The 115,343-nt window shown below is 41.3% G+C and carries 112 protein-coding genes, 2 tRNA genes, 5 pseudogenes and 1 riboswitch (2 of these 120 running past the window's edge); of the genes and pseudogenes, 91 read left to right on the top strand and 28 right to left on the bottom strand.

The window, feature by feature from the left end; genetic code table 11:
- Positions 1-629, top strand: partial view of a quinone-dependent dihydroorotate dehydrogenase gene (locus C509_RS0103220; RefSeq protein ID WP_026319658.1) — the 3' portion only. Its footprint begins 454 nt before the window's first position; the window shows 629 of its 1,083 coding nt (coding positions 455-1,083); its start codon lies beyond the left edge, outside the window; its stop codon occupies positions 627-629.
- Between the two features lie 87 nt (positions 630-716).
- Here the strand turns inward: C509_RS0103220 and yhfH are convergent, their stop codons facing one another.
- Positions 717-848, bottom strand: a complete 132-nt coding sequence (yhfH, locus tag C509_RS25315) for a protein YhfH (protein ID WP_083934514.1) — start codon at positions 846-848, stop codon at positions 717-719.
- A 163-nt stretch (positions 849-1,011) separates the two neighbouring features.
- Here yhfH and C509_RS0103215 point away from each other — a divergent pair, with 163 nt between their 5' ends.
- The 9 genes from C509_RS0103215 (at position 1,012) to C509_RS0103175 (ending at position 9,728) form a co-directional block, all read left to right on the top strand.
- A complete protein-coding gene (locus C509_RS0103215; RefSeq protein ID WP_018705466.1) occupies positions 1,012-1,746 on the top strand; it encodes an MBL fold metallo-hydrolase in 735 nt (244 codons plus the stop codon).
- A 17-nt stretch (positions 1,747-1,763) separates the two neighbouring features.
- Positions 1,764-2,756 (top strand): lipoate--protein ligase, encoded by a 993-nt coding sequence (gene lplA, locus C509_RS0103210; protein WP_018705465.1) that lies wholly within the window; start codon positions 1,764-1,766, stop codon positions 2,754-2,756.
- Between the two features lie 634 nt (positions 2,757-3,390).
- A complete protein-coding gene (locus tag C509_RS0103205) occupies positions 3,391-4,908 on the top strand; it encodes a fatty acid--CoA ligase family protein (RefSeq protein WP_018705464.1) in 1,518 nt (505 codons plus the stop codon).
- Between the two features lie 99 nt (positions 4,909-5,007).
- A complete protein-coding gene (locus C509_RS0103200) occupies positions 5,008-5,784 on the top strand; it encodes an enoyl-CoA hydratase-related protein (RefSeq protein WP_018705463.1) in 777 nt (258 codons plus the stop codon).
- A 170-nt stretch (positions 5,785-5,954) separates the two neighbouring features.
- Entirely contained in the window at positions 5,955-6,137 is a 183-nt protein-coding gene (locus tag C509_RS0103195; RefSeq protein ID WP_018705462.1) for a hypothetical protein, read from the top strand.
- A complete protein-coding gene (locus C509_RS0103190; RefSeq protein WP_018705461.1) occupies positions 6,130-7,197 on the top strand; it encodes an NAD(P)H-dependent flavin oxidoreductase in 1,068 nt (355 codons plus the stop codon). The genes C509_RS0103195 and C509_RS0103190 overlap by 8 nt, the downstream gene beginning before the upstream one ends.
- A 99-nt stretch (positions 7,198-7,296) precedes the next feature.
- Positions 7,297-8,025, top strand: coding sequence for an AzlC family ABC transporter permease (locus C509_RS0103185; protein WP_018705460.1), 729 nt, complete (start codon positions 7,297-7,299; stop codon positions 8,023-8,025).
- Complete coding sequence (locus tag C509_RS0103180) at positions 8,018-8,329, top strand: AzlD domain-containing protein (protein WP_018705459.1); 312 nt, start codon at positions 8,018-8,020, stop codon at positions 8,327-8,329. Before C509_RS0103185 ends, C509_RS0103180 begins: the two co-directional genes overlap by 8 nt.
- A gap of 127 nt (positions 8,330-8,456) precedes the next feature.
- A complete protein-coding gene (locus tag C509_RS0103175) occupies positions 8,457-9,728 on the top strand; it encodes a M48 family metallopeptidase (protein ID WP_018705458.1) in 1,272 nt (423 codons plus the stop codon).
- Positions 9,729-9,852: 124 nt separating this feature from the next.
- Here C509_RS0103175 and C509_RS0103170 read toward each other — a convergent pair whose 3' ends face one another.
- Positions 9,853-10,080 carry an IDEAL domain-containing protein gene (locus C509_RS0103170; protein WP_018705457.1) on the bottom strand — a complete coding sequence of 76 codons (228 nt, stop codon included), beginning with the start codon at positions 10,078-10,080 and terminating at the stop codon, positions 9,853-9,855.
- A gap of 221 nt (positions 10,081-10,301) precedes the next feature.
- On the opposite strand from C509_RS0103170, the gene C509_RS23280 reads away from it, so the two are divergent.
- Complete coding sequence (locus C509_RS23280; protein ID WP_033369708.1) at positions 10,302-10,832, top strand: competence protein ComK; 531 nt, start codon at positions 10,302-10,304, stop codon at positions 10,830-10,832.
- A gap of 23 nt (positions 10,833-10,855) precedes the next feature.
- Here C509_RS23280 and C509_RS0103160 read toward each other — a convergent pair whose 3' ends face one another.
- Positions 10,856-11,236, bottom strand: a complete 381-nt coding sequence (locus tag C509_RS0103160) for a YhjD family protein (protein WP_018705455.1) — start codon at positions 11,234-11,236, stop codon at positions 10,856-10,858.
- Between the two features lie 201 nt (positions 11,237-11,437).
- Between C509_RS0103160 and C509_RS0103155 the strand changes: the two genes are divergently transcribed.
- From C509_RS0103155 to addA, 3 genes are all read left to right on the top strand, one after another.
- Complete coding sequence (locus C509_RS0103155) at positions 11,438-12,046, top strand: TVP38/TMEM64 family protein (protein ID WP_018705454.1); 609 nt, start codon at positions 11,438-11,440, stop codon at positions 12,044-12,046.
- A 276-nt stretch (positions 12,047-12,322) separates the two neighbouring features.
- Complete coding sequence (gene addB / locus C509_RS0103150; protein ID WP_018705453.1) at positions 12,323-15,817, top strand: helicase-exonuclease AddAB subunit AddB; 3,495 nt, start codon at positions 12,323-12,325, stop codon at positions 15,815-15,817.
- Positions 15,807-19,553 carry a helicase-exonuclease AddAB subunit AddA gene (gene addA, locus C509_RS0103145; protein WP_018705452.1) on the top strand — a complete coding sequence of 1,249 codons (3,747 nt, stop codon included), beginning with the start codon at positions 15,807-15,809 and terminating at the stop codon, positions 19,551-19,553. The genes addB and addA overlap by 11 nt, the downstream gene beginning before the upstream one ends.
- Before the next feature lie 237 nt (positions 19,554-19,790).
- Here addA and C509_RS0103140 read toward each other — a convergent pair whose 3' ends face one another.
- The 6 genes from C509_RS0103140 to C509_RS0103115 form a co-directional block, all read right to left on the bottom strand.
- Complete coding sequence (locus tag C509_RS0103140; RefSeq protein ID WP_018705451.1) at positions 19,791-20,009, bottom strand: spore germination protein; 219 nt, start codon at positions 20,007-20,009, stop codon at positions 19,791-19,793.
- A 185-nt stretch (positions 20,010-20,194) separates the two neighbouring features.
- The gene (locus C509_RS23275) at positions 20,195-20,611 is read right to left on the bottom strand and encodes a spore germination protein GerPE (RefSeq protein WP_018705450.1); all 417 of its coding nucleotides are present in this window, start codon (positions 20,609-20,611) and stop codon (positions 20,195-20,197) included.
- Between the two features lie 16 nt (positions 20,612-20,627).
- The gene (locus C509_RS0103130) at positions 20,628-20,801 is read right to left on the bottom strand and encodes a hypothetical protein (protein ID WP_018705449.1); all 174 of its coding nucleotides are present in this window, start codon (positions 20,799-20,801) and stop codon (positions 20,628-20,630) included.
- Positions 20,791-21,405 carry a spore germination protein GerPC gene (gene gerPC, locus C509_RS23270; protein WP_018705448.1) on the bottom strand — a complete coding sequence of 205 codons (615 nt, stop codon included), beginning with the start codon at positions 21,403-21,405 and terminating at the stop codon, positions 20,791-20,793. Before gerPC ends, C509_RS0103130 begins: the two co-directional genes overlap by 11 nt.
- Positions 21,406-21,616: 211 nt before the next feature.
- Positions 21,617-21,823, bottom strand: a complete 207-nt coding sequence (locus C509_RS0103120; RefSeq protein ID WP_018705447.1) for a spore germination protein GerPB — start codon at positions 21,821-21,823, stop codon at positions 21,617-21,619.
- A 22-nt stretch (positions 21,824-21,845) separates the two neighbouring features.
- On the bottom strand, positions 21,846-22,067 hold the full coding sequence (locus tag C509_RS0103115; protein ID WP_018705446.1) for a spore germination protein: 222 nt from the start codon (positions 22,065-22,067) through the stop codon (positions 21,846-21,848).
- A 241-nt stretch (positions 22,068-22,308) separates the two neighbouring features.
- On the opposite strand from C509_RS0103115, the gene C509_RS0103110 reads away from it, so the two are divergent.
- From C509_RS0103110 to C509_RS0103090, 5 genes are all read left to right on the top strand, one after another.
- The gene (locus C509_RS0103110; RefSeq protein ID WP_154654326.1) at positions 22,309-23,511 is read left to right on the top strand and encodes a DUF418 domain-containing protein; all 1,203 of its coding nucleotides are present in this window, start codon (positions 22,309-22,311) and stop codon (positions 23,509-23,511) included.
- Entirely contained in the window at positions 23,492-24,388 is an 897-nt protein-coding gene (locus C509_RS0103105) for a fumarylacetoacetate hydrolase family protein (RefSeq protein WP_026319657.1), read from the top strand. The genes C509_RS0103110 and C509_RS0103105 overlap by 20 nt, the downstream gene beginning before the upstream one ends.
- 91 nt (positions 24,389-24,479) lie before the next feature.
- Entirely contained in the window at positions 24,480-24,851 is a 372-nt protein-coding gene (locus C509_RS0103100; protein ID WP_018705443.1) for a YisL family protein, read from the top strand.
- A 328-nt stretch (positions 24,852-25,179) separates the two neighbouring features.
- The gene (locus C509_RS24610) at positions 25,180-26,862 is read left to right on the top strand and encodes a putative bifunctional diguanylate cyclase/phosphodiesterase (protein ID WP_018705442.1); all 1,683 of its coding nucleotides are present in this window, start codon (positions 25,180-25,182) and stop codon (positions 26,860-26,862) included.
- Between the two features lie 65 nt (positions 26,863-26,927).
- Complete coding sequence (locus tag C509_RS0103090) at positions 26,928-28,457, top strand: alpha-amylase family glycosyl hydrolase (protein WP_018705441.1); 1,530 nt, start codon at positions 26,928-26,930, stop codon at positions 28,455-28,457.
- A 224-nt stretch (positions 28,458-28,681) separates the two neighbouring features.
- Here C509_RS0103090 and C509_RS0103085 read toward each other — a convergent pair whose 3' ends face one another.
- Both C509_RS0103085 and C509_RS0103080 read right to left on the bottom strand, forming a co-directional pair.
- Positions 28,682-29,545 (bottom strand): SDR family oxidoreductase, encoded by an 864-nt coding sequence (locus C509_RS0103085; RefSeq protein WP_018705440.1) that lies wholly within the window; start codon positions 29,543-29,545, stop codon positions 28,682-28,684.
- Between the two features lie 86 nt (positions 29,546-29,631).
- Positions 29,632-30,123 carry a YajQ family cyclic di-GMP-binding protein gene (locus C509_RS0103080; protein ID WP_018705439.1) on the bottom strand — a complete coding sequence of 164 codons (492 nt, stop codon included), beginning with the start codon at positions 30,121-30,123 and terminating at the stop codon, positions 29,632-29,634.
- Positions 30,124-30,459: 336 nt separating this feature from the next.
- Between C509_RS0103080 and C509_RS26350 the strand changes: the two genes are divergently transcribed.
- Complete coding sequence (locus tag C509_RS26350; protein ID WP_169509164.1) at positions 30,460-30,618, top strand: hypothetical protein; 159 nt, start codon at positions 30,460-30,462, stop codon at positions 30,616-30,618.
- A gap of 52 nt (positions 30,619-30,670) precedes the next feature.
- Here C509_RS26350 and C509_RS0103070 read toward each other — a convergent pair whose 3' ends face one another.
- Positions 30,671-31,528: a DegV family protein gene (locus tag C509_RS0103070; RefSeq protein ID WP_018705437.1), complete on the bottom strand. Its 858-nt coding sequence runs from the start codon at positions 31,526-31,528 to the stop codon at positions 30,671-30,673.
- 232 nt (positions 31,529-31,760) lie between these two features.
- Between C509_RS0103070 and C509_RS0103065 the strand changes: the two genes are divergently transcribed.
- Positions 31,761-32,615: a YitT family protein gene (locus C509_RS0103065; RefSeq protein WP_018705436.1), complete on the top strand. Its 855-nt coding sequence runs from the start codon at positions 31,761-31,763 to the stop codon at positions 32,613-32,615.
- Between the two features lie 47 nt (positions 32,616-32,662).
- Here C509_RS0103065 and C509_RS0103060 read toward each other — a convergent pair whose 3' ends face one another.
- Both C509_RS0103060 and C509_RS0103055 read right to left on the bottom strand, forming a co-directional pair.
- Positions 32,663-32,842: a DUF3813 domain-containing protein gene (locus C509_RS0103060; RefSeq protein WP_018705435.1), complete on the bottom strand. Its 180-nt coding sequence runs from the start codon at positions 32,840-32,842 to the stop codon at positions 32,663-32,665.
- Between the two features lies 1 nt (position 32,843).
- The gene (locus C509_RS0103055; RefSeq protein WP_018705434.1) at positions 32,844-32,996 is read right to left on the bottom strand and encodes a hypothetical protein; all 153 of its coding nucleotides are present in this window, start codon (positions 32,994-32,996) and stop codon (positions 32,844-32,846) included.
- Positions 32,997-33,187: 191 nt separating this feature from the next.
- On the opposite strand from C509_RS0103055, the gene yjfP reads away from it, so the two are divergent.
- The 3 genes from yjfP to clpB all read left to right on the top strand — a co-directional run bounded on the left by yjfP (position 33,188) and on the right by clpB (position 37,365).
- Positions 33,188-33,955 (top strand): esterase, encoded by a 768-nt coding sequence (gene yjfP / locus C509_RS0103050; protein WP_018705433.1) that lies wholly within the window; start codon positions 33,188-33,190, stop codon positions 33,953-33,955.
- Between the two features lie 74 nt (positions 33,956-34,029).
- The gene (locus tag C509_RS0103045) at positions 34,030-34,338 is read left to right on the top strand and encodes a metal-sulfur cluster assembly factor (RefSeq protein WP_018705432.1); all 309 of its coding nucleotides are present in this window, start codon (positions 34,030-34,032) and stop codon (positions 34,336-34,338) included.
- 423 nt (positions 34,339-34,761) lie between these two features.
- Positions 34,762-37,365 (top strand): ATP-dependent chaperone ClpB, encoded by a 2,604-nt coding sequence (gene clpB / locus C509_RS0103035; RefSeq protein WP_018705430.1) that lies wholly within the window; start codon positions 34,762-34,764, stop codon positions 37,363-37,365.
- A gap of 92 nt (positions 37,366-37,457) precedes the next feature.
- Here the strand turns inward: clpB and C509_RS0103030 are convergent, their stop codons facing one another.
- Positions 37,458-37,640 carry a YjzD family protein gene (locus C509_RS0103030; RefSeq protein WP_018705429.1) on the bottom strand — a complete coding sequence of 61 codons (183 nt, stop codon included), beginning with the start codon at positions 37,638-37,640 and terminating at the stop codon, positions 37,458-37,460.
- 181 nt (positions 37,641-37,821) lie between these two features.
- Between C509_RS0103030 and C509_RS0103025 the strand changes: the two genes are divergently transcribed.
- From C509_RS0103025 to C509_RS0103000, 6 genes are all read left to right on the top strand, one after another.
- Positions 37,822-38,376, top strand: coding sequence for a hypothetical protein (locus tag C509_RS0103025; RefSeq protein ID WP_018705428.1), 555 nt, complete (start codon positions 37,822-37,824; stop codon positions 38,374-38,376).
- A gap of 107 nt (positions 38,377-38,483) precedes the next feature.
- On the top strand, positions 38,484-39,416 hold the full coding sequence (locus tag C509_RS0103020; RefSeq protein ID WP_018705427.1) for a beta-ketoacyl-ACP synthase III: 933 nt from the start codon (positions 38,484-38,486) through the stop codon (positions 39,414-39,416).
- Positions 39,417-39,458: 42 nt separating this feature from the next.
- Entirely contained in the window at positions 39,459-40,697 is a 1,239-nt protein-coding gene (gene fabF, locus C509_RS0103015) for a beta-ketoacyl-ACP synthase II (RefSeq protein ID WP_018705426.1), read from the top strand.
- Between the two features lie 169 nt (positions 40,698-40,866).
- On the top strand, positions 40,867-41,670 hold the full coding sequence (locus tag C509_RS0103010; protein ID WP_018705425.1) for a DUF2268 domain-containing putative Zn-dependent protease: 804 nt from the start codon (positions 40,867-40,869) through the stop codon (positions 41,668-41,670).
- A gap of 96 nt (positions 41,671-41,766) precedes the next feature.
- Positions 41,767-41,976: a YuzI family membrane protein gene (locus C509_RS0103005; RefSeq protein ID WP_018705424.1), complete on the top strand. Its 210-nt coding sequence runs from the start codon at positions 41,767-41,769 to the stop codon at positions 41,974-41,976.
- A 90-nt stretch (positions 41,977-42,066) separates the two neighbouring features.
- Entirely contained in the window at positions 42,067-42,816 is a 750-nt protein-coding gene (locus tag C509_RS0103000) for a YjbA family protein (RefSeq protein ID WP_018705423.1), read from the top strand.
- A gap of 147 nt (positions 42,817-42,963) precedes the next feature.
- Here C509_RS0103000 and trpS read toward each other — a convergent pair whose 3' ends face one another.
- Complete coding sequence (trpS, locus tag C509_RS0102995; protein ID WP_018705422.1) at positions 42,964-43,944, bottom strand: tryptophan--tRNA ligase; 981 nt, start codon at positions 43,942-43,944, stop codon at positions 42,964-42,966.
- A gap of 449 nt (positions 43,945-44,393) precedes the next feature.
- On the opposite strand from trpS, the gene C509_RS0102990 reads away from it, so the two are divergent.
- The 5 genes from C509_RS0102990 to pepF all read left to right on the top strand — a co-directional run bounded on the left by C509_RS0102990 (position 44,394) and on the right by pepF (position 50,657).
- On the top strand, positions 44,394-45,602 hold the full coding sequence (locus tag C509_RS0102990) for a putative glycoside hydrolase (RefSeq protein ID WP_018705421.1): 1,209 nt from the start codon (positions 44,394-44,396) through the stop codon (positions 45,600-45,602).
- Between the two features lie 307 nt (positions 45,603-45,909).
- On the top strand, positions 45,910-46,305 hold the full coding sequence (gene spxA, locus C509_RS0102985) for a transcriptional regulator SpxA (RefSeq protein WP_018705420.1): 396 nt from the start codon (positions 45,910-45,912) through the stop codon (positions 46,303-46,305).
- A 475-nt stretch (positions 46,306-46,780) separates the two neighbouring features.
- Complete coding sequence (gene mecA / locus C509_RS0102980) at positions 46,781-47,440, top strand: adaptor protein MecA (RefSeq protein ID WP_018705419.1); 660 nt, start codon at positions 46,781-46,783, stop codon at positions 47,438-47,440.
- A 101-nt stretch (positions 47,441-47,541) separates the two neighbouring features.
- Positions 47,542-48,729: a competence protein CoiA gene (locus tag C509_RS0102975; protein WP_018705418.1), complete on the top strand. Its 1,188-nt coding sequence runs from the start codon at positions 47,542-47,544 to the stop codon at positions 48,727-48,729.
- 104 nt (positions 48,730-48,833) lie between these two features.
- Positions 48,834-50,657, top strand: a complete 1,824-nt coding sequence (pepF, locus tag C509_RS0102970) for an oligoendopeptidase F (RefSeq protein WP_018705417.1) — start codon at positions 48,834-48,836, stop codon at positions 50,655-50,657.
- Positions 50,658-51,198: 541 nt separating this feature from the next.
- Here pepF and C509_RS0102960 read toward each other — a convergent pair.
- The 4 genes from C509_RS0102960 to C509_RS0102945 form a co-directional block, all read right to left on the bottom strand.
- Positions 51,199-52,023, bottom strand: coding sequence for a ClpXP adapter SpxH family protein (locus C509_RS0102960; RefSeq protein ID WP_018705415.1), 825 nt, complete (start codon positions 52,021-52,023; stop codon positions 51,199-51,201).
- Positions 52,023-52,424 carry a globin domain-containing protein gene (locus tag C509_RS0102955; protein ID WP_018705414.1) on the bottom strand — a complete coding sequence of 134 codons (402 nt, stop codon included), beginning with the start codon at positions 52,422-52,424 and terminating at the stop codon, positions 52,023-52,025. The genes C509_RS0102960 and C509_RS0102955 overlap by 1 nt, the downstream gene beginning before the upstream one ends.
- Positions 52,425-52,721: 297 nt before the next feature.
- Complete coding sequence (locus C509_RS0102950) at positions 52,722-53,387, bottom strand: lytic transglycosylase domain-containing protein (protein ID WP_018705413.1); 666 nt, start codon at positions 53,385-53,387, stop codon at positions 52,722-52,724.
- A complete protein-coding gene (locus C509_RS0102945) occupies positions 53,384-53,974 on the bottom strand; it encodes a CYTH domain-containing protein (protein ID WP_018705412.1) in 591 nt (196 codons plus the stop codon). Before C509_RS0102945 ends, C509_RS0102950 begins: the two co-directional genes overlap by 4 nt.
- A 156-nt stretch (positions 53,975-54,130) precedes the next feature.
- Here C509_RS0102945 and yjbM point away from each other — a divergent pair, with 156 nt between their 5' ends.
- From yjbM to C509_RS0102930, 3 genes are read left to right on the top strand one after another with little or no spacing between them, the layout of a single operon-like run.
- Positions 54,131-54,775, top strand: a complete 645-nt coding sequence (gene yjbM / locus C509_RS0102940) for a GTP diphosphokinase (RefSeq protein ID WP_018705411.1) — start codon at positions 54,131-54,133, stop codon at positions 54,773-54,775.
- 25 nt (positions 54,776-54,800) lie between these two features.
- Positions 54,801-55,601 (top strand): NAD kinase, encoded by an 801-nt coding sequence (locus C509_RS0102935; protein WP_026319655.1) that lies wholly within the window; start codon positions 54,801-54,803, stop codon positions 55,599-55,601.
- Between the two features lie 5 nt (positions 55,602-55,606).
- Complete coding sequence (locus C509_RS0102930; protein ID WP_018705409.1) at positions 55,607-56,515, top strand: RluA family pseudouridine synthase; 909 nt, start codon at positions 55,607-55,609, stop codon at positions 56,513-56,515.
- Positions 56,516-56,544: 29 nt separating this feature from the next.
- Here C509_RS0102930 and prpE read toward each other — a convergent pair whose 3' ends face one another.
- Positions 56,545-57,282, bottom strand: a complete 738-nt coding sequence (prpE, locus tag C509_RS0102925; protein ID WP_018705408.1) for a bis(5'-nucleosyl)-tetraphosphatase PrpE — start codon at positions 57,280-57,282, stop codon at positions 56,545-56,547.
- A gap of 293 nt (positions 57,283-57,575) precedes the next feature.
- Between prpE and mgtE the strand changes: the two genes are divergently transcribed.
- The 4 genes from mgtE (at position 57,576) to C509_RS0102905 (ending at position 62,794) form a co-directional block, all read left to right on the top strand.
- A complete protein-coding gene (gene mgtE / locus C509_RS0102920) occupies positions 57,576-58,952 on the top strand; it encodes a magnesium transporter (protein WP_018705407.1) in 1,377 nt (458 codons plus the stop codon).
- Between the two features lie 86 nt (positions 58,953-59,038).
- On the top strand, positions 59,039-60,892 hold the full coding sequence (locus tag C509_RS0102915; protein WP_018705406.1) for a monovalent cation:proton antiporter family protein: 1,854 nt from the start codon (positions 59,039-59,041) through the stop codon (positions 60,890-60,892).
- A gap of 100 nt (positions 60,893-60,992) precedes the next feature.
- The gene (fabI, locus tag C509_RS0102910) at positions 60,993-61,769 is read left to right on the top strand and encodes an enoyl-ACP reductase FabI (RefSeq protein ID WP_018705405.1); all 777 of its coding nucleotides are present in this window, start codon (positions 60,993-60,995) and stop codon (positions 61,767-61,769) included.
- 455 nt (positions 61,770-62,224) lie between these two features.
- The gene (locus C509_RS0102905) at positions 62,225-62,794 is read left to right on the top strand and encodes a CotO family spore coat protein (protein ID WP_083934512.1); all 570 of its coding nucleotides are present in this window, start codon (positions 62,225-62,227) and stop codon (positions 62,792-62,794) included.
- 64 nt (positions 62,795-62,858) lie between these two features.
- Here the strand turns inward: C509_RS0102905 and C509_RS0102900 are convergent, their stop codons facing one another.
- Entirely contained in the window at positions 62,859-63,416 is a 558-nt protein-coding gene (locus C509_RS0102900) for a CotY/CotZ family spore coat protein (protein WP_018705403.1), read from the bottom strand.
- Between the two features lie 123 nt (positions 63,417-63,539).
- On the opposite strand from C509_RS0102900, the gene C509_RS0102895 reads away from it, so the two are divergent.
- The 8 genes from C509_RS0102895 to C509_RS0102860 all read left to right on the top strand — a co-directional run bounded on the left by C509_RS0102895 (position 63,540) and on the right by C509_RS0102860 (position 68,420).
- The gene (locus C509_RS0102895; RefSeq protein ID WP_018705402.1) at positions 63,540-63,896 is read left to right on the top strand and encodes a DUF1360 domain-containing protein; all 357 of its coding nucleotides are present in this window, start codon (positions 63,540-63,542) and stop codon (positions 63,894-63,896) included.
- A 365-nt stretch (positions 63,897-64,261) separates the two neighbouring features.
- Positions 64,262-64,744: a YhcN/YlaJ family sporulation lipoprotein gene (locus tag C509_RS0102890; protein WP_018705401.1), complete on the top strand. Its 483-nt coding sequence runs from the start codon at positions 64,262-64,264 to the stop codon at positions 64,742-64,744.
- 11 nt (positions 64,745-64,755) lie between these two features.
- Positions 64,756-65,232, top strand: a complete 477-nt coding sequence (spoVAC, locus tag C509_RS0102885) for a stage V sporulation protein AC (protein WP_018705400.1) — start codon at positions 64,756-64,758, stop codon at positions 65,230-65,232.
- Positions 65,232-66,248 carry a stage V sporulation protein AD gene (gene spoVAD, locus C509_RS0102880; RefSeq protein ID WP_018705399.1) on the top strand — a complete coding sequence of 339 codons (1,017 nt, stop codon included), beginning with the start codon at positions 65,232-65,234 and terminating at the stop codon, positions 66,246-66,248. The genes spoVAC and spoVAD overlap by 1 nt, the downstream gene beginning before the upstream one ends.
- 13 nt (positions 66,249-66,261) lie before the next feature.
- Complete coding sequence (spoVAE, locus tag C509_RS0102875; RefSeq protein WP_018705398.1) at positions 66,262-66,618, top strand: stage V sporulation protein AE; 357 nt, start codon at positions 66,262-66,264, stop codon at positions 66,616-66,618.
- 256 nt (positions 66,619-66,874) lie between these two features.
- A complete protein-coding gene (spoVIF, locus tag C509_RS0102870; protein WP_018705397.1) occupies positions 66,875-67,129 on the top strand; it encodes a sporulation-specific transcription regulator SpoVIF in 255 nt (84 codons plus the stop codon).
- A 107-nt stretch (positions 67,130-67,236) separates the two neighbouring features.
- Positions 67,237-67,491, top strand: coding sequence for a hypothetical protein (locus C509_RS0102865; RefSeq protein WP_018705396.1), 255 nt, complete (start codon positions 67,237-67,239; stop codon positions 67,489-67,491).
- 8 nt (positions 67,492-67,499) lie between these two features.
- The gene (locus C509_RS0102860; RefSeq protein ID WP_245542417.1) at positions 67,500-68,420 is read left to right on the top strand and encodes an MBL fold metallo-hydrolase; all 921 of its coding nucleotides are present in this window, start codon (positions 67,500-67,502) and stop codon (positions 68,418-68,420) included.
- Between the two features lie 30 nt (positions 68,421-68,450).
- Here C509_RS0102860 and C509_RS0102855 read toward each other — a convergent pair whose 3' ends face one another.
- From C509_RS0102855 to C509_RS0102845, 3 genes are all read right to left on the bottom strand, one after another.
- The gene (locus C509_RS0102855) at positions 68,451-68,876 is read right to left on the bottom strand and encodes a GNAT family N-acetyltransferase (RefSeq protein WP_018705394.1); all 426 of its coding nucleotides are present in this window, start codon (positions 68,874-68,876) and stop codon (positions 68,451-68,453) included.
- Positions 68,876-69,391, bottom strand: coding sequence for a YjcG family protein (locus C509_RS0102850; protein ID WP_018705393.1), 516 nt, complete (start codon positions 69,389-69,391; stop codon positions 68,876-68,878). Before C509_RS0102850 ends, C509_RS0102855 begins: the two co-directional genes overlap by 1 nt.
- A gap of 254 nt (positions 69,392-69,645) precedes the next feature.
- Positions 69,646-70,200, bottom strand: a complete 555-nt coding sequence (locus C509_RS0102845) for a helix-turn-helix domain-containing protein (protein ID WP_018705392.1) — start codon at positions 70,198-70,200, stop codon at positions 69,646-69,648.
- 119 nt (positions 70,201-70,319) lie between these two features.
- Here C509_RS0102845 and C509_RS24605 point away from each other — a divergent pair.
- Positions 70,320-70,906, top strand: a pseudogene (locus C509_RS24605) (LysE family translocator).
- Positions 70,907-71,119: 213 nt separating this feature from the next.
- Here the strand turns inward: C509_RS24605 and C509_RS0102835 are convergent.
- Both C509_RS0102835 and C509_RS0102830 read right to left on the bottom strand, forming a co-directional pair.
- Positions 71,120-71,713 carry an NDxxF motif lipoprotein gene (locus C509_RS0102835; protein WP_026319653.1) on the bottom strand — a complete coding sequence of 198 codons (594 nt, stop codon included), beginning with the start codon at positions 71,711-71,713 and terminating at the stop codon, positions 71,120-71,122.
- Positions 71,714-72,139: 426 nt separating this feature from the next.
- A complete protein-coding gene (locus C509_RS0102830) occupies positions 72,140-72,859 on the bottom strand; it encodes an alpha/beta hydrolase (protein WP_018705389.1) in 720 nt (239 codons plus the stop codon).
- Between the two features lie 234 nt (positions 72,860-73,093).
- Here C509_RS0102830 and C509_RS0102825 point away from each other — a divergent pair, with 234 nt between their 5' ends.
- The 31 genes and pseudogenes from C509_RS0102825 to C509_RS0102675 all read left to right on the top strand — a co-directional run bounded on the left by C509_RS0102825 (position 73,094) and on the right by C509_RS0102675 (position 104,330).
- On the top strand, positions 73,094-74,095 hold the full coding sequence (locus tag C509_RS0102825; RefSeq protein ID WP_018705388.1) for a TAXI family TRAP transporter solute-binding subunit: 1,002 nt from the start codon (positions 73,094-73,096) through the stop codon (positions 74,093-74,095).
- Positions 74,096-74,183: 88 nt separating this feature from the next.
- Entirely contained in the window at positions 74,184-74,696 is a 513-nt protein-coding gene (locus tag C509_RS0102820; RefSeq protein ID WP_018705387.1) for a DUF1850 domain-containing protein, read from the top strand.
- Complete coding sequence (locus C509_RS0102815) at positions 74,686-76,641, top strand: TRAP transporter permease (RefSeq protein WP_018705386.1); 1,956 nt, start codon at positions 74,686-74,688, stop codon at positions 76,639-76,641. Before C509_RS0102820 ends, C509_RS0102815 begins: the two co-directional genes overlap by 11 nt.
- Positions 76,617-76,702 (top strand) — tRNA-Val (locus tag C509_RS25955). Before C509_RS0102815 ends, C509_RS25955 begins: the two co-directional genes overlap by 25 nt.
- Before the next feature lie 161 nt (positions 76,703-76,863).
- Complete coding sequence (locus tag C509_RS0102805) at positions 76,864-77,070, top strand: hypothetical protein (RefSeq protein ID WP_018705384.1); 207 nt, start codon at positions 76,864-76,866, stop codon at positions 77,068-77,070.
- Positions 77,071-77,366: 296 nt separating this feature from the next.
- Positions 77,367-78,158 (top strand): TetR/AcrR family transcriptional regulator, encoded by a 792-nt coding sequence (locus C509_RS0102800; RefSeq protein ID WP_018705383.1) that lies wholly within the window; start codon positions 77,367-77,369, stop codon positions 78,156-78,158.
- A gap of 89 nt (positions 78,159-78,247) precedes the next feature.
- On the top strand, positions 78,248-79,213 hold the full coding sequence (locus C509_RS0102795) for an alpha/beta fold hydrolase (RefSeq protein WP_245542415.1): 966 nt from the start codon (positions 78,248-78,250) through the stop codon (positions 79,211-79,213).
- 83 nt (positions 79,214-79,296) lie between these two features.
- A pseudogene (locus C509_RS26850) lies at positions 79,297-79,497 on the top strand (PadR family transcriptional regulator); the annotation flags it as partial.
- 400 nt (positions 79,498-79,897) lie between these two features.
- Positions 79,898-80,794: a Vgb family protein gene (locus tag C509_RS0102785; protein WP_018705381.1), complete on the top strand. Its 897-nt coding sequence runs from the start codon at positions 79,898-79,900 to the stop codon at positions 80,792-80,794.
- Positions 80,795-80,796: 2 nt separating this feature from the next.
- Positions 80,797-80,980: pseudogene (locus C509_RS26845) on the top strand (hypothetical protein); the annotation flags it as partial.
- Between the two features lie 272 nt (positions 80,981-81,252).
- Positions 81,253-81,325 (top strand) — tRNA-Val (locus C509_RS0102780).
- A 173-nt stretch (positions 81,326-81,498) separates the two neighbouring features.
- Positions 81,499-82,407: an EamA family transporter gene (locus C509_RS0102775; protein ID WP_018705380.1), complete on the top strand. Its 909-nt coding sequence runs from the start codon at positions 81,499-81,501 to the stop codon at positions 82,405-82,407.
- Positions 82,408-82,468: 61 nt separating this feature from the next.
- The gene (gene nfsA, locus C509_RS0102770; RefSeq protein WP_018705379.1) at positions 82,469-83,197 is read left to right on the top strand and encodes an oxygen-insensitive NADPH nitroreductase; all 729 of its coding nucleotides are present in this window, start codon (positions 82,469-82,471) and stop codon (positions 83,195-83,197) included.
- A 206-nt stretch (positions 83,198-83,403) separates the two neighbouring features.
- Positions 83,404-83,488, top strand: a riboswitch (cyclic di-GMP riboswitch).
- Positions 83,489-83,562: 74 nt separating this feature from the next.
- Positions 83,563-84,285 (top strand): EAL domain-containing protein, encoded by a 723-nt coding sequence (locus tag C509_RS0102765; RefSeq protein WP_018705378.1) that lies wholly within the window; start codon positions 83,563-83,565, stop codon positions 84,283-84,285.
- 637 nt (positions 84,286-84,922) lie between these two features.
- Positions 84,923-86,245 carry a globin-coupled sensor protein gene (locus tag C509_RS27165; RefSeq protein ID WP_018705376.1) on the top strand — a complete coding sequence of 441 codons (1,323 nt, stop codon included), beginning with the start codon at positions 84,923-84,925 and terminating at the stop codon, positions 86,243-86,245.
- A gap of 133 nt (positions 86,246-86,378) precedes the next feature.
- Positions 86,379-87,974 (top strand): methyl-accepting chemotaxis protein, encoded by a 1,596-nt coding sequence (locus tag C509_RS0102750; protein WP_018705375.1) that lies wholly within the window; start codon positions 86,379-86,381, stop codon positions 87,972-87,974.
- Positions 87,975-88,424: 450 nt separating this feature from the next.
- Positions 88,425-88,598, top strand: coding sequence for a hypothetical protein (locus C509_RS25950; RefSeq protein ID WP_018705374.1), 174 nt, complete (start codon positions 88,425-88,427; stop codon positions 88,596-88,598).
- A gap of 18 nt (positions 88,599-88,616) precedes the next feature.
- On the top strand, positions 88,617-90,218 hold the full coding sequence (locus C509_RS0102740; protein WP_018705373.1) for a methyl-accepting chemotaxis protein: 1,602 nt from the start codon (positions 88,617-88,619) through the stop codon (positions 90,216-90,218).
- A gap of 409 nt (positions 90,219-90,627) precedes the next feature.
- Positions 90,628-91,137: pseudogene (locus tag C509_RS27425) on the top strand (MCP four helix bundle domain-containing protein); the annotation flags it as partial.
- A 138-nt stretch (positions 91,138-91,275) separates the two neighbouring features.
- A pseudogene (locus C509_RS27420) lies at positions 91,276-92,229 on the top strand (methyl-accepting chemotaxis protein); the annotation flags it as partial.
- Positions 92,230-92,501: 272 nt separating this feature from the next.
- The gene (locus C509_RS0102725) at positions 92,502-92,945 is read left to right on the top strand and encodes a chemotaxis protein CheW (RefSeq protein WP_018705370.1); all 444 of its coding nucleotides are present in this window, start codon (positions 92,502-92,504) and stop codon (positions 92,943-92,945) included.
- A 30-nt stretch (positions 92,946-92,975) separates the two neighbouring features.
- The gene (locus C509_RS0102720; RefSeq protein WP_018705369.1) at positions 92,976-94,562 is read left to right on the top strand and encodes a methyl-accepting chemotaxis protein; all 1,587 of its coding nucleotides are present in this window, start codon (positions 92,976-92,978) and stop codon (positions 94,560-94,562) included.
- Positions 94,563-94,635: 73 nt separating this feature from the next.
- Complete coding sequence (locus C509_RS0102715) at positions 94,636-95,061, top strand: chemotaxis protein CheW (RefSeq protein ID WP_018705368.1); 426 nt, start codon at positions 94,636-94,638, stop codon at positions 95,059-95,061.
- Between the two features lie 13 nt (positions 95,062-95,074).
- Positions 95,075-97,168: a chemotaxis protein CheA gene (locus C509_RS0102710; RefSeq protein ID WP_018705367.1), complete on the top strand. Its 2,094-nt coding sequence runs from the start codon at positions 95,075-95,077 to the stop codon at positions 97,166-97,168.
- Positions 97,169-97,194: 26 nt separating this feature from the next.
- Positions 97,195-97,554 carry a response regulator gene (locus C509_RS0102705; RefSeq protein WP_018705366.1) on the top strand — a complete coding sequence of 120 codons (360 nt, stop codon included), beginning with the start codon at positions 97,195-97,197 and terminating at the stop codon, positions 97,552-97,554.
- A gap of 232 nt (positions 97,555-97,786) precedes the next feature.
- Positions 97,787-98,578 carry a CheR family methyltransferase gene (locus tag C509_RS0102700; protein ID WP_018705365.1) on the top strand — a complete coding sequence of 264 codons (792 nt, stop codon included), beginning with the start codon at positions 97,787-97,789 and terminating at the stop codon, positions 98,576-98,578.
- Between the two features lie 11 nt (positions 98,579-98,589).
- On the top strand, positions 98,590-99,666 hold the full coding sequence (locus C509_RS0102695; RefSeq protein WP_018705364.1) for a protein-glutamate methylesterase/protein-glutamine glutaminase: 1,077 nt from the start codon (positions 98,590-98,592) through the stop codon (positions 99,664-99,666).
- A 147-nt stretch (positions 99,667-99,813) separates the two neighbouring features.
- Positions 99,814-101,406 (top strand): methyl-accepting chemotaxis protein, encoded by a 1,593-nt coding sequence (locus tag C509_RS0102690; RefSeq protein WP_018705363.1) that lies wholly within the window; start codon positions 99,814-99,816, stop codon positions 101,404-101,406.
- A 442-nt stretch (positions 101,407-101,848) separates the two neighbouring features.
- Entirely contained in the window at positions 101,849-102,919 is a 1,071-nt protein-coding gene (locus C509_RS0102685) for a tartrate dehydrogenase (protein ID WP_018705362.1), read from the top strand.
- A 37-nt stretch (positions 102,920-102,956) separates the two neighbouring features.
- Positions 102,957-103,469, top strand: a complete 513-nt coding sequence (locus C509_RS0102680; RefSeq protein ID WP_018705361.1) for a flavin reductase family protein — start codon at positions 102,957-102,959, stop codon at positions 103,467-103,469.
- 105 nt (positions 103,470-103,574) lie between these two features.
- Positions 103,575-104,330, top strand: coding sequence for a (S)-benzoin forming benzil reductase (locus C509_RS0102675; RefSeq protein ID WP_018705360.1), 756 nt, complete (start codon positions 103,575-103,577; stop codon positions 104,328-104,330).
- 98 nt (positions 104,331-104,428) lie between these two features.
- Here the strand turns inward: C509_RS0102675 and shc are convergent, their stop codons facing one another.
- Positions 104,429-106,327, bottom strand: coding sequence for a squalene--hopene cyclase (gene shc, locus C509_RS0102670; RefSeq protein WP_018705359.1), 1,899 nt, complete (start codon positions 106,325-106,327; stop codon positions 104,429-104,431).
- Positions 106,328-106,552: 225 nt separating this feature from the next.
- On the opposite strand from shc, the gene C509_RS0102665 reads away from it, so the two are divergent.
- From C509_RS0102665 to C509_RS0102620, 9 genes are all read left to right on the top strand, one after another.
- The gene (locus C509_RS0102665) at positions 106,553-107,542 is read left to right on the top strand and encodes a DUF2515 family protein (protein WP_018705357.1); all 990 of its coding nucleotides are present in this window, start codon (positions 106,553-106,555) and stop codon (positions 107,540-107,542) included.
- Positions 107,475-107,936, top strand: a complete 462-nt coding sequence (locus C509_RS0102660) for a CBO0543 family protein (protein WP_026319650.1) — start codon at positions 107,475-107,477, stop codon at positions 107,934-107,936. The genes C509_RS0102665 and C509_RS0102660 overlap by 68 nt, the downstream gene beginning before the upstream one ends.
- A 31-nt stretch (positions 107,937-107,967) precedes the next feature.
- A complete protein-coding gene (locus C509_RS0102655) occupies positions 107,968-108,375 on the top strand; it encodes an RDD family protein (protein WP_018705355.1) in 408 nt (135 codons plus the stop codon).
- Positions 108,376-108,461: 86 nt separating this feature from the next.
- Positions 108,462-109,373 (top strand): DMT family transporter, encoded by a 912-nt coding sequence (locus tag C509_RS0102650; RefSeq protein ID WP_018705354.1) that lies wholly within the window; start codon positions 108,462-108,464, stop codon positions 109,371-109,373.
- A gap of 113 nt (positions 109,374-109,486) precedes the next feature.
- A complete protein-coding gene (locus tag C509_RS0102645) occupies positions 109,487-110,215 on the top strand; it encodes a GntR family transcriptional regulator (protein ID WP_018705353.1) in 729 nt (242 codons plus the stop codon).
- A 214-nt stretch (positions 110,216-110,429) separates the two neighbouring features.
- The gene (locus C509_RS0102640; RefSeq protein ID WP_018705352.1) at positions 110,430-111,785 is read left to right on the top strand and encodes an aminotransferase; all 1,356 of its coding nucleotides are present in this window, start codon (positions 110,430-110,432) and stop codon (positions 111,783-111,785) included.
- Between the two features lie 37 nt (positions 111,786-111,822).
- Complete coding sequence (locus tag C509_RS0102635) at positions 111,823-112,737, top strand: selenium metabolism-associated LysR family transcriptional regulator (RefSeq protein WP_018705351.1); 915 nt, start codon at positions 111,823-111,825, stop codon at positions 112,735-112,737.
- Positions 112,738-112,805: 68 nt separating this feature from the next.
- Positions 112,806-114,584, top strand: a complete 1,779-nt coding sequence (xsc, locus tag C509_RS0102630) for a sulfoacetaldehyde acetyltransferase (protein WP_018705350.1) — start codon at positions 112,806-112,808, stop codon at positions 114,582-114,584.
- Between the two features lie 549 nt (positions 114,585-115,133).
- Positions 115,134-115,343 carry the start of an Nramp family divalent metal transporter gene (locus tag C509_RS0102620; protein WP_018705349.1) on the top strand. Its footprint extends 1,068 nt past the window's final position, so only the first 210 of its 1,278 coding nucleotides appear in the window; the start codon lies at positions 115,134-115,136; its stop codon lies off the right edge, out of view.

The following is a 115,343-nucleotide window of genomic DNA, read 5'->3' as shown; positions in this document are numbered from 1 at the left end:
ATGAAGAGGCGGCAAGCGACTATGAAAATTGTTTAGATGTCCTTTATCCGTACGGACATTATTTTGTTATCAATGTAAGTTCGCCTAATACTCCCAATTTGCGTGATTTGCAGGAATTAGAGAGCCTCAAACAGCTGATAGCTTCCATCCAGGAGAAAAAGAATTCACTGGAGGCAAACGGAGCTTCGAAAAAGCCGATTTTTTTAAAAGTGGCTCCTGATATGACTGATGAACATATGCGCGATGTTGTACATACCGCAGTAGATGAAGGACTTTCCGGGATCATCGCAACCAATACGACGCTGTCACGTGAAGGTCTTGCTTCCAATGAGTATATTAGTGAAGCCGGTGGTCTCAGTGGCCTTCCGCTGAAAGAAAGATCAACAAAGTGGATTAAAGAAATATACGAAGAAGTTGGTGCTCAGGTACCTATCATCGGTGTCGGAGGCATTTTCAACGGTGATGATGCTTATGAGAAAATACTTGCCGGTGCAAGCCTGATCCAAGTGTACACAGGAATGATATATGAAGGTCCGGGTATCGTCAAAGCCATTAATTCAAGATTGCTTGAATTAATGAAGAGGGATGGGTTTTCAAATATTGGAGAGGCTGTCGGGGCAGGCCGTTAGAAAGAAAGGAGTTGTCACTTTTGGTGGCAGCTCCATTTTTGTATTATAACAGATTAAATAAAAAAACACCCCCCGATTGCGGGGGAATTATATCAACTCATTTAAGCACTTATCACATTTTGTTCCATAGCACTCGTGTTGTTCAGATACGGTTTCTCCGCATTCAGTACATTTCTTTGGAGGTAAATTTTTAAAGAATTCAACAATATTATCAATCATTTTATTTTCCACTCCCTCAACTTTGTTATACAACGGTGCTTTGTTGTTTATATTGTATTATAACAGATCTTTTGCTGTCAACAGGAATTTTCAATACGATGCTAAAAAATTAAAAATCTAGTATAGTTATTCTTATCAGCAAACAGCAGGGAGTGAAAGAAATATGGAGTTGACAATCATCGGCCACTGGGGAGGGTTTCCAAAAGCGGGAGAAGCAAGTTCAGGGTATTTGCTGACCCATAACGATTTTCATTTGCTTATAGATTGTGGCAGCGCTGTTCTATCCAAGCTTCAAAACATTATAAGCGCTGAGAAGCTGGACGGAATCATTCTCTCCCATTACCACCCGGATCATACGGCGGACATCGGGGTAATCCAACACGCACTCTATGTTGGAAAATTCACCAATAATTATGACAGGACTCTCCCAATCTATGGCCATGGGCTCGACCGGGAGGGATTTAACCAGCTTACTTATAAAGATGTAACGGCCGGGATATTCTATAAACCTGAAGAAATATTGTATGTTGGCCCATTCCGTATTTCCTTTCTGCAAACACATCATACAGTTCCCTGCTTCGCTATGAAAATTGAAGCAGATGGAAAGGCGTTAGTATATACAGGGGACACTTCGTACTTCAAAGAAATGGCGGTTTTTTCCGAGCAAGCCGATGTGCTGCTTTGTGAATCGAATTTTTATAAAGGGATGGACGGCAAGTCTGCGGGACACATGACGAGCGAGGAGGCGGGAAAAACCGCCCATCAGGCGGGTGTGGACAAGCTCATCCTTACACACCTGCCGCATTTTGGAGATCTGGGAAGCCTTAAAGCCGAAGCTGCCGAGCAGTTCACAGGGGACATTCTCATTGCAAAAGAAGGGTTGAAAATAACAATCTAAAATAAGGGGGAAGAAATATGCTATTCATTGACAATCAAGGTATTACGGATCCGCGGATTAATCTGGCGATCGAAGAATTTGCTCTCAAAAACCTTGAAATCAGCAAAGATGGGTATTTACTGTTTTATATTAATGAACCTTCGATCATTATAGGAAAAAACCAGAATACGATTGAAGAAATTAATACGGACTATGTTGAAAAAAACGGCATCCATGTGGTCAGGAGGTTGTCAGGGGGAGGAGCTGTTTATCATGATTTGGGGAATCTGAACTACAGCTTTATCACAAAGGATGAAGGTAACAGTTTCATGAACTTCCAGAAGTTTACAAAGCCCGTCACCCAGGCATTGGAAAGACTTGGAGTAAAAGCGGAATTAAAAGGAAGAAATGATATTCTCGTCGACGGTCGAAAAATTTCCGGAAATGCCCAGTTTGCTACACGCGGTCGTATGTTCAGTCACGGGACATTGCTGTTCGATTCCGAAATAGAAAATGTCGTTTCGGCATTAAAGGTACGAAAGGATAAGATAGAATCAAAGGGAATCAAATCCATCAGGAGCCGTGTCGCGAACATCTCTGAGTTTCTAGAGGGAAAAATGACAACCGAACAGTTTAAGAAGCTGCTGCTCCTATATATTTTTGACGGAAAGGATCCGATCCCGGAGTATAAATTGACGGAAGAGGATTGGAAAAAAATCAATGAAATTTCCCAAAAACGTTATAAGAATTGGGACTGGAATTACGGGAAATCACCAAAATTTAACGTACAGCATTCCCACCGTTTTCCAGTCGGGCAAATAGAGTTCCGCCTGGATGTGAACAAAGGACAGATCACAGGGTGTAAAATTTTCGGAGACTTTTTCGGAATTGGTGACGTAAGTGATATTGAGGGCCGGCTGACAGGAATAAAGTACGAGAGATCGGAAATCGCGAGAGCACTTGAAAATGTTGATATCCAGCATTATTTCGGCAATGTTACAAAGGATGAAGTGATTGAACTGATCTATTAAACAGACGTCACAGCCGGAAAATCTCTACCATCTATCAAGTAGACAGCAGAAATGATAAATACGCAGCTAAGCGGTTTTACCCTTGTATTCGATAGGGGTAAGGCCGTTTAATCTTTGCTGTAGACGTACATGATTGGAGGATGAATGTATTCATCTATTGCTTTGAAAACATCTCGAAACTCTCATACTTTTTTAAATAATATTTCTCGAACGTCAGTGTTTCCCAAAAAGAAACTTATAGGACCATGATCCATACATTATCCTCTTTGTATCATTTGTATGTTCCCGTCTTCAGCAATTCAGCCGTTTCTTCATAATCTTCTATGGCAGCCAACGTTATTTCCTTAGAACTTTTCAATGGTTTGGAATTCTTTTAGGCGATCAACCCAATCCAAATATTCTCCACTCTGATTAGCTGTCAGTAATTCCATTTTAAGTATCTTCATATAGACATAAAAAATAGTACCTATAAGTTTCCGGGTTTTATTTTTTTAATTGCTTATTTAAAGGGAAGCCAATCAAACTTAGGGTTGTGACTTTTTTGAACTTTTATTATAATTGAAAATAGTAATTCATCATCGTGGGATTTTTAACGCCAAAAGTGAATGACCATTCATTCAATAGGAGGACCGTTATGAATTTACCTGATAGTTTACTAGAGAGTGCAATGAAAAACCGCGAAAAGACTGCTTATTATTTCTTGGATGTGCCGACTACATATGAAGAGTTGAATATGTCCGTCAACAAGTTTGCAAGTGGGCTTGCTCGGACAGGAATCGGAAAAGGAGACCATGTTGCCTTACTGCTGGGAAATTCACCGCATTTTATTATAAGCCTATATGGGATCATGCGCATTGGAGCGACTGCTATTCCTATAAATCCGACATATACACCGTCTGAAATCGCCTACATATTAAAAAATGGGGATGTTAAAGCGGTTATAGGGTTGGATCAGATGATTCCCTACTTAGAAAAAATAAAAACATCAGCACCGAAAATCAAGCATTTTATCATTTGTGAAACCGGATCAGAATTGAACACAGAAATGGAAGCGTTTTCTGAAGTTCTGCATTCCGGAGATGCAGATTTTACATCAGGACCTATAAATAGCGAGGATACGGCAGTCATATTATACACATCCGGTACAACTGGAAGGCCAAAAGGCGCAATGTTGACACATGAAAATCTGTATTCAAACGCACGTGATATCCGTGACTATTTGAAAATGAATAGTAAAGATACGGTTATTACAACGTTGCCGATGTTCCATGTATTTAGTCTGACCGTTGCCTTGAATGCACCTCTTATAAGCGGATCCACCATGATTATCGTGCCTAAATTTAGTCCGAAGGAAGTCTTCCGTGTAGCGCAAAAATATGATGCAACCATTTTTGCAGGTGTGCCGACGATGTATAATTTCCTGTACCAATATCCGGAAAGCAATCCTGCTGCTTTTTGTTCCATGCGGCTCTGCATCTCGGGAGGGGCCTCCATGCCGGTCGCTTTGCTGAATAATTTTGAAGAGAAGTTTAATGTTGTTATTTCTGAAGGATACGGGCTATCGGAAGCGTCGCCAGTTACATGTTTCAACCCTTTGGACAGACCCAGGAAGCCCGGATCAATCGGCACTTCGATTCTCAACGTGGAAAATAGGGTAGTCGATGGACTCGGAAATGAGCTTCCCTCAGGCGAGGTCGGTGAATTGGTGGTACGTGGACCGAATGTTATGAAAGGATATTACAATATGCCCGAAGAAACATCAGAGGCTATCCGTGACGGATGGCTGTATACTGGAGATTTAGCTAAAATGGATGAGGAAGGTTATTTTTATATAGTTGACCGCAAGAAAGATCTTGTTATTGTCGGAGGTTATAACGTCTATCCGAGAGAGGTAGAGGAAGTCTTATATGGACATCCCGATATTATGGAAGCAGCGGTAATCGGCGCCCCTGATGCGGACCAAGGGGAGGTTGTGAAGGCATTTATTGTGCCAAGGGATGAAAAAGTGGATAAGGAGGAGCTTCATCAATTTCTTTCGGAAAGACTGGCTCCGTATAAATTGCCCAAATCCATCGAGTTTCTTCAAGAACTTCCGAAAAATTCTACGGGCAAAATTATGAAAAGAGAGCTGAAGAGTCGGGTTCTTCAATGATCACGGATGTCTTTTTCCGTGATTTTTTTGATAGAAGGGTTTTTTCATAGAGATAAAGAAATATATTAAGGTGAGTTTAATGAAGAAAGGGGATCGAGCATGAACTATATTCAGTTGGAAGTTGAAGATTTTATTGCGACTGTAACGATTAATCGTCCCGATTCTTTAAATGCTTTTAATTACGAAACGCTGTGTGAATTGGGAGAAACTGCAGAATTGTTAAAAACAGACAGAAATGTTCGGTTGGTGATTTTTAAGGGGGCCGGCGAAAAAGCATTTAGCGTCGGTGCGGATTTGAAAGAAAGAAAGACGCTGACCGAGCAGGAGGTTCGCCGCAATGTCAATAAAATCGGGGATGTGTTTCATGCGATTGAGAAATTGCCGCAGCCGACCATTGCTGCCATGAACGGACATGCTTTTGGCGGAGGGATGGAGCTTGCCCTTGCGTGCGATTTCAGAATCGCAGTGAAAGAAGCGATCATGGGGTTGACGGAAACGAGTCTTGCCATTATCCCAGGGGCAGGGGGAACCCAGAGGCTGCCACGCCTGATTGGGGAGGCCAAGGCAATGGAACTGATCTTGACAGCCCGAAGAATGAAAGCCGAAGAGGCATATACATATGGAGTTGTTACCAGTATTGCTAAGCAGGAAGAACTGATGGATAAAGTAATGGAACTTGCCAACGCCATTCTGGCCAATGGGCCAATTGCGGTAGAGCAGGCAAAGTTTGCCATCAAAACAGGAATGAATACAGACCTACAAACAGGACTGGAGATTGAAAGAAAAGCCTATGAGCTGACAATTCCCACAGAGGACCGTCTTGAGGCACTTCGGGCATTCAGTGAAAAAAGAAAGCCTATTTATCAGGGGAAATAAGAAAAGCGAAAGCGCCTGTCCATTGACGTACTGACTGGAAATCGGAAATGCATAGGTCAGCGGGGCAAAAGGGGATTTCTTCATGAGATAAAAGTCTAGGCGTTGTAGCAGGATAGTTAGAAACTTGCGAAGTCACGGCAATAACGTTAAAACGGTAACGGGAGTGGGTTATGAAAAAATATCATTGTTGTGCAACATGCATTTATTTTGTTGCTGAAAGAAAGGATGGGAAAATGAGTTATTATTGTAAAAGGCTGGGCTATGAAACAAAGACCCATTATCAATTCAATTGCTGGATTCCCAAAGAAAATGTCCGTAAGCTGATGAAAAAAGATGGAGGTAAAGATGTTTAATTTAGAAACTTCCATATGCGATTTATTAAAGTTAAAATATCCGATTATCCAGGCAGGGATGGCCGGTACTGCCACGGCCAAGCTTGCAGCCGCGGTTTCATCGGCAGGGGCTCTTGGCACTCTGGGAGCAGCCTATATGACACCAGAGGAAATAAGACAAAATATCAGGGCCATTAAAGAATACACGGCCAATCCCTTTGCAGCCAATTTATTTTGTGTCGATATGGAAGATAATTGGGAAGGAGTTGAACAGGCTCAAAAAGTGTTAAACCGCTTTAGAGCAGAGCTCGGAATAGAATCGGAGGCAAGTTATTCAACACCGGATATGTTTGATGACCAGTTCCAGGTTTTGCTAGATGAAAAGGTTCCTGTAATCAGCACTGCATTTGGCATTCTACCGGAAGATAAAATGTCATTGGCCAAGGAAAAAGGTGTAAAGGTCATTACAATGGCAACGACTGTCAATGAAGCCATCCAGTCGGAGCAGGCGGGTGCAGATCTTATCGTGGCACAAGGAAGCGACGCTGGTGGACACAGGGGTACATTCGATTTAAGCAGCTCTCCTTACGGTGCAAATATAGGAACTTTTTCACTGGTTCCGCAAATCGTCGATCATGTTAACGTCCCGGTCATCGCAGCAGGCGGCATCATGGACGGTAGAGGGCTTGTGGCGGCACTGGCATTAGGCGCTTCAGGGGTTCAGCTTGGAACGGTTTTTCTCCCTTCGAGAGAATCAGCCGCCCATCCTGAATATAAGAATCAGCTGCTTGAAAGTACAGAAGAAAGTACTGTGATTACAAAAAGTTTTTCGGGTAGACCGGCTAGAGGCATCCAAAACAGATTCATTAGAGAATTCGAATCTTCAGCAAAGCCGGTGGCGTTTCCCACCCAAAATACCCTTACTTCTGATATAAGGAAAGCGGCGGCCAAACAGAATGATCCAGAATATATGTCTCTATGGGCGGGTCAGGGCACAAGACTATTTCGGACACGGAAGGAAGAACAGGCTTCAGATATCGTAACGGCTATCATGAGGGAAGCCACAGAAATATTGGCATAACGTATTATTCCTGCTGTCTTCCGTATTTCCCTTCTCTTGATGAAAAAAAAGTTCCTGTTTATAATGATTAGATTAGATGTATGTTGGGGGGAAGGAGATTTGGAAGTTTCAGCAGAGAAAGCCAAAACCTCACAATTCCGCCTCGGTCTCCAGGACGGCGTGAGCATAGCCATCGGATACGCTCCGATTGCTCTTACCTATGGTCTTTTGGCAAAAACAGCAGGCTTGTCGCTTTTTGAAACAATTTTGATGAGCCTCATCGTGTTTGCTGGAGCTTCTCAATATATGGCACTCAGTATGTTTGCCCTTGGTACAGGGGCAGTTGAAGTCATTATGACCACTTTTATTGTGAACATCCGGCATTTTCTCATGTCTGCTTCATTGAATGAAAAAGTGGAGAAGGAAGTACCTTGGAAAAAATCTCTCTATGCATTTGGAATAACAGATGAGACTTTTTCCGTAGCAGCAACAAAAGCGGGAACTGTTTCGACCGGTTATTTATTTGGAATCATCGGCTTGGCATACAGCAGCTGGGTTGTTTTTTCAGGCATCGGCTTCGGAATCGGGGCAAGCCTTCCCCAGGTGCTTCAGGAAAGTATGTCCATCGCACTTTATGCCATGTTTATCGGCCTGCTTGTTCCGTCTATGAAAAAGAGTGTAAAGGTCATTTTTCTTGCCCTTCTTGCCGCTGTTTTTAACAGTGTTTTTGTTTTTTGGAATGTGATGGGAAAAGGGTGGGCTATCGTTGCAGCTACGCTCCTGTCCTCGGTTTTGGTTGAAGCGGTTGAAACCGTTAAGAAGAGGGGAGAGGGCCAACAGAATGAATAGTTCGTTGATCATTTTGACAATTATCGGAATGGCAGTTGTTACATATATTCCGAGAATGCTCCCTTTCGTAATGTTCAGGGGGAGGGAACTTCCGCCTTTTATACAGGGGGTATTGCAAAATGTCCCGTTTGCTACGCTTGGGGCATTGATCTTTCCCGCCGTCCTATTTGTTAATGAAGGAAATCTCCTTTATGGAGTTGCGGGAGCCGCTGCTGCTTTTATTCTTGCGTTTCTCGGGGCTAACGTTGTCGTTGTTGTGATTGGGGCCATTGCAGTTTTGAGCATTTATTCGCTGTTTATTTAACAGCCGGCGGGGGCTTTTTAAGCACCCCGCTTATTTTTTTCTATTGGGGAGACAATATGAGGTATAAGCTCAGTTCTGCCAGCTATTTATTCTACATATAATAATGAATGGACAAGGGGGGAGAACATTGGTTAGAAAATGGGCATTGCGGGCAGTGATTGCTTATTTCTTGTTTGGTGCGGCCATGTATGTGTATCTGTTTTTTCTGGCGGACACTGCCATTCCGCATATGTATAAAGGGACGAGCGCAGATCCGGTAACTTTTTTAAACAGCAGGGAGCTCATGCTCAGTGAGGAATATTCAAAGATCCGGAATTTGATGTTTTTCCTGGCAAAACCCTATCAGTGGCTGTTTTATTACTTGATTCTCCTGTTTGGCATATCTGCCATGTTTGAGCGATGGGCCTCGAAGACGGTGAAATGGTTTCCGCTTCAAGCCATCATTTATTTGTTTTGGCTGTCTCTTGCCACATTTGTGGTAACCTTTCCATTTGCCTACTCATCCTATCTATTTTCTAAAACATATAATATTTCTACACAGCTCTTTTCTTCCTGGATGAAGGACCAGTTTATCGACTTTTGGGTCGGCTATGCAACGACGTGTGTTGTAGTCCTTGTCATTTATACAGCGATGAAAAAATTCAAAAAGAAGTGGTGGTTGGCCGTCTGGGTGTTGTCCATCCCGTTTTCAATTATTATGATGTTTATCCAGCCGGTAGTGATTGACCCGCTTTACAATGACTTTTATCCGTTAAAAGATAAACAGCTCGAAACGAAAATCCTCTCGCTTGCGAATGAGGCGGATATTCCCGCTGAACACGTATATGAGGTGGATATGTCCAAAAAAACCAATGCATTGAATGCTTATGTGACAGGTGTAGGTTCCAATTCAAGGATCGTCCTCTGGGATACAACCTTGGAAAGGCTTGATGATGAAGAAGTTCTATTCATCATGGCCCATGAGATGGGACATTATGTGGAAAAGCATATTTATAAAGGTATTGCTGGATATGTTCTGCTGTCATTTGTCGGTTTGTGGTTGACAGCAAAGCTGATGGAACTATGGGTCAGGAAAAGGGGGAAAATTTGGAAAGTGGAAAGCATGACGAGTATCAGTTCGCTTCCAGCTTTTCTGCTGATAACATCCCTTCTGATCTTTGCCGTGAGCCCGTTGACAAACTGGGTTTCGCGCTATCAGGAAATGCGCGCAGATAGGTATGCATTGGAAATGACGGAAGATCGTGACGCAGCAGTGCGGACATTTCAAGATTTGACGAGAGCCGGATTAAGCCAGGTTAATCCTCCATACCTTGTTAAAATATTCCGGTACGGCCATCCCACAATGCTTGAGCGGATTAAAATGGCAAACGAATTTAAAAATCAGAAGGATGAGAAGTAAATGGTTTAAAAGGACGGCAGCAAGTATATGAACGCTGAGGTACAGAGTAGCATCATGAGATTAGAAAGCAATCCAATTATCATGAAAAATGCAAAAAAATCCCCCTTTATCAAGGGGGATGAATTTATTTACCCATGTGGCTTATGAGCTCTTTTGAAAGCTTCATAAAAGCTTTTTCGTCTCTTTGATCCAGCGCAAGATCAATCTCCGCACGCAGTAGTTCCACTCTTCGCTTTTGCAACAGATCATTTAAAAAAATCTCTGTGTACCATTCCAACGCTTTAGCTTCTTTTTGATTCTGTGTCATCGTGTACTCTTTCAACAGTTCCTGATAAGTTTTCTTCCTCTCCATCGATGATCACCTCGGAACCTTTTTTTAATTATACACGGATTTAGGCAAAAGCACAAGATAGGAATTTAAATTTTCAGATGTTTTTTTATATATAAAATACTGGTGATTCTTTTGACCTAGATTTTGTTTTGATTTTTTAGAATTTTTAATGACTTTTTTGGGAATCCATGTTATTATTATAGGTAAATTGTATGAATTTTGTAGAAAGGGGTAGAACGATGATGAAAAAAGACAAAGTTTTAACAAGTTATGAAATTAATCCTTATACGATGATGATTCGTCCGGCGGGTGATGCATACTCGGAAGTGATTGAAGAAGGCGCCCGCTATTTAGTCTCTTCCAGGCCCTTTGATATTGTAAAAAAAAGCTGTGAATATTTCGGAAGTTCGTATAGCGGAAGGAGGGAGGGAACGAAACAGTTAATCGGTATCACTCATAAAGCGCCCATCATTGTAGACCCCTTTACTTCCATCTATCTATTTCCAACCGCATCACCGTCAAGCCCTCAATGCACGTGGATATCCCATGATTATATTGCTTCATATGAGAAAAATGGCCCGTATGCAACAGATGTCATGTTCCAAAATAGTGAAAGATTTGAATTGCCAATTTCCTTCTATTCCTTGGAAAATCAAGTCTCGCGTACAGCTATGCTCCGGATCAAGTTTACACAAAATATGAGAAGGATGGAGAATTTAAACAAAAACCATTTACTACATAAGCGAGTATCTGAACCCAATGGGGCTTATTAAATCAATGATTAGAAGAAAGGCTATCACGCCTTCTTCTCTTTTTTTTGCCGTGAGCGGGCGTTTAAATAAAGGTACATTAATTCCTCGACCCTGTTTCGGAGGCGGGGGTTGAAATAATTTTGATGTTCTTCGTACCCTTTATACAAGAACAAGTACATCGTAAAAATTTCGTCTGATTTCATCCGTTCCACCCGAATGTTATGTTTGTGCAAATACCGCTTCACTTCCGCCAATTCTTTCTGCACTTCACGTATGGTGTTTTCAATCAAATCTTGATAGGGTTTTTTCAGTTTGAACTGGCTTTTTTCTACAACGGATAAATCACGTTGTAAAACTGTCAGCAGCATGGGCAAATAGATCGCTTGCTCAATGATATCCCGTTCATTCTCTGGAATTCTTGTCATTGGACAGCCCCCCCCTTAAAAGGAACGTATGTTCTATTTTATCTTACTAAGGGTTGAAAAGAATAGCAAGCTGAAATTTTTTCCTGCGAAAATCGAGGCTCTTTTGAGACAGTGAATAGAACAAGCTGTCGTGGCTATGCTATAATTTATTGGAAATCAAGTTGCTGGGCCTATTTACCCGCCGGGAATAGAGGAATGTTCATGGATTTTTTTTCATTTGAAGACTGGATGACGATGGAAAAAGTAATCGAATTGATTGAAAAATACCGTTCATTTGGACCGCTTCCAGGCATTTTGCTTCCTTTTTTGGAGGCTTTTCTGCCTTTTTTGCCGCTTTTCTTGTTTGTCATGGCAAATGCCAATGCCTTTGGTCTAGGTTGGGGCTTTCTTTTTTCCTGGATCGGGGCTTCAGGAGGAGCCTACGTTGTATTCCTGCTTATTAGAAGGTTTGGTAAAGCAAGGATCTTTGGACCGCTTCGCCGAAACGCCAAGGTACAGAGTCTAACTGCATGGGTTGAAAGACGGGGGTTCGGTCCGCTATTTCTTTTACTCTGTTTCCCATTTACACCTTCAGCGGTCGTCAACATTGTTGCGGGGCTCTCGGGAATTGGAATTTATCAATACATGCTTTCCGTATTGTCCGGAAAAGCAGTGATGATTTTCATCATGAGTTTCATCGGCTATGATGTCATCTCGTTGATCAGGCAGCCGGTTAGGACCGGAATTGCATTAGGGGTCATTGTAGTTTTGTGGTACATCGGGAAACGGATTGAAGCGAAGTTAAAGGAGAAGCAATATGGACGTGACTAAACTACATAGAAGGGAAAGCTGCTGTAAGGTATAGCGGCTTTTTTTATTGGTTTAGGAAATGGTGGATTGCCTAATCTGTGGATAATTCAGATGTCAGAATGATGGCTTTCCAGTACCGGGACGTGGCCCAGAGTCTATCGAATGGAAGACTTTTACCTAATGCCGGTAGGTGGTTGTTTAGGGAATGTATGTTCGTTATTGCTTTCGTGTATGGTATAATAAGGTTGCTCGTACCAAAAAATGAGATGATGTTTACATAAAAGAGGGGTTGAAAGCATGTCACTGCGCTTTGTCATTGGCCGTACAGGAACGGGAAAAACAACTCTATTTCAAGATGAAATCAGAAAAAAGCTGACGCAACAGCCTGATGGCCCTCCTATCCTGTATATTGTTCCGGAGCAAATGACTTTTTTATCCGAATATCAACTGGTCCAGTCGAAGGGCCTTGAAGGAATGATACGCGCCCAAGTTTACAGCTTTACCCGACTTGCATGGCGCATTTTTCAGGAGACTGGGGGAGCAAGCCGAAACCATGTGACCAGCACAGGGTTGAATATGCTTATAAAGAAAATAATTGAAGAACATAAAAACGAGTTGAAGCTTTTCAGGCAGGCGTCTGATAAAACAGGATTCATTCAGCAGGTCGAACAGATATTTACCGAGTTCAAGCATTACTGTGTCCAGCCTGATGACCTTGCCCAAAAGAGGGAAGAAGTGGGCTTTTTTCAATCCCAAAAAGCTCTTGCCGATAAGATGCATGACCTTGAATTAATCTATAGGCATTATGAGCATGCCCTATCGGGAAAATACTTGGATTCAAACGATTACTTGCGCCTGCTGGCGGAGTCGATTGATAAATCCCGTTACTTGCTAAATGCCGAAGTGTATATAGATGGATTTCATAGTTTCACTCCCCAGGAGTATGCGGTTATCGAACGCCTTTTGACCACCTGCAGCCGAGTATCTGTTTCTCTTATCCTCGACCGTCCTTTCAGAAGAGAAACGCCTGACGAGCTTCATTTATTCAGGATGACGGGGGAAACATATGAAAATTTATATGAGTTGGGATCCCAGGTAGGAATAGAAGTAGAAGATGATGTGATCCTTAGGGAAACTTTTAAATTTAAAAATGACAGTCTGAGACTCCTGGAATCCCAGTTTGAGAGAAGGCCGGTGGGACAGCATGCAGGTATTCCTGCAGTGAGGCTGATGCAATCCGTCAACAGGCGTGCAGAAATCGAGGGGATTGCCAGGGAGATACGGCGCCTCGTCATGGAGGAGGGATACCGCTACAAGGATATTGCGGTGTTGATGCGTAACGGGAGCCAGTACCAGGGTGAAATGGAAACAGTCTTTTATGATTACGATATTCCTTACTTCATTGATCAAAAGCGCTCCATGCTTAACCATCCGCTTGTTGAACTGATTCGATCCGTACTAGACGTCATTAGCAGCAATTGGAGATATGAGCATGTATTCCGCGCCATCAAAACCGATCTGCTTTTTCCGCCGGAAGGTGATTTGAGCAAGCTTCGGGAGCAGATGGACAGGCTTGAAAATTATGTCTTGGCCTATGGGATCAAAGGAAATGACTGGACGAAAAAAGACAGATGGGCCTATCACCGTTTCAGGGGATTGGAACAGGAGGGCATGGTACAGACGGATGAAGAAAAGAAAATCGAAAAAGAACTTTCCGTATCAAGGGATATTGTTGCCCTGCCCATCCTCAGACTTGCAAGACGTTTAAAAAAGGGAAAAACAGGACGTGAGTTGTGCGAAGCTCTCTATTTCTTTTTGGAAGAACTTGAAGTTCCGCGAAAATTGGAACTGCTCAGTGAAGAGACTGAGGAAAAAGGACAACTTATTGCATCAAGGGAACATGACCAGGCTTGGAATGATGTTGTGGAACTGCTGGACCAGTTCGTGGAAATACTCGGGGATACAAAAATGACACTGGAAGATTTTATCCCAGTTATCAATGCTGGTTTGGAAGAAATGAACTTTTCCCTTATCCCGCCTGCTATTGATCAGGTGTTTGTGGCAAACCTTGAGCAGTCTCGCCTTTCACACGTTAAAGTCTCGTTCATCGCCGGATTGAATGACGGAGTCCTTCCCGCCAAATTTAGCGAGGGGGGAGTTTTTTCGGATGAAGACAGGGCTTCGTTAATGGATGCCGGAATGAATATGGGTCCTGACAACAGAAGAAAGCTTCTTAATGAAGAGTTTGTCGCATACAGGGCATTCACTTCGGCAGAGGAGCAATTACTGATTTCTTGGCCTCTGGCGGATGACGAGGGAAAAGCTCTCCAGCCATCCCCGTATATTGATAGAATAAAAGGAATGTTTCCTGAAGTAGCGGTATCTACTGCCGTGAATGATCCGGCTGAGTTAAGCGGCGACGATCAATTCGAATATATTTCCCACCCTGATTCGGCAGCGGCCTATTTGACGGGACAGTTGAACTTGAAAAAGAGAAATTATCCCGTTCCGGAATTTTGGTGGGACGTATATAACTTTTACATGTCCGATCCGCTCTGGAAAAGAAAAGCAGAAAGGATTCTGTCAAGCCTTTTCTTTAAGAATGGGACGAAAAAACTCTCCGAAAATACAAGTAAGGGTTTGTATGGGGACAGCATTACTGCAAGTGTATCCAGAATGGAGCTTTTCAATAGCTGCCCTTTCTCCCATTTCGCTTCACATGGCTTAAAGCTCCGAGACCGAGAGATTTTTAGGCTTGAAGCGCCGCACATCGGAGATTTATTCCATGCAGCGTTGAAGTGGATCGCTGATCAGATAAATAAAGACAATATGAGGTGGGCGGACCTGACGAGACAACAGTGTGAACAGCTGGCAAGAGAAGCGGTTGCCTTTTTGGCACCCAAACTTCAAAATCAGATTCTGTTAAGCTCCAACCGCTATTACTATATTAAAAGAAAGCTTGAACAGGTGATTGGGAGAGCATCTTACGTAATGAGCGGACATGCGAAGGAAAGCGGCTTTTCACCTGTCGGATTGGAGCTTGCTTTTGGGCCGAAACAGCAGCTTCCTCCTCTGTCTTTCACATTGAAAAATGGAACGAAGATGGAACTGCAGGGCCGGATTGATCGTGTGGATAAAGCGGAAAATGAAAACGGGATTTATTTGCGGGTTATTGATTATAAGTCCAGTGCAAGAGAGCTTGATCTGAGTGAGATCTATTACGGGCTCTCATTGCAGATGCTTACTTATTTGGATATTATCATCACTTACTCAAATGAATTGATTGGAAAAGAAGCATTGCCGGCTGGCGTATTTTATTTCCACCTGCATAATCCAATGATTCAAACCGAAAAGATCATGACATTACCTGAAATAGAAGAAGAGATTTTTAGGAAATTCAAGATGAAAGGACTTGTTCTCGAAGATCCGGATCTTGTTCGTCTGATGGATCTTTCATTGGAGTCGGGCGAATCTAATATCATTTCGGCTGGAATAAAAAAAGACGGTACGCTGAGTGCAAGATCAAAATCCACCACCAAGGAAGAGCTGGGATTGTTGAGGAGTCATGTACGCTCACTCTATCAAAGGTCGGGAAATGAGATCATATCGGGGAAAGTAGACATAGAACCATATCGGATGAAAGATAAAACGCCATGTCGATTTTGTCTTTACAAACCTGTGTGCCAGTTTGACCCGGCTTTGCCGGAAAATGAATTCAGGTTGATTGGACAGGAGAAGCGGGAAACTGTCATCACACGTATCCGGGAAGAAGGTGAAGAACTTGAAAACTGACATTCCAATGAAACCTGAACATGCGAAATGGACGAACGATCAGTGGAAAGCCATTTTTGCAAAAGACCAGGATGTATTGGTGGCAGCGGCAGCAGGCTCCGGAAAAACCGCTGTGCTTGTCGAGCGGATTATCCAAAGAATAATTGCAGAGACAGATCCGTTGGATGTTGATCAAATGCTTGTTGTCACTTTTACGAATGCTGCAGCAGCTGAGATGAGGGCCAGGATTGGGGAAGCGCTGACGAAGGCAATCAGCGAGAGGCCGGATTCCGCACACTTGAGGAAACAGCTTGGCCTTTTGAACAGGGCATCTATTTCAACACTTCATTCCTTTTGCCTTGAGGCAGTGAGAAAGCATTATTATATGGTCGATATTGACCCTCATTTCCGGGTGGCCGATGATAATGAAATGGGCCTGCTTCGGGATGAGGTATTGGATGATATATTTGAGGTAGAATACGGAAAAGAGCAGAACGACCCATTTTTCAAATTGGTTGATACTTTTACCGGCGACCGAAGCGATGGGGAACTTCAGGAGCTCGTTCTTAAATTATATGATTTCTCCCGGTCACACCCGCATCCGAATCTTTGGCTGGACTCTCTTGTTGATATGTATGATGTTACGGAATATTCCAGGATTGAGGATCTTCCATTTGCACAGATCCTGTTGTCAGATATAGAGATGCAGCTTACCGGAGTAAGACAAATGCTTGAAGAGGCTTATGAAATGACCCAAATGCCGGGAGGACCCGCTCCGAGGGCGGAAAACTATTTGGATGATTTGGAAGTAGTAAGCCGGATGCAAAAAGCGGTAAAAGAAAGTTGGCCAAGTCTATACGGCGAGATGAACAACTGGAAGTTTACCAGGGCAAAAAGCTGCCGTGGAGACCAATATGACCAAGAACTTTTGGATGGTGCTGATGCACTTCGCAAGAAAGCAAAGGGTATCTTGGAAAAGATGGCCAAGGACATATTTTCCAGAGAGGCAGAAAGCTTTTTGCGTGACATGCGGCAAATGCATCCGATATATCAGACTTTGGTCAATCTTGTAAAGTCATTTGCACATGGTTTCACTCTTGCGAAAAAAGAAAGAGGCATCGTTGATTTTGCTGATCTTGAGCATTTTGCCCTTCATATATTGGCTGATGAGGGATGTTCGGAAAGTAAAATCCAGCCATCAGAAATTGCTCTTGGATACCGGAATCAGTTCAAAGAAGTACTTGTAGATGAATATCAGGATGTAAATATGGTTCAGGAAACCATTCTTCAGCTTATTTCGGCTGATGGGGAATATGACGGGAATTTATTTATGGTCGGGGATGTGAAACAATCGATCTACCGATTTCGTCTTGCTGAGCCGAATCTGTTTTTATCGAAATATAGTAAATTTACACCCGATGGAGTAAATAATGGTCTCCGGATTGACTTGTCCAAGAACTTCAGGAGCCGGGCAGAAGTATTGGATGGCACGAACTTTCTATTCAAGCAGATCATGGGAATAAATGTCGGAGAAATTGATTACAACAAAGCTGCCGAGCTCGTACTCGGTGCTGGTTATCCTACCGATGACATCTATCCAATAGAGGTTGCACTTATCGATCAAACGGAGGAGTCAGATTCAAATTCTCATCTGCAAGAAGGCGAATATGATGAAGAGGAAATCGAACAGTCCCGTCTGGAAGCCAGGTTCTTGGCAAAAAAAATCAGGGAAATCATCGATGATGAAAAGCCTGTTTACGATCCGAAAACTGGGATGCACCGTCCTGCTCAATATAAAGATATCGTCATCCTGTTAAGATCACTTACCTGGGCTCAGGATATCATGGAGGAATTCAAGCATGAAGGGATCCCTATATATGCTAACCTCTCATCCGGCTATTTTGAAGCGACAGAGGTAACTGTGATGATGTCGCTCTTAAAAGTCGTCGATAATCCGGACCAGGATATACCGCTGGCGGCTGTCCTGCGATCCCCGATTGTCGGCCTTGACGAAGAAGGCTTGGCTCAAATTAGGGTGAATTCCAGAAAGGGGAGTTTTTACGAAGCTGCTAAAAAATTCATTAAAACTCAGGGTGACTCGTCTCATGAAAGGATAAGGGAAAGGCTTATTCCGTTCTTTGAAAAATTGCAGGACTGGCGGAGTATAGCGAGAAGCGGGGCTCTGTCCAGCTTGATTTGGCAGCTGTACCGGGATACGGGTTTTTATGAGTTTGCAGGCGGTCTTCCGGGAGGAAAGCAGAGACAAGCCAATCTGAGGGCGCTTTATGACCGGGCATCTCAATATGAGGAAACGTCCTTTAGGGGGCTGTTCCGCTTTCTCCGATTCATTGAAAGGATGCAGGACCGGGGGAAAGATTTAGGAGCTGCCCGTGCGCTTGGAGAACAGGAGGATGTTGTTCGGCTGATGACCATCCATTCAAGCAAAGGACTGGAATTTCCGGTTGTATTTGTTGCAGGTTTAGGGCGGAAATTCAATATGCAGGACATCAACAGCCCTTTCTTATTTGATAAGGACTTCGGATTTGCCAGCAAATATATTGATTCAGAAAAAAGGATCTCTTACCCGTCCCTGCCGCAATTGGCATTAAAAAGAAAAAAAAGGATGGAACTGGCCGCGGAAGAGATGAGAGTTTTGTATGTGGCCCTAACGCGTGCAAAGGAAAAGCTTTACCTTGTTGGAATCGTTAAAAATATTGAAAAAGAGATTAAAAAATGGTCCAAAGGCAGTTTAGGGGGGGAATGGCTTTTAAAAGATTTTGAGCGGGCATCTGCCACGACCTATATCGATTGGATCGGACCCGCCATTATCCGACATAGGGACTGCAATTTGACCGGAATTCCGGCCATTTCTGGAGATGTCAGTGAACACCCTTCGCAGTGGAAAGTGAATATTTTGCCGGGATCCTCATTGCAGCTTACAGAAGAGGAGAAGGAGAATGAATCTGATGGATGGCTTGAAACGGTAAAGAATGGTATACCAAGCAGTTTCCACTCTCCGCTGAAGGAGAAGGTATTTTCCAGACTTAGTTGGAGTTATCCCCATCTGATTGCAGCAAAAAGGATGTCCAAACAAACGGTCTCGGAATTGAAGCGGATGGCGGAAATGAAAGATGAGGCAAGTGCTGCAACTTTAATGGGAGGATCTCGCCATAAGAGTACCCCAGTTTTCAACAAGCCGAAATTTCTTGAAAAGCAATCCATTTCGCCAGCTGAACGTGGAACTATCATGCACGCAGTCATGCAGCATATTCCCCTTGATGAGGTACCGTCACTCATGTCCGTCGAGCATTTGCTCGATGATTTGATTCAAAAGGAAATTCTAACACTTGAACAGGCAGATGCTGTTTCTGGGGAGCAGATTGTACAATTTTTTCAAAGTGATCTAGGCAGACGGATTCTACAGGCACCCAAAACTGAACGGGAAGTCCAATTTACAATGGGCTTAAAGGCAGAAGAAGTTTATTCCGATTGGGATGGTGGAGATGAAAGTGTCATCGTCCAGGGAATGATTGACTGTATTGCGGTGGAAGAGGATGGTGTCATTTTGCTCGATTACAAAACGGATGCCATCAGCGACCGTTATCCGGGAGGCTTCGATAAAGCAAAAAAAGTTCTTGAAAATAGATACCAGCTTCAAATTCATTTATATGGACAAGCTATTGAAGAAATCTGGAAGAAAAAAGTGAAGGAAAAATATTTATACTTCTTTGATGGCGGCCATATTTTAAAATTATAACGAAAGAGTGCCAAGTAGGGAAATCACCCCCTTGGCACTTTTTTCGTATTACTGGAATTGTAATAGCTTACTTTTCATTACATGCTGCATCCTGCCAGTCGGAGCTCGATGCCCTAGTACAAGCGAAGCGACAGGATGGCAATTCTGAGTCTGCTAAAGCCCAGGAGGTGGCGCATAAAGGTAATCGAGTTATTGTATTCCAGTTTGTACGTCGCTAGATCGGACGCTCTACTATTCTTAGTTATTTCCAATAGTCGGTTGGTCAACAAGATTCGTATCAAGTGTATTCGTTCCACTTACTCCATTATTGGTTACGATAAAGCCGCCAGAATTACTAGAACCGGCGCCTTCAAATGTCTTTCCGGTATTTTTCGGAGAAATGACAGCTGTATCTCCAAAGTGAACAACCCCACCCCCGACATTGAATATTTGGACGGGTCCAACGATTGCAGGCATTTGTCATCACCCTATATAATTATTTTGATTTGTACGAATCCAGAGGATCTGGAGCTTTGAAACATCCAGGTAAGCTCAAAGCCGTTTCGTTTTCTTTAGCATTTGTCTCATCGGTTCGAGGTCACAAGTCAAATTGCTGTGGTGCTGAAAAGTTGTCTCCTCGCAATTTGCCTTGTGCTTGTCGCCTAAGTCTGTGCGCCTTCATTATTATTATTATTATTATTATTATTATTACCCGGAGAAATTTGGCGGATATGAAGGACTCTTGCTTCTGAATGGATGTTACTTGTAGTACCTATTTGAACGATGGCGGAAGAAGAAATAGTGATTAGGTGAATATTTCCAACCTTGATATCTGGATGTTCATTATATTTTCTAATGATCGGTACCGGCCTGGGGAGTGGAGGAATTGGTATTGGTTTTTTGAAAGTATTATAATTCTTGAAATGAGCTTCGTTCCCAAAAAATAATTCTTTATTTCTTTGTACGGCCAGAGCATCCGTATAAGCCCTTAAATGAACCGTATCGCCGATTTCAACGACGGAGCCGAATATCATATTTTTAATATCCATCGTCTTTACGACAGAACCTCTTAACGGCATAATGGCATCTCCTTATTTATCGGGAAAGAGGAACGAAAGGCCCGATGATTAAAGATTCCGGCGGTGTGTCAAATACAGATGCTAACTGAATTGTATCAGCATCTCCTACCAGCAGAATGGATGAAGCACTTACCCCGATCACCCGGATCTGCCCCACACATAATTCACGGTTCACCACATTAAGTTCCATGGGGGTTCGCCCCTCCCTGTTGATTTGGAATTTGTGAAATAAAACCATGTACAGCTTTGTTAATATCCGCCAATAATGTCTTATATACTTTGCTGTACAGCTCTTCTTCATTTGCATTATAGTTAGGCTGCGTGCTGAAGAAGCCCAGATAATGATCGGCTCTACCGGGGATTTGTTTGCGGATATCTTCTTTAATCATGTTGATATACGGCTCATCAAGAGTTCTGCCAACCTGAGTTTCTGTATCTTTTATCAAGGTGTCCAATTCATGATCAATATAGTGATTTAGCTTTTCCAGTGTTTCATCATAGAGGTTGGGATGGCGTACAAAAGTCTGGGTTTCCGTCGAGCCTGGAGGTACTGAAAAATCTTCAACGGAATTAAGGTCAGCAGGGTTAATGCCAATATTTAAGGTCCCTTCCAATGTTTCCACTTTTAGCTGGTCAAACTTATATTCCAGCCTTTCAACAGTTACATTTGGCTTTTCTTTCACTTGCTTCAGTTCATTTGACAGGGATTGGATTGACTGCCTCAAAAAGGTAATTTCCTTCTGCTGCCTTTCTATAAAAAGATACAATTGCTGAATTGTGTAATTTGCCTGCATTTTGTACAACCACACCCTTTCACTGTAAAAAAGGTATAAACAAACTTTTCCTATTTGACAGTCTATGCATCATGTCTGACTTCAGCCTTTAACAACTAGCAGTCTTTGTCATAAATAACCAACGGCTTCGGCGAATAGGAAGTCTTGTTTCAAGCCTGGCGCTGTCACAGGATGTCACGACGTTAGGCTATTGATCATTCTTAATTGGCATCTATAATGGAATTAGGCTGACTTCCTGCTGTGCCAGTTGAGTTTCGCCTGTTGCAGCTGGAGCGGGAGCTGTATAACCACCTGTATTATATAAATGAGAAGAAGGTGTAATGACTCCAGAAGTACCGATTTGAAGTACTGAGGAGTTCGTGATCCCGCCGATTTTGATCATTTGTATGTGAATGGTCTGCTGAACATTTACAATCATTGCTTCCTCCTGTGTCCTTCATTTATAGATTGAATAAAATACCCTGATCCAGTCCATCGGCATCATAACTGTTAGTGGCAGAATGGTGATTGCGAACCCTGATTCCTTCGCCCGTATTGAATGATCCTGCACCCGCAAACGTTTTAGCATAGGAAATCGGATGGATTTGAAAGACATCTCCAATATTGAATGTTGCTCCTGTATTTAAATTGATAATCTGAACGGCACCAACAAATCCAGGCAATACCGTTCACATCCTTCCATATTGCGTATTTATCTATGTATCGTATTTTATGAAAAAGAATCGGATTGGTGATATTTCTTCCAATTTGTGCAGGAGCGACTCCTTTGAAAAATTCATCACAACAAGTATTATTGATTGTAGTTTTTTAGACAAACTTATACGATGGTGGTATAAGAGATATGAAGGGTTATGAAGCTGTACTCATAGGGAGGGGGCTTATAATAACCTAAAAGGAGTGATGATGATAGGTAAACATTTGGAACCGGTAAATGTAATGGATAGAATCCAGACCCTTGATGTTCTGAGGGGACTTTCCCTGCTCGGCATATTACTAGTGAATATGATGGGCTTTCATTCACCGTACGGTTACTATAACCCATATGAATGGTGGAAGTATGGGGATCTGACAGTTTATGCGTGGCTGGATGTACTTGTGCAGGGGAGCTTTTATCCAATCTTTGCAATGATGTTTGGCTATGGATTGGTGATTATGCAGAGACGTTCAGCGATTAGGGAAACATCCTTTGGAAAAATCAGTATGAGAAGGCTTTCTGTGCTTCTTATCTTTGGTATCATACACGCTTTTTTTATTTGGCATGGCGATATTCTGATAACGTATGCCTTAATGGGTATGGTTCTTCTCTTGTTTTTGCGGCTGTCCGGTCCGTGGCTGATGGGATTGGGCTGGGCTTTATATTTGCTGCCCCAACTGTTCTTTTCGGGCATGCTTGTCATAGCCTCATTGTTTGATACTGCTTCCCTAGCGGATTATATCGATCTTGTTGGTCTTCAGCAGGCTGAAATCACTTACTCAAGCGGAAGCTTCATGGATATTACACTCCAAAGGATTGAAGATTGGAAAGCTGGCAACTTATCGGGCGGTCTCATCATTTATTTGTTTTTAATATTGCCAATGATGATGATTGGAGCAGGAGCCGGGAAAATGCAATGGCTGGAAAAAGCGGGCAGCCAATGGAAGAAGTGGCTTGTCATTTTACTAATTGCCCTTCCCGTAGGACTTGCTGTAAAAATGCTGCCTTTTTTTGCAGGATTATCGATTAGTTATCAATACATACAAGATGCGATTGGCGGCCCTATTCTTGGCATGGCTTATATAGCAGGTATCGTTTTGATCATGAGAAACGCCAAAGCGGCAAAACTGTTGCATCCGCTTAGTTCGGCGGGCCGAATGTCCATTACGATCTATATCATGCAGTCCGTAATTGGAACATTGATTTTTTACCATTATGGGTTGGGACTTTACGGAGAAATTTCGTTGGCGACAGGAACTTGGCTTGCGTTTGCCATTTATATCATTCAAGTAATATTTGCCGAGATTTGGCTGGCTAAATTCAATCAGGGCCCAATTGAGAAATTTTGGCGGTTTTTAACTTATGGAAAAATTAAAAAAAGGGGTACAAATAATGAAATTAATGAGCTTTAATTTAGAAGGTGCAGAAAAATACGGGGTGGTGGACGACAGCGGCAAAAAGGTTTGGGATGTACTTGCGCTTGCGGAGGCAGCGGATAAAGGAGTCCCAGCTACTATCCTTGCAGGAATTGAGAGTGGCGATCAATTTTATGAGATTGTCCAAGGCCTTGTCAAGTGGGGTTCGCAAAATGGGAAAGAGGACTGTTTGCATTCCTTTGAAAATATCAAATGGTTGGCACCGATTCCAAGGCCGGGTAAAAATATCATGTGCGTCGGCAAAAATTACCGTGATCATGCGATTGAAATGGGAAGTGAAGCGGATATTCCTGAACATATCATGGTGTTTACAAAATCGCCTACAACAGTTATTGGGCATGAAGAGTTTGTAGATGCACATACCGATGTAACCAATGAACTTGATTATGAAGGTGAACTGGCATTGGTCATCGGAAAGAAAGGGAAAAATATACCTGAAAATGAAGCACTAGACTATATTTTTGGTTATACAATCCTTAACGACGTAACAGCACGGGATCTTCAAAAAAGGCATAAACAGTTTTTTATTGGTAAAAGCCTTGATACCACTTGTCCCATGGGACCTTGGATAGTTCATCGTTCAGAAATAGATAATCCGAATGGACTTGCCATACAGACAAAAGTGAACGGTGAAATCAGGCAGGACTCCAATACGAAGAATTTCATCTTCCCGACCGAAGAAATCATTTCTACTTTATCACGCGGAATGACACTTGAGCCTGGAGATATCATTGCCACAGGCACTCCGGCTGGGGTAGGGAAAGGTTTTACACCTCCGCGTATGCTAAAAAGCGGAGATCAGATCGAGATAAAAATAGAAGGGATCGGCAAATTGCACAATACTGTGAACTAGCATGTTTCCAATTTGTCATCCAACCCTTGTATGATAAGATTGGTAGAGAATCTATGGAAACAGTAATCACGTATTTCAGGAGGGAGTTTACATGTTTGATTCGACTCATGCCCATATCACAACATGGGCAGTTGCTCTCATTTTATTTGTCGTAGTTTTAGTGCTGCAAAAAAGCGGCAAACAAAAGGGTGCTAAAATCACTCAAATGATATTGCGGGTCTTTTATTTATTGATCATCGCAACAGGAGTGCTTCTTTTTTCAAAACACCAAGGCTATAATCCTGCACTTTACGGAATTAAGTTCTTAGGCGGTATCATCGTCATTGGCATGATGGAAATGATTCTTGTCAGGACAGCGAAGGAAAAGAATACAGGTGTTTTTTGGGCTGTGTTTATCGCTGCTCTGGCTGTCACATTCTTCCTGGGACTTAAGCTACCGCTCGGTTGGAATATGCTGTTATAGGAATTGGGAAAAAACCGTTGATTTTCAGCGGTTTTTTTTTATTTCTTAAACAAGCCTATAAATTCAAGTGACAGGCTGTATAGGAAGGATTAGAATAAAAGCATACTGGAAAATCAATCCAATCAGTTGTTTTTGATATATAACTTAAGCTTGACCTTAATTTGAAATTGACGTAGGCTTTTGTCCCTCTGAAACATACGGGGATAAAGCATCCGTTAAAAGTTCGGGATGGGAAAGCATGTGAGGACATTTGGGAAAAGGTGCAGGGGAAATGGCCGTATGAGTGTAACGGCAAAACACTTTTGAGGCAGAAAAGGATGATTGACGATTGGAACAGCCCATCTGGACAAAAAAGTATTTTCAAGCAATCAAAGACCATCACGAAGACTTAATCTTTGCCATTGACATAAACGGTCGCATTACAATGATGAACTCGGCCTGCTCGAAGGTTTTAGGCAAAAGTGAAGATGAAGCTGCAGGTACATCCTTCCTTTCGTTCTTTTTGGACTCTCAACAAGAGGCAGTGCGGTCGGCTATCGAAAGAATGAGAGAAGGAACAGTAAAAAAAATCAAAATGGAAGCGGAAATCATAACCGAATCTGGTGAAACAAGAGGTTATCGCCTTCAGGTGATACCTGTAGATCTTAATGAAAGCTGCCGTGAAATCCTATTTATTGGGCGAATTTTGACCGAAGAAAAAATAAAGAAGTATCCACTCTACGATGAAAAGACGAGGCTGCCCAACAGGAAAAGTATTGAGAATGAATTGTTTAATAGAATCAAGCGAGTAAGTGATTCGCATGAGAGTCTTGCGATTTTAATTATTCAAATAAGGAGACTCCAAATGATCAGTGATGCGCTTGGGCATTCGGCAGGAGACTGGGCGATAATCCAAATGGCCAAGCGGATTGAAGCGAGTCTGCCCGATCAGTCATTTATCGGCAGATTTTCAAGAAATAAATTTGCTATATTGATGGATGGATCCGAAGATTATACCGAGCTTGAAAAATTGGGAAATCACATTATCATGGCAATTGAAAAGCCTTTGCGCTTTGGAAAACAGGAGTTTAATTTTTCGGCAGCAATCGGAATCAGCAGCTATCCACGTGATGGAGCAGATACAAAAGACCTGTTGAATAATGCCGGAATTGCATTGGGTTATGCAAGAGCCGGAACACATGACAACATTGCCTTCCACGGAAATGAAATGAATCTTGAGATGGAAAAACGTGCTGATCTGGAAAGGAGCCTCCGAAACGGGATTGAAAATAATGAGTTTTTCCTTGTCTACCAGCCAATCATTCAATCCGCAACAGGAGAAATAAGAGCATGTGAGGCTTTGCTTCGCTGGGAGCATCCGAAGTGGGGGCTTATTCCACCGTTGGAATTCATCCCGATCGCAGAAGAGACCGGAATGATCCATTCCCTTGGAAAGTGGATATTAAAGACAGCATGCAAGCAAGTGAAGAAATGGCAGGAAGCTGGATATAAACATATGAGTGCTTCTGTCAATGTTTCGGCATACCAGTTGGACAGTGCACAATTTATTAAAAATGTGAAAGAGGCCCTTGAACAATCCGGTTTAAAAGCGGAATGTTTATACCTGGAACTGACTGAAAGCATTATGATCGATCAATCCAGCAAGACGATTGAAATGATGTGTGAATTAGAGAGAATGGGAGTTAAGTTTTCTATTGACGACTTTGGCACCGGGTACTCCTCGTTAGGCTACCTTAAGCAACTTCCCATTCATACGTTGAAAATTGACCGTTCTTTCATTCAAAATTTGAGTCATCACTCACCTGATTTCCCAATCGTTCATGCCATTTTGACAATGGGTCACGGACTGGGCCTTCGGGTGGTTGCTGAAGGAATCGAAACGAATCACCAGCTGGCGATGCTGACCAGTTTGGGTTGTGACTTCGTTCAGGGCCATTTTATTGAAAAACCGCTTGAAGCCAGGCGTTTCACTTGTTGGCTTGAAAAAAAAGATAACGCTTCGAATGCATAAAATTGACGGGGAGCAGGTGGAAAGGCTAATCTTAAAGGCGTAGATGTTATAGGGAGGTAACGGATTTGAGCAAAAAGAGTCTGGTTTTCCTGCTTGTTCCGTTTCTTCTTTTTTCCGCCGCCTTTTCAGCAAGTGCCGACAAAAAAGAAGAACGTTTGTGGGAAGATGAAATCGTTTATTCACTTATGGTGGATCGATTTAATAATGGGGACAACACCAATGATGAAGGAGTGGACTATTCCGATCCTGTAAATTCATTCCAGGGCGGTGACTTCCGGGGAATCATCCAGCAGCTGGATTATTTAAAGGATATGGGTTTTACAACCATCATGCTGTCACCTGTTTTTAAAAATGAAGAAAATGGCTTTCATGGGGAATGGGTCAATGACTTCTATGAGACAGATCCTCATTTTGGGACGATTGACGAGTTGAAAGAGCTTGTTAATGAAGCTCACAAAAGAGATATGAAAGTCATGTTTGAGTTTGTGACAACTCATGTTGGACCAAAGCATCCCTGGACTAAAGATCCATCCAAGAGGGATTGGTTCAAAAAAGAGGGCCTGGATTCTACTAATAAATGGTTGAACGGTTTACCGCAGCTTGACCAAGATAACGAGGAAGTCAAAGCATATCTTATTGATGCTGCCAAATGGTGGATCGAACAAACAAATATTGACGGCTACAGCCTGTCAGGTCTCGATCTGGCGCCTCTTGGATTTTGGGAAGAATTCTCTGCTGCTGTAAAAGAGAAAAATGAAAACTTTTATTTGGCTGGTACAGCAGGCGAGGGAACGATGGATGATCTGGCAAAGTATCAAAAAGCAGGAATTGATGGTGTCACTGATTCAATAATGACCGAACCTTTGAGGAATTCCTATTCGACTATAGATGTGTCTTCAAAATCATTGATGGATATGTGGGAAAAGAATAAAGGAACATATCCTGATCCTCAAGCATTGGGAGCTCTTTTCGATGATCGAAATTCAACCAGGTACACAAAAGATATGGTGGACAACAAGGAATACCCTGGTGCCCGTTGGAAACTTGCACTTTTCTACTTATACACCCAACCTGAAGTGCCGATCGTTTTCTATGGTACCGAAATTGCTGTAAACGGAGATTTGCCGCCCGACAATGTCCCGGTGATGAATTTTCGGGCCGATGATGAATTAATGGAGTTTATCGGCAGGATAGGGATGATCAGGCAGGAACAGAGAGCGCTTAGCCGCGGGGATATGGAGATCCTGTATGAGAAAGATGGAATGCTCGTCTTTAAAAGAGAGTATGAAGGCGATATGCTTGTAGCTGCAATTAACAATACAACAAAGGACCGGACTGTGGTGATTCCGGCTGATAAATTGGAAGATGATAAAGAACTTAGGGGATTGTTTGCCTCTGACTTGGTAAAAAGTAAGAACGGTGAATATAAAATAGTCGTGGACAGGGAAATGATGGAAGTGTATAAACTTGCTGATAAGGCAGGGTATAATATTCCGTTTATTCTTTCGATTTTTGCCGTATTTATTCTCTTTGGCTTCTTTATGTATTTTGCTTGGAGAAGAGGAAAAAAGCGGAACCCTTATGAAACGAGCTAACTGATGTAGATGCTGCCGTAAGTCTTTAACGGCAGCTTTTTCTATACTGTGGAAAATTTAGTTATCAGAATAGATACGAAGAGTAGATGTACTGGATGTCATTATGCAGGGGGGATGGACAGCGTTAATGGAACTTGCCGAATTGCTATCAAATCAAGCGCTGCTGAAGGGAAACTCCTCCTTCAGCAGTGCTGCTCAGCTTTATGACGATAAACAGGAGGTTCTTAACCGTTCAGCACTTCTCCGCCGTTAACGTGGAGCATTTGGCCGGAGACGTAGCTGGAGTCATTTGATGCGAGATAGACATAGGCCGGCGCCAGTTCATGCGGCTGTCCCGGTCTTTTCATCGGTTGTGTAGAACCGAACGTCCCGACATGCTCCGCTGAAAAGGTCGATGGTATCAAAGGTGTCCAAATAGGACCTGGAGCTACCCCATTTACACGTATTCCTTTATCAGCTAATGACTCTGAAAGGGAGCGGGTGAATGATACGATGGCCCCTTTTGTTGCAGAATAATCAATTAAACCCGGGCTGCCCTTATATGCTGTGATAGAAGCGGTATTGATAATACTGCTTCCTTGTTTCAGATGGGGAAGGACGGCTTTTGTCAAGTAGAACATCGAGAACACATTTGTTCTGAACGTCTTTTGCAGCTGCTCGTCCGTTATTTCAAGCAGACTTTTTTTGGGATGCTGTTCACCCGCATTGTTTACAAGTATATCTATTTTTCCAAATTCATCGATGACCTGCTGAACAATTTGCTGGCAATGAGCTTCATTTCCAACATCGCCGCGGATAAGCAGGCATTTTCTGCCTTCTTCCTCAACGAGTTTTTTTGTTGTTTCAGCATCTTGGTCTTCATTCAAATAGCTGATGGCTACATCTGCCCCTTCCTTGGCAAAATAGATGGCCACAGCTTTTCCTATACCACTGTCCCCTCCGGTGATAATCGCCGCTTTTCCATCGAGTTTACCGCTCCCTTGGTAGCTCGGATCAACAGATTTAGGAACAGGATCCATTTCCGATTCTATTCCTGGCTGATGATTTTGGACCTGCTTAGGCATTGTTTGCTTTTTATTTTCGCTCATTCTAGCCCTCCTTTTTCATTTGCCATAAAAAAAGCGAATGGATATATGTATCATATACCCATTCGCATTTGAAATATTCAATTCAATTATCTGTAGTTGATGAATTGGACATCGATTGGAAGGTCTGCAGACCTGATGGCACTGATAATTTGCTGCAGATCATCACGATTTTTTCCAGTGACTCGTATTTGATCATCCTGGATTTGGCTTTTAACTTTTAAACGGCTGTCTTTAATGATCGTATTGATCTTCTTGGCATTATCCTTATCGATTCCTTGTACAAGTTTTCCACGTTGGCGGACGGTACCTCCCAAGGCGCTCTCGATTTTCCCGTATTGAATATTTTTTACAGGGACCTCACGCTTGATTAGCTTCCCGAACAAAACATCCTTCACCTGAGACAATTTAAATTCATCATCCGAAATGAGTACAAGCTCATCATTTTCCAGTGTGATATTGCTTTTGCTCCCTTTGAAGTCAAAACGGTTCTTAATCTCTTTCATTGCGATATTAATCGCGTTCGATACTTCGGAAAGGTCAACCTTGGATACGATGTCAAATGAATTTTCCTTTGCCATAATCTACCTCCGGACAGCTTTTCTTTCATTATAGGTGAATGGGAGAGGAAGGACAATAATAAAAGCGTCAACGCCCGTTTAACGAATGACCAAAATGGAACATTCGCTAATGAAAGAATGGATGAGGAAAGGGAAAGTAATTCCTTATTGGCACAAAGCTTTATTGAAGAAGACACTTCATCACTGGAAATGTTTAGTTTATTTCGCTTTTATGTGTAACACAACCTGACAACATAGCCATATTGACTTGTGATTCAACTCCTCAGAAAAAATCCACATAGTAAAATTGCAGATTTTTGCAGAGTGATCAATAAGAAAAAAGCAGCTTATTGCCGATTGGCAAAAGCTGCACTGCCTTTTAAAGATGATCTGTTTTTTTGGAATATTGATGTTTTCCTGCTTTGCGTTCCTCTTCGTGCCGGATATTTTTTATTTCTTGTCTGGCTTGGTTATCCCTTGCCTTTTTGTTGTTATCTGATGTATTGTATCGCATAAGAGAATCTTCCTTTACTATGTTTACAATTAGTATTTGCAAAACAGGGAGCCACTAGTCTGGCTTTTTAAGAAAAAAGACTGCGAGTGTTCCAGGGCCTGCATGTGAAGCGACTGTCGCACCAATCAATCGTATATAAAAATCCTTCGTCCCAAAACGCTCTTCGATTAATTTTTTCATTTCCAATGCTGTTTCTTCATCATCGCCATGGCTGATTCCGATCAGTTGGTTTTCGAGGTCGACACCCCGTTCCTCCATTAGGCCGAGCATTCTCTTTAAAAGCTTCTTTTTACCGCGGATTTTTTCAAGTGGGACCAGTTTTCCATCATCCACATGGAGAAGGGGCTTAATGTTTAAAAGTCCACCGAAAAATGCAGATGACTTCGATAAGCGTCCGCCTGCAGCAAGGAACTCCAGGTCCTCGATTGTAAACAAATGTTCCATTCGATTGCAATTGGATTGGGCAAATTTGATGATATCTTCCTTTGGTTCATTATTTTTAATCCGTTCTGCAACAGCCATCACGGTTAAACCATACCCTAAAGAAACGGCTTTGGAATCGATAATCGTCAAATCCAGATCGGGAAATTCTTCTTTGACTTGTTCTTTAACCATCTCAGCTGTTTGATATGTTCCGGAAAGGCCAGAAGACATGGATATGTATAACCCGCTTTCCCCTGATTTTGCAAGGGAGGTAAACAGCTCATGGAGCTGTTGAGGAGAAGCCTGGGATGTTTTGGGCATTTTCCCTGCCCTGATTTCTTGATATACCTGTTCAGGCTGGATATTCTTCAAGTCTTTGTATTCCTTGTCGTCTATATGCACCTGAAGTGTGATCAATTCCACATTGTTTTCCTCATAGAATGACAGTGGCAGGTCACAAGCACTGTCGGCAAAAAGTTTCAATGTCATAAAAATACACCTTCCGTGAAAAAATAATTTTGACAAACTGTGTTCTTTTATATATTGTCTAGCTTCAGGCGTTGTCGCTCAAGGTCAAGTAAAGATTGTTGTTCGTTTTCGAACTGTCTCATCCAATTGGTCTTGTGCTTGTTGCCCAAAGCTGCGCGTCTTTCACATTTCTTATAGTTTATCTGCTTTCATCAGAAACCTCAATGTTAAAACGTAGAATAAGGGTGAAAAAATGAGTCATCAATCATTATGGGAAGTTATAAAAAAACTGGTTGTCATCATAGCGGGCGCGATTCTCGTTGCCGTTGCGATGAATTATTTTCTCATTCCGGCTAATGTTTATGCCAGCGGCTTTACTGGTGCCGCACAGCTTTTATCCAAAATTTTAAATCAGTTTACTCCATTGAGCGTATCAACGGGTATTTTATTATTGTTGTTCAATATCCCTGTTGCCATCCTGGGCTGGTTCAAAGTCGGAAAGTCTTTTACGATTTATAGCTTTATATCAGTTGTTGTCACTTCTTTTTTCCTTGAAATCATTCCGGTGAAAGCCCAGACAGCGGATATCATGCTATATGCCGTATTTGGAGGGGTAATCACTGCAATCGGAATCGGGATTACACTGAAAATAGGGGCATCGACTGGAGGGTTGGATATCATATCGATGATTCTCTCCCGGATGAGTGACAAATCTGTGGGGACCTACTTTTTTATGTTAAACGCCATCATCATACTGACAGCGGGGGCTGTTTATGGATGGGACAAGGCATTATACACTTTGCTGTCGGTCTATGCCTCGACAAGAGTAATTGATGCTATCCATACACGCCATCAGAAATTGACGGCTATGATTGTCACGAAAAAAGCTCCCGAGTTAAAAGAAGCCATTTATAAGAGGATGTTCAGAGGCATTACGATGGTGCCTGCAAAAGGTGCCTTTTCCAACCAGGAAAAAGACATGATGATTATTGTGATAACCCGTTATGAATTATATGAGCTCGAACATGTCATTAAGGAAGTGGATCCTGAAGCATTTACAAACATCGTTGAGACAGCGGCGGTTTTTGGTTTTTTCCGAAAAGATTAAGGGGTCAGCCCCCCTTTAGTACATTAACGTACTGGGGGTCAGACCTCTTAAGTGATGCGGTCCAGCTTTTCCTGGAGTTGTCGCAGCTGTTGTTGCTGTGCCAAGGTTGAATTGGCATACGCAGAAGACAATGCATTTTTGGCAGCTTCAACCGCATCAGGTGAACTGTTGCTCAAAGCCAGCTCAACAAAATGTCTAGCCTCTTGAAAAAGTCTATTTTTTCCCACCTTATATTCCTCCGAGCGATGATTCTTTCATAAACTCGATTTTTTCTTTTTCTGCTTGATCTAATGTGGAGCGATAAGGAAAACGTTGTGCATGTTGCTCAACAGAGTTCTTTCCCTGATACGTAAAACGTTTGGATTTACTGTTTTTAGTCATGACAACACACCGCCTTTAAAATGGGTAGGAAGGAACGCATAACACGTTCAAATTTATTTTGGACGAAAGAATCAAAAAAACATCGTGCAATTAATGTCAGCTAAAGTTCATCTTTGGTAAGAATGAATGAGGAATGTTACAATATAACATTAATTGGGATTCCAACATGTCAAACCGAAGGAGAGAGTCGATTGATAGAAATCCATCATGAACACATAAGGAATATACCGGTTTTACATGTGATAAAAGAAGGACAAAAAGAGGCAAAGCTTCCAATTGTCTTTTTTCTTCACGGTTTTACATCCGCGAAGGAACATAATCTTCATTTCGGCTACCTGCTTGCAGAAAGAGGGTTCAGGGTCATCCTTCCTGATGCAAAACTCCATGGTGAACGAAATGACGGCAGAAATCCGGAAAAGCTGATCTTTGAATTTTGGAACATTGTTCTTCAGTCAATCCGTGAGCTGAATGAAATGAAAGAAGAATTATCAGAAAGAGGATTGATTAACAGCCAAATTGGAGTTGTAGGAACCTCAATGGGAGGCATCACGATGTTCGGCGGACTTTCCCAATATAATTGGATCAAGGCGGGTGTTTCTTTGATGGGCAGCCCGACGTATGAATACTTGGCCCGCGAACAAATCAATTCATTGGAAAAAGCAGAAATGAACATTCCTTTTTCCAGTAGTGAATTGGAAGCTATATACGCCCAATTGCGGAAATATGATTTAACCCTTCAGTCCGAGCGGATTGTGGGAAGGCCGCTTCTTATTTGGCATGGCAAAAAGGATCAAGTGGTTCCATTCGGACCAACATTTGAATTTTATCAAAAAATCAAAAATGAATATGAGAACACTCCTGAACGACTTTCTTTCCTTGTAGATGAAAATGCCGGGCATAAAGTGACCCGTTTCGCATTTTTAAAAACAGTTGATTGGTTCAGCAGGTTCTTACTATAAAAAAATCATTTCTGTTTGATTTTTGAGCGGATTTGGTATGATAAGGGTAGAACCATTTGAAAGGAGCGGGGAACATGGACGAAACACTGAAAGAGAATATTTACGGTGCCTTGGAACAGGTCATCGACCCTGAACTGGGCATTGATATCGTGAACCTTGGACTCGTATATGATGTTGATCTAGACGAAAATGGCACAGCAAAAATAACGATGACCCTGACATCAATGGGCTGTCCGCTTGCGCCGGTAATTGTAGACCAAGTGACAGCTGCATTGGCGGATATACCGGAAGTCAAACAAACGGAGGTCGATATTGTTTGGAGCCCTCCGTGGACAAAAGACAAAATGTCGCGTTATGCAAAAATTGCGCTTGGTGTTACGTGAGAAATGTGTAAGCGCCTGTTTAGCGACGTACAACCGGAGCACTCCGCAATGAGATAAAGGAAACACGGCCGCCTCGGACCGCCACAACCTGTGGCTTTGGCAGGCTCAGGGCGCGACAACCTGTCTGTCGCTGCTTGCACTAGCACGTCCTGTCCGTCGGAACCGATGTTGACTTATCGTAGTGCACTGAATCAACTTCCTCGAATAAACATCCTCGTAGAAAAAGCGAAGCTTTTTCGAGGAAAGGAGTGTGAAGTTTGCTAGTCTCTGGGCACTGCAGCTGGACAAGGAAAAGAAACCATCTTCCGTTTTGCCATTCTGCTGAATGGGAATTGTATGACGAAGCTCCTTTTTGGCAGCTTCGTTTTTATTTTTTTCGAGTATACACAGGCTTTCCCGCCTTTTTAAAAAAGGAGGAATAAAATGGATTTGAGCAAGATGACATTGACCATGCAAGAGGCTTTTGCAGAAGCCCAGCAAATCGCCAGAGAACTTAATCATCCAGAGCTGGACATTCCGCACCTTTGGAAGGCACTGATCGACAGAAACGACAGTCTGATTTCGATGATTTATGAGCGCCTCGGGTTGACCAAAGATCAATTTCAGCTTGAGCTGGATAAAATTTTGGATCAAAAACCTCAGGTCACTGGTCAGGGTGTTCAAGGCGGCCAGTATTTGAGCAGTTCTTTATCGGCCCTCATCAGTAAGGCTGAGGAGGAAATGAAAGCCTTTGAAGATCTATACTTATCCGCAGAGCACTTTTGCCTTGCTTTGATGGATATGCCCAATCATGAAATATCACGTTTTCTTTCACGTTATGGAATAACAAAAGAAAGCATTTTGGATAAAGTGAATGAGATCAGAGGGGGACAGAGAGTGGAATCGCAAAATCCGGAAGCAACCTATGAAGTTTTAAAGAAATACGGACGAGATTTGGTGGCGGAAGTGAAGTCTGGCAAACTTGATCCAGTCATCGGGCGTGACCAGGAAATCAGAAATGTTATCAGGATCTTGTCACGCAAAACGAAAAACAACCCTGTCCTTATCGGGGAGCCAGGCGTCGGGAAAACCGCCATTGTTGAAGGTCTAGCCCAGAGAATCGTAAGAAAAGATGTACCTGAGGGCTTGAGGGATAAAACAATATACGCGCTTGATATGGGATCTCTGATTGCGGGAGCCAAATTCAGAGGAGAATTCGAAGAGCGTCTTAAAGCCGTTCTGCAGGAAGTTAAAAAAAGCGAAGGCAGGATTTTGTTGTTCATTGATGAAATCCATACGATTGTTGGTGCAGGAAAATCGGAAGGCTCCATGGACGCAGGAAACATGCTGAAGCCGATGCTGGCAAGAGGGGAACTTCATTGCATCGGGGCGACAACTTTGGATGAATACCGCCTGTATATAGAGAAAGATGCAGCATTGGAGAGACGCTTTCAAAAGGTTCTTGTACCAGAACCCACTGTTGAAGACTCAATTTCCATTTTGCGCGGGTTGAAGGAAAGATTTGAAATCCATCATGGCGTCAATATTCACGACAGGGCTCTGGTGGCGGCGGCTACTTTGTCAGACCGATATATAACGGATCGTTTTTTACCAGATAAGGCGATTGATGTGATTGATGAAGCCTGTGCCAATATACGTGTGGAGATTGATTCCATGCCTAGTGAACTTGATGAAATTACGAGAAGAGTCATGCAGCTTGAAATTGAAGAAGCTGCTTTGAGGAAGGAAGAAGATGAAGCGAGCAAAGAACGGCTCGAGCTGCTTCAGAAAGACTTGGCCGACCTGAAAGAAAAGGCCAATGAAATGAAAGCGAAGTGGGAAAAAGAAAAAAGTGAAATTTCCAGCATTCAAGAAAAACGTGAACAGTTGGAGAGACTTCGCAGAGAACTGGAAGAAGCGGAAAATGAGTACGATTTGAACCGAGCTGCCGAGCTTCGCCACGGTCAAATCCCGTCTTTGGAAAAAGAACTGAAGCAAATGGAAGGTCAAGAACGAAATGAGTCGCGCCTTGTCAAAGAGGAAGTGACAGAAGACGAAGTGGCAGAAATCATTTCCAGATGGACAGGTATCCCAATCACAAAGCTTGTCGAAGGTGAGAGGGAAAAGTTGCTGAGGCTTGAAAACATATTGCATGAACGTGTCATAGGGCAGGATGAAGCGGTGGAGTTAGTGAGCAATTCAGTCTTGCGAGCAAGGGCCGGAATCAAAGATCCAAACCGGCCAATTGGTTCCTTCATATTCCTTGGTCCCACCGGCGTTGGAAAAACTGAGCTTGCCAAAGCGTTGGCGGAAACATTATTTGACAGCGAGGAACAGATGATCCGTATAGACATGTCGGAATATATGGAAAAACATGCGGTATCGCGCCTGGTTGGAGCGCCGCCGGGATATGTAGGATATGAGGAGGGCGGGCAGTTGACAGAGGCTGTCAGAAGGAAGCCTTATTCTGTCGTTCTGCTTGATGAGATAGAAAAAGCTCACCCTGAAGTGTTCAATATTTTGCTGCAGGTCCTTGATGACGGCCGTATCACGGACTCGCAGGGAAGAAGAATTGATTTTAAAAATACTGTCATCATCATGACTTCCAATATCGGATCGGCATTCCTGTTGGAACGGGAGCAAAATGAAGACCAAGTAGATGAAGAGACTAAGGAACTTGTTCTCGGACAGCTAAGATCTTCTTTCCGGCCGGAATTCCTAAACAGGGTGGATGACATCATCCTATTCAAACCGCTGAGCATGAGTAATATCAAAGGAATTGTTTCCAAACTTGTGGTGGAACTTCAGGAGAGGCTGAGGGACCAGCATATTCAACTGGAGATGACGGAAGCCGCGAAAGAATTCACTGCCCGTGAGGCATATGATCCGATTTATGGAGCACGTCCGCTGAAAAGGTATTTGCAAAGCAAAATCGAGACACGTCTCGCAAAGGAGATCATTTCAGGGAATGTCCATCCTTTCGATAAGGTTGTTATTGATTTGCAGGAAGATGAGTTGAACATCAGAGTAGATAAACCATCATTATGAACAATCTCTTTGCGCCAGGCTTCTATATATTATGTTTCCGTGTCATTTTCGGCAGAATGGCATAAAAAAATAACTCGCCTTTTGCAGGCGAGTTATTGTTCTTCTGTAGGCTGTGCTGGTATCAAGGCAGAAATGATGAAGATCAAAATAACTGCGACGACCCCCAAAGTTGTGGCAGTTCCAAAATCATAGCTTGATCCGACCATTGAACCTGCTACATACATTAGCATGTTTACAAGCAAAAGTGTCCAGAAAATTGTCAGCAGATATCTCACCTGTATTCCCCCCATTTCAGAACTTCTCTATGTAATTACATAATCAGTTTTATTATCCACCAAGTTAGTATACCATAAACAAATTCTACGGTACAATAATCCATTACAAAAGAGTGAAAAGAGGTCAGTCCTTGTCAACTTTGCATACGATAATTTTAGAAATAGGAAAGGGGATGCCAAGATGAAAACAGCTGTGTTATTTGGAGCCTGTCAGCCTTTCGGCTTTGAGTTATGTTCCCAGCTACTTGAAAAAGGCTATGATGTATGTGCGATAGATCACTCTGAATGGATAACGGATGAGCAGGAAGAAAACTGGCTTCTGATCGGTAGAAATGCAAATTTAAGATATATGGAGCTGGAGAATAGTGAGGATTCCATTCAACAAATATTAAATGGTGAACATTGCCTTTATATTATACCGACGGTAGATTATCTAAAACGAAGCAATATAAACGCAAGGAACCAGCTGATCTTTCAGCTGGAAAGATTTTCGGAACGAACAAAAACTAAAGAGTCACTGTTTGTGATTCACCCGCCTGTCACAGAGAGAAAGCAGACTTCATTTGCTAGAAAGCTGAATGGACTTTTTGAAGCTTTAAAGAAAATCCATAATGTAATGGAGTACTGTCCTTCAGATGCTTATGCATCTGGATTTCATGAAAACATTCTGTCCGATGCCGCCAAAGAGGTGGTCACTCTTATGGAAAAACAAAAATTGTTAGAAAACAACAATTGAAATAGTCGTGACACGATAATCAACAAATGTTATAATTAGCACCAAGTCTTAATATAAGATAACAAAAATTAGATCTTCATATGGAACGGAAAGAAGGGACATTTTCTATGAATGCTGGAATAATTGGAGTCGGAAAGTACATACCCGAACGGGTGTTGACCAATAAAGAGCTTGAAAACATGATGGACACTTCCGATGAATGGATTCGGACACGCACCGGCATTGAAGAAAGAAGAATTGCATCGGATGATGTGAACACTTCTGACATGGCTTATGAAGCTGCAAAAAAGGCCCTCGAAAATGCGGAGGTTGGTCCGGAAGAGATTGATATGATCTTGGTCGCGACGGTGACGCCTGACCATTCCTTCCCTTCTGTTGCCTGTATGCTTCAGCCGAGACTTGGCTGTGTAAATGCTTCAGCTATGGATGTAAGCGCCGCGTGTGCTGGATTCATGTATGCGGTGGCAACTGCGAAGCAATTCATTGAGACTAAATCTTGCAAAAACATCTTGGTTGTCGGTGTAGAGAAACTTTCCAAAATCACTGACTGGAATGACAGAAATACTGCAGTTCTCTTTGGAGATGGTGCAGGGGCAGTAGTGATGGGACCAGTTTCTGAAGGCAGGGGCGTACTAGCTTTTGACTTAGGTGCTGACGGTACAGGAGGCCAGTATCTATATCAGGAAAAATATATTATGATGAATGGCAGGGAAGTTTTCAAGTTTGCAGTAAGACAAATGGGGGAGTCATCTGTTAAAGTATTGGAGAAAGCAGGTCTTACGAAAAATGATGTGGATCTATTAATTCCCCACCAGGCAAATATCAGGATTATGGAAGCCGCAAGACAAAGGCTGGAATTGCCTGAAGAAAAAATGTCCAAAAAGATCCACGAATATGGAAATACATCTTCCGCATCTATACCCATGGTCATAGCTGATGAAGTGGAAGCTGGCAAAATTAAAGATGATGATTTGATCGTGTTGGTCGGCTTCGGCGGTGGGCTCACATGGGGAGCCATTGCCATGAGATGGGGCCGTTAAAAAAATATCTTCTTAAGAGGGGCAGAAAAGGAGATGAGCAAAATGAAAAGAAGAGTTGTAGTTACAGGGTTGGGAACCGTATCTCCTGTAGGAAATGATGTGGAAACTTCATGGAATAATATTTTGGCTGGAAAGACAGGAGTCGGTCCTCTTACTAGATTGGATCCTGATAATTATTCAGCAAAAGTGGCAGCTGAAGTTAAGGATTTTGAGATTGAAAATTTTATTGAAAGAAAAGATGCTCGGAAAATGGACCGGTTTACCCATTATGCACTTGCATCGGCTATGATGGCTGTAAAGGATGCCGGATTGGATATCAATGATAACAATGCTGAGCGGATCGGTGTATGGATCGGTTCCGGTATTGGAGGGATGGAAACCCTCGAGAATCAGTTTGACATTTTCAAAAAGAGGGGTTACCGCCGTGTAAGTCCGTTCTTCGTTCCAATGATGATTCCTGACATGGCTACTGGACAAGTCTCTATTTATCTCGGAGCCAAAGGAGTCAACTCTTGTACCGTAACAGCATGTGCGACAGGTACAAACTCCATTGGCGATGCCTTTAAAGTCATACAACGTGGAGATGCAGACGCAATGATTGCCGGAGGAGCAGAGGCTCCGATCACGCAAATGTCCGTTGCAGGGTTCTGTGCCAATACCGCTCTTTCTACAAATCCTGATCCTAATACGGCAAGCAGGCCGTTTGATTTGAACAGGGACGGTTTCGTAATAGGAGAAGGCGCAGGCGTAATCGTACTTGAGGAACTTGAACATGCAATCAACCGAGGAGCAAAAATATATGCGGAGATTGTGGGATACGGTTCTACTGGCGATGCATACCATATTACAGCTCCGGCACCGGGGGGCGAAGGCGGTGTAAGGGCAATGAACATCGCCATTAAAGACGCTGGCCTTGCTCCTGAAGAGATTGACTATATCAATGCCCACGGTACAAGCACACCATACAATGATAAATATGAGACGATGGCTGTTAAAGAAGTGTTTGGAGATCATGCATACAATCTTGCAATCAGTTCGACAAAGTCAATGACTGGCCACCTTCTTGGTGCTGCTGGAGGGGTTGAGGCGATTTTCTCAGTACTCGCCATTAAAGACAGTATCCTTCCGCCTACAATCAATTATGAAACGCCTGATCCTGATTGCGATCTTGATTATGTGGTTAATGAGTCCAGGAAGAAAGAGATCAACGCGGTGATCAGCAACTCGCTCGGATTTGGCGGACATAACGCTACGATTGTGTTCAAAAAGTATCATGCGTAAGAAAAGCAAAGGGAACTCAGGCTAAAGCTCCATGCTTCACCCACCGAAATGCTAGGCTTAAAGCAGTTCCAACAATAAATTGTTAAGATACAGCTCCAAAATGTGGGAGCTGTATTTTTTACGCACTTTTTTTGATTTCATCCGTAGGATATGAAGGGAGGGATGCCAAATGGGGGTAATCCAGACAGATGCTTGGATGGATGAACACTTTTTCAACCCGCTGGAATTATGTAATCTTGCTTCTCCTGACGTTGAAAACCATGCACAATACTATCAATATTTGAGAAGGTTTGGTATGTATCAGCCATCAAGGAGAACATATGAAATGTTTACCCGATTAAAAGAACAGGAGGCATGGCAGCATGTAGAGAAATACTATAAAAAATATAAAAAGTTATGGAAAGGCCCCGATGTTGACATTTATATTTTTCCGATTGAACCAACGCGCCAATTTATGTTGGAGATGAAAGGGCGTTCAGGCTTAACGTTTCCGGATAAAATCTTTTTGTTCCTTTCTCCTGTTGATGATGTGAAAATTTGGGAATCTCTGCTTGTACATGAATATCACCATGCTGCACGGATGAACCGATACAACAAAGATCCTGAAGATTATAATCTGCTTGACTCTCTCATTTTTGAGGGGCTCGCAGAGCATGCAGTTCAAAAGTATTGCGGCAAGGAGTATACAGCTGACTGGATGAGATTATATGAACGGGATCATCTTCAACATTACTGGAATCGGGTATATAAAGAGCGGTTACAGTTGAGTAAAAAACACCCTTTTCATGATGATCTGCTATTTGGGAGAAAGGGCATTCCCAGAATGATGGGATATGCATTGGGAGCGGACATCATAATGGGATATGAAGGGAAGCACCCTTTAACTGTACAAGAGTCTTTTAACATTCCTTCAGAAAAAATTCTTTTGGATAAAAATACTTATTACGGTGAGACAGAGCAGGCTTCCGAATGAATGGAGGCCGTTTTCTTTTTCTGTAATGAAAGGGTCTTTTTTGAATATATATGATGGTAGACAAGCCTGTCACTAACGATGTTCCGGGGGACTGCAATGCTGTTCAGAGGCATAATTTACTTGATAGGATTTAGTTTATCTGTTGCTGGTGGAATCAATATTATCGCATATATGAACCTCTTGCCGATGGGATACAGCTATTCATATTATTTTTTGTATATTGGCAGGCGTCCTGAATGTTATTTATTTATTGTCGGCCTTATCTTAATCTGGTATTCCATATACGGGTCCAATCCAGAGGAATGATCGCTTTTCCCGATGATGGATTAACAGGAATAAATTAACTGCAGCCTGCCCATACTGAAAAACAAATAGTTATGAAGTGAGGGGTTAAGGATGCTTTATCTTCATGATGTATGGGTCAACTGGTTTGAAGGGGAAGAGAATGGATATAACGTATGCCATTTTCATGAATGGAGAAGAGGGGAAGATGTCATCGAGCTTCTCGATCAAGTACCATTATTGTATATCGAGCACCTCTTATTCGACATGATTGAAAACGATATGACCGACATACCTCAAGAGTTATTGAACGATATTTACCAAAAAGCTTATTTGAGAAAAAATCATGAGCGAATAGCGCTGGATTCTTGTTTTGTCGTTACAGATGGACAAGGTATTCTTGCGGTGGATACGATGGGATATTCGATCCCGCTCAGAAAAAGCAGGCTGATTCCCCGCCAGGAACAGCTTGTGTTTGAAATGATTGAAGAAAATGAACCGACAAAGTATAAGTGTAAACAGGAAAGCAGGACGAAAGAATTTCATATATTATCACCCGATCCTGTCTTAATGAGAGGCTTGACACGCAGAGAGCGCCATTTAAAACAGCTTCTATTTATGGCACTTGACCAGTTGTACAATTCCAAAAATACTGCAGAAGTCAGATACTGGTATACCGAATGGTGCCCGCATCTCTATACAGAGATTCAAACGATGGACTTTGAGAGTGTCTGGAAGAATCTATATGAAGAGACGAAAGAGGGTTGGACGGAAAAACATCAATCCCTTTGTGAAAATATGGTGAAAGGACAGCCGTTCTTTGAGAAACTTTGGGAAATGGAATATGATTCAAAAGTTAATTAATCCAAGTCTCGGAAATGAAAAAATTCCCCTTGTCAATCAAAGGGGAATTTTTTCATTTTATTTTTAAAAGTAAAAAATAGCGAGCTTTAGGGTCAACCTAAATTGAGATGGTGGCTATGGAACCGCCTTTTACCCATATCGCATTTCTTATCTGCCAAGGCCCATGGCATTCTCCATTTTTTTCAGCATTCGATTTGCCTGCTGTTTTGCCTTTTCGGCTCCTTCATCAAGGATGTCATCAAGTTCTTTTGACTCAACGAGTTCATGATATCTTTCTTGAATAGGGGATAAGGCCTCGACAACAACATCGGCTAATTCTACCTTGAAGTCTCCATAACCTTTTCCGGCATATTGCTTTTCAAGCTCCTCGATCGTTTTTCCACATAGAATGGAATAGATCGAAAGAAGATTGGATACACCCGGTTTATTTTCCCTGTCAAATTTTATAATGCCTTCAGAATCCGTAACGGCACTTTTAATTTTTTTCTCAATCTGTTTTGGCGTATCGAGCAACGTAATGAAAGCTTTCTGATTGGAATCGGATTTGCTCATTTTCTTTGTCGGTTCCTGCAATGACATGATTCTTGCTCCGACCTTAGGGATGCGCACGTCAGGGATTGTAAAAATCTCCCCATACTTCCGATTGAATCTTTCAGCAAGATCACGTGTAAGTTCCAAGTGCTGTTTCTGATCCTCTCCTACAGGTACAAGATCAGCCTCATACAGAAGGATATCTGCAGCCATTAATGGCGGGTATGTCAACAGGCCTGCTGAGACTGCCTCTTTTCCTGTTGATTTATCCTTGAATTGCGTCATTCTTTCCAACTCGCCAATATAAGAAAGGCACTGCAACATCCAGCTTGCCTGAGCATGGGCGGGTACTTCAGATTGGATAAATAAAGTGGCTTTCTTATGATCAAGACCGGCAGCGACATACAGTGCAGCCAATCCTCTTATGTTTTTGCGAAGCTCCATCGGATCCTGAGGGACCGTAATAGCATGTTGGTCAACCACACAAAAATAGCAGTTATAATTGTGTTGAAGTTCAATAAATTGACTGATTGCCCCGACGTAGTTGCCTAGGGTAATGACACCGCTAGGCTGAATTCCTGAAAAAATCGTTTTCATATGTAATCCTCCTATTATTCTAAAAGCGCAAATGCCCTCCATGTTCGTTTTTGAGGGAAGTCTGAAGGGAAGGGCGCTGAAAAAGATATCAAAATTTATGTTGATAGTTAATCATCCGGCACCGAAAGCATAGTCGAATGACATCCACTTATACCATCATGGTATCCGTATTCCTTCATCTTTTCTATATCAATTGTATGTATTCATCCTGCTGTTTTTTAATTTTTCCATTCCGAGAAATATCAATTTCATGGAGAAGCAGGGCTTAAACTATCCTAATAATTATAACGGTTGGTTTATTTACAATCAAGCTGATGGACGGATTCATCCGACTTTAGAGCTAGAAGTGCAGTACAAAACAATCATTTCATTCTCAAGAAATTATTGCTAAAATAGTAATGAATTAACGGAAATATAGTTTCGCCACATAAAAAGGAGTGTAGAACATCTTGAGTTTTAGAAAGCTGATGGCTACAGCCGGAGTAATCGGTATGTTGACGCTTACAAGCCAACCGGTGATGGCGCAGGGAGCCAAACAAATTCACTCCTCCAATGCGATGAGGGAAAATGCGATAGCGATGAAGCCACTTCCTCTGGAATCCCCCCGGTTTGTATACGATTCCGGTTTAACATTTGAATATCCGGATGCTGTTCGTGGAATTTATGTAACAGGACACTCGGCAGGGGGAAGCCGTTTGGAGGAATTAATGAAACTGGTAGAGTCAACGGATTTAAACGCGATGGTCATAGATATCAAGGATGACTGGGGCAATGTTACCTTTGAAGGTGACAAAGATTCACCATTTGCGAAGATCGGAAAAAGCTACATAAAAAATCCTAGAGCCATGCTTGAAAAAATGGAAGGGAAACAGATTTATCCGATTGCTAGAATCGTAGTTTTCAAAGACTCTATTCTTCCGAAAGAAAAGCCCGAACTCTCTTTCCAAGATGGGGATAAGGTCTGGGTTAACGGCCGGGGAGAAGCATTTGTCAATCCGTTTTTAAAAGAAGTCTGGGATTATAATGTCAATATTGCCATCGAAGCAGCTAAGCTTGGGTTTAAGGAAATCCAGTTTGACTATGTAAGATTTCCGGAAGGATTTGAAAACCGGGATGAACAGCTCAAATATGGAATGGGCGAATACAAAGACATGAAAGAGGATAATGTACAAAAACGCGTTCATGCGGTTACTGATTTTGTTGCATACGCCCGCCAAAAATTAAAGCCTTATGGTGTCAAAGTTTCAGTGGATATTTTTGGTTACACCGCTACCTTGCCTGAAGCGCCGGGAATCGGGCAGAACTTCAGCAAAATATCCGAAAATGTAGATGTCATTTCATCCATGATTTACCCAAGCCACTGGACATCCTATTTTGGTATAGCCAAACCGGATTTGGAACCCTATAAACTTATCCGTGAATATGCGAAAGTCGAAAATCAAAAGCTTTCGGAATTGAAAAATCCTCCAATCTCACGGCCATGGCTGCAAGATTTCACAGCGTCATACTTAGGGAGCGGGAACTACCGCGTATATGGAAAAGCAGAAGTGGAGGCTCAAATCAAAGCCCTGTACGATTCTGGAATTGAAGAGTACCTGCTATGGAATGCGGGGAACACATACTCTCCAGGTGTAGATTACACTCCGGAAAACGAATAAAAGCAATGAAAGCAGGAATGGAAAAATAGAAACAGGTTAAATTAAATGAAGGAAAATCAAAAGAGGGAGTTTCAATCCCTCTTTTGAAGGGTAACAATATGTTAAGGAGGTACTATAACAGAATAAAAGAAGGGAGGAATACAGTATATAAAAATTCCAAAAAAATCTATTCATTAAGGAATAAATAGTGTATAATACATAATATAAAGTGTTTCATAATACCGATTTTAATCTGGCTGGTTTTATTAAAACTGATCAAAATCAACCCTTAATATATTTCAAAATAAAATGGGAGTGTGCTTAAAATATGGTTACATTATACACTTCACCAAGCTGTACATCATGCAGAAAAGCTAGAACGTGGTTAGAAGAGCAGAACATTCCATATACAGAACGCAATATCTTCTCCGAGCCATTGAGCCTTGAAGAAATCAAAGAAATATTACGGATGACTGAGGACGGCACGGACGAAATTATTTCAACACGTTCCAAAGTATTCCAAAAGCTCAATATCGATTTAGACTCTTTGCCGCTCCAACAGTTGTTTGATATCATCCAAAAGAATCCAGGGTTGCTGCGCAGACCGATCATACTTGATGAGAAACGTCTTCAAGTAGGATACAACGAAGACGAGATCAGGCGTTTTCTACCGCGTAAAGTGAGGACGTATCAGCTTCGTGAAGCACAGAAGATGGTCAATTAAACACTTAAAGTTTAACCATAAAAACCTTCATACTTTATTCAGAAGTATGGAGGTTTTTTAATAAGGTGTATTCACCCTTTTAAATATAGAGAAGATGCATAGCATCGATTGTTCATTATTCCTGCTCCGAGTGGATCGAGGTTGCAATCAAATCGCTTCTGAAGCCCGTTAATCACCTTCAGAAGCGATTTGTGTTATCCTTGTTGTTAAGGGTCCTGGGCTTTTATTACAACAGTCAAATTTTCGGAAAAATCGCTTGATTTCTTATAACTTTTTAGTTAAGATAGGCGAAACATCGATTATCTTTCGTAGGCGTTTGATGGTTTGTAAATTGGGAACCAATATTGTTTCCCTTTTACAAGCATTTATCATAAAATAAAGAGTACAAGGGGAAGACTAATTATTAATATATACCTTTGTCGGGATATATGTCCCTTCAACACCGCCACCCTACAAAAGAAGGGAGAGTTGTTTTGTGGAGATTGAGCGCATAAATGAAAATACAGTGAAATTTTATATTTCATATGTCGATATAGAAGAAAGAGGCTTTGACCGTGAAGAAATTTGGTACAGCCGAGAAAAAAGCGAGGAACTATTCTGGGAAATGATGGATGAGATCCACCATGAGGAAGAATTTGTACCAGAAGGGCCTTTATGGATCCAGGTCCAAGCATTGGACAAAGGACTGGAAGTTTTAGTGACAAAAGCACAATTGTCCAAAGATGGCCAAAGGTTTGAGCTACCTATCCCGGATGAAAAATTGAAGGACTTGCCTATAGATGAAAGGATCGAAGAATTTCTTGACCACCACCTTCAATTAAACCATTATGTCCGTTCTGATGATGACTTGCTTGAATTTATCCTCATGTTCAATGACTTTGAAGATGTACTTTCGCTCTCAAAAAGACAGGGGCTTGAAGAAATTCAAACAAAGTTGTTTGCGTATGAGAACAAATATTATTTATATGTGAAGTTTCCGGATGAAGAGTCTGATGAGGACCAGATCGAGGATGTATTGAGCATTCTATTGGAATACGGACATGAATCAGGCTTTACAATCCATCGTCTCGAAGAGTATGGCAAAAAAGTCATCGACCAAGACGTTTTTACTACATTAAACGAATACTTTGCATAAAAACCGATTTTTGTGAAAATCGGTTTTTTATTTTTGCCAATAAAGGAGAAACGGGTCCGATTGACGAATGAATAATGAAAGGGAAGAAAGGAGTGTGTTTTTTGTTAACAGCATTAAACAAAAAGGGAGAATTGTTCACGCTGCTCGGCGAGATGCGGGAACAAGTCCTACATCTGCGGGAGCATGAACAATTCTTTTGCCCGATCTGTAAAGAACCCCTCATTCTAAAAGCTGGCCATGTAAGAATTCCCCATTTTTCCCACCACCAACATTCCCAATGTATCGAAACAGCATCCGAACCGGAAAGCCCAAAGCACTTAAAAGGCAAGCTGGACCTATTTGAATGGTGTTTGTCCAATCAATTGGCTGTGTCACTTGAATATTATCTGCCTGACATCAAACAGCGTCCCGATTTGCTTATTGAAAAAGCTGGACGGCTAATTGCCATAGAATTTCAATGTACACCTATTTCTGTCCGTAGTGTGGAAAAGAGGTCACTGCAATACCTTTTATCGGGCATTACCCCTTTATGGATTGTTGGGGGGCAACCATTTCATAAAAAAAGAACAATAGATATGTTTGAACTGACTGAATATCATTGGTCATTGACAAGAAGAAAAAATAAGCATGTCATGCTTGCCGGGTATGAGCCGGAAAGTGGCAAGGCGTCTATTTTGAATGGTATTACCCCTTTTACTTCAAAAAAAGTATTTGCAAAGTTACATCAAATGCCTATTTCAAAAATAAAAATTCCCCTTTCTCTCATTACGGATAATGCTAATTTCCCAATCGTGAAATGGTCAGATGAAAAAAGGAATTGGATTCAACAGAGGGTTCGCCATGGAGACCTTGTCCGCGATAGCTTTTTAAGAGCGATTTATACAGAAGGATCCAATCCATTTCTTTTATCGCCACTCATCGGACTGCCGGTGAATTACATGGAAAGCTTCATTTCCCACCCGGTCGAGTGGCAATTTTTCATTTGGTCTGATTGTCTAAAAAAGTTAAAATTAAACAGAAAGATCTCTTTGAAGTATGTAAATTATAAACTGCGAGAAAGAATAACCAAAGGGGATATTGTTTGCAGGACGCTTCCGCTCCATGATAAAAATCAATGGGAAAAGGCTGTCCGCCATTATTTTCGATTGCTTGAACAATTGTTTTATTTTCAAAGTGCAGGGAAAGACTTATATAGATTGATTCGGTTTTTCCCCTGGGCACCCCATGTCGAGGAAACGAAATCATATGAAAAGAAAGTAATGGGTGCGTTGATAAAAAATAATGGTTAAATCAATATCCCTTTCCCGCTCTCTCGGCAGGATTTTTCACATGAAAAAGAGAATATGTAACTATGCAAAATTTGGAATAAGACAAAACGAACGGAGGATATGTTATGGCAGAGAATACGAACGTAAAAACCCTTCCAAGCCGGTCAGAGGTGAGTGAGGAATTGACATGGCGCCTGGAGGATATATTCCAAACGGATGAGGAATGGGAGAAGGAATACTCCTCCATTCAGGAAACGATTCCAGAGGGTGAACAATTTAAGGGAAGACTGGATGAAAATGCGGATATGCTGTACGAAGCATTACAATTTCAATCTAAGCTGTCCGAACGGATGGGGAAATTATATACATACGCACATATGCGCTATGATCAAGATACGGCTAATTCGCATTACCAGGGCTTTAATGCTAGAGCGGAATCACTCTATTCAAGATTTGCAAGTGTTTTTTCCTATATTGTCCCTGAAATACTTGCAATGGATGAGAGTAAATTGAATCGGTTTCTTGAAGAAAACAAGGGCTTGCAGCTTTACAGGCAGGCATTGGACGAGATCAACTTGAAACGGGGGCATGTACTGAGTTCAGAACAGGAGGCATTGCTTGCTGAGGCATCAGAGGTTTTGGGTGCATCAGGCACGACCTTTGGCATGCTGAATAACGCGGATCTTGTTTTTCCGGTAATTCAAGACGAAGACGGTAATGACGTTCAGTTGTCTCATGGCAACTATATCCGTTTTCTGGAAAGCCAAGACCGGAATGTACGCGAACAGGCATTTAAAAGTGTGTATGATACATACGGCAAGTATACCAATACTTTTGCCAGCACTTTAAGTGGAACGATTAAAAAAGATAATTTTTATGCAAAGGCAAGAAACTACGATTCTGCCAGGCAGGCGGCATTGGCGGCAAATAACATTCCTGAGAGTGTCTACGATAGTCTTGTTTCAACAATCAATAAAAACCTGCACCTGCTCCAACGGTATGTCGGGTTAAGAAAGAAAGTCCTGCAAGTTGATGAGCTTCATATGTATGACCTTTACGTTCCATTAATAAAAGAAGTGGATATGAAAATCAAATATGAGGAAGCGAAAGATATCCTGCTGGAAGGATTGAAACCACTCGGCGAGGATTATATCAATATTTTGAAAGAAGGTTTTGAAAACCGTTGGGTGGATGTCGTAGAAAATAAAGGAAAAAGAAGCGGTGCTTATTCTTCCGGAGTGTATGGGACAAACCCATACATATTGATGAACTGGCATGATAATGTGAATAATTTATTTACATTGGCGCATGAATTCGGCCACAGTGTCCACAGCTATTACACACGGAAATACCAGCCATATCCTTATGGGAACTATTCCATTTTTGTGGCAGAAGTAGCTTCCACCTGCAATGAGGCCTTGTTGGGAGATTATTTGCAAAAAACGACGGATGATAAGCAAAAGCAATTATATCTGATCAATCACTACTTGGAAGGTTTCCGCGGAACGGTATTCCGCCAAACGATGTTTGCCGAATTTGAACATCTGATTCATCAAAAGGCTCAAAATGGAGAGGCATTGACACCAGACCTATTGACGCGAGAATATTATGAACTGAATAAGAAGTATTTTGGTGAAGAAAACCTTCATATTGACAGAGAGATTGGGCTTGAATGGTCACGGATTCCACATTTTTACTACAACTACTATGTATATCAATATGCCACAGGCTTCAGTGCCGCAACAGCTTTGAGCCAGCAAATCTTGGATGAGGGAGAAGAGGCAGTCAATCGCTATATCGAGTTCCTGCAAGCAGGAAGCTCTGACTACCCCATTGAGGTATTGAAAAAGGCAGGGGTTGATATGACCTCCTCAGAGCCGATTGAAGCAGCCTGCAAGGTTTTTGAAGAGAAGCTGAATGAAATGGAACAGCTTTTAAATGAGATGTAAAAGGAGAGGGCCGGACTTCCGGCTCTCATTTTTTATGATTGTTAGTAAATCAGTGGAAAAAATAAAGCGGAAACCGGTCATAGCAAAAGCATAGTGATGCCATGAGAAAGCCCGTTCAGGAAAAATCAGGTCTCCCGCACGAAACGTGGGCTGTGCTTTAAAGTTTTCTTCGTTGGTCTACTCAATGTCCTGAGAGGGGTGTACACTCCTGAAATTTGCAAAATACGACCTAGATGAGGGGGACCAGATAAAACTCCTGATTTTCCTAATGAAACCCTTTGAACTTATTCCTGCCATTCATGAAGGAGAAGAAAATAAATATGGAGAGGAATAGCAGCGGCGAAGTAATGTAAATAGGTATTAACTGCATAAGTCCCAACATATTAAGATAAAAACTGATGATGAAAAAAAGGATCATCAACCCGATCAGAATTTTTCTCAAACCAGTGATCCCTCCGTTTCATTTTTCCCTGCTTAGATTTTTATGCAGTAGAAACGATTTTATGATCAAAAAAAGAAAGGCACTCATGTGCCTTTCAACTTAACTTAACTTCAAACATTTCCAATATGAGCCGTTTGTTGAATTTATCTTTTCGACCTTTTGTTGCAGTTGTAGTTTTTTCATTTTTCTTTCCATTTGTTGATATGGCATATCGTAAATGACGGAAAGATCATGTGTAGTGATGATTGATTGACTTGATAAATATTTTTCCAGAGGAGGAATGTTTTCAGGCTGTACATAACCCCCCAGCATTTCCTTTAAAATTTGGACATAAATGGAATAAGAATAAAGGCCGGTTATTTTTAATCCTTCATCTTCAATATGTTCGTTGAAAAATACCATGGCAGGCATTTCAGCCACATTCATTTCAGATGAAATCCTTATATCACATTGAAATGCCCTTGCGGCGCTGGATGAATAAATATCCCGAATAAATTCTTTGCAGTCCAACCCTACACTTTGTGCGCACTTTTCCAATGTATTGATATCTGTAATATTCGCCTGCTCGGCAAAAATCAGTTCCTGCAGCCTCCTCAAAAAGCGGAACCCGGCCCTTTTTCCCTGAAGTTCTGCAGCTTTTATGCTGATTGCTGCTAAATGAGGAACGACTGTCCCCTGTTCCATCATATTTTGATTGCCGATTGTTCTTTCCCTTTTGCTTTTACTCCCATTGTTCAAAACAGTTAAGTTTCCACATAGTACTTGTTTAAGTGTGAAGTAATCGCCATACTGAAGCTGAAGCTTTTTGATGATCGGATTCAGGAGCCAGCACTCTTCGCAAAAAGGATCTATGAATACATATATTTCAATCGGTTTATTTCGAACGTTTTTGAGCTCAAGCAAGTTTTGGGTTTTCCAATCCATCACGGTACTTCACCCTGTACTTCATCCAGTGTATTGACCATATGATTGGCTGTAATGGCGAGCCTTGAATAAAAAAATTCCCGAAAAGAGGGCTCAAGCTCCACTTCATCCATTGCCTCACTCATGCAGCCCAGCCATGCTTTTGCTCTGACAGGAGTGATTTCATGGGGCAAGTGCCGTGCCCGCATCATGGGATGTCCATGCTCTTGTGAATACAAAGGGGGTCCCCCTAGGAATTGAGTCAAAAATTGCTTCTGCTTTCTTGCGACTTCTGTCAAGTCTTCAGGAAATATGGGAATCAGGTCGGGATGTTTTCCAACCCGACGATAAAAAGCATCCACAAGATCAGAGAGTTTTTCTTCTCCAATTGCGTCATACGGCATCTTTGGCTTTTCAACCATATGAATCGCTCCTTTTTAAAAAATAGTAAAATATCATGGATAAGGACAGTGCCTTACTTCGGCGCATAGCCTCTCCGGTCATAGGCGGTTCATTGTTCGCGAAATCGCCTTCTCATGAAGAAGGTGGAGAGCCGTCGCTTTTCTTAAATAGTATGTACATTGTATCAACGGCTTAAAAATAACACAAATAAATAGCTTTTTGGGGAGAAAAGGGGATTGACACACAAAAAAAACCCTGTTATATATAACAAGGTTCAAAGGAGTTATAGAAATTGTATAAAATCAACTATATTTCTATTAGCCGAAGTAGGTATCTGTTACTTTTCGGACATAATTTTGGGTTTCTTTAAACGGTGGGATGCCTCCGTATTTATCTACATTTCCTGGGCCTGCATTATAAGCTGCGAGTGCCAGCTTCACGTTCCCCTTATATTTATCAAGCATATTTCGTAAATATTTGGCGCCAGCCATGACATTTTGCTCCGGATCCAGGATATCGGTTACCCCAAGCCCGCGGGCGGTGGCAGGCATCAGCTGCATTAATCCTGAGGCCCCAGCGTTGCTAACGGCGCGGGCATTGAAATTGGATTCATGGCGAATGATCGCTTTGATTAATTTGGATGGTAGCTTATATGCATCAGCAGCACGTTGTACAATCTGTTCGATGGAAGAACCGGGATTCAATTCAGTGGAAGATGCTGTTCCATGAATGGTTTGGGCATCTCTTTTTTCTGCTATAGGATGCTGAATATAATATTGGTTGCTTCGAAAAACTTGTCCAAGTGTATTCAATTCGTTTTCGAACTGTCCAATTGAAGTATCAGGATTCTGTGATTGAACAAATTCCTGCAGAAGGCTGGCAAATGATGAAGATATAGGCATACCGGAATTTTGCTGTTGTCCCGAAAAGCTTTGAAGTGATTGCCATTCGAGCAATGCCTTGATCTGTCCAAGTGAAGTCAATGTGATCCCTCCTTTTTGGCATCGAAGAATCTTTTAATTTTATTATCGGCATGATTCCGTGGAATGTTGAGTTCATTTAACAGTTTGTAAAAATCATTTTTACTACGCAAAAGATCCTTTTCATCCACTTCATATTCTATTTCGAAATCTTCCTGTTCAAAATACGAGCTGTGATCAAGCATTATTTGACCCTTTATATAAGAAACCTGCGCCCTTCGAGTTTGTAACATCCCTTTATATTCCAGAGACTCTGGATAGATATTCATGAGTATGAGTTCATCCCGGACTTCTCCGAGAGGTAATATGTTTTCCCACAGCATAGCATTTGCTTCTTCATCCGAAATAAACTGATTGATTTCAAGGACACCATTCTTTGCAATTTTCTTTAGGGTGAGTTCGCAACGTCCTTCCTTTTCTCTGATTCTAAGTGCAGCCTTTTTCTGCCCGAGGGTTAGACCGTGCGTATCAAAGTAATGGTTTTTTTGAATGATAAAATCATTTTCGTCTATTTGAAAATATTGCTGCAGCTTGGTAAAGTTCTCTTTGTTCACCATGTTTTTGAATTCAATTTCAATATTTCTTCCCACATCTGTTCGTCCTTTCCAAAGCTATGTCTTATTATCGCTTTTTTAAACAATTACTTCAATGTATGAATGATAACTTTATGCTAAAATGAGTTCGTATATATCTTATGGAAAATAAGAACCATTTTTGCAGCAGAAGTCACAGAGGTGAGAAATATCTTGAATCATTGGGATCAATTTTTAGCGCCATATAAACAAGCAGTGGAAGAATTAAAGGTCAAATTGAAAGGTATGAGGGGGCAATTTGCTGAAGAGCATGTCCACTCTCCGATAGAATTTGTAACAGGACGTGTAAAACCGGTTGCAAGCATTTTAGTCAAGGCGAATTTGAAAAACATTCCGCTTGATAAACTGGAGACTGAAATCCAGGATATTGCAGGACTCAGAATGATGTGCCAGTTTGTTGATGACATTCAGACAGTCGTACAGCTTCTTAGAAAAAGAAACGATTTTCGGATCGTGGAAGAGAGGAACTACATTTCTCATAAAAAACCAAGCGGCTACCGCTCTTACCATGTAGTCATCGAGTATCCGGTGCAGACAATCCATGGAGAAAAGCGAATCCTTGCTGAAATCCAAATCCGTACTCTTGCTATGAATTTTTGGGCTACAATCGAGCATTCACTCAATTATAAATACCAGGGGCAAATCCCTGAAGAAATTAAAAAAAGACTACAGTCTGCCGCTGAAGCAGCATTCAGGCTTGATGAACAAATGTCACAAATCAAGGACGAAATACAAGAAGCACAAGTCTATTTCACAAAAAACAAGGAAGCTTACGAACTTCCTGATGGGAAACAATGACCGTTTATGGGAAAGGATGGGCGTGATGAGGTTTTCAGTACTATCAAAAGGCGACTCAACATCTAATGCTTTGATGCAAAGAATCATTACTTATTTACAAGATTTTGAACTAATTTATGATGAGGCGGAACCCGATATCGTCATCTCTGTCGGTGGGGACGGTACACTTCTTTATGCATTTCACCGATACAGCTCGAGGTTGGACAAAGTTGCTTTTGTTGGAGTTCACACCGGACACCTTGGATTTTATGCTGACTGGCTTCCGGATGAGATCGAGAAGCTTGTGATCGCCATTGCAAAAACACCTTATCAGGTCGTAGAATACCCGCTTTTGGAAGTGATCATCCGTTACCGGCATGGTGGGAAAGAAACGAAATACCTTGGGTTGAACGAGTCGACCGTCAAAAGCACTGTCGGAACTCTTGTCATGGATGTGGAAATACGCGGCGAGCACTTTGAACGTTTCCGTGGAGATGGTCTCTGTGTATCGACGCCATCCGGAAGTACGGCCTATAATAAGGCGCTGGGAGGAGCTATCATCCATCCTGCCATCCACGCGATTCAACTGGCTGAAATGGCATCCATCAACAACAGGGTATTTAGGACAGTCGGTTCCCCGCTTATTCTGCCTGCCCATCATACCCTTATGCTCAAACCGGTATATGTCCATGATTTTAATGTCACGATCGACCACCTTAATGTAATGCACCGTGATGTAAAATCAATTCAATTTCGAGTTGCTGATGAAAAGGTGCGATTTGCAAGGTTCAGGCCGTTTCCTTTTTGGAAAAGAGTGCATGATTCGTTCATATCGGGTGAAGGTTAAGAAAAATGTCAAACTTTTCACTTGAATGGATCATTTCAAAAGAACACTCAGGTAAGGACATTAAAACTTTTTTATCCGAAGAGCATATATCGAGGAGGGCCTTAACGGATATTAAATTTTCCGGCGGATCCATCAGCGTCAACGGGAAAGAGCAGAATGTCCGATACTTTCTGGATGTCGGAGACAGGCTGGAAATTGTATTCCCGCCCGAAACGGTCAATCCTCACCTTCGACAAGATCATGTACCATTGGATATCGTTTTTGAGGACCGGGATCTATTGGTCATTAACAAACCTCCTCATATGAGCACTATCCCTTCTAGGGAACATCCCTCGGGGAGCGTTGCAAATGCTCTGGCTTATTACTATGAACAGCAGGGATCGGTGCAGGCTGCGGTTCATATTGTAACAAGGCTTGACAGAAACACATCAGGGCTGCTGTTGGCTGCAAAACACCGCCATGCCCACCATTTATTAGGCCTTCAGCAGAGAGAGGCGAAAATTAATAGGGCATATGAAGCCATTGCTTTGGGAATCTTTGATAATAAGCAGGGCGTCATTGATGCGCCCATTGGCAGAAAGCAGACAAGCATTATTGAAAGGGAAGTAAGAGAGGACGGAAAAAGGGCTGTTACGTTATATGAAGTGAAGAAACAGATGAAAGAGGCGGCTTTTCTCAAAGTTAAATTGCAAACAGGCAGGACTCACCAAATTAGGGTACATCTATCTTATCTGGGGCATCCCTTGTTTGGTGATGAACTGTATGGCGGACCGATGAATGGCATTAAGCGGCAGGCCCTGCATTGCAGCGAGCTGTCCTTTCTCCATCCGCTTACAAAAAAAGAGATGGCCTTTAACATACCGTTGCCGCACGATATGCAGTTTATGTTGGAGGAACTGGAAAACAAGTGCTGAAGAAAAAACAGCTGGTAAAAATACTGTACCTATGAAAAATAAGCGAATTTTTCCGGTATATACGGCATAGAGGAAGGAACGGATATTGTTTCCTTTTCGGGATATCGGAATGCTGTGAGTTTGCCTCCGAATACACAGCCTGTGTCGATATTTATTGTCCTTCCGACAGTGCGGGGCTCGTTTACAGGGGTATGTCCATAAACGATAAAAGGTTTGCCGTGGTACTTTTTTGCCCAGTCCCGCCTAACAGGCCTTCCATCAGGGAAGAATTCTCCGGTAATGTCTCCGTAAAGCACAAATGTCTTCACACTTTTATTGACTTTTCCAATGTAATCTTCTTTAATTCCGGCATGGGCGATGATAAGCTTTCCGTCATCGAGTGTTTGATAGAGCGGAGAGCCTTCATACAGTTCTATGAACATTCTTTTGTAATGGTTCTCCTCTTTGGATGACAGACTTTTCAACTCAGCGGCAGTCGTCTCAAGCCCATGGGTGACTTGGACATTTCTGCCAAGAAAATATCGATAAAGCTTGTTGCAGTGGTTTCCGGGCACATAATAAGCACCGTGATGTTTCCAAAGGGTCCAGACGGTTTTGATGACTGTCAAAGATTGCGGACCTCTGTCAGTGAGATCACCGACAAAGCCGAGAACCCTTCCTTCCTTGTGAATAGGAACACCATTCTGCCAAGAATAGCCGAGCTCTCGTGAGAGGTTTTTAAATTCAGAAAAACAGCCGTGAATATCCCCTATAATATCAATTTTCAATACAATCACCTGCCTTTTTTTTGAATGGGGAGATACAAGTCTTCGGAAGGACCATCTTAGCTCTAACCTTGCAAAGCTCAAAACATGCTTGATTGACCGCTTGGGAATTGTCTTCTCAAGGATTGCCGGCTAGCAATGCTCTTACATTACACCGGAACTTTTTTGTTGCAGGCTCTTTGATATTATTGTATTAATCGATTCCGTTTCATGCAAACTTCGTTTTAAAAAATAACGACAAGCTGGTTTAGATTTGTTAGGATAGGAAAGACAGGCGGAGAGGAGGCGCGAAAATAATGTCTGATATGAATCAGGAAGAACAAGAGCAATTGGATGAAGAGCTGCTGTTGGAAACACTTCATAATGAAAACATGATGGGTTTCCGTGAAGAATTTTTACATTTGCATCCGTATGACCAGGCAAAATTTTTTATAAAAATTGACGATGACATACGGTTGAAGATCTATCTATATTTATCACCTAAGGAAGTATCGGACTTTTTTGAGGTTTTGGATATTGAAGACAGTGAATATAAAGATATATTGGCGGAAATGGAGCCGCAATATGCTGCAGACATGTTGTCACATATGTTTACAGATAATGCGGTTGACGTCTTGAATAAGCTGGATAAGCTCCAGGCGGCAAGCTATTTGACCATCATGAACAAAGAGAGTGCGCAGGAGATCAAGGACCTTCTCCACTATGAAGAGTCGACTGCCGGAAGTATCATGACAACGGAATACATCGCCATTTCGGCCAATCAGACAGTCAGATCCGCCATGCATATTCTGAAAAATGAAGCCCCTACCGCGGAGACGATTTATTATGTGTTTGTGATCGATGATGACAGGCGCCTTGTGGGAGTCATTTCACTTCGTGACCTTATAATCAGCAATGATGATACGATGATATCCGAAATCATGTCTTCACGGGTTGTTTCAATCACCGTGGATGCGGATCAAGAAGAGGCTGCGAACCAAATGCGTGACTATGACCTGCTGGCTTTGCCTGTTGTCGATTTTCAAAATCATTTATTGGGTATCATAACTGTTGACGACATTATCGATGTCATTGATGAAGAAGCCTCGGATGACTACTCAAAGCTTGCAGCTGTAATGGATGTCGACACTCCTGACAAAAATCCTTTTTCAGCAGCTAAAAAACGTCTGCCTTGGCTGATTATATTGCTTTTTTTGGGAATGTTTACGGCCAGTTTGATCGGAAGGTTTGAAAACACCTTAAATCAAGTATCTATTTTGGCAGTGTTCATACCGTTAATAGCGGGAATGGCTGGAAATACCGGCACACAGGCGCTTGCAGTGGCTGTAAGAGGGATTGCTACAGGTGAGCTGGAGGAAGAAAACAGATGGAAAATGGTTGTAAGAGAAGGAGGAACTGGTCTTATTACCGGCTCCATTTGTGGGTTGCTTGTCGTCATCGTTGTTTATTTGTGGAAAGGTGAATTGTTTTTGGGCTTCCTCGTAGGGATTTCCATTCTGGCATCTCTTTTCGTAGCTACCTTAGCTGGAACGCTTGTGCCAATTATCATGCACAAGCTTAAAATCGACCCTGCCGTTGCCTCAGGACCTTTTATCACCACGATGAATGATCTGACATCCATTTTAATCTATTTTGGTCTTGCAACATTATTCATGGGCTATCTTGTTCATTAGCTTAGGAAAATTAAAATCTCAGTTATATAAAAACAAATTCATTAACTTATTATTTCATAAACAATCAACAACGGAGGAAGAAGCATATGGAATCTGAATCATCATTACTTTCACTGGTTATAGTATTGCTGGTCGCATTTTTTACACCGCTTCTTCTCCACCGTTTTCGTCTATTCTTTATGCCGGTTGTTGTAGCGGAAATAATAATGGGTCTGATTATCGGCAAGAGCGGACTCAATGTTATCCATCACGATATGTGGTTAGATACGCTATCAACGCTCGGTTTTATTTTTTTAATGTTTTTGAGCGGAGTGGAAATCGATTTTTCGGCTTTTAGCAGTAAGCAAAAGAAGGCGACTCTTCCAAATGGCACATTGGAGCCTAACAGATTAGTTGTATCCATTTTGATCTTTGCAGGCATTTTTGTTTTATCGCTATTGCTTTCATATCTTTTCGTTCTTGCTGGTTTTATTGAGAATATGATGCTGATGACATTAATCATATCGACTATTTCCCTGGGGGTAGTTGTCCCGACATTAAAGGAAGCGGACCTCATGAAGACGGGTATCGGCCAGATTATCTTGCTTGTTGCGGTAATTGCCGATCTCGTTACGATGATTCTCCTGTCCGTTTTTGTTTCTCTTTCAGGTGACGGAGGCGGACAAATGTGGCTGTTGCTTGTTTTGTTCGCAACAGGCGTTATTTTTTACTTTATCGGTGTCCGTTTTAAAAGTAGAAATTTTGTAGCACGACTGTCAACGGGGACGGTACAGATCGGGACCCGCGCAATTTTTACACTGATCATTGTGCTTGTCGCCTTATCCGAGTCAGTGGGAGCGGAAAATATATTGGGCGCTTTTATAGCAGGGACACTTGTGTCGCTCCTCAACCCGGATCAGAGTATGATCAGGCAGCTTGATTCGTTCGGATATGGATTTTTAATCCCTATATTTTTCGTCATGGTGGGAGTAGACCTCGATTTATGGTCGCTCTTAAGCAATAAAAATATGTTATTGTTGATCCCGCTTCTGATCCTGGCTCTGTTTATATCCAAGTTCTTCCCAGTACTTATTCTAAAACGCTGGTATGACAAAAATACCGTGCTCGCATCAGCATTCCTATTGACTTCGACATTGTCGCTGGTTATAGCAGCAGCTAAAATCGCGGAGCGGATTAACGTAATTTCGGCGCAGATGAGCGGTACGTTAATATTGGTGGCTGTCATTTCCTGTATTTTAACCCCTATTATGTTCAAAAAGTTGTTCCCAAAAGAAAACGTAGGGGAACAGAAAATCAAAATTGTTTTAGTAGGAGCCAACCAAATGTCACTTGCTGTCTCCAAGGAACTAAGCCAATCGCAGTATGATACATTCCTCATTCATAAGAAATTTGAAAAAGCCGGTTCCCACACAGCAGACTCAGCATTTGAAATACTGGAGGTTACTGGGTATGACGAAGCGGTGTTGGAAAAAGAGGGAGCATTTGATGCAGATATCCTTTTTATCTCAACTGGAGATGAAGAGCTCAATTCAACATTGGCCGTTGCTGCCAAAGAGCGTGACGTTGAACGGGTGATTGCCAGAATCGAAAGCCCCGATCTTGCAAAGGCACTGACGGAGCAAGATATTGAAGTGTTTTCCACGTTGCTCGCTACAACAGCCTTAATGAAAGCATTGATCGAGTCGCCCAACATTGCGAACATCATGACGAGTGAGGAGACGGCATTACATGAAATCCGGATGTTGAATCCTGATTACAATCAGATGACGCTCCGGGAATTTCCATTTACAGGAGACGTCATTATCGTGAGGATTTTCAGGGGGAAAGATTCCATCGTTCCCCACGGAGATACAGAACTGTTGATAAATGACCGGTTGATCGTTACAGGATCGTTGGAATATGTCGAGGAATTGACAAGGGAACTGCAATACAAGAAATAATATTAGGGAGAATCTTGTTTACAAACCAAAAAGCACTCGTGTATGATTAGTACTAGGTGCTAATAACATGTAATAAAAGATTATAAAGGGAGGAATTGGCATGCTTTCTTTAGATGGAAAATCCTTTGTGGTTATGGGGGTTGCAAATAAACGGAGTATCGCATGGGGAATCGCCAGATCCTTACATAAAGCGGGAGCCAAACTGATTTTTACATATGCAGGTGAACGGCTGGAGAAGAATGTCCGTGAATTGGCAGATACGCTTGAAGGGGAATCATTGGTTCTTCCTTGCGATGTGACAAAAGATGAAGATATCGAGGCGTGTTTCAGCCAAATCAAGGAACAGGCAGGACCCATACACGGGATTGCCCACTGTATTGCATTTGCCAACAAAGAGGAACTTGACGGGGATTACTTGAACGTAACCAGGGATGGTTTCCTTCTTGCTCACAACATCAGTTCTTATTCATTGACTGCTGTTGCCAAATCAGTGCAGAAGCTAAATGTTATGCCGGAAGGTGGAAGCATTGTAACAATGACCTACCTTGGCGGTGAGCGCGTAGTAACGAACTACAATGTTATGGGTGTGGCCAAAGCTTCCCTTGATGCAAGCGTCATGTATCTGGCAAGCGATCTCGGTAAGCAAGGCATAAGGGTGAATTCAATTTCTGCCGGTCCAATCCGTACACTTTCAGCTAAAGGGATCAGCGACTTTAACAGCATTTTAAAAGAAATTGAAGAAAAAGCCCCGCTTCGCAGAACAACAACTCCGGAAGAAGTCGGAGATACTGCAGTATTCCTATTCAGTGATCTTTCACGCGGTATTACTGGTGAAAACATCCATGTCGATTCTGGTTACCATATAATGGGTAATTAAAATGGTTGGATGTATAGCATTATTGCCCAAGGATGCTTAATGACCAAGCAGGCGGCCAATCAATAATATTCCAATTGGTATGGTGCTGAAACAGGCATTGCCAGCTGTAAATATTTTTATACTACAAGATATATTAAAAAACTGCCGTTCAATATTTACGGCAGTTTTTTGTGATTTTAATAAGAAATAAACGATCAGATTGCGAATTACGATCTTATATTGTGATGATACAAAGAGATTCAATGTATAAGACAGACGATCTAATGACATCGACTCGATGCATAAGACAATTCTGCATAGAGATTTACACTCTTCTTTTACGGGAATCGACTTCATTGTTTTGCTGCTGGCATTTCCTATAAATTGATGAATTGAACTTCCGCTATTGTTCTATTCCTAATAAACATCAAAGAGGGATATGCATACATATAATAAGAAAGTTTCAGTGATGGAGGGTGACCGATTTGAAGGAAAAAGATAAACCGAAGTCCCAAAAGCCCTTATTATATATTTCGCAACCCAGTTTAAAGGAGCCCAGCCACAAGATGCAAACCCAATACAGATCAAGTACAGACCAAACCGGTGCTTCGACCAGCAGAATTGAAGATACAGTTGACTTTGGCAGGAACAAAACGAAAAAAAATAATATCAAATACTTTGAGGAAGAGGAGTTCATTTTTGAAGAGGAAAAAGTAGAGGAAAAGGAAGAGATAAAGCAGGTCAAAGAAGAAAATGAACCTGTTTCAGCTGCAGATTATTTTAGGTATCATGATCATAGCAGCCACAGACCTTCGAAAGGAGGGCTTAACCCTGTAAAATCTTTCATCTCCATGACAATAGGGGAGAAGCTTCATCATTTATCATCAAAGCCCCAATTTTATTCCTGCACTTTTTCAACACGGAATAGCAGTGTCACAGGAAAGCTTCATGCAGCTGAAAAGGAAAATATAGTGGTTAAGGCAGATTCCGGAGAACTCGTTAAGATTGAAAAACAAGATTTGACTGGCATCCGGATCAACGCTTAATGATTTTAAGTATTTTCCCGAAAATTGAAAGACGGAAATGGTAGGTCCATTTCCGTCTTCTGAATTAATCGCAAAGCTCCAGGTCGACATCTGCAATACATTGGACTGCGCAGAAGCAGTGGAGATCAACCGTTACACAGCTATTACTCCGGCCCCAGTCTCTTACTTCGCAAAGCTCGGCAAAGTTAACTTTTCCGTGTGTGTCCATGATATCAACAACTGTCTTCCCATCTTTTCTCAAAGGAACAAGTACTCTCAGGGTAGCACAGCAATTATCAAAGATTTCTTCCACCCTGAAAAAGACTGATACACATTTGCCTTGATGTCCTCTGAACAGAGCCTTAAACAATTCACCGTTTTTATGAGTTAAAGTGAATACGCGAGTGTCCGCATCTCTGCGTCCACGTACGCCCAAATCCCCAAGCGGTTCAACAAAGCAGTTGGATGTGCATGCTTCGCATTCTTCTTCTGCCTGATCCTGGATATCTTTAATTGCCCTGACTACTTGACAAACACAATCTAGGGTACAGCCGCCGCTGCATCCACCACTGCCTCCGCCCCCGTGATGATGAGATGTCGGCTCTGTATGATCGAAGGGCGATTCCATTTCTTCGAAGCTCATCTTTAATTTCCTCCTTATTATTGTATATGGTCATTGACACTAATAACATATTAATCCATGGGTAAATGAGTAACGGACAGACGCCTGTTTTACATAAAATAGGCAATTAAGGGGGTGGAATCAATGGATATTTCGTGGCTGGAATACATCATTTTCAGCATGGCTGTTTTTCGTCTCACGAGACTTTTGGTCTATGATCAAATAACGGAGTGGATTAGAAGTCCATTTATGGATGAATATGAGGAAAAAAACGATGAAGGGAAAACAGAAGTCTATTTGCTGCCAAAAGAAGAAGGCCTTCGGGGATGGATGGGTGCCCTTCTCAGCTGTTTCTGGTGCACAGGCATATGGGTGTCAATAGGATTATTCTTGATGCGTTATTACATTCCTGTACTATATAAGCCCGTGGTCATTGTTCTGGCTGTCGCGGGACTTGCAGCTTTAGTGGAAACGTGGATTCAGTCAAAAAACATAGAGTGATCTGGGATTTTAGGAAAACGATAAACCTGGGATAAACATAAAATAAACAAGGTGCATAGATGCATCCAATACCAAAGCGGGAAGTGAGACTTTTGAAAAAAAATGGAAGTAAGAAAAGGCCGGTCACTCCTGTTCATAAAAAGAGAAAAGGCTGCGGATGCGGCGGGCCCACTAAGAAGACGAAAATGTACTAGCGAAGAGCTTTTTCGCTGATTGGCATGCATAAATAAACAGGGAAATTCTTAACGGGAATTTCCCTGTTTATTTTTTAAAATATCTGTTAGTAACATGAGCAGACATTTCCGTTCATAATTTACATGAAATGGTGAAAAATATAGTTACCATTCTGAAAAGCGGAGGTTGACATGCTAAGGAAATCATCAAAGATTATTATTTCAGCCGTCATTTTTTTGACTCTTTCCGCATGCTCCTATGATGACGGCAAGGAACACAATAAGAGTGATTCAGCCTTGCTGAAAACGACGAGTCCACCTCCTATTGAATTGAAACAAAGGGATGAGGATAAGTCAATTGCCTACCAGGTAAGAAAAGAAGTGTCAAAAATTGATGAAATTTATGATGTAGCAGTTGTAGAAGGTGATAAGAATATCATTGTGGCTTATAAAGTGAAGCATCTTCAAAGGTTTAGAATGAAAAAGATTGAAAAAGAACTTACCAAAAAACTGAACAAAGAATATCCCGACGAGAAATTTATAGTTTCCAGCGATTATAAAATCTTCTTGGAGTCAGTGAGGTTAAAAGAGGATTTGGACGACGACAATATGTCCAATGACGAAGCTGGAAAACGGTTTAAAAAAATCATTCGATTAAAAGAAGAAATGACTTAGGAGAGAAAAAGATGTCCAGCAAAAATAAGGCAAAGACACCTGAACAGATCCAATATGAACAACTTCAGAAAAAACATGAAACCCAAAGGCCCATTTTAAAAAACTGTATTCGGGCTTTTTGGGTAGGCGGTACGATTTGCGTTATCGGACAGGCGGTCACTTACTTTTATATTTATTTTTTCGATTTTACCGAGCAGACAGCAGGAAACCCTACTGTTGCTACAATGGTTTTCTTTGCCATGCTTCTGACAGGATTCGGTGTATATGACCGGCTTGGCCAATTTGCTGGGGCAGGAAGTGCAGTACCGGTGACCGGTTTTGGTAATGCTGTCATATCGTCCGCGATCGAACACAGAAGTGAAGGCTTTGTTACGGGAGTAGGAGGAAATATATTTAAACTGGCAGGATCCGTCATCATATTTGGGGTGTTTTCTGCGTTTCTTGTTGCACTCATCAAAACGATATTAATAAAGTGGGGAGGGTTATAATGCTTGTTGGCAATCAGACGTGGGTATTTGACCGTAAGCCGGCCATATTATCAACAGGTACGGTAGGCGGTCCTTTTGAGAAGGAAGGACGTCTCACAAATGACTTTGATAAATTTCACACGGATTTATGGATGGGGAAAGATTCTTATGAAAAGGCGCAAACTGTTTTGCTTGAGGATGCTGTTGATATTGCCTTAAGAAAAAAAGCATTAAAAGGGGAGGATGTTCAGTTTTTTTTGGCTGGTGATTTAATCAATCAAATTACTCCGACCAGTTTTGCAGCGCGAACGAACCAAATTCCTCACCTTGGAATATTTAGTGCATGTGCCACTTCAACGGAGGGTCTAGGGCTCGCAGCTTTGATCGTTAATAATGGCGGGGCCGACTATATCCTTTCCGGAGCTTCGAGTCATAATGCTTCGGCAGAGCGCCAATTCCGCTACCCTACGGAATACGGGGGACAGAAGCCGCCGACTGCTCAATGGACGGTAACAGGAGCAGGGGTTGCTCTTGTCGGATCGGGAACATTGGTCAATTCTCCGCATCCAAGGATTACTTCGGCCACTATCGGAAAAGTGATTGACATGGGGTTGACTGATCCCTTTAATATGGGGGGGGCGATGGCGCCGGCAGCCGTTGACACAATCCAAAGGCATTTTTTCGATCTTGGTATTGACCCATCCCATTACGACCTGATTGTAACCGGAGACCTCGCCGATATAGGCAGGAGGGCAGCTTTAGATCTTTTTAAACAAAAAGGGGTATCTGTTGAAGCGGAACAGTTTCAGGATTGCGGTCTTCTCATATATAAAAAAGAGCAGGAGGTATTTGCGGGAGCAAGTGGTCCTGCCTGCTCAGCGATTGTCATGTATGGACATTTGCTTAATGAGATGAAGGAAGGAAAGTATAAACGAATATTATTTGTAGCTACTGGTGCTCTTTTGTCACCGCTTTCTTTCCAGCAGAAAGAATCCATTCCATGCATCGCTCATGCAGTCGCCATCGAATACATTTAACAGGAGGGATTTCATGCTTGCCATGTTTTTTTGGGCATTTGTTATTGGCGGGGTTATTTGCGTGATTGGACAGCTCATGTTTGATGTTGCCAAATTGACGCCTGCCCACACCTTGAGTGCAATGGTTGTTGCTGGTGCAATATTAGCTGGTTTTGGTCTGTATGATCCCCTTATTGATTTTGCAGGGGCTGGAGCGACCATACCGATTACAAGTTTTGGGAACTCGTTAGTCCATGGAGCGATGATGGAGGCCGACAAGCACGGACTTGTAGGTGTCATTACAGGAATGTTCGAAGTTACCTCTTCAGGCATCTCAGCCGCCATTGTTTTCGGGTTCCTAGGAGCTTTAATATTCAAGCCAAAAGGCTAAGAGTCAAAGCGCAATGATCTTGTTTAATACGTACAGTAAAGGTGATATTCGATTGTCAGCAGGTCCTGTACTGGGAAATTGTCTGACGGCAGTCTAGCAGCGACGTCCTGTTGCATCGTTCCTATCCGTCCAAGCCTACCAACCACTTTCCTGATAAAGGATATTGGTGGAATCCTACATTTTTGGCCATCTATACCTCACCAAAAATAGCCTTCTTCATAATATATAAAAGATGAAAAGGAGGCTATTTTAAATAATGGATAATCAATTTTTCAAAAATATTGAGAGCAAGACCGGGGTCGATATGAATGAAGTACTTAAACTTGCGAATTCACTACAAAATGCAAACTTTAAAGATGAGAGAACAGTCCGACGGGTAATCAGGGAAGTTGCAAGGATTGCAAACCGTCCGGTTTCAAAAGAGATGGAAGATAAGATGGTACGTACGATAACAAAGGACGGAAATAAATTGGATATGAACACTATTTCAAATATGTTGAATAAAAAATAGACGAGAGGGCTTGCATTCGTGCAAGTCCTACTTTTTTGAAAAATCAAGTTTAAAGTTATTTTATTGGGGTAAATAGTATTAATTATGGAAAAGGAGGAATCTGCTCCATGGGATATATTACACCAATCAAAATAAACCAATACACGGAATATCAAAAAAGAGATCAGGAAAAGGAGAAAACCCGTGATCCCATACCTGTCCATTTCACACCCAGAATCAGGTTTCAGCCAAAATTCCAATCGGGGGCAACTGCGGCGGTAATCCAGCTGAAAAATAAAGGCAAAAGCGGGGCGAAACCACGTAAAAATAGAAAATTTACAAAAGAAAAAGGGAAAGGCCGGTATTTAAACGAATATGTATAACAATATAGTTGGAAGGACTGTTTAGTTTGGAATTGAGGGAAATTTCGGATTGCTGCTATTATTTCTGCGGCGCTGTCAATATCGGATATATACATAAAGATGGAAAGGGGTTGCTCATTGATTCCGGTATTGATAAAGGCACAGCAAAAAAGATATTGAACATATTGAAGGGATACAATCTTCCCATCGATTATGTTTTTTTGACTCATGCTCATACTGACCACTATGGAGGCGCATCCTTTTTGCAGAAGCAGCAAAAGGTAAAATTGCATGCTCCGCGGCTTGAAGCAGCGATTATGGAACATCCTATTCTTGAACCGATTTATCTGTGGAATGGTGCAATGCCGATTAAACAATTAAGAAACAAATTTTTGGAGGGGGAGCCGGTAATCATTGATGGTTTCATCCATGAAGGGCGGCATGAAGTGGGACCTTTTCGTTTTGAGGCTGTTCATTTGCCTGGACACAGCTACTCGCAGATGGGAATTATCATTGGGGAGATCCTATATGCAGCAGACAGCTATTTTGGTCCCAAAGTACTTGCCAAGCATAAGGTTCCTTTCATTGTAGATGCGGATGCCACGATACACTCTCTTGAGAAGTTACAGAGCTTGGTTTTCCGAGGGGCGCTTCCGGGGCACGGTGATTACGAAGCCGATATTTCAGAGACGATTCAGGCAAATATCAACTGCCATACACACATCAAGCAATTCCTGTTAAACAGCATAATAATGTCACCCAACGGTATTTCAATGGAGGTTCTATTGGGAAAAATGTTTGATTACTACGGGTTAAAGGCCCGTGAAATCGGACAATGGCTGCTATTCAGAACTTCTTTTACCGCATACATAACCTCACTCATAGAAAATGGCGACATTGCTATATCCATAAATGGACATACCCCTTGGCTAAAAGGAGAATCCCCTTAAAATTTCGGAATGAAATCTTAAGGGGATTCTTTATTCCAGCTTCTTTTTCATTTTGCGGTGCGGAATGCCTGCATCTAAAAACTCGTCCGATATCATACTATATCCAAGCTTTTCATAAAAGGGAACGGCATAGGATTGGGCATTCAAAACTAACTCGTCAACAGGGAGTTTTTTTGCATACTCCTCAATTTCTTCCATGATTTGAATGCCTGCACCATTTCCGCGATATTCCGGAAGAATACAGATCCTTTCCACTTTCCCCTTTCCATCAAGAACCCGGAATCTGCCCGCGCCTACTGGCGTTTCTTCATCATAAAGAACGAAGTGGGCTGAGTTGTTTTCATGTTCGTCGATTTCGATTTCAATAGGAACGTCCTGTTCTTCGACAAACACTTTTTTACGAATGTTGAAAGCATCTTGAAGTTGATTTTCTGTTCCGGCTTGAAGTACTTTCATTATTGGGGATCCTTTCCAAGGCGAAACGTCTCATAAACAGTCCATGACCCATTTTCAAGCTGGTACACAAGATGGAACCGGTCAACGATTTCTTCGTGTTCAACCCCCAGCATCCTTAGCTGGCCATACACATCGGAGTGCTCATCATTCGATAGCTTTTGTCCGATTGTAATATGCGGAACAAAAGGATGTTCCGGCTTATCACCAGGCAAAGATGAGTAAAGATCCTCGTAAAGATCTTCTAACTGTGATGTCTTCTCTGCCTTCAAATGAATTGTGTTGTTTATGGGCTGGAATGAGCTCACTTTTCTGATGTTTAAAGTGAAAGGTTCATATTTCTTTGCGATCGCTTCCAACTGCTCAGTGATGGAATTGACATCCATATCTGTTTCAAAAGCCGCTTTCAATGTCAGATGAGGAGGAATCAGCGCATAATGGGGGTCATACCTCTTCCGATAGGAGTTTGCCAAATCCTGCAATGTCTTAGAGGGAAATATAACAATTCCATATTTCATCTCTTTATAACCTCCCTATTTCGATAATGGTTAAAATCTTCTATATCTTATTACTATAGCACATCTTTGACAGCTTTTCCTATAGGACATAAGAAACTAAACCATTAAAAACCATTTGTGTATTAGGAATTTGGGGCTAATTTTTATTTTTTAGCCGAATTTTAGCCCACCTGGCAAACTTTCACTGAATGCTGTCACTGCCTTGCCTTCTAGATTAGGGAACGTGTTTAATCAACGCTACCCGTGAGTGTGTATTAAACAGGATAATATATTGTCATACTTAACCTAGTTAAAGTTGTTCCAGGATTATAATATGTGTGAGGCCTATCAGCCTTAAATCTTATTGAATCGCCATTTTTTAAATTATACTCGCAATTATTAACAGTTATAGTAATTTCTCCATCAAAAACAGTAATAAATTCCTCGGTCCCATTTCTGTGTGAATCAGAACTTAACATACCTTCTTTTTCAATTTCAACAGCATAAATTTCAAAGCGCCTTTCCTCTTGGAAAGGAAAAAAGGGATATACTCTGTACCTTCCATTGTCTTCAGACAAGATTTGAATCTCTTCTTTTGAAACAACTTTGGTATCAGGCTGTGGATTATTAATTAAGGAAGTAAAAGAGACTTTTAATCCATTAGCGATTTTCCAAATAGTTGTAAGAGTTGGGCTGGATTCTCCTCTTTCAATTTGACCTATCATAGTTTTACTGACACCACATAATTCTGAGACTTTTTCTAAACTTAGTTTTTCCTTCTTCCTAATTGCCTTTAAATTTTTCGCCAAAATCAAATGAATATCCTCCATAAAAAATCATCCTCCATGATTTACATTATAACGTCTGAAATGTACAATATAGTTTGGTAATTTATGTTGTGCGTTTTGTGCATTATAACATGCAAAATGTGAGGGGGGAGTTTCGAACAGTGCCATTTTTATCCTTCTTGTTGTTTGTTTTTATTAACAGTTTTACTCCGGGGCCAAACAATTTTATGGCGATGTCGTTTGCAAACAAATATGGATTTAATAAAACGATCAAGTTTTGTCTGGGAGTTTCAGTAGGATTTTTTGTTCTCGCATTAGTGTGTAGTTTTTTTAATCTTTTGCTTATAAACGTATTACCAATTATAAAAGGCCCTTGACCATTTTGGGTATGGGTTATATGTTATATTTGGCTTTTAAGACACTTACCAGTAAAGATCATCATAACGATAGAAAAGATGCCAGCAGTAAAAATCTTTTCGTAATAGGTACAATATTACAATTTATTAATCCAAAAGGTATTCTTTATAGCGTAACAGTTGTAACAACCTTTATTCTTCCTTATTATCATTCTTACTTTAGTTACTTAATTTTCTCACTTTTTTTAGGGATTGTTGGTTTTATAAGTTCATCTAGTTGGAGTTTATTTGGTTCTATTTTTCAAAAGTTATTAGCGAAGTACAGACGGCCATTTAATATAATAATGGCATTATTATTGGTTTATAGTGCTATTTCAATTATTCTGCATTAGACGAAGTATTGTTAAAATAAACTAAAGAGGGTGCTCCGTTTAATCGTAATACATGGAGTTATCCTCTTTATGTAACTTCTTTAAAGGTGTTTCTCTATAATCTCTACAATTTGTGAAAAATCTAGAATTCACAAAAATGGTGTCCGCATTAATTCGGGGCACCTTTTTTGAATGTTCATCTTATGCAGTACAAAAGGATGAACCTTTTCTTTCTTAATTGTCCCGTCCAAATGCTTTTGTGTGAATATTCTCCTTATCAAGGAATTCTTCTATTTTTTTCTGTTCTCTTCCATTCACCACATCACTTTTATCAATGATGGATTCAATGTCTATTTCAGAAAAATTTCCATCACTCACGTTATCGAGTAGTTTATTTAATTCATGAATATACTCACTTGAAGCTGTAATGTAACGACTAATTCTTTCAGACTCTTCTTGATAACCTTCAGGCAAGGTATTATATAAGATATAATTAGAGAAATTTTCATCATTTTCTTTTGTAAGCTTGTTAATTCTATTAAATTTCTCTATTTCATTTTTATTTAATTCCTCACCTGCATCGATAATCTCCTCAAATGGATAACTGGCATTATATAATTCTTCGCTGCTGTCTAGATATGTTTTTATGCTCAGCTTCATTTCTTCTTCGTCAATTGTACTATTGTTTTTTTCAGAAGTGAAAATAGTACTAGGGACTTCTATTTTTGTTGTAAAAGGAATTTCATCTTCTGTAGTGTCAATATTTTCTTTCTGGGAACAGGCACTCAATACTAAAACAATGAAGAAGCCATAAAAGATTTTTCTCATATTCATTTCTCCCCCTTGAACATAGAAATGTTCCATTTCAAGATTTAATAAATAATAATCTAAAACTCTATCAGCAAAATGCATATAATATTCTTCTACAATACCTTTTTGCTTTTTTAACAATTTTAAAATTTATATTTGTTCAAGTGCATCATACTTCATGTGGATTTAAAAGGAGATGCACATAAAATGATGTTAATACAGTTGTTGAATTGTAATAGGCAGATTAAAACAGGCCCGGTATGACCGGACCGGATTTTATTATCAAGCATCTACCATTTTAAGCCCCTATTTGCCCCGAAAGCAGCCCCAAGTGCGTGCTGTATTATGATTTATATTGCAATATGAGAGATACAAAAAGATTGCAAATGCTGATGAATCAACGTTTTTGACATTTTATACTGAAGTAAAATTATAGAACATAATTTAACGGGAAAACATCATTGTCAGTGCACGTTTAACATCGGGCTGCCAATATTTCCACGAGTGGCCGCCATCAAATTCGTCATAAAAAGAATCGAAGCCATTTTCCTCAAAAGCCTCATGAAGCTCCCGGTTCGGAGTCAAGAAATCCTCCACCCGCTCTGCTGAAAACTTGATTTCATTTTCATCTTTGCCGATCACATGATAGACATCCAAAAGATAAGGCTCTTTATGAGAACGGACAGCAGAAAGTACTTTATCATTTACATATGGCGAGTGTAAAATAACTTTTCCAAACGTGTGGGGATATTCTATTGCAGTCATTAAAGAAACGGTGGCTGCCAAACTGTCCCCCATCAAAGTCCTGCTTTTTCCAATGCTGGTGGTGGGATATTCCTTTTCCAGCCAGGGAACAAGTTCATGGGCCAAAAATCTTATGTATGCTTCATTCTTTTCACCCTCTGGATGATATTTTTTCCGACGGTCCTTCACGTTTTTATATGGAATCCCGACGATGATCAGATTTTCAATCTTTTTCTCGGCGAGCAATAGGTCCGCAAATCTTGTGAGTCTGCCCATCTGAAAGTAGTCTTTTCCATCCTGAACAATCAAAAGAGAGTACTTATACAGTGGCGAATAATTTGCAGGCAAATAAATCAAAAGCTCTAGCTTTTCATCTAACTCTTTGCTGCTAAACTCTATTTCTGTAATCGTACCTTGCATATTTTATTAGCCTCCTTTTCGGAAGATTGTATGATAAATACTTTATCATATGGTATGTGTAATGTTAAAGCTGACGTTTTGTTATTTTTAAATAGGGTAAAATGAGAGGGAGTTTAACTTAGCGAGAACACTTTATCGTACGTTTACAGTACATTTGTGAAAGTGACGTTTATGTTTGCCTGCATGAAAGACATTATGCTAAATCATGTTTAAAAAAAGTGAGGAGGCCTTTAAATGAGTCGAAAAAAATCTTTTTTTAGCATCACTTTTATGTTAGTGATTTCATTAGTGCTGGCAGCCTGCGGCGGTGGTGGAGATGATAAAGGAAAGGAGAAGACAGGAAAAGGCGGGAAAGATTATGGTGTCAAATTCATCAGTATTGCGACAGGCGGTACTGGGGGTACATATTATCCGCTTGGAGGAAGTTTTGCCAATTTGATCAAGGATGCAACAGGAATAGAGTCCAATGCAGTCACTTCGGGAGCATCTGCGGAAAATATGGCCCTAATTAAAAAAGAAGAAGCCGAAGTGGCTTTCACACAAACGGATATCGCTACATATGCCACTGAAGGAACCAATATGTTCAAAGAAAAAGTGGACAACCTGAAAGGTCTGGGAACACTTTATCCGGAAACGCTCCAAATAGTTACTACGAAGAAATCCGGAATTAAATCGGTAGAAGACTTGAAAGGCAAAACAGTCTCTGTCGGAGAATCCGGATCAGGGACGCTTGCCAACGCGGAACAGATTCTTGAAGCGTACGGTATGAATCTTGACGATGTAAAAGCCAGAAATCTGTCTTTTGATGATTCCACTACAGGAATTCAAGATGGTACAATTGATGCCGCTTTCATAACTGCAGGAACACCGACAGGAGCTGTTGAGGGATTAGCGGCAACTGAAAAAGTCGTTATTGTTCCCCTTGAAGATGATAAAATTGATGCCCTTATAGAAAAATATCCTTATTATGCAAAGGAAACAATCAAAAAAGGAACGTATGATGCCAAGAGGGATGTAAATACAGTAGCGGTCCAAGCTATGCTTGTCGTCAGATCCGATTTATCAGATGACCTTGTCTACGAAATGGCGAAATCGATATATGAGAATACTGATAAAGTCGGTCATGCAAAAGGCAAGCAAATCAGTGTTGAAAATGCATTGAATGGAATGGCCATTGATATTCACCCAGGTGCCAAAAAGTACTTTGATGAAAAGGGCATTTCAGCGGAAAAATAAGTGATGTATATCCAATGGCGTGAATAGACCGGACCATCCTTTCGGTCTATTCTTTTCTTTGAAGAGGATTTTTTTGGGGGAGAGAAATATGCCCAAACGTTTGATGCTGTTCATCATACCATTTATAGCTTTCATATTTTTAGTGGTTCCAGTAACAGATACGATTACAATCAAGTCTCAAAAAGAAAATCAGCTGCTCGCCTACTTCCCGCTTAGGGCAGCGAACAGCCGATTTCAAATAGTATATAACCATTCCATTCACCATTCAGATGTTAAAGAGGAATATCAGGTACTGGAAAATGGTGTCGTCCGCCAAGTGGAATTGGAATATGAAGATACAGCTGTAGGCATGCCATCCAATTCAGAGGAAGGGGAAACCTTCCAGATGAAAGATGGTAAATATTATATCCGAAACATGAAGCGTGATTTTCCTTGGATTGATCTTAGCACTGGCCAGGTAAGCGCCGACCATCGTCTTGTGGTTGGGGAGAAGGTAACGCCATTTACAGAGATTACCGAGCCGGGATCTGTGGTAAGGATTGAGAAAAGGAAGCTTTCTTTATGGCAGCAATGGAAAGGAGTGAATATTGTTGGCAGATAAACCGACCCATGAAGCTTTATCGGAAGAGGAACAACGTAAAATATTGGAAAAATATGATCCGGAATCAGCTACGCGGAGAGTAAGAGGTACGCTTGGTTGGATAATATTTTTCGGATTGTTGGCGTTTTCCATTTTTCAATTGTATGCGTCTATTACACAATCGATACCGCGTCAAATTCTGCTGTCCATCCACCTGGGATTTGCTCTTTCACTTATATTCCTTCTTTTTCCGGCGAAAAGAAAGACGAGGCGGAAGGACATTGTAGCGTGGTATGATATCATTTTTGCCACCCTATCAGTTGGGGTGGGTGCTTATTGGCCCCTAATGATTGAAACCATAGTCAATCGGGTGGGAACATTGACCACGCTTGATTTGACAGTCGGAACGCTCGCTGTTTTATTGACACTAGAAGCAACGCGGCGCGCTGTAGGACTTCCGATCACGATCATTGCTCTTTTATTTATGTTGTATGCATATTTTGGTCCGTCGATGCCGGGTTTCCTGGCACATAGAGGTTTGAATTTTGAAAGTCTCATTAATACTATGTTTTATACATCACAAGGAATTTTGGGAACGCCGTTGTATGTTTCTGCAACGTTCATATTTTTATTCCTGTTGTTTGGTGCGTTCCTTGTGAAAACCGGCGTCGGCCAATATTTCAATGATTTGGCCCTTTCGATTGCAGGCAGAAGGGTGGGGGGACCGGCAAAGGTTGCGATTTTTTCCAGTGCTTTGCAAGGAACTATCAGTGGAAGCTCAGTTGCCAACGTTGTCACATCAGGTTCATTTACGATACCGATGATGAAAAAACTTGGTTACCGCAAAGAATTTGCAGGTGCCGTTGAAGCCGCTGCATCAACAGGTGGACAGATCATGCCGCCTGTCATGGGGGCAGCAGCATTCTTGATGGTTGAATTCATTGGAATCACATACTGGGAAATAGCAAAGGCGGCTGTTATCCCGGCAATCCTGTATTTCTCCGGAATATGGATCATGACTCACCTTGAAGCAAAACGAGTGGGCCTTAAAGGTTTATCAAAAGAGGAAATGCCGGACAGGAAAGAGGTATTTGGGAAGATTTATCTATTGCTCCCGATCCTCCTGATCATTGTTCTCCTTATGACCGGAGTGAGTGTTATGCGTGCGGCTCTTTGGTCCATCATTGGTACGATCGTTGTCAGTGCCATCCGGAAAAGTACTCGTATCGGATTTAAGCAAATGGTGGAGGCCCTAGTGGACGGTGCGAGAACGGCACTTTCCGTAGCGGCGGCTACCGCATCTGCGGGAATCATCGTTGGTGTAGTTACGAAAACGGGTCTGGGGCTGAAGCTTGCCAATGGATTGGTCGGTCTGGCCAACGGCCAGCTGTTATTGACTCTGTTCTTTACAATGCTGACAGCCATTGTACTTGGCATGGGTTCACCAACAACAGCGAACTACGTCATCACCTCAACAATTGCGGCACCTGCCATCATATTGTTAGGTGTACCTGCACTCTCTGCCCATTTGTTCGTCTTCTATTTTGGGATTGTAGCCGATATTACACCGCCGGTCGCTTTGGCGGCATTTGCGGCATCGGGAGTTTCTGGAGGGGAACCGATACGAACCGGAGTCAACGCATCGAAATTGGCAATTGCAGCGTTCATCATTCCTTATATGTTTGTACTATCGCCAGAATTGTTAATGATTGATACAACGATTCCTTATCTCATCTGGATGTTATTCACGGCATTTACTGGAATGCTTGCAACAGGCGCCGGAATTATCGGGTTTTGGTACAGGAAACTGTACTGGTACGAGCGTATAATTGCCATTGCTTCAGGACTCATGCTCATGTACCCTGAAGGAATGTCAGATATCATCGGTTTAGTATTATTTATCGCAATGCTTGCCGTACAAATTTTCACGAAAAATAAAGGGAAGTATAAATTGGCGGAAAGTTGATCATAAGGTGGACGCCACCTTGACAGGGTGGAGGTCGCTGGTTCGAGCCCAGTCGGAATCACTACATGAAAGAGGCGCTGATCCCTTATATATTAAGGAGTTGGCGCCTTTTTATATTTTCAAACAACTTCAAGATCACCTTGAATATTTATACATTGCACAAATACTACACAAACCTGCTTAAAGCCGTTGCCGTGTCTAATCCATTGATGGGGAGAAAAGATGAAATTTAAATGTTTCAAATATATTCATCCCGCCACATTCCTTCATGGATACACTGGCGATAAGGAACCGATTAATTATCTTGAAGAAAGAACCTTTATTTTACCAAAAGGGACTTATCCTTGGGTGAAAATGTGGGATTATGGAGATGTAGGATTTAGTATTTTGGTCTCACCAATAGCAGATAATGACCAATCGGTTGAGTAACAGTTGTTTAAATGTAAATAAAGCCGTTACATTTACAATTGCGATGCTTAAAATGTTCTAGCCATATAATATTCCATTAAAGTAACGTTAATGGATTTTGTGTAGAAGTATACTTAAACTTTACGTTTGTTTAAGATGAAGGCATAGTAGGTTTATTTAAATAAAGCGGGGTTATAACATGGAAGAAGAGTGGAAAATGCTTGACATTTTACATTGTAAAAAGTATTTTGTAAACATACTTATAAGTATGTTTACAAAATACTGAAATAAATGTCGGAGATTATGGAGGTGCAAATTTGTCTGTTCAAGAGAAAATCTATAAAGTTGCAGAAAAATTACTTGAATCAAAGCCTTTCGATCAAATTACTTTTGCTGAAATTGCCGAATTAGCTGGTGTTCATTGGACAGCTGTTAGAAGACATTTTGGTGGTAGGGAAGGTATGAGGAATTGGTTACAGGAAAAACAATCAAATATGAAAGAGGGTTTTAAAGATACTAGGACAAGAATCATAGAAGCAGGTACAAGAATATTTTCTGTACAAGGCTATGGGAATGCATCCCTAGATAAAGTTGCATCTGATGCAGGATTAACAAAGGGAGCAGTCTATTGGCATTTCTCCAGTAAACAAGACTTATTTTTAGCCATATTAGAACATCATTTAACACAACAGCTTCAAATTCTACCATCGCAAATTGAAAAAATGCTTTCTACAAGCAATCCCAAAACTGCACTAACAGATTGGCTCAAAACTCAGTTTAACTTCTTTGAAATAAATGATGGGTCTTCGAGACTTTTCCTCGAGTTTGTTGCCGCAAATAGAGAGCCTGAAGTTCAAAAAAAGCTACAATCGATACATGGGAAAATAATTGACGGGGTAGGAACTTATTTACATGAAATGCAAAAAAAAGGTCTTGTCTCAAGTGAGTTACACCCGAACTCTCTTAGCGTTACAATTGATGCATTTATGAAAGGAATTTTAATAGAATACATCATTGATCCAACACATTTTAAAATAAACCCCATCTTTGAAACCATTTCTAATGTTCTTTGGGATGGAATAGCTCCAAAAAAAAGATCCGTAATCTAAAGTGCGGGTTTTTTATAATAATTAACATACTATTAAGTATGTTAATAGTGTATTGATAGTATAAACAAAAGGGAGTTAAAGTAGATAAAATGAAAAGAGGATATCAAAAAATGCTTATTATTTTTTTTGCTAGTCTTTTACTAATGTATTTAGGTTTATATTTTTATAACATTGTTGAGGTGAAGAAAGGAGAAGAATCCTTTCCACCAAAGGGAAAATTCGTTACTGTTGATAGTGTAAGACTACATTACTACATAGAAGGAGAGGGTAAGCCAATTGTGTTCCTACACGGAGCAATGCTTTCTGGTAATGATTATAAAGATGTGCTTCATCTGGCAGCTTCTCAGGGATATCAGGGATTGGCATTTGACCGTCCAGGTTATGGCTACAGTGATAGACCAGAAGGAAAGGTGACACCTATATCTCAAGCAGCACTAATCCGTGAAGCTTTAAAGGAAATAGGAGTAGATGAACCAATTATCATTGTTGGTCATTCATGGAGTGGAACGATGACACTTTCTTATGCACAGCAATTTCCAGAAGAAGTAGCGGGGATTGTATTGTTGGGAGCAGCTATGTTTAAAGAAGGCTACCCAGCAGAAAATGGAGATGCACTATCTAAAATAGTCACAACACCAATTGCGGGAGATTTTATATTAAATACACTTTTGAGAACAGCTTTAGGTAAAGGTTTGGCTAAAAGTACTGTAAATTCAACATTTTTCCCAGAAAATGCACCCGAGGAATATCTAGAAGAAACCATTGCTTTAGGATTTAGACCTGACCAATTTAAGGCTAATCGTGAAGATGTCTTGGAGTTCCCGAAAACTTCTAAAAAGATAAGTTCTACTTATTCAAATATAGATATTCCTACTATAGTTGTAGTAGGCGAAAAGGACCCGTTTGGAACGATTGAACAAGGTAAAAGATTAATAAATGAAATAACTAACTCTCAGTTACAAGTAATACCAAATATAGGACATATGATACCGATACTTCATCCTACAGTTGTTATGGAAGCAGTAGATCTGCTTAAACCCCATAAGTTTGATTGAATTTTTTAATTCACCGACTAATAGAAGTAAGTTACTTACTCCATTAATAGGGGCTTATCCACGGCTATGCCGTAATGCAGTAGATAGAAAAAATAAGTAATGGTACTGTTATTTTAGCGGCTGGTACATTATACAGTGCAATTGAAAACTTGAATAAACATGCTTGGATTGAACCTGTTGGAATTTCGGATCTGAGAAAAATTTATACGATAACTACAGAAGGAAGCACCATTCTGAAAATAGAACGAGAAAGGATATCGCATATTTTATCATTGTACGAAGGGAAAATGATTATAGGGCCAGATAATGGGATACTTTGTAAAACAGAGAAATCCTCAATTTTGTTGGAATATTATTTGACTTTTCACAATAAATATCTTACGGTTAAATAAATCAATAACCGAAGGGTGAATAAAAGTACATGATCATATAATTCTAACTTTGAAAGAACTCGATATTTTAGCCCTGGGTTCAGTTTCACAATCGTTGGAATGGACTCTATTTGCTTATCGACTTTTTCTGAGATAGGATGAATGAAATGTGCTTTTTTTGACTTTGAATTAGACTTTTGTACCCGAAAGCCTATTTAAGTCATAATTGGTGTTAAATTTCCTCCTATCTCTAAAAACGAGATAGGAGCTTTTTGTTTTAAAATTTAATTTTAAAAAACACGGAGGGGTTAGAGTGGAATATAAATTACAAGAATTAAATCTTGCCAACCAAGATACGGGGCCATACGGAATAACTGTTTCAGATAAGGGGCAAGTCTGGGTTACACTACATAAAGCAAATAAGATAATTTGCATCGATGTAGATGAAAAAATGACAGAGTACTCATTGCCGACACCAGATGCCAAAGTGTTGTGTTTAACAGTATCTTCAGAAGGTGATGTCTGGTTTACTGAAAATGCAGCAAACAAAATTGGAAGGATTACAAAAGAGGGGATTATTACTGAGCATACATTGCCTTACCCAAATTCAAAACCCTTTGGTATTACAGAAGGGCCAAATGGAGATATATGGTTTACAGAAATGGATGGAAACCGTATTGGACATATTACGGAAGACGGTAAAATTCGTGAATATGAGCTACCCAATAAAGGTTCTTACCCTTCTTATATCACTCTAGGGCCAGATAATGCCTTGTGGTTCACAGAAAATCAAAATAATGCTATTGGTAGAATTACAGAAGATGGACAGATTACGGAGTTTAAAATTCCTACACCTGCATCAGGACCGGTAGGTATTACAAAGGGAAACGATGATGCTCTATGGTTTGTAGAAATTATCGGTAATAAAGTAGGGCGAATAACTACCTCTGGAGAAATTACTGAATTCAAAATTCCAACGCCAAATGCTCAGCCTCATGCAATTATTGCTGGATCAGGAACGGATTTATGGTTTACAGAATGGGGGGCTAATAAAATAGGAAGGTTGACAAGCAATAAAGTTATTGAGGAATATCCAATTCAAACTGCAAATGCTGAACCGCATGGTATTTCTAGTGTCGATGGTGAAACCATTTGGTTTGCATTGGAATGTGACAAGATTGGAAAGTTAACTTTAACTAATGAAAAGTAGGGATGAATCTTTTACTTTCAAGCAATCACCATGGGCCTGATCCAAAAGAGATATTTCCGATATAAGGAAATCGGAATCTTCAATTTACAAAACCTTCGATAAAAAAATATTTTGGTGGGGGATATTCTGATTTACAATAGTAAACTAGGAAAATCCTTTAAGGATCCAGTCCTATATCAATATAAATGAAATAGAGAATAGGACTTGTCAATTGGTCCTTGAACAACCTTGGCGATTGTGGAGGAATCGGGAGGATATAATAACATACACTATGAAAAATTAAGCCCGTTCAGCGCCGGGCTTTTTAATATATAGCGTTTTATAGCAAGATAAGATAGGTTATTGAGGAATACATTTGACCTTCATAGGGTGGTGCACATTAAAAAATTTAAGAATAATAGTTGACATTATTTGATAGCTGTTATATATTATTAATTGTCGACTTGATATTGTTTTTTGATTCCGTAGCTCAGCTGGGAGAGCGCCACCTTGACAGGGTGGAGGTCGCTGGTTCGAACCCAGTCGGAATCACTACTGAAAAGAAGCGTTTAACCCTAAATACAAGGGTTAGGCGCTTTTTTTCTGCTGATTTCGCCGATGAATCGTCACGAACCCCCAAAAGAAATTTCAGCTATTCTTGTTTCGGATTTATCATACCTCCAGCAGAATAACTATATTAACAGGCAGGAGAGATCAATGACATCATGTGGTTTATTTTTTCTATATTAACAGCTGTGTCCTGGGGAGCAGCAAATCTTTTTTACAAGAAAGGCTCTGACAGCAGTGACAAATACAGCCACCTTAAAATTGTGACAATGGTTGGTTTTGTCATGGGTATTCATGCCGTTCTGTATATGTTGATTAAAGGAGTCAGTTTCGATCCTTTTGATATGGTCAGATATTTTCCGGTTTCGGCCATGTACATTTTGTCGATGACTATCGGCTACATAGGATTAAGGTATATTGAGTTGTCGATAGCTGCACCTGTGCAAAACTCTTCTGGAGCCGTCAGTGCGCTTTTATTATTTATATTTTTTCCGCGGGAAATGAGTTTTATAGAAATTTCAGGAATTATTGTCGTGACAGTGGGTGTGATTGGGCTTGCTATTATGGAGAGGCAGGCTGACACGGCAGCTCTACAGGCGAGTAATGAAATCATTGAGAAGAAGTATCAGATTGGTGTGTTAGCCATTACTTTCCCCATTCTATACAGTTTGATTGATGGTTTGGGAACATTTGCGGACGGGATATATTTGGATGAATTGAAACTAATCAGTGAAGACTCAGCTCTATTGGCATATGAGTTCACCTTTCTCGTTGCGGCAGTCCTTTCCTACCTTTATGTAAAAATAATCAGGAAGGAATCATTCGTCATTTTTAAAGAACACGATAAAGGATTGGCTGCCATACTGGAAACGACAGGTCAATTTTTTTATGTGTTCGCAATGGCAGGAAATGCAATAATTGCTGCACCACTTATTGCTGCACATGGGATTTTTTCGGTGATTTTATCGCGAATTTTCTTGAAAGAAGTTCTGACCATCCGGCAATATTTCATGATAGCAATTGTCATGCTGGGAATAATATTCTTGGGGATTACCGAAGGTGGATGATTTCAATGCCTTTTATTATTTGATATGATGAAAATAATGAACCATTTGAAAGGAAGATATTATGCTGGATTTATTAACATCGCACGCTTCAGTCCGTAAATATAAAGATGTGCCGATTTCGGACGAAACTTTCCATGAAATGCTTCATGCTGCTCAGCATGCGGCCAGCTCCAATTTTGTCCAAGCTTATTCCGTCATACGGGTGAAGGATCCGGTTAAAAGAGACAAGCTGGCAGAGCTGTCGAAAAACCGTAAACAATATGATTCAGCCGCCTTGCCACTTGTTTTTTGTGCAGACCTGAAGAGATTGGAGTACGCAGCGTCTCTTCATGGAAAAGAGATTCTGGCCGGGGCAGCGGAAAGCTTTCTGGTTGCCGTTATAGATACGGCACTGTTTGCACAAAACTTTGTTGTGGCTGCTGAATCGAAAGGATATGGCATTTGTTATATCGGAGGTGTTAGGAATAATCCGGAGCTGATTAGCGAGATGTTGGAACTGCCGGATCATGTCATCCCACTGTTCGGCATGACAATAGGTGTACCTGAAGAAACGAACGAAGTGAAGCCACGCCTTCCTGTGGATGCAATTTTACATGAAGATACATATGATGCAAGCAAATATGAAAAGATTCTTAAAGAATATGATTCGACCATGGAAGAATATTACCGCAATCGTTCCGCCAACAATAAAAACAGCGGGTGGACAGACGCCATGGCTGCCTTCCTGTCTGAACCGCGCAGGACATATATGCTGGAATTCCTGCAATCAAAAGGATTTTTAAAAAATTAATAGTTCTAAAGACCTTCCCAGTTTTTTAATAACTGGGATTTTTTTATGAGAAATTTTATTTATTTCTTATTATTGGTAGATAAAAATGCCGTGTATCCGGAGTTCATTTCATGCAAAAGGATTTGGGAAAATCACAGATTTTTGTCAAAAGACTAGGAATTTTGTTGTGTTTTGTTATAATAGCATTGATAATCAATTCATTATTTTCCAGATAAAGGCAAACTTATTGAAAAATAAGGACGCAAAGCTACGGACCTAAGGCTTTATGACTATGGTGGCCGAGTTACCAAAGGAAATTGGACTCTATAGGTGGGCCCTTTTTTCCTGGGCCTGCCTTTTTTGTATTGATGAAGGGTGGTATGAAGTTGTCGATTAATAGCTTTGTCCAAACGGAGCAGTTCTTTCATTTTTTTCAACCAATTTTCGATTTAGAGAAAAGTAGAAAGGTTGGATATGAAGCACTGTTAAGAACAAAGGCATATCCAAATCCCGAAATTATTTTCCAAATGGCCAAAAAAGAGAACCAGCTTTATGAAATGGATTCCCGGTCTATCCAAAAAGCCATTTCAAGCTTCCGTATGGCAGGTTCAACGAGTGAATATGGCCGATTGTTTTTAAATATCTTTCCGTCGACGATTTTAAATTCAAGTTTCCCGTCTTTTCTCGACCGAATTTTGGCTGATTCCAATCTGGATCATCAACGAGTAGTCCTTGAGATATCTGAATCTGAGATTATTGAAGATGTGATCAGTTTTAAAAAGCGGCTATCTGAACTTAGAAGGGACGGATTCTTAATAGCAATGGATGATATAGGAACAGGTTACTCAAGCGTTGAATCTATTATTGAATTTGAACCTGATTACCTAAAACTGGATCGCTACTTTGCACAAGATTTACATAAGTCCCAAAAAAAGCAGGAGTTTATCTCGGTTTTTAAAAATTTTTGTGAAAAAACAAAAAGTCAGCTTATTTTAGAAGGTGTGGAAGTCGAAGAGGAGCTCCAAGTGGCAAAAGCATTGGGTATTTCGATTGCTCAAGGATATTTTCTCGGAAAACCGGCTGTTCTAAAGAACTGCCTATTAATCTAGTTTCTCTTGCACTCTAGCAGAACAATACCAGTATAGGATTAAGGAGTTACAGATGTCAGCAATAAAAAAATATGACAGGTTTAGTATACTGTCATCACAGTTTCCATTTAAGAATATTCCCGTTCACAGTCCCGAGTATGATTCGTTAAATAGAATTTTTCATTTTCTGCTTGAAAATACAGACGTATACTATCTCTTTTTTTTAAAGGAAGAAACGTTGATTCAGTATCTTAAGTATCACCAATCAAAGCAATTTAAAATTATATCTTTTACCCAGGCAATAAGTGATATTAAAATTTTTACTCTGTATCTAAAAAATAATAAAGAAATAAATAAAGAGATAAAGTTTGATGTATCCTTGCAAAATTACAATTTATGGATAAACCTATAGGAACAATCTTACTCTAAAGAGAGAAGGCACGTTTGATATGTGTCCCAGACCATGGGTGTAGGTATTTAAACCTATGACTTTTTGATGCTGTACAAATGGAGATATTCATAATTCTCTATAAAGATTGTCAAAAAGTAGCCGATACATACAGTTGTAGATGCGAATAAAGATAAAACGGGATTTTAGACCCATTACGAAAAGAAGGAATATTTTTATAAACGCAATCGGCTAAGAGGAGGACGACACATGAGTTTTTTTGGACTGGGCAAGTCGAAAAAGAAGGAAGCTGAACTTAATCTCAATGAGGTAGTAAATCTCAACGAAGCAGGAAATATGAAATTGGAGACCAAAATAAAGGATGCTTCCATATTGGATAAAATAAGCATGATTCATCTTTCTGACAAAGATATGAAGCTCCTCAAAAGTATCCAACCTTTGATAGAAGCAAATATCGATCGGTTGGTAGAAGATTTCTATACGATTGTTATGAATGTTGAAAGCTTAAAAGTCATCATTGATGAGCATTCCACTGTCGATCGGCTAAGGAAAACATTAAGGGTCCATATTATTGAGATGTTCGAAGGGAATATTGATCAAAGCTTTATAGAAAAGCGTTTGAAAATCGCAAAGGTCCACTATGAGATCGGATTAGAGCCCGCATGGTATATGGGGTCATTTCAAAGCATTCACGATACGATCACTAATTTGGCCTTTAAGGACATAAAAGATAGAAGAAAGCTTAAAGCTGTCCTTTCCGCTGTCAATAAAATCTTAAGCTTGGAACAGCAGATCGTCCTTGAAGCTTATGAACGGGAAAATATGAAAAAATTAAATGCTCAGTTTGAAGAGGGGAAAGTCTATCTCAAAAACAAAATGACTTCTGTAAGTGAAGGACTGGTTGCTCTGGCCGAACAGACCCAGGCATCAGTCGTCACTTTGAGCACAAATATCCGTGAAGTGAATCAAACGACAACTGAAAGCAATGAACAAGCGATTTTGGCTAAAAATTATGCAGACGAGGGCCAAAACAAACTGAAGGAATTGTTGGACAAAATCAGTGTCATGGACAAGTATTCGAGGGATATGATCGAAAGCATCCACCGCCTCGGTGAATCATCCGATCAAATTTCCAGTGTCATCCACATTGTTCAAGATATTGCAGAACAGACAAACATATTGGCGCTGAATTCCGCTATTGAAGCTGCAAGGGCAGGCGAACATGGAAGAGGCTTTGCCGTGCTTTCTCAAGAAGTGCAAAGCCTTGCAGAACAAACGAAAAATTCCATTTCTCAAATCCATGAACTGATTTCCAACTCCAACCTATATAAGGAGCGGGTGATAGAATCGCTGAAACATGTTGAAGAAGCCTTGATGTCAGGTATTGCAACTTCTGAGCATACTCATGAGGCATTTCAGAATATTGCCCAGTCCATCCAGCAAAACAGCACGACGAATATGAAAGTGCAGGAACAAATGGATCAGCTCGTTGCGGTTATCAATGAAATTGAAAATGCTTCATCCGTTGTTACATCATCAGCTGAACAATTGAACGAAGCGGCAATGGCATAGTTTTTAGAGGTGCGATTATAATCGGATTGAATGAGAATGAACAACCAAATTCTTTTACCCCTCTTGGGGGTTTTTTTGTGAATCGACTTTAAAGTGAATAAAGAAAACATCACGAACAGGAAGGTGAGCCTTAATGAAACGATTAAAATGGTTTTTAAATCTTAAAACAGCGACGAAGCTTATATCCGCTTTTATATGTATCGCATTACTACAGGCTGGTGCCGGATACTTTGGTCTATCCGGCTTGGGAAAGGTCAATGATGATCTAGACCTTATCTATGATGAAAGCCTGAAACCCATTGAATACATGTCACAGGCACGAAATAATTTCCAAATATTAAGTTTAAAATGGCGGGACATTAACTTGATTGACTCACCGAACGAAAGAGCCGGCTTGCTGATGGATGTCAACACACTACGGGAAGAAATTACATATTATTTTGAGCTATACAGGAACAGGCCTTTAAACAAAAACCAGGAAAGGCTGCTGGAGACCTATGATAAAGTGTGGGAAGAATATAGCACCAAATATGATGAATCGGTCCAGCAAATTATCAATGGGAAAGGGGACTATAAATCCTATATGGGAGGGGACTTTAATAATCTCCAGCTCCAATTGCTTAGCATCATGAACCAATTGGTTGAATCGGATATGAAAAGAGCAGACAGGGCAAAAGAGGAAGCTGACAATGCACATGCGACAGCTAAAATCATTACACTTTCAAGTGTTATTATCACTCTTGCCATCTGTATTGCTTTCGGATTCTTCATTTCCCGTATCATATCCCGGCCGCTCAAACGTTTGGTCGGACTTGTGGAGAAGGTTGCTGATGGAGATTTGACGGAAACGGCAAATATAGACACGAAGGATGAGGTTGGAATTCTTGCTCAATCAGTCAACCGAATGGTCATGAATATCAGAGGGATGATCCAGAATATTTTAAGTGCATCGGAAAATCTGTCGGCATCTTCGGAGCAGGTATCCGCAAGTACTGAAGAAATAGCAAGCGCCAGTGCCAATCAGGCGAATGCTGCCCAAACGATGAATGAGCTGTTCAGGGAATTGGCTGAAGCCATCAATGCCGTTGCCCAGAATACAGAGCAAGCTGCTGATCTTTCGAACAAGACCATACAAATTGCACAGGACGGAGAAAAAGTGGTTTTGTCTTCTGTTGAAGGAGCCAATCTTGTCAGTGAGCAGATATCCCGCTTGGAAGACGATTCCAACAAAATTGGGGAAATCATCGAGGTTATAGATGATATTGCAGATCAGACGAATCTTCTTGCATTAAATGCTGCTATCGAAGCTGCCCGAGCCGGAGAACAAGGCAGAGGTTTTGCTGTAGTTGCAGACGAAGTCCGAAAACTTGCTGAAAGAAGCGGGGAGGCGACGAAACAAATCACCTCAATTATCGAAGGCATGCAGGAGAATACTGCGCACAGTGTAAAATCGGTGCAAGATGGGTTGGTTTATACGAAGCAATCTGGAGAGGCCTTTGAAAATATTATTCGGATGATCAACGAAACAGGCAACAAAGTGACAGAAATTGCGGGGGCGAGTGAGGAACAGGCTGCACAATCGGAAGAAGTGCTGTCATTCATCGAAAGCATTTCCGCCGCTACCGAGGAAGCAACAGCAAGCAGCCAAGAAACCGCGTTAACAACGCAAAATCTGATCGATTTGGCAGAAGAGCTGAATACATCCGTTGCAGCGTTTAAAATATCGTAATTTCCATAGCCTGGAAAAGTGGGAATGCGAATTGGCGGTTTACGCAAGTTGAGGGGTGTTAAGAATGCATGGGTCTACCCTGAAGGTGACTTGGCAAACGGCTGATAATCGAGCGAAGGATGAAAGGGGTACTCTTTCCCAGTCTGCCAATCATGATTTTTCAATATAAAGCATGGTCCCTATAGACACCCTCCGCGCAAGTTTCAGCAATACCGGAAGAAATTGCAGTGCCAATACCAACCAGGCGAACGTCCCTAACGTTGAACGACCTGTTCAGGGAATAAAGCGAGCTATGAGTATCCAATTTTACGAAACAAGCGGCTGAACTTTCGAATAAGACTATTCAGGTTACCATGACGGGGTAAAAAGAAGTGCTGTCTTTTGCGGAAGGTCCACGTAGTCAGTAAGCGAATGGCCATCCTGGATTAGGACTCCAAGGATTGGAAAAGTATGGATGACACTGATGACATTGTGAAACAGACAAATCCTCTGGCCTTGTATGCGGTGCTAGAAACTTTATTTTGGAGAATGAATCATTTGCGGCATACTGCTCCAAGAGTTTGTGAGAGCAGCCCGCATTATTTAATAGACCGTTCCCCAAGAATGGACATGGAAGGATTTTAAGTAAAGGGATGTGGTAGAATGCGTTGGTTTATCAATAGAAAAACTTCGTTCAAACTATTATCTGCTTTTATTTTTATAGGAATTATACTCGCAGGAGTAAGTATCTATGCAATGACGAATTTAAAAAAAGTTAATACCATTGGTTCCGATATGTATATACAGGCGTTGAAGCCAATGGAAAACATGGCTGTTGCCAAAAATGAGCTCTTGGAATTAAGAATCGCCTGGCGTGATATTGCTCTTGCAGACTCAAATGCGGATATTGATACAAAGATGGAAGAAATAAAAAACATCAGGGGGAAAGTTGAAGAAAATATTACAATTTATACCGATTCCTACGAGAATGAGTCTCCAGAAGCACAGCAGGACGCTCAAGAATTTTTTAACAAATTCATGTCGGATTTTGAATCATACAACAGTGTTTTTGACGATTCGGTCCAACAAGTTAAAAAAGATCGGAGCAGCTTCAAAAAACTGGATGCTGAATTAAACGGATACCACAGCAGGTTAACAACATATCTTGATGAAATATGGGAGGTGGATATGTCCATATCGGAAGAGGAACACCTTAAATCTGAAAGTATGTATTCCGTTACAATAAAAACGATGATTGCGATCGTAATATTAACACTTGCTGTTTGTATTGCCCTTGGACTCTTTCTCTCAAAAATCATTGCCCGTCCCCTAAATAACATGGCGGAACTGATGAAGAGGGTAGCTGAAGGGGATTTGACAGAAACGGCTGATATCGAGACAAAAGATGAAGTTGGGATATTGGCGCAATCGATCAATCATATGATTGCCAATGTAAAGGGAATGATCCAAAATATTTTAAGTGCAGCGGAAAATTTGTCGGCATCTTCAGAGCAGGTATCAGCAAGCACTGAAGAGATTGCGAGTGCCAGTGCCAATCAGGCGACCTCTGCCCAAACGATGAATGAACTTTTCAGAGAGTTATCAGAGGCGATCAACGCAGTTGCCCAGAATACGGAACAAGCTGCTCAACTTGCGAATAAGACGATAAAAATTGCACGGGACGGAGAAGAAGTTGTTCTGTCTTCCGTGGAAGGGGCTAACCTAGTCAGCGAACAAATGGCACGTTTGGAAGAAGATTCTAAAAGAATTGGAGAAATCATTGAAGTGATTGATGATATCGCGGACCAAACGAATTTATTGGCGTTGAATGCGGCGATCGAAGCTGCAAGGGCAGGAGACCAAGGCCGAGGTTTTGCGGTTGTCGCTGATGAAGTCCGTAAGCTTGCTGAAAGAAGCGGGGAAGCGACGAAGCAGATTACTTCCATTATCAAGGAAATGCAGGAAGCTACAATAACGAGCGTTAAATCAGTGGAAGAAGGGGCCTCCTTTACACAGCAGTCAGGTAAAGCTTTTGAACAAATTATTCATATGATTAATGAGACAGGGAACAAAGTAACAGAAATTGCCGGTGCAAGCGAAGAACAGGCAGCACAATCAGCGGAAGTTCTGACATTCATCGAAAGTATTTCGGCTGCAACAGAGGAAGCGACAGCAAGTAGCGAGGAAACAGTAGCAACTATGCAAAACTTGGTGGAACTTGCTGAAGAATTGAACATGTCAGTAGCATCTTTCAAGGTGAATTGAATAACATTTTCAAAAGTCCCGGTTGTTTACCGGGGCTTTGTTATATTTTATGAACAAAATATCTGTCATTTATTAAAAAACACTTCCTTATACCGATAAAGATAATGATAGTAAGGACGTTCTATAGTCATGAGGATTTAACAAATACTAGAAAAAATAAAATGGATAGAGGTAAGGACGGCTGTTAATAAGTAAAGGCGGAATTGTTCTACTATTGGAAAATGTTGGTGGGTAAGGAGGTTTATATAAAGCATAGTAATCTACTGAAAGAAGCCAATAAAGAATCTGATATATTCGACAGAAAGAGTTGAATGCTTCCGTGGCAGTTTTCAAGTCAGCATAAGTTTTAAACATCTAGTAAAAGCATGCTAAGAGAAGTGAAAATTTAAAAATAAAGGGATGTTAAATTATGCGTTGGTACCTAAATAGAAAAACATCATTCAAATTGTTATCAGCTTTTATATTAGTGGCTGTAATACTCGCCGGTGTAAGTATATATGCAATGCTTAGCATGAAGAAAATTCATAGCAACGTATGGATGACCTATGAAAAAACGTTAGTACCTATGAGTCATCTTACACAAGCCCAGATTGATTTGTATAAATTAGAGACTATTTGGCAAGACATTGCAATGTCTGATGCAAAGGCGGATAATTCAGGAAAATTAGAAGAAATAAAGAGCTTGAGACAGGATATTGAAAAAAATGTTAACATCTATGCTGATGCTTATTTGGATTTCGGAGAGGAAATACAGGAAAAAGGGAAAAGATTTCGCGAGGGATTCACCTCGAATTTTAATGAGTATAATAAAGCATATGATAATGCAATCCAAGCAATTTCCACTGACCGAGGAAGTTTTCAACAATATGATTCAGAATTAAATAAATCACATGAGGAAGTAGCTAACTATATTGAAGAAATCAAGGCAGTTGATATGGATATCAATCACGAAGGATATTTAGATTCAGGGAAGTTGTATTCCAACACAACAACCATTTTAATTACCATTTCAATTCTGACATTCGTGTTTTGTATCTTTCTTGGGCTGATCCTTACAAGAGTCATTGCTCGTCCGCTCAATGAAATGGCGAATCTGGTGGAAAAAGTTGCTGAAGGGGATTTGACCGAAACTTCCGATATCAAAACAAAAGATGAAGTTGGAAAACTGGCGCAGTCCTTCAATTCAATGGTTTTAAACTTAAGAGCAACAGTTCAAAACATTTTAAGTGCAGCAGAAAATCTTTCGGCTTCCTCCGAGCAGGTGTCTGCAAGCACCGATGAGATTGCTAATGCAAGTGCCAACCAGGCGAACGCAGCCCAAACCATGAACGAGCTGTTTAGGGAATTGTCTGACGCCATTAACGCTGTGGCACAGAACACCGAACATGCTGCGGAACTTGCGAACAAGACGATCAAAATTGCACAGGATGGGGAGAAAGTGGTGCTTTCTTCCGTTGAAGGAGCCAATATTGTCAGTGAGCAGATGACAAGATTAGAACGGGATTCTAATAGAATCGGGGAAATTATCGAAGTGATTGATGATATCGCGGATCAAACGAATCTATTGGCATTGAATGCTGCAATCGAAGCTGCACGGGCGGGAGACCAAGGTCGAGGGTTTGCCGTTGTAGCGGATGAAGTGCGCAAACTGGCAGAAAGAAGCGGGGAAGCGACAAAACAGATCACCACCATCATAAAGGAGATGCAGGAGAATACACATCAAAGTGTAGAATCCGTAGAAGAAGGGCTGGCCTTTACACAGCAATCTGGCGAAGCCTTCGAAGAAATTATCAACATGGTGAATGATACAGGAAACAAAGTAACGGAAATTGCTGGAGCTAGCGAAGAGCAGGCGGCACAATCGGCTGAGGTGCTGACGTTTATTGAGAGCATTTCTGCTGCAACAGAAGAAGCTTCGGCAAGCAGTGAGGAAACAGCTTCTACCGCAAATGCACTAACAGAGTTGGCAGAGGAATTGAACGCTTCGGTTGCATCTTTTAAAATAAATTGATTATCAGACATAAAAGCCCTGGTCTTGGATCGGGGCTTTAGTCTTGCTTGCTTTAAATATGCTGAAAAGTGAATTTTCCATGACTTATATAAAAAAAATCATACATATGCCGATAAAAACTATATCGGTCATTTATGAAAATAGTAATAAAGAATCCTATTTCTTAACAAAAAAAACTGGCGGTGAATCAAAAGTCCCGTGAAACTTGTACAGTCACTTGATGCAGTGACGAAGATGTATGATCAATTCAATTGAAAGGAGGAAGTTATATCTTGGGTTCGCAAGATGCACAATACGTCGTATTTGCCATTAATCAAAACCTTTATGCCATTTCGATTCATGATGTTTCGGAAATCATTCGGATGCAGACTGTCAAATGGGTGCCCAACTCACGTGAGGAGTTTCTGGGTGTTATTCATCTGAGAGAACATATCATTCCTATTATCAGTCTCCACCGGATTTTTTCTGAAGAAGAAAAAACAATTGATTCAAAAACAAGAATGATTGTTTTACAGACCAAAGGCCAAGAGTTTGGATTTGTAGTGGATGAGGTTGACCATGTCATGTTTTTATCAGATGAACATATCAGCCCTGCGCCGCACATGTCGCAAAGTGAATGGATCGACGGAGTATACCACCACGATGATAAAACGATCGCTTTGCTGAATTTACAGACCTTATTGCAGCAGGTCGATGTGCAAAAAGCTTTAAATTAATACAACTTAATAATGAGGAAGTGTCCAAGAGTGAAGTTTTTTAACTGGTATTACAATTTAAAAACAGCAACTAAAATCATATCTGTTTTTATTTTGATCGCTTTCATTCAGATTGGGGTCAATCTATATGGATTAAACAACATGAGCAAAATGAATAGCAGCATAGATGACATGTACAATGAACGAATGCAGCCGATGGACTATATTTATGATACCAGATTTCTCTTCCAGGAATTGAGAGTTAAGTGGCGGGATGCGAATACTAGTAATTCAAGTGAAGAGCTCATGAATGAGGTTAATAAAATCAGAGCTGACATTGATAAAAATTTAGAAATGTATAGCAAATCTGCCTTGACGGAAGATCAAAAAAAGCTTTTGGATGACTTTAGTCCAGCTTGGGCTGCATATAAAGAAGCATATGATAAGTCTATTTATGAAATCATTGATGAGAAAAAAGATTATAAAAGCTATATTGGTGGAGATTTACTAGCACATCAAAATGAGTTGCTTGAGATACTTTACCAGATGAAGGAATCTGGGCGGGGCATGGCCGAACAAGAACATAAAAATGCGGAGAAGATGTTCTCAAATACGCAAGTGACTATGATTACGGTAATCATTTTTATTTTTCTTTTTAGTATTGCCATGGGGCTGTCCACTTCCAGGGTTATTGTCCGCCCTCTAAGACAGGTCGTGGGTCTTGTGGAAAAAGTCGCTGACGGTGATTTGACCGAAACAGCGGATATCCAGACGAAAGATGAAGTCGGAATACTAGCCAAGTCTGTCAATACGATGGTGTTAAATTTGAGGGCCACAGTTCAAAACATATTGAGCGCTGCTGAAAATCTGTCGGCATCCTCTGCACAGGTTTCTGCAAGCACAGATGAAATTGCCAGCGCAAGCTCAAATCAGGCGAACGCCGCTCAGACGATGAACGAGCTGTTCAGGGAATTGTCTGATGCGATCAATGCAGTCGCCCAAAATACTGAGCAGGCAGCGGAACTTGCGAACAAGACGGTTCAAATAGCGCAGGCCGGGGAACAGGTTGTTCTTTCTTCGGTGGAGGGTGCCAACATCGTCGATGAACAGATTTCCAAACTGGAACATGAGTCAAACAGAATTGGAGAAATTATCGAAGTAATTGATGATATTGCTGACCAGACGAACCTTTTAGCCCTCAATGCAGCGATTGAAGCGGCCCGTGCAGGAGACCAGGGAAGAGGGTTTGCCGTTGTTGCAGAGGAAGTCCGTAAACTTGCGGAAAGAAGCAGTGAGGCAACGAAACAAATCACTCAGATTATCAAAGGGATGCAGGGAATTACGACGCTTAGTGTCAAATCTGTAAGGGAAGGACGTTCCTTTACTGAACAGTCAGGCGTCGCCTTTGAAAATATTATTCAAATGGTAAATGATACAGGAAATAAAGTGACGGAAATTGCCGGAGCGAGCGAAGAACAAGCGGCACAGTCGGCAGAAGTTCTCACGTTCATCGAAAGCATTTCCGCTGCGACTGAGGAAGCGACTGCAAGCAGTGAGGAAACTGCTTCTACAGCACAATCGCTCACCGATTTGGCAGAAGAATTAAATGCATCGGTTGCAGCTTTTAAAATCAAGTGACGTTACATTCACCCCCAATGGCTCAATTGGGGGTGAACTGTAAACGGCGAAAAAAATAAAGCAGGTGAGAAATATGGGGGAAGTAAGGCAGGAACAATACGTTGCCATCGGTGTAGGTACCGAAAAATATGCCATCAGAATTCATGATATTGAAGAAATTATCCGAATGCAGGAAATTACGAAAATACCTAATGTCCAAGCCCATATAAAAGGGGTCATCAACCTCAGGGGAAGGATCATTCCGATTGTCAGCCTACGCCATCGGTTCGGATTGAGTGAGGAAGAGTATTCAAAAGATACTCGTATTGTTGTCGTGAAATATACAGATGAAATGATTGGCATTGTTGTCGACAATGTCAGCCAAGTGACCACGTTTACAGATATTCAGCCTCCACCCGAAACATTTGGAGATATAAAAGGGTCATTTTTCTCCGGGATCGGACATGTAGATGAGGAACTGGTCAGTATACTAAATTTGGATAAAGTTCTCCAGCAATAGGCGGTGAAAAAATATGGATACATTTGATTTGAGTGAGTTTTTGGGAGTCTTTATTGACGAGGTGGATGAACAGCTGGATATTATCGACCAGGAGATACTTGTTCTGGAACAGGAAGGCGAGTCACCGGAAGTCATTCAGAGAATCTTCCGCGCTGCGCACACACTGAAAGGCTCTTCGGCCACGATGGGCTTCGAGGATATGACGAAATTGACCCATGAAATGGAGCATTTGCTTGATCATGTCCGAAACGGCAGATTGACAGTCACCCATGATTTGACTAATTTATTATTCAAATGCCTGGATGAATTAAAGCAATTGAAGGATGAAATTGTTTCGGGGCAGGAGGAAAGGACGGATATCACTCCGCTCATTGAAGAGGTGCAAAGTTTTTCCAGCGGTAAACTATCCGGGCAGAAAGAGGAAACTGCTCCCCGTAATAAGCTGTCTGCAGAATTTCAATCAAAGGCAGATTCTTTTATACAGCAAGGACTGAACATTTTTCAGCTGGATATTAACATTTCGGATGAATGCGAGATGAAGTCAGTACGTGCTTTTTTAATTCAAAATCAGCTGGAATCTGGCGGCACCGAAATTATTCAATCCGTACCGGACTTTGATCATCAAGAAAATCAAGAAGAAGATTACGCTAAACTCCAATTCCTTATTGCGACACAACAAAACAAAACGGAAATCTTAGACATTGTGGAATCGATGACTGATGTGGATCAGGTCGCCGTAAATGTTTTTGGACAGGAGACTGCCGCAGGTGAAATTGCTTCAGCAACAGCAGTGGAAAAAACAGCTATAGCTGCAAAGTCAACTGAAGAGGAGAAAAAGCCCCAGGAAAAAGAAGTGCAGCCTGCCGGTAAACCCGGACCGTCAAAAGCGGCAGAGAAAAAGCCGGCCCAAGGTCGGCAACAGGCTCAAACTATCCGAGTGGATGTAGGCCGTTTGGAGCACCTGATGAATCTGGTGGGTGAACTCGTCATTGACCAAACAAGAATCAGCCAAGTGAGCGGGTTACTCCATAATCGTTATACGGAAGATGATACCGTTGATGATCTGATACAGGTTTCCGATCATGTCGCTCGAGTAATCGGGGAACTGCAGGAAAGTGTAATGAAAGTGCGGATGCTTCCGATCAGACAGCTGTTCAGCAGATTCCCTAGGATGGTCCGTGACCTTGCACAAACACTTGATAAGGACATAGACCTTGTCATTGAAGGGCAAGAAACGGAATTGGACAGGACAGTCATTGAAAAAATCGGCGATCCTTTGATTCACCTGATTCGAAATGCTGTTGACCATGGGCTTGAATCAAAAGAAGACCGAATAAAAGCCAATAAACCTCCCAAGGGAGTATTGCGTATTACTGCCAGCCATGAAGAAAATCAGGTAGTCATCACTGTGGAGGATGACGGAGCGGGGATAGATCCTGAAAAAATGAGAGCATCAGCGGTAAAGAAAGGGGTCATCAGTGCTGAGGAAGCCGAAAAGCTGACTGATGATGAAGCTGCTTACCTCATTTTCCGTCCTGGTTTTTCCACTGCTAAAGAAGTGAGTGATGTTTCTGGCCGGGGAGTCGGGATGGATATCGTCCGAAGCCATATAGAGAGCTTGAACGGAATTATTGAATTGGACACAAAACTCGGCAAGGGCACTACTTTTAAAATCAAACTGCCTTTGACGTTGGCCATCATTACAGGATTGATCATCCGATTGGCTGACAGAACTTTCATTTTACCAATGAGCAATGTCGTTGAAATTGTCAGGATTCATCCTGATACAATACAAACAATTAAAGGCAAATCGATTGTGGTCGTCAGGGAGCAGGTATTACCTGTCGTGTGGCTTCATGATTTGCTCGAAATTCCGCGGACAGATCCGGGCAACAGGCAATTGCCCGTTGTTATCGTAGGAGTGGGAGAAAAAAGGATTGCTTTGATTGTCGATGAACTTCAGGGCAACCAAGAGATTGTCGTCAAGTCATTAGGAAAATATGTAGGAAAAATCAATGGAGTGTCTGGGGCTACAATTTTAGGGGACGGCCGTGTGGAATTAATTCTGGAAGTGGCCGGCATCAACCGAATGATCAATAATGTATAAATTCATAGATTGGAAGTGAGCATAATATGAAAATTTTAATTGTGGATGATGCTGCGTTTATGCGCATGACTTTGCGGAAAATGCTGGAAGAGTTCGGGCATGAGGTGATTGGTGAGGCAGTTGATGGAAATGACGCTGTGGAAAAATACAAGGAATTGAAACCGGATTTGGTTACGATGGATATCACCATGCCGAATAAGGATGGGATCACCGCTACAAAAGAAATAAAGCAATACGACCCGAAAGCAAAAGTTCTAATTTCCTCTGCCATGGGGCAGGAATCAATGGTTAAAGAGGCGATCATCGCAGGGGCAGTTGATTTTATTGTAAAGCCGATCAATCCTCAAAGAATGATGAACGCTGTAGCGAAAGCCGCTAAAAGCTAAATAAAGCAGGGGTGGATCAGCTGGCGTAAAGCATAATCTGCGAGACTGCGTTGCCCGTTTTCATTGAAAAAGGATTTTCTTTGAATAGCACCTCCTGCTTTTCTGGTAGGTAATTCAATTGAAGTGAAGGGGGCCGAGGTTCAAACATTATCCTCAGATTAACGATCGTTGGCACGGATACAGCAGAAATAAGTGTAATGTTTGAAAAGTTATAAAGGCTGAAGGTGAAGCAATGCTTGAAGTATTGGACAAAAACCAAGATTATGATTTGTTTATCCAAAGAATTAAGAAGCGGACAAATATAGATCTGCATTCATATAAAGAAGATCAGATGAAACGGAGATTGAATGCTTTAAAAAGCAGGAAAGGGTTCCGGACTTTTGATGATTTCTTTAAAGCGATGATGCAGGATGAAATGATATATAAAGAATTTTTAGATCATATGACGATCAATGTCACAGAATTTTTTCGTAACCCTTCCAGGTGGGACGTCTTGGAAAAGAAGATCATCCCTGAACTTTTAAAGGATAAAAAGAGGATTAAATGCTGGAGCGCCGCCTGCTCAACGGGTGAAGAGCCCTACAGCCTGGCCATGCTGCTTTCTTCTTTCCTAGACTGGAAAGATATTCGGATATTGGCTACAGACATAAATCAAAAGGTGATTGAACAAGCGAAATCCGGCGTGTTCAATACCGGGACGCTGAAAAACCTTTCTCATCAGAATCGGGAAAAGTTTTTTACTGATCAGGGGAGCCAGCATGTGATTTCAGATGAGGTCAAAAAAACCGTCCATTTTAAACGGCAAAATCTTTTGTCAGATCCATTTGAACAAGGATTTGATCTGATCATTTGCCGCAATGTACTTATTTATTTTACGGATGAGGCAAAAGATCATCTGTTTCATAAGTTCAGCAGGTCGTTGAATAAGGGAGGCTACCTTTTTGTTGGCGGCTCAGAGCAGATCTTTCAGCCACAGAGGTACCAGTTGAAAGAAGCTGACACATTTTTTTACAAAAAGATGTAGGTGAGATTGATATGGTAAAAATTAAGGTACTTATTGTAGACGATTCTATTTTCATGCGAAAGCTCATTTCCGACTTCGTTTCGAAGGATGATCGTTTGCAAGTGGCTGGAACAGCAAAGAACGGTCAGGAAGCTATTAAGCTGACGGCGGAATTAAAGCCTGATGTCATCACGATGGATGTGGAAATGCCCGAAATGGATGGGTTGACAGCTTTAAAGCATATTATGCAAACATTCCCGACTCCTGTGCTCATGGTGAGCTCTTTGACTGAAAAAGGAGCCTATGAAACGATAAAGGCCCTACAGCTTGGTGCAGTAGATTTTGTACAAAAGCCATCCGGTTCCGTTTCTTTGGATCTGTTTCGAGTAAAAGAAGAACTGATTGCCAAAATTAAGGCAGTCTCTAAAGCACGCCTATCAAAAACAGCTATTCCAGTCCGCCAGACACCTATCAGCCCGAAAGCAGGAGAGAAGGCTGCAAAAATAGAAAAGCAGCCAAAAAATGTGACGGATTTTAAGCAGCTGTTTGCCATCGGGACCTCTACAGGAGGTCCGAAAGCACTGGAAACTGTCATAACAGGGTTGCCTGCTAATTTCAAGGACCCTGTTCTAGTAGTTCAGCATATGCCTCCAAAATTTACAGAGTACTTGGCGAAACGACTGGATGGCATTTCCAATGTGAATGTAGTTGAAGCCCAGAATAATCAAATCATAAGTGGCGGGACGGTTTATATTGCTCCTGGAGATTTCCATATGGAAGTACGTCAAAGAGGCAATCAATACAGAATTGTTCTGAATAAAGAGCCACATTGCAATGGTCATCGTCCTTCCGTTGATGTTTTATATGATTCTGTAAGCAGACTCGCCGGATTGAAACGCCACTATATCATTATGACAGGCATGGGTGGTGATGGAGCCGAAGGGATGAAAAGGGCTAAAACGACGGGTGCAGCTTTTTCGACTATTGCCGAGTCCGAAGAGACTTGCATCGTTTACGGGATGCCAAAAACAGCAGTGAATTTGGGATGTGTCGACCACATTCTGCCGTTGAACCGTATTTCTTCCAAAATGATAGATTTGACAAAATAAATTTGCTTATTACATATTGTGAATCTGCTCTCGGTAAATCCGGGAGCCTATCTTTATCGTGAATTTTTTCACTTTTTATTTTGTTTAGAATTAATAGTCTTGGTGGTTTGGCATGGAAGGTAGAAATTTTAAAGGGGGTATTGAGGAATGAAGTTTCTTTCGGGCTTCCTGAATTTGAAAACATCCTTGAAATTATTATTCGCTTTTATTCTAATTGCCTGTATACAAATAGGAGGTGGATTTTTTTCAGTATATAACATGGGGAAATTGAATGAAAATACGGAAAATATGTATGGTGAAAGTCTTCAACCAATTCAAAATTTGAATGAGACAAGATATCTTTTTCAAGAGTTGAAGGTGAACTGGCGTGATATTTTTATAAGTGTCTCCAGCAAAGAAAGGACAAAACTATTAGATGATGTTAAGGCAGCCAGAAGTGAAATTAATCGAAATATTGAGCTGTATAGCAAAACTTCATTAAATAAAGAACAGAAAGAATTGCTGGATAAATTCCAAGTCGAGTTAGAGAAGTATAACAGGGAGTATGATAGATCTATAGAAGTGATTATAAAAAATGATACGGGCTATTATAATCAAATGAACTTGAACAAACTGCAAATTGAATTGGGCATCATTATTAATAAATTGATTGAAATCAACACCGCCGACGCGGAAAATGAGAATATTGATTCCGGAAAAACGTATACAATGGTGAAAAATATTACACTTTTTAATATCACATTGACCTTTATACTGTGTATCGCTTTTGGAATTCTCATTTCACGAGTCATTTCTAAACCGCTCAATCAAGTTGTCGACCTGGTAGAAAAGGTGGCTGACGGTGATCTGACAGAAACGACTAATATTCATACGAAGGATGAAATTGGAATATTAGCACAATCTGTCAATCGAATGGTAGTCAATTTGAGGGGCATGATTCAAAACATATTGAATGCCGCGCAAAATCTGTCGGCATCCTCAGAGCAGGTGTCTGCAAGCACTGTGGAGATTGCCAGCGCCAGCGCTAATCAGGCAAATGCCGCACAAACAATGAATGAACTGTTTGGGGAGCTATCGGATGCGATTCACTCCGTTGCAAAAAATACGGAGCAGGCAGCTTTGTTGTCAAATGAGACAATCAAGATAGCGCAGGATGGGGAAAAAGTGGTGCTGTCTTCCGTTGAAGGTGCCCATGTTGTTAGTGACAAGATGATCACTTTGGAACAGAATTCCAATAGAATCGGAGAAATTATCGAAGTGATCGATGATATCGCTGATCAAACGAATCTTTTGGCATTGAATGCGGCAATTGAAGCGGCAAGGGCAGGAGAGCAGGGAAGAGGTTTCGCTGTTGTGGCAGATGAAGTCCGCAAGCTCGCGGAAAGAAGCGGGGAAGCGACAAAGCAGATTACCTCCATCATCAAAGACATGCAGGAAAACATGGTAATGAGTGTGAAATCAGTACATGAAGGGCTTGCTTATACACAAAAATCAGGTGAAGCCTTTGAAGAAATTATCAAAATGGTCAGAGACACAGGCAAGAAAGTGACGGAAATAGCCAGTGCCAGTGTGGAACAAGCAGCTCAATCGGCCGAAGTTCTTGGTTTCATCGAAAGTATTTCAGCCACGACAGAAGAGGCAACAGCGAGCAGTGAAGAAACCGCTTCCAGTGCCCGCGCATTGGCAGAACTGGCGGAAGAATTGAATGCGTCGGTGGTTGATTTTAGGCTAAACGATTGAAATAAAAAACAAATTGATATTCTCAGGTCTTAATTGGTTTCGTTTTTTTGACGGCTTCTTCTTTCCTCGTCTCTCTTAAATGAAACGAAGGTAAGGGACATTGCGAAATACAGCCAACCTAAAAAGGAAAGTATAGGAGTAACAAAAGCTCTTGGAAAAAATGATTTTAAAAAGGAATACCTGGAAAACCCCTCTTTACAATCAAATTATTTCATAACAGTTGAATAGTAAGGAAGTAATATGTAAGAAATAAAGGGAGTGGAATTGTTCGTACCAGTTACAATGGAAAAATAACCCGGGAACTTGTAAGGGACAGAAGTAAAGAGAACACTGCAATCGGAATGAGTGGAAGGCTTGCTGCAAAAAGCAAGTCTTTCTCACTTTCTTTTGATAAAATAGAAATGATTATCTACTCAAATAATAGATGAAAGAGTTGAAGAGGATGGAAAACCTGAAAATAGCTGTCATTCCGGGGGATGGAATCGGTCCCGAAGTCATTACTGAGGGTATTAAAGTTTTAGAAAAAGCTGCAGAGTTGGATGGCCGGATTCAGTTTGAATTTACTCAGTTTCCCTGGGGTTGTGAATATTATCTTGAGCATGGCAGAATGATGGATGAAGATGGGATTGACCGTTTAAGGGATTTTGATGCAATTTTTTTGGGTGCTGTCGGTTATCCAGGAGTTCCAGACCATATTTCCCTTTGGGATTTACTTTTGCGAATCAGAAAAGAATTTGACCAGTATGTGAATATCCGCCCCATTCAACTTTTGAATGGAGCTCCTTGCCCTTTAAAAGGGGGCAATAAGGAAAAAATAGACATGTTATTTATCCGGGAAAACAGTGAAGGTGAATATTCGGGGGCAGGTGACTGGCTTTTTAAAGGAAAGCCTGAAGAAGTCGTCCTACAGACAGGTGTTTTTTCAAGAAAAGGAACAGAACGGATTATCCGCTATGCCTTTGAAACAGCAAAAGAAGCTGGAAAAACGGTGACTAGCATCAGTAAAGCAAACGCACTTAATTATTCCATGGTCTTTTGGGATGAAGTGTTTGAAGAAGTGAGCAAAGATTACCCTGAAATCCAGACTTATTCATATCTTGTCGATGCGGCGGCCATGCATATGATCACAGATCCCGAGCGCTTTGAAGTAGTTGTTACTTCAAATTTGTTCGGAGATATATTAACTGACGTAGGCGCTGCTCTCGCAGGAGGGATGGGACTTGCTGCAGGCGCGAATATCAATCCTGAAAGAAAGTACCCTTCCATGTTCGAACCTGTTCACGGCTCGGCTCCTGATATCGCTGGCAAAGGGATTGCCAATCCATTGGCAACAGTCTGGTCAGCCAGCCAAATGTTTGACTTTTTCGGCTATAGTGACATAGGGGAAAAACTGCTGCAGGCAATTGAGATACTTTTGGAAGAGAAAGAAGTACTTACTCAAGATCTTGGTGGTATCGCAACTACATCGGAGGTTGGCGACCGTGTCGCCCAAATATTAAAAGGGCTTTTCTAAAACAACCGTGTAAATAGAAAAAGGAGAGAGGATCATTATGTCAAAAGAAGAGAAACAGCAATTATTCAAAGAAGCTCTTGGAAACTATCCAACAGGTGTCACGATTGTGACTGCTGCTACAAAAGATGGAACTCCAGTAGGTCTGACCGTTAATTCATTTGCATCCGTATCATTAGATCCTTTACTTATTTTATGGTCAGTCGATCATCGCGTATCTTCCAAAGATACTTTTATCAATGGAGAAAAATTTGCAGTACATATTTTGGCTGCGGATCAGGTGGATCTTTGCAAAACGTTTGCCACACCGAATGTCGACCGTTTCAGCAATTGCAGCTGGAACATGTCAGACCACAATATCCCTATTATTGATGGGGCTTTTGCTGTCCTTCAATGCAGGCTGCACCAAGCTGTGGAAGCAGGAGACCATACGATTATCATTGGAGAAGTACTTGATATCGACATTGAAAATCGGGATCCGATGTTATATCACAGAAGAAATTTCGGCTCTATTCCAGCTCAATTTTATACAGACATCGATGAGAGGAAATAGCTGTATCAGATGTTTCGGAGGTTTTTTGAAGGGTTAAACAATACAATAAAGATAACGAAATACTGATTGAATCAATGCAGTGTCTGAAGAAAGGATGATAACAAGATGGACGTCTTTTTTATAACAGGTGCTTCAAGAGGAATTGGCCTCGCTTTGAGCAAAGAGCTTATGAAAGAAAACAGTGTTCTTGTCTGCTCGGCACGCTCAAAAAACGAAGAGCTTGCAAAGATCGCCAATAACCATAACTGTAAGTTTGCATTCATTGAGTTTGATCTGAATGAAACTTCGCGTCTGGAAGAATTGATGGATACCATGATTTCTTATACTCCAGAGTTTCCAGGCTCCATTACACTCATCAATAATGCCGGTGTCATTGAACCGATCGGCCATACAGAAGACAATTTGCCGGAGTCCATCGAAAAGAACATCGCTGTAAACTTGACTGCGCCAATGATATTGACATCTGCCTTTATCCGAATGCTAAAGGACAGGCATGTGCCTAAGCGGGTAGTCAATATTTCTTCCGGCGCAGGACGTCATGCTTATATTGGATGGAGCAGTTACTGTGCTGCAAAGGCAGGGCTTGACCATTATTCAAATGCTGTTGCGTTGGAACAGAAAAAAGAGCCATTCGGTGTAAAAATCGTTTCTGTTGCCCCGGGTATTATTGATACGGATATGCAAAAGGAAATACGTAAAAGCGGAAAGCAGGAATTTGAATTGGTTGATCAATTTATTGAATATAAGGAAAAGGGTCTTCTTAGTTCACCCGAAGAGACAGCGGGCAAGCTTGCACGCCTGATTCATAGCGATAAATTTTCCGAGTTGGATGTCCTTCTTGATCTGCGCAATGTAGAGTAAATCTAAAAATAAATTTAAATCCCAAAGCGGCTTATGGCTTATGTGGAATGACAATCCAGCCGCCGCTGACGTCATTTATAAAGAAAATCGCCTGCATTCTAGTGTGCAGGCGATTTTTGTTTCTTTATTTTCTTTTCGTAATTGGCGAGCGCAAGCAAAGGGTAAATATGACGATAACTGTGATAATGGATGTAGAATGAACCTCCCATCCCTTGGCCGACGGGGTAATCCCAAGTCCAATCTTCGTTATCAAATGAGTGGAGCAAATAACGGATTCCCGCTTCAATTTCCGGTGTCAGCTGATTCTCTGCGGCAATTAGTGCATCCAGCGCCCAAGCTGTTTGGGTAATGTGGCTTTTATGCAGCGGAACATACGTATTTTTAATGTCGCTGTTGCATGATTCTCCCCATCCGCCATCTTTGTTTTGAATCTTTTTAAGCCAGGCTATGGCCTTTTGGATACTTTTATTCTTACGGTCAACACCTGTTGCTATTAATCCTGTGATGGCAGCCCACGTTCCGTAGATAAAACAGATTCCCCACCGACCGTACCATGACCCGTCTTTTTTCTGATTGGCCAAGAGCCAATCCACTCCATTTATTATGTTTTTGTTCTTCTTCGGCATGTTCGTATAGTTTCCAAAAAACTCAAGGGTCCTTCCGGTCAAGTCGGCACTACTTGCATCTGAAACAAGGAATCTTGACTTTTCAATGGGTAAGAGATCCATTATCTTTTTATCGACATTTTTTTCAAAAGCAGGCCACCCACCGTCATCATTTTGCATTGAAAGAGCCCAACCGCTTCCGCGATCCCATGAAGAACGCAAAGCGGAATTTTCGGTTACCAATGGAGAGAAAGCTCTTAATGCAGCGGTTGTATCATCAACATCCGGATTGAACGTATTAATGTCCGAAAACCCCCATCCGCCTGGCAAAGGATCCGGGTTGTGGATGACCCAATCACCGTACTTATATTGCTGCCTTTCCAATAAGTATTCGTTTGCCGCTACGATCGTCGGATCCGATGGAGGAACTCCTGCATTCTGCAGAGCATAGGAAATGAGGGTAGTATTCCAGACGTTCGCTGTTGTGTATTGCATATGGGAGTATCCCTGAATTGTACATTCCATTCTTTTCAGGCCGTCGACCGCATTTAAAATAATGGGATCATCTTTCTTGTATCCGAGGGACATGAGCGCGAATACCATCAGGAAGGTGGAACTGAAATAACTATAAAACGTCCCGTCCGTTTCCAGGTGGTTGAGCATATATTGTTTAGCCCGCTCGATGGCATATGAACGAACATAACCTGGAGCCATCAAAATGCTTTTGATCCCATGTTCGATAATTGAATAGATATTTTCGAAACTGCGTTTTTCCTTTGCTGAAAAAAATTCGTTTGTCCTTGTGGCAAAAAGATCGGAAAGATCCGGGCTGCCTTTCGCTTTTTTGCTGTATTTTTTTGCGGCCAAAATCATGATCGGGGCAAGATTGGCCCTGCCAAATACCGAAAAATCATAGAAATTGATTGGGAAGGAAAGGGGCAAAAGCATCAATTCCACAGGAAGAGGGAAAAAGGTCGGCCACTTGTATTGTCCTGTCAGAGCAAGTAAGACTTTTGTAAACATCTCCGTTTTTTCCATACCGCCATTTTTTAATATGAAGCTTTTGGCTCGCCGGAGACGAGTATCGGATTTTGAATAAAAACCCGAATAAAGAAGGGCATAATAGGATTCAACCGTATAGGATAAATTTCCCTCCTTTTCATCGTGAAATAGCTTCCAGGCCCCATCCTTTTCCTGTTTACTTAGAATCCGCTCCGTTAACCTGCGAATTAAATCTTCATCATTTATTTCCAGAGTTCTTAATAAAATGATCATATAGGAGTCGGTTTTTACCCCTGTATCAAAAGGGTAATTCCACGATCCATCAGCCGTCTGCTCATCCTTCAGGATTTCGGTGATCTTACTGATTAATTCTTCTGTACTGTACGTCATGCTAAATCATCTCCCTGAAAATATTTATTCAAAAAAATGTGAAAGAATGCTTGGCGGGGGTGATGAAAGATTTTCTTTTGCAAGAAGAAGAAAAATATAGAACCGCTTTCCCGCCAGCTTCACGATATAAAGGGAAAATTGAAGAAAGGCCTGTTGAATACCTGCACTTTGGAAATTGGAGATTTGTCTCGAGAGGACAAAGCGATTGTGGGACAGATCAAACAGATGACAATGATGCTGAATATCAACAATATAACTAGGACACAAGCCTATCTTGATTTTTATCTTCAATATCCGGAAATCCATTGGGCATTCCTGGGGCATGCTGTGTCAAGAAACGGCGGATGGAACATGACCGACTTGAAGGGAGATTTGCTCTCAAGGCTGATGAATGAAATGAAGCAGGAAGAATTCTTTGAATTCCTGGAACGGGGAAACTGGCTGATATTCCAGGATGCATTTCCACAATTTTTACTTTATGGAGAGAGTGTGAAGAGGAGGCGCAGCTTGTTTTATTTGCTTCCTTGCTTTGGAATATCCAGATTCATGGAGGTGATTTGGAACGATTTTTGGGTAAGAAGAGATTCCTATATATTGGCCATAGCACAAATTGTCAACGAACAAAGTTATCTGGAAGCGAGAATGATTCTAAACCCTTTATACAAGGAAAAGGTTCTTCATACCCTGGAGTTCGTTTTGCAGGATTTGCTATCGTTCAACCAAATATTGTTCCCTTCAATTAAAAACGGAAAAGCTGAACTGTCAGGGATGACCATCCATCAATTTGGATCACTGCATGAGCGGATCATTCTTGGCAAAAGGTTGTATCGCTTACTCTTTAAAGACAGGATAAAGCATCAGGAAATTTTGTCCTGGTGTATTGCCCACAGGCATACCGGTTCAAGAAAGGATTATTGGCCTCATATCTTTAATGATGTGAATGAGGGGCTGCCTGGTCCACTTCAAATTCGAAGGCTTAAAAATTGCCGTTTGATCGGAAGTTCACCAAGGTTGTATAGTCCTAAACTTGAGCATGCATGGCCTAATGTGAAACATGAACCTGCTGAACCAGGGGATTGGTTTGATGATTGCAGCGTTGTCCATTATCTAGTGGAAAGTGAAGAATCGATAGATGGGAATATAACAGGTGATTATTGTGAGACACTTCAAAATCTGGAATTGGCCGTACTTGCGAAAAAGGCCGTTTTTATATAATGAGCCTAGCTATTTTCCTGCCATTGTATTCGCCGGGCTATTGGGAACGTACTTAGATCTTTTTTTTACGGGAACCGGAATATTTTCATTTCCGGTCAGACCCTTTCCAGATGTTTTTGAGATTCATATCGTTTTTAATCTTGTGGGCCTTCCCGTTATGACTTGGGCCTTTTTATGGACTGCTAGAAGAATGTCCAGAAAAGGAAGAATCATCATCTTCATTTTGATCAGTTTTGCCGGCCCTGTATTGGAAGTTTTTTCGGAGGAGAGAGGTTTATTCGAGCATACAGAAGAGTGGAAGCACGTGTTTTCATTCATTGGTTATTTTCTATTTTTCTTCCTAGTATGGATTGTATTTAAATCGACAAATGCACGGGGGAATAAGGAAAACTAGTATTAAGTATCAAACGAGAGGAGCGGAGTTCATGATTCAAAATCCTGGCGGGTTTTGGAGAAGGCTGCTTGGCCTTTTATTGGATGCAATCGTTGTTGGCGTTCCGTTGGCATTTTTGTCCTATATCTTGACAGGTGATACCGAAGGAAACTTTTTTACGTCTCTGATAAGCTTTTTGTATTACTTGATCCTTCCAACAGTTTGGATGGGATATACGGTTGGAAAGAGGATAGTTGGCGTAAGGATTGTGAAAGTAGATGGAGGGAAGGTAGGGATTGGGACGATGCTTTTGCGAACTTTTGTAGCGAGCATTGTCTATATGGTGACACTGGGCATCGCTTTAATTGTGAGTGCCTTTATGGTTGGTTTGCGTGATGATAAAAGAGGGATTCATGATTTGATCGCCAATACGTACGTAACAACTGATAAACCGCAATAATTTTTTGAAACGGAAAAATATTGAAAATGCCCCTCCTGTGTTACAATACAAATAATTCAGAAGTGGATGGCAAGGCGGGGGATTAGATGAAAAAATGGCATTTATATATTTTGATTATCATGGTCATGGTGATTTGGGGCTTCAATGTCACAGCCATTAAAATAATTGTCAGTCATTTTGCACCGGTGACAATCACATCATTACGTATTTTCATTGCATTCCTCACGCTTGCACCGATGCTGTTTTATCGCAGTGAAATAAACAAACTTGCAAAAAAAGATATCATTTTTATTGGGTTGGTGGCCGTATTCGGTGTCCTCGGCCACCATTTATTCCTCTCTATTGGGCTTAGCAGGACTAGTGCATCCAACGGCGGGCTGATACTCGGGTCGGTCCCGATTGTGACAACTGTGGCGGCTGCCCTTTTTCTTGGAGACAGATTAACTGTCTTTCGTGTAGTTGGATTGATATTTGGCTTTTCGGGTGTCGCACTCATCATGCTTATGCAGCCAGGAGCTTCATTGAGCTTCGCCGTCGGTGATATTTTCATATTTTTTGCAGTATTATCACAGGCAATCAGTTTTATTTTGATAAACAAAATGTCCAGCACTGCAGGAACGCAGGCAGTAACGGGTCTTTCCCTCATGATGGGATCAGGTATGCTTTTTGCGGTCAGTCTTGCTGTGGAGCCGGCAGGACTGGCTACATTAAAAACTGGCAATCTTACAGCATGGCTTGTATTTTTTGCTTCAGGGGTGATAGCTACAGCTTTTGGACATCTCATTTATAATCATGCCATTCAGAAAATCGGAGCAGGACAGGCATCTCTGTTTTTAAATTTGTCTCCCTTTTTCTCGCTTGTCGGAGCCTTTTTATTTTTGGGAGAGAAAATATATTCCACTCAATGGATTGGCTTTTTCTTCATCGTAGCAGGGGTCGTCTTGGGAACAGGATTTTTGGAACAACGGAGGGTGATTCGGATAAGGAATTCATCATAGGAGTTTTATAAAACTATTTTATAAAAGGTGAAGAAATCGGGATTTGGGGTTTCTTCATCTTTACTTTTTAGAAAGATCTGATATCCTTTTATTAATTAATCAACGGGAGGGGGATGGATGTGAAAATTGATTATAATCATCCAATTCCGCTGCATATCCAGTTAAAAGACCTTATTGAGCAGCAAATAGCCGATGGTGTCTATACTGAACAAATTCCAAGCGAACGACAGTTTATGGAAAAGTTTAATGTAAGCCGGAGTACTGTCCGGGAAGCCATTAACTTATTGGTCAGGGAAGGGGTGCTTGAAAAGAGGCACGGCAAAGGCACCTTTGTTTCTTTGAAACCGATTCAAGATTGGCTGGGCCACTTAAGTAGTACTACTGAGGTCATACGGGGAATGGGGATGAAACCTGGAGCTAAATTGATCACCCATTACAAGACAACGCCGGATCCTTATATTAGGGGGCTCACAGGATTCAAGGAAGCTTATTTTATCAAGAGAGTACGTTATGCGGATGATATTGCGATTGGCGTAGAACGTCATTATTACCCAGTTGAAATCGGAGAGCAATTGGCTAAATATGATCTGGACAATGCAACCCTATACGATTTGGTTCAGAATGAGCTCGGAATCCAGTTTGCAGAAGCAGATCAATCAATCTCCTGTGGGCCGTTATTGGAGGAGGACTATGATTATTTGGATATACCTGCTGATGCTTGCGTAATGACAGTAAGACGGGTGATTAAAAACGAAGCAGGTCGAGTCATTGAGCTTGAGACCGCCTTTTACCGCAGTGACATGTACACATTCAAAATCAATCTGTCCCGAAAATTTGGCTGAGCAGGGGACATTTATTGGTAAAGCAAATAAATGTAATAGAATTAACAAATGTCAGAATAAAGGAAATACATTGAAATATGAAATTTGGTGATTTATACTTAAGTTAACCTCGTAAGTTAACCTCGTAAGTTAACCTCGTAAGTTAACTGGTACGGATGTCATAACATCACTATGAGTATAGTCATCAAAAATAAGAGAAATGGAGGTTCGGATGATGAAAACCGAAGTCGAATTGAATAAAGGAGTTCAAACGAATGAAACTCATCTTTGGAATGCGATCACCCGCTATAATCCTAATGCAGAGCCAACAGTCGCCGTTTCTGGTGAAGGATCCTGGTTTACAGATGAAAAAGGAAACCGCTATCTTGATGGAGTATCCGGATTATGGTGTTTGAATCTTGGTCATGGAAGAAACGAAATCGTTGACGCAGCAGCAGAACAAATGAAAACCTTGTCCTATTTTCCTTTGACGATGAATCATAAACCAGCTGTACAACTAGCAGGTAAAATCAGCGAGCTCCTAGGGGCTGATTATCAGGTTTTCTTTTCTAATAGCGGCTCCGAAGCAAATGAAACCGCTTTTAAAATAATCAGACAGTATCATAACCAGACTGGCAATCCAGGAAAATATAAAATGATTTCTCGATACAGAGGTTATCATGGAGCCACCCTTGGAGCATTGAGTGCAACAGCACAGGCCAACCGCCGCGTGAAATATGATCCTGGAGTCCCGGGGTTTCTGCACGTACATCCTCCTTACAGTTATCGCTCATTATTTGACGGAACGCCCGAAGAAACGGATTTAAAAGCTGCCGATCTTCTTGAAAGCACCATACAGCATGAAGGCAAAGAATCAGTAGCGGCATTCATTATGGAACCGTTCATCTCTGGTGGAGGAGTCATTGTACCTTCGGTTAAATATATCCAACGTGTTCAGGAAATTTGTGAAAAATACAATGTGCTGCTTGTTATGGATGAAGTGGTTTCGGGATATGGAAGAACTGGTGAGATGTTCGGTTTCCAGCATGCCGAAGGTGTTCAACCCGACATTGTGACAATGGCAAAAGGGTTGACGAGCGGATATTTGCCACTTGGAGCCACAGCTGTTAAATCGGAGATTTATGAAGTGTTCAAAAAACAGGGGAAAGACAATCACTTCCGGCATGTTTCCACATACGGCGGGCACCCGGCTGCATGTGCGGTTGCACTTGCTAATATAGAAATAATTGAAAGAGAAAATATTGTCGGACGGGTGAAGGAGCTGGGAGAATCCAAGCTCGGAAGGCTCCATCAGTTAAGTGACCACCAAAATGTTGGAGAAGTGAGACAGGCAGGCTTCCTGATGGGAATTGAAATGGTTGCTGACAAAGAGACAAAAGAACCGCTTGATGATGAAAGACTGGGAAGCATTTTGGCTGAATGTAAAAAGCGCGGATTGATCATCGGCAGAAATGGAGATACAGTACCGGGCTTAAATAATGTGATCATTATTGCACCACCGTTAACAAGCACTGAAGAAGATTTGGACTTTGTAGTTGAAACAGTAGAATCGGTGATTCGTAGTCTTTAAGTTTTTCCCTAAATACAACTCGGGGAGGGATCCAGCAATGGATTACGAAAGGTTGAAAACGTTTATAGCGGTGGCCGAAAAAAAGAACTTTTCCGAAGCGGCCAAAATATTGTATGTAACGCAGCCAACCATTTCGGCGCAAATCAAGGCGCTGGAAGAAGAGCTTGGGACAAAACTGTTTGAACGAACAACGAAAAAAGTGGAGATGACACAGTCCGCCGAGATTTTATTGAAATATGCGAAAAAGATCATTCACTTGAGCGATTCGGCCCATAAAGAAATATTGAAATTTGAAGACAGTATGTATGGGGATTTGAAAATAGGCTGCAGCTTCACAATTGGTGAATATGTCCTTCCCGAGTTTTTAAAATTGTTCAAAGATGAATATCCTCTCATTCAAATGAGTGTTAACATCACAAACTCCAATAACATTGTATTAAGCATAAAAGACCAAATCATCGATGTTGGGCTGATTGAAACACCGATAGAAGATGCTCAAATTGTTGTGGAACCTTTTATGGAAGATGAATTGATTTTAATAGCAGCGCCGGGTTATTTTTCCGATAATGAAATCACCATATCTGCGGAGCGGTTAAAGGTTACGCCCTTGATTGTAAGAGAAAAGGGATCAGGGACCAGGGCTGTTGTAAACCAGTATTTGAATCAAGCAGGAATTACGGAAGAAGATTTGAACCTTGTAATGGAGCTTGGAAGCACAGAAGCGGTTAAATCTGCTGTATGCGCTAAACTCGGGGTTTCCATCATATCAAAAAGCGCCATCAAAAAAGAGTTAAAGCTAAAACTGTTGAAAGCCTATCCAATAAAAGATATTTCCTTTTACAGAGAATTTTACATTGCCTGCCGAAAGGATACAGTCTTAAAGCAAACATCGGAATTATTCATGGATCAGTTGAAAAGCAGTACGGTAAAAAGTGAAAAAGGTGTTTCATAATCCGTATCAGGCAACATAAGTTGTTAATTATAAATTTTTAAACTTACCATCGTGAGGGAGGAATTGAAATGACTCAACAGGAAGCGGTAAAACAAAAGGTTGCAACAGGACACAAAATGAAAATGACACCGAGTGAGGCAATTGTTGAAACCCTTGTGCAAGAAAATGTAAAAGAAATCTATGGGATTGTCGGATCAGCATTCATGGATATGCTTGACTTGTTCCCGACAGCAGGAATCAGATTCATCCCGGTCCGCCATGAACAAAGCGCTGCGCATATGGCAGATGCTTTTACAAGGGTATCGGGTACAGCAGGGGTAGTCATCGGACAGAATGGACCGGGAATCACAAATATGGTGACGTCTGTGGCAGCCGCGTACCAGGCTCATACCCCAATGGTTGTCATTTCGCCTTCTGCAGGAACACCGACAATCGGATGGGATGGATTCCAGGAAGCGGATCAAGTATCCATTTTTAAGTCGATAACAAAAGAAACAGTTCGTGTGACACATACAAGCCGTGTCGCTGACTGTTTACGTACCGCCTTCAGAATCGCTTATGCGGAGCGGGGGCCGGTTTTATATGATATTCCACGTGACCTTTTCTATGGTGAGTTGGAGGACCAAATCCTTGAGCCCCATCAATATCGTACTGATGCAAGGGGAAGTGGGGATCCTGAGCTCATACAAAAAGCTGTCGAGCTGCTGGCAGGTGCAAAAAATCCGGTCATCATTTCCGGGCGTGGAGCTGTAGATGCTGACGGAGTTGACATAGTAGTAAAGATTGCCGAACATTTATCTGCTCCTGCTGCAGTATCTTATATGCATAACGATGCTTTCCCAGCAGACCATCCGTTGGCAGTAGGACCAATCGGCTATATGGGATCAAAAGCCGCCATGAACACATTGAAAGATGCGGATATACTGCTTGCGATAGGAACCCGTCTTTCTGTTTTTGGAACACTCCCTTGCTATGATATTGACTATTTCCCTAAGAAAGCCAAAATTATTCAAATCGATATCAATCCTCGTAATATCGCGAGGACGCATCCGATTGAAGTGGGAATCATCGGTGATGCAAAAGCAGCCGGCAAAGAATTGTATAGACAATTGTTGAAAGTACAGCCTGAGCCTGCGAATAATGCGGAGCGCGTGGCTGAAGTTGCGAAACGAAAAGAAGCTTGGGAGCAGGAGCTTGTGGACATGGCTATGGAGCCTGGCAATCCGATCAATCCGCGGAGGGCATTATTAGAGTTGACTAAAGCCCTGCCTGAAAACACAATCATTTCGACTGATATCGGAAATGTGTCATCAACAGCAAATGCCTATTTGAAATTCAATCAGACACGTCGTCATATTGCAGCACTGACATTCGGCAATACAGGGTTTGCCTATCCCGCTGCATTGGGTGCGCAACTCGCTGAGCCTGATACTCCTGTAGCTGCCATTATCGGAGACGGAGCGTGGGGAATGAGCTTGCATGAAGTGAGTACAGCCGTCGAACAAAACATCCCTGTCATCGCTTGTGTCTTCAATAATAAGTCGTGGGCAGCAGAAAAGAAAAACCAAGTGGATTATTATGACAATCGTTTTATCGGTTCAGATATCGATGCCCCTGACTTTGCAGAAGTTGCAAAATCCATGGGTGCACTTGGGTTTACAATCGATAAGCCGGAAGATATCGCGGGAGTAATTAAGGAAGTCCTCAAAAAAAGAAAGCCAGCTGTCCTTAACATCTATGTTGATGGAACACAACTCGCTCCGCCGTTCCGCAGAGATGCCTTGAAAATGCCAACACGATTCCTGGATAAATACAAACATCTTGATTATGAGAGTTGGAGAAAATAATAAGAGGATTAAGCCTCAGCCCGTTAGGTAAAGCCTTGCGGGCTGTTTTTTTTATAAAATAGATACAGACAGAAAGTTTCAGTCAATTAGTACAGCTTCTAATACAGAAACAATTCATCATAGCGGTCAATAGGTTCATTGAAGAAGGATCTATTGTACTGCTCCACTTCTGGCTTGCTAGGGAGTGACCAAAAGAGGAGTATATTAAAATGATTGTAGCCCTCTGCTTATTAAAATTGAATATAAATGTCATAATATTTTACAATCACCAAAAAACGGAAAAAGATTGAATGCCCATTTGAAAGCGCATACAATAAAAATAATCAATTCGTAAAAAAAATGCCAATTAAATTTTCGAAAAAATAGTTATAGCTAATATCATAATTCTAAAAGAAGGGATACACCTTTCGAGTCTTACTTCCTGTAAAATGCATTGTATATTTTTGTTTCAGCAAATAGACTCTTTCATACTATTTCAGACACATTCATTCATATAAGTTCAAGTGCCACTCTTGCCATAGAAACGCTAAATTATGAGGAGGATATAATATGGCTGAAAGAGAGTATGTAACAGAGAAGACCGTTGAGATGGGAGAGGCAGGTTTAAAGAAAAAGTTTTCTGTCTTGGGCCCTGGGATCGTTCTGGCTGCCACTGGAGTGGGTTCTGGAGACTTGGTGATGTCCACTGTTACAGGTTCAGAATTCGGAATCGCGCTCATATGGGCAGTAGTCATCGGTGTGTCCCTTAAATTTCTCCTT

Source organism: Siminovitchia fordii DSM 16014 = CIP 108821, from assembly GCF_000374565.1.
Lineage (GTDB): Bacteria > Bacillota > Bacilli > Bacillales > Bacillaceae_C > Siminovitchia > Siminovitchia fordii.
Note: the sequence above shows the minus strand (reverse complement) of the source record. Positions and strands in the feature narration are given on the sequence as shown.

Bases quoted from the DNA above. Each gene is read 5' to 3' on its own strand.
- C509_RS0103120 (WP_018705447.1), bottom strand. From the start codon at position 21,823: ATGATTGTAAATGTTCAGCAGACCATTCACATACAAATGATCAAAATC.
- C509_RS0102705 (WP_018705366.1), top strand. From the start codon at position 97,195: ATGAAAATTTTAATTGTGGATGATGCTGCGTTTATGCGCATGACTTTG.
- C509_RS0102915 (WP_018705406.1), top strand. From the start codon at position 59,039: ATGGAATCTGAATCATCATTACTTTCACTGGTTATAGTATTGCTGGTC.
- C509_RS0103080 (WP_018705439.1), bottom strand. From the start codon at position 30,123: ATGGCAAAGGAAAATTCATTTGACATCGTATCCAAGGTTGACCTTTCC.
- C509_RS0102835 (WP_026319653.1), bottom strand. From the start codon at position 71,713: ATGAGAAAAATCTTTTATGGCTTCTTCATTGTTTTAGTATTGAGTGCC.
- C509_RS0102930 (WP_018705409.1), top strand. From the start codon at position 55,607: ATGTCAAACTTTTCACTTGAATGGATCATTTCAAAAGAACACTCAGGT.
- C509_RS25950 (WP_018705374.1), top strand. From the start codon at position 88,425: ATGGATGACACTGATGACATTGTGAAACAGACAAATCCTCTGGCCTTG.
- C509_RS0103065 (WP_018705436.1), top strand. From the start codon at position 31,761: ATGAGTCATCAATCATTATGGGAAGTTATAAAAAAACTGGTTGTCATC.
- C509_RS0102895 (WP_018705402.1), top strand. From the start codon at position 63,540: ATGGATATTTCGTGGCTGGAATACATCATTTTCAGCATGGCTGTTTTT.
- C509_RS0102650 (WP_018705354.1), top strand. From the start codon at position 108,462: ATGAAAAAATGGCATTTATATATTTTGATTATCATGGTCATGGTGATT.
- pepF (WP_018705417.1), top strand. From the start codon at position 48,834: ATGGCAGAGAATACGAACGTAAAAACCCTTCCAAGCCGGTCAGAGGTG.
- C509_RS0103160 (WP_018705455.1), bottom strand. From the start codon at position 11,236: ATGACAAGAATTCCAGAGAATGAACGGGATATCATTGAGCAAGCGATC.
- nfsA (WP_018705379.1), top strand. From the start codon at position 82,469: ATGCTGGATTTATTAACATCGCACGCTTCAGTCCGTAAATATAAAGAT.
- C509_RS0102680 (WP_018705361.1), top strand. From the start codon at position 102,957: ATGTCAAAAGAAGAGAAACAGCAATTATTCAAAGAAGCTCTTGGAAAC.
- C509_RS0103180 (WP_018705459.1), top strand. From the start codon at position 8,018: ATGAATAGTTCGTTGATCATTTTGACAATTATCGGAATGGCAGTTGTT.
- spoVAC (WP_018705400.1), top strand. From the start codon at position 64,756: ATGTCCAGCAAAAATAAGGCAAAGACACCTGAACAGATCCAATATGAA.
- C509_RS0103000 (WP_018705423.1), top strand. From the start codon at position 42,067: ATGCTTTATCTTCATGATGTATGGGTCAACTGGTTTGAAGGGGAAGAG.
- C509_RS0103110 (WP_154654326.1), top strand. From the start codon at position 22,309: ATGATAGGTAAACATTTGGAACCGGTAAATGTAATGGATAGAATCCAG.
- C509_RS0102900 (WP_018705403.1), bottom strand. From the start codon at position 63,416: ATGAGCTTCGAAGAAATGGAATCGCCCTTCGATCATACAGAGCCGACA.
- C509_RS0102845 (WP_018705392.1), bottom strand. From the start codon at position 70,200: ATGGAGGATATTCATTTGATTTTGGCGAAAAATTTAAAGGCAATTAGG.
- C509_RS0102865 (WP_018705396.1), top strand. From the start codon at position 67,237: ATGGGATATATTACACCAATCAAAATAAACCAATACACGGAATATCAA.
- C509_RS0103190 (WP_018705461.1), top strand. From the start codon at position 6,130: ATGTTTAATTTAGAAACTTCCATATGCGATTTATTAAAGTTAAAATAT.
- C509_RS0103140 (WP_018705451.1), bottom strand. From the start codon at position 20,009: ATGCCTGCAATCGTTGGACCCGTCCAAATATTCAATGTCGGGGGTGGG.
- C509_RS0102695 (WP_018705364.1), top strand. From the start codon at position 98,590: ATGGTAAAAATTAAGGTACTTATTGTAGACGATTCTATTTTCATGCGA.
- C509_RS0102665 (WP_018705357.1), top strand. From the start codon at position 106,553: ATGACAATGATGCTGAATATCAACAATATAACTAGGACACAAGCCTAT.
- C509_RS0103100 (WP_018705443.1), top strand. From the start codon at position 24,480: ATGTTTGATTCGACTCATGCCCATATCACAACATGGGCAGTTGCTCTC.
- C509_RS0103085 (WP_018705440.1), bottom strand. From the start codon at position 29,545: ATGAGCGAAAATAAAAAGCAAACAATGCCTAAGCAGGTCCAAAATCAT.
- addB (WP_018705453.1), top strand. From the start codon at position 12,323: ATGTCACTGCGCTTTGTCATTGGCCGTACAGGAACGGGAAAAACAACT.
- C509_RS0103195 (WP_018705462.1), top strand. From the start codon at position 5,955: ATGAAAAAATATCATTGTTGTGCAACATGCATTTATTTTGTTGCTGAA.
- C509_RS0103205 (WP_018705464.1), top strand. From the start codon at position 3,391: ATGAATTTACCTGATAGTTTACTAGAGAGTGCAATGAAAAACCGCGAA.
- C509_RS0103170 (WP_018705457.1), bottom strand. From the start codon at position 10,080: ATGGAGAGGAAGAAAACTTATCAGGAACTGTTGAAAGAGTACACGATG.
- C509_RS0102635 (WP_018705351.1), top strand. From the start codon at position 111,823: ATGGATTACGAAAGGTTGAAAACGTTTATAGCGGTGGCCGAAAAAAAG.
- C509_RS0103130 (WP_018705449.1), bottom strand. From the start codon at position 20,801: ATGGAACTTAATGTGGTGAACCGTGAATTATGTGTGGGGCAGATCCGG.
- C509_RS0103070 (WP_018705437.1), bottom strand. From the start codon at position 31,528: ATGACATTGAAACTTTTTGCCGACAGTGCTTGTGACCTGCCACTGTCA.
- C509_RS0102825 (WP_018705388.1), top strand. From the start codon at position 73,094: ATGAGTCGAAAAAAATCTTTTTTTAGCATCACTTTTATGTTAGTGATT.
- C509_RS0102955 (WP_018705414.1), bottom strand. From the start codon at position 52,424: ATGGTTGAAAAGCCAAAGATGCCGTATGACGCAATTGGAGAAGAAAAA.
- C509_RS23275 (WP_018705450.1), bottom strand. From the start codon at position 20,611: ATGCCGTTAAGAGGTTCTGTCGTAAAGACGATGGATATTAAAAATATG.
- gerPC (WP_018705448.1), bottom strand. From the start codon at position 21,405: ATGCAGGCAAATTACACAATTCAGCAATTGTATCTTTTTATAGAAAGG.
- trpS (WP_018705422.1), bottom strand. From the start codon at position 43,944: ATGAAAACGATTTTTTCAGGAATTCAGCCTAGCGGTGTCATTACCCTA.
- C509_RS0102640 (WP_018705352.1), top strand. From the start codon at position 110,430: ATGAAAACCGAAGTCGAATTGAATAAAGGAGTTCAAACGAATGAAACT.
- C509_RS0103155 (WP_018705454.1), top strand. From the start codon at position 11,438: ATGGATTTTTTTTCATTTGAAGACTGGATGACGATGGAAAAAGTAATC.
- spxA (WP_018705420.1), top strand. From the start codon at position 45,910: ATGGTTACATTATACACTTCACCAAGCTGTACATCATGCAGAAAAGCT.
- C509_RS0103200 (WP_018705463.1), top strand. From the start codon at position 5,008: ATGAACTATATTCAGTTGGAAGTTGAAGATTTTATTGCGACTGTAACG.
- C509_RS0102805 (WP_018705384.1), top strand. From the start codon at position 76,864: ATGAAATTTAAATGTTTCAAATATATTCATCCCGCCACATTCCTTCAT.
- shc (WP_018705359.1), bottom strand. From the start codon at position 106,327: ATGACGTACAGTACAGAAGAATTAATCAGTAAGATCACCGAAATCCTG.
- C509_RS0102655 (WP_018705355.1), top strand. From the start codon at position 107,968: ATGATTCAAAATCCTGGCGGGTTTTGGAGAAGGCTGCTTGGCCTTTTA.
- C509_RS23280 (WP_033369708.1), top strand. From the start codon at position 10,302: ATGAAAAAAGACAAAGTTTTAACAAGTTATGAAATTAATCCTTATACG.
- C509_RS0102740 (WP_018705373.1), top strand. From the start codon at position 88,617: ATGCGTTGGTTTATCAATAGAAAAACTTCGTTCAAACTATTATCTGCT.
- spoVAE (WP_018705398.1), top strand. From the start codon at position 66,262: ATGCTTGCCATGTTTTTTTGGGCATTTGTTATTGGCGGGGTTATTTGC.
- C509_RS0103010 (WP_018705425.1), top strand. From the start codon at position 40,867: ATGGGGGTAATCCAGACAGATGCTTGGATGGATGAACACTTTTTCAAC.
- C509_RS0103215 (WP_018705466.1), top strand. From the start codon at position 1,012: ATGGAGTTGACAATCATCGGCCACTGGGGAGGGTTTCCAAAAGCGGGA.
- fabI (WP_018705405.1), top strand. From the start codon at position 60,993: ATGCTTTCTTTAGATGGAAAATCCTTTGTGGTTATGGGGGTTGCAAAT.
- C509_RS0102850 (WP_018705393.1), bottom strand. From the start codon at position 69,391: ATGAAATATGGAATTGTTATATTTCCCTCTAAGACATTGCAGGATTTG.
- C509_RS0102820 (WP_018705387.1), top strand. From the start codon at position 74,184: ATGCCCAAACGTTTGATGCTGTTCATCATACCATTTATAGCTTTCATA.
- C509_RS0102685 (WP_018705362.1), top strand. From the start codon at position 101,849: ATGGAAAACCTGAAAATAGCTGTCATTCCGGGGGATGGAATCGGTCCC.
- C509_RS27165 (WP_018705376.1), top strand. From the start codon at position 84,923: ATGAGTTTTTTTGGACTGGGCAAGTCGAAAAAGAAGGAAGCTGAACTT.
- xsc (WP_018705350.1), top strand. From the start codon at position 112,806: ATGACTCAACAGGAAGCGGTAAAACAAAAGGTTGCAACAGGACACAAA.
- C509_RS0102830 (WP_018705389.1), bottom strand. From the start codon at position 72,859: ATGCAAGGTACGATTACAGAAATAGAGTTTAGCAGCAAAGAGTTAGAT.
- C509_RS0103045 (WP_018705432.1), top strand. From the start codon at position 34,030: ATGGACGAAACACTGAAAGAGAATATTTACGGTGCCTTGGAACAGGTC.
- C509_RS0102675 (WP_018705360.1), top strand. From the start codon at position 103,575: ATGGACGTCTTTTTTATAACAGGTGCTTCAAGAGGAATTGGCCTCGCT.
- yhfH (WP_083934514.1), bottom strand. From the start codon at position 848: ATGATTGATAATATTGTTGAATTCTTTAAAAATTTACCTCCAAAGAAA.
- C509_RS0102960 (WP_018705415.1), bottom strand. From the start codon at position 52,023: ATGGATTGGAAAACCCAAAACTTGCTTGAGCTCAAAAACGTTCGAAAT.
- C509_RS0103025 (WP_018705428.1), top strand. From the start codon at position 37,822: ATGAAAACAGCTGTGTTATTTGGAGCCTGTCAGCCTTTCGGCTTTGAG.
- fabF (WP_018705426.1), top strand. From the start codon at position 39,459: ATGAAAAGAAGAGTTGTAGTTACAGGGTTGGGAACCGTATCTCCTGTA.
- C509_RS0103005 (WP_018705424.1), top strand. From the start codon at position 41,767: ATGCTGTTCAGAGGCATAATTTACTTGATAGGATTTAGTTTATCTGTT.
- C509_RS0102775 (WP_018705380.1), top strand. From the start codon at position 81,499: ATGTGGTTTATTTTTTCTATATTAACAGCTGTGTCCTGGGGAGCAGCA.
- C509_RS0103020 (WP_018705427.1), top strand. From the start codon at position 38,484: ATGAATGCTGGAATAATTGGAGTCGGAAAGTACATACCCGAACGGGTG.
- spoVIF (WP_018705397.1), top strand. From the start codon at position 66,875: ATGGATAATCAATTTTTCAAAAATATTGAGAGCAAGACCGGGGTCGAT.
- C509_RS0102690 (WP_018705363.1), top strand. From the start codon at position 99,814: ATGAAGTTTCTTTCGGGCTTCCTGAATTTGAAAACATCCTTGAAATTA.
- C509_RS0102750 (WP_018705375.1), top strand. From the start codon at position 86,379: ATGAAACGATTAAAATGGTTTTTAAATCTTAAAACAGCGACGAAGCTT.
- mgtE (WP_018705407.1), top strand. From the start codon at position 57,576: ATGTCTGATATGAATCAGGAAGAACAAGAGCAATTGGATGAAGAGCTG.
- spoVAD (WP_018705399.1), top strand. From the start codon at position 65,232: ATGCTTGTTGGCAATCAGACGTGGGTATTTGACCGTAAGCCGGCCATA.
- C509_RS0102935 (WP_026319655.1), top strand. From the start codon at position 54,801: ATGAGGTTTTCAGTACTATCAAAAGGCGACTCAACATCTAATGCTTTG.
- lplA (WP_018705465.1), top strand. From the start codon at position 1,764: ATGCTATTCATTGACAATCAAGGTATTACGGATCCGCGGATTAATCTG.
- C509_RS0102710 (WP_018705367.1), top strand. From the start codon at position 95,075: ATGGATACATTTGATTTGAGTGAGTTTTTGGGAGTCTTTATTGACGAG.
- C509_RS0103055 (WP_018705434.1), bottom strand. From the start codon at position 32,996: ATGACTAAAAACAGTAAATCCAAACGTTTTACGTATCAGGGAAAGAAC.
- C509_RS0102795 (WP_245542415.1), top strand. From the start codon at position 78,248: ATGAAAAGAGGATATCAAAAAATGCTTATTATTTTTTTTGCTAGTCTT.
- C509_RS0102715 (WP_018705368.1), top strand. From the start codon at position 94,636: ATGGGGGAAGTAAGGCAGGAACAATACGTTGCCATCGGTGTAGGTACC.
- clpB (WP_018705430.1), top strand. From the start codon at position 34,762: ATGGATTTGAGCAAGATGACATTGACCATGCAAGAGGCTTTTGCAGAA.
- C509_RS0102645 (WP_018705353.1), top strand. From the start codon at position 109,487: ATGGATGTGAAAATTGATTATAATCATCCAATTCCGCTGCATATCCAG.
- C509_RS0102890 (WP_018705401.1), top strand. From the start codon at position 64,262: ATGCTAAGGAAATCATCAAAGATTATTATTTCAGCCGTCATTTTTTTG.
- C509_RS0103105 (WP_026319657.1), top strand. From the start codon at position 23,492: ATGAAATTAATGAGCTTTAATTTAGAAGGTGCAGAAAAATACGGGGTG.
- C509_RS0102700 (WP_018705365.1), top strand. From the start codon at position 97,787: ATGCTTGAAGTATTGGACAAAAACCAAGATTATGATTTGTTTATCCAA.
- C509_RS0102855 (WP_018705394.1), bottom strand. From the start codon at position 68,876: ATGAAAGTACTTCAAGCCGGAACAGAAAATCAACTTCAAGATGCTTTC.